The following is a 113,028-nucleotide window of genomic DNA, read 5'->3' as shown; positions in this document are numbered from 1 at the left end:
GGTCATCTCGAGAGTTTCGTGGATGTTCTTGCCCTTGTATTTGATCTCAAGGGTTTCGCGGTTGTAGCGTTTGCTCTTGCACACGTCGCACGGAACATAGATATCCGGCAGGAAGTGCATTTCAACCTTGATTAGGCCATCACCCTGGCACGCCTCGCAGCGACCGCCCTTGACGTTGAACGAGAAACGCCCCGGGCCGTAGCCTCGGGAACGCGACTCGGGCACGCCGGCGAACAGTTCCCGGATCGGGGTGAACAGCCCGGTATAAGTTGCCGGGTTGGACCGTGGTGTGCGCCCAATCGGGCTCTGATCAATGTCGACCACTTTGTCCAGATGTTCCAGGCCCTTGATGCTGTCGTGCGCGGCTGCTTCCAGAGTGGTCGCACCGTTGAGTGCGGTAGCGCTCAGCGGGAACAGGGTGTTGTTGATCAGGGTCGATTTGCCCGAGCCGGAAACACCCGTCACGCAAGTCAGCAGGCCGATCGGAATTTCCAGATCGACGTCGCGCAGGTTGTTGCCCCGTGCACCCTTGAGCGCCAGAACCTGTTTCTTGTTGCGCGGTGTACGCTTGGCCGGCACCTCGATCTTCACCCGGCCCGACAGGTATTTGCCGGTCAGGGAATCAGGGTGCGCCATGACTTCGGCTGGCGTACCTTCGGCAACGATCTGTCCGCCATGCACACCGGCACCGGGGCCGATATCCACGACATAGTCAGCCAGGCGAATCGCGTCTTCGTCGTGCTCGACCACAATCACTGTGTTGCCGATGTCGCGCAGGTGTTTGAGTGTGCCGAGCAGCCGGTCGTTATCACGCTGGTGCAAGCCGATGGAAGGCTCATCGAGGATATACAGAACGCCCACCAGGCCGGCACCGATCTGGCTGGCCAGCCGGATCCGCTGTGCTTCGCCGCCGGACAACGTGTCGGCACTGCGATCCAGCGACAGATAGTCCAGGCCCACGTTGACCAGAAACTGCAGGCGCTCGCGGATTTCCTTGAGAATCTTGTCCGCGATTTCGCCACGACGGCCAGTCATTTTCAGTTCGCCGAAGTATTCACATGCATCGCCAATCGGCAGATTGGTCACTGCCGGCAGCGTTTTTTCGCCGACCCAGACATGCCGAGCCTCACGACGCAGACGGGTGCCACGGCAGTCCGGGCAAGACTGAGTGCTGAGGAACTTGGCCAGCTCTTCACGCACGCTCGCCGATTCGGTTTCGCGGTAGCGACGCTCGAGGTTCGGCACGATGCCTTCGAACGGGTGCGAACGTTTGACGATATCGCCACGGTCGTTAAGGTATTTGAAGTCGACGTTCTGCGAGCCGCTGCCGTGCAGGATGAATTTCTGCTGATCGGCTGGCAGTTCGTTGAAGGGCACTTCGAGGCTGAACCCGTAATGCGAAGCCAATGAGCCCAGCATCTGGAAGTAGTAGACGTTGCGCCTGTCCCAGCCGCGAATGGCCCCTTCGGCCAGGGTCAGATCACCATTGACCAGTCGCTTGATGTCGAAGAATTGCTTCACGCCCAGGCCATCGCAAGTCGGGCAGGCGCCGGCCGGGTTGTTGAAGGAAAACAGTTTTGGTTCGAGCTCGCTGATCGCGTGGCCGCAGATCGGGCAGGCGAAACGCGCGGAGAAGATCATCTCTTCGCCCGGCTCATCGTCCATCGGCGCCACGAGGGCAATGCCGTCCGCCAGTTTGAGTGCGGTCTCGAACGATTCGGCCAAACGCTGCTGCAGATCGGCGCGAACCTTGAAACGGTCGACAATCACGTCGATCGAATGCTTCTTCTGTTTATCCAGTTTCGGCAGCTCGTCGAGCTCGCAGATCCGGCCATTGACCCGGGCACGGACGAAGCCCTGAGCGCGCAGCTCTTCAAACACCGACAAGTGTTCGCCTTTGCGCTCGCGGATCACCGGGGCCAGTAGCATCAATTTGCTGCCTTCCGGCTGGGCCAGTACCAGGTCGACCATCTGGCTGACGGTCTGTGCTTCCAGTGGAATGTCGTGGTCGGGGCAGCGGGGCGTACCGACGCGTGCATACAGCAGGCGCAGATAGTCGTAGATTTCGGTGATGGTGCCGACCGTGGAGCGGGGGTTGTGCGAGGTCGATTTCTGTTCGATGGAAATCGCAGGCGACAGGCCTTCGATGGTGTCGACGTCGGGTTTTTCCATCATCGACAGGAACTGCCGGGCGTAAGCCGACAGGGATTCGACATAGCGGCGCTGACCTTCGGCGTAGAGTGTGTCGAAGGCCAGGGACGACTTGCCGGATCCGGACAGGCCGGTGATGACGATCAGCTTGTCCCGTGGCAGGGTCAGGTCGATGTTCTTCAGGTTGTGGGTACGGGCCCCACGTATCAGGATCTTGTCCAAAGTGGCCTCGCTCGGCGGGCGTCGAAAACGTAGGAGTATACGGGCAAATACTGGATGGATGCACACTATCAAGCGCAGCGTTTTTTGCCTTGCATGAAGAGAGTTTCATGTAGGCGTGTCATAGCGTCGCGATATACCCCGTCTTCCGATGGGACTGGTAGAATCGCCGCCGGTTCACACGAGGTTTTTCCATGCACGATCCCCACAGCGAACGCATGAGTGGCAGCGAGACCCGCGCGGCGAGCGGTCTGGCCCTGGTGTTCGCCTTCCGTATGCTTGGCATGTTCATGGTGTTGCCAGTACTGGCGACCTACGGCATGGATCTGGCAGGCGCGACCCCGGCCCTGATCGGGCTGGCAATTGGTGCTTATGGCCTGACCCAGGCGATTTTTCAGATTCCGTTCGGGATCATTTCCGACCGCATTGGCCGCCGGCCGGTCATTTACCTGGGGCTGATCGTCTTCGCCCTCGGCAGTGTGCTGGCGTCCCAGGCCGATTCGATCTGGGGCGTGATCGCCGGGCGGATCCTGCAGGGCGCCGGCGCGATCTCCGCCGCGGTCATGGCCTTGCTCTCCGACCTGACCCGTGAACAGCACCGCACCAAAGCGATGGCGATGATCGGCATGACCATCGGTTTGTCCTTCGCTGTGGCGATGGTGGTCGGGCCGCTGCTGACCCGGGTTTTCGGTTTGTCCGGACTGTTCCTCGCTACAGGCGGCATGGCACTGATCGGGATCCTGATCATCATGTTCATGGTGCCGCGCTCAACCGGGCCGTTGCAGCATCGTGAGTCCGGCGTGGCGCGTCAGGCGCTGCTGCCGACGCTCAAGCATCCCGATCTGCTGCGCCTCGATCTTGGCATCTTTGTATTGCACGCGATGCTCATGTCGAGCTTCGTCGCGCTGCCCTTGGCCCTGGTGGAAAAAGCCGGGTTGCCCAAGGAGCAGCATTGGTGGGTTTACCTGACCGCGCTGCTGATTTCTTTCTTCGCCATGATCCCGTTCATCATCTATGGCGAGAAGAAACGCAAAATGAAACGAATCTTGCTCGGCGCCGTCATGACGCTGATGCTGACTGAGCTATTCTTCTGGAAGTTCGGTGACAGCCTGCGGGCTCTGGTGATCGGCACGGTGGTGTTCTTCACCGCGTTCAATCTGCTGGAGGCTTCTCTGCCGTCGCTGATCAGCAAGGTTTCACCGGCAGGTGGCAAGGGCACGGCCATGGGCGTGTATTCCACCAGTCAGTTCCTCGGTTCGGCACTCGGCGGGATACTCGGCGGCTGGCTGTTTCAGCATGGCGGTCTGTCGGTTGTGTTCCTCGGATGTGCGGGGCTGGCTGCCATCTGGCTGGCCTTTGCTGTTACCATGCGCGAACCTCCCTACGTGACGAGCCTGCGCTTGCCGTTGTCGCCCGAGGCGATCCGCGAAGCGGGTCTGGTCGAGCGCCTCAAGGCCCTCGTGGGGGTAACCGATGCAGTGATAGTTGCGGATGAAGCGGCTGTTTACATCAAACTGGACAAAGAATTAGTGGATCGCGACACCCTCGAACGCCTGGTGAACAACCCGGCCGGGGCTGCTTGCGAAGCCTAGGAGAACGTTATGGCCCGTGGGGTTAACAAAGTCATATTGGTCGGCACTTGCGGCCAGGATCCCGAAGTTCGCTACCTGCCTAACGGTAACGCCGTGACCAACCTGAGTCTGGCAACCAGCGAACAGTGGACCGACAAGCAAACCGGTCAGAAGGTCGAGAAGACCGAGTGGCACCGTGTTTCGATGTTCGGCAAGGTGGCCGAGATCGCCGGTGAGTACCTGCGCAAAGGTTCGCAGGTCTACATCGAAGGCAAGCTGCAGACCCGCGAGTGGGAAAAAGACGGTATCAAGCGTTACACCACCGAAATCGTGGTCGACATGCAAGGCACCATGCAACTGCTCGGCGGCCGTCCACAACAGGGCGACCAACAAGGCGGCGGCAACAACTATCAGCAGTCCGCTCCAACGCCACGTCAGCAGGCTCCACGCCCGCAGCAGTCGGCGCCACAGCAGCGTTCGGCCCCGGCTCCACAGCAGGCCGCACCGCAACCGGCTCCGGATTTCGACAGCTTCGATGACGATATTCCGTTCTAATTCTTGGCTGCATACGATCTAAATAAAAAGGCCCGTCGTTCAACGCGACAGGCCTTTTTTGTGGGCGGTGGTTTGTCAGTCAAGAATCAAATGCGGCAGAAACCGGCTTGAATCCTTGGTGATCAGACTGTTGTCCTCACGCACGCCAATACCCGCCGCCTGATCGCCAATCACCCAGGAGCCGATCAGCGTGTAGCTGTTACCGAACTTCGGCAGTGGTGCGAACTCCTGAAGGATAAATGGCGCATCGGTGTAGGGCCCATCTTCTTTGACGATCAGACCTTGCGCGGTTTGCAGTTCGATGTTTGCACCTTCCCGGGAGAAGTACGGTTTGCGCACCCAGCCTTTGGGCACGGCACTGGCCGGGTTCGGATCGAGGTGCGCTGCGAGCAGATTCGGATGGCCTTTGTGCAACTCCCACAACAGCGGCAGTGCGCCTTTGTTCGACAGGATCGCTTTCCACGCAGGCTCGAAAAACTGCGTATCGCACTCGGCAATCGCCGCGCCGAACGGTTCATGGAAGATGAATTCCCAGGCGTGCAGCTTGAACAGGTGCGGGATCCAGCGATCTTGCAGGTCGACAAAGCGGCCCTCGGCCGTCAGGCCAATGTCTTCGATGTCGATGTGCCGGGATTCGATGCCGACCTTTTCCGCGATCAGTCGCAGGTAATCGGTGGTGCCTTTATCCTCGACCGAGTCTTTCATTGAGGCAAAGTAGAAAGGTCGCTTGAGCTGCAACTCGGCAAAGGCTTGATGCAGCTTGGTGTCGATGCTGTTGAACTGGTCGGCATGGCTGGGCAGCGTGCCGCGCTCAATGCATTGCTCCAGCCAACCCCACTGGAACGCCGCCGCCTCGTAAAGGCTGGTTGGCGTGTCGTAGTTGAGTTCCAGCAGTTTCGCCGGGCCGTTGCCGCTGTAGGAAAAGTCCATGCGCCCGTACAGATGCGGATGTCCTTCCAGCCAGGACGTTCGGATCATGTCGTAGTACGCAGGCGGGATGCTCAGGCGATTCAGCAGTTCTTCGCTGTGTACCACGCGGTCGACCAGGTCCATGCACATCTCGTGCAGTTCGGTGGTCGGGTCCTCGAGATCGTTTTCGATTTGCGCGAGCGTGAACTGGTAGTACGCGCTTTCGTCCCAGTAGGGCTCGTCGTCGATGGTGTGGAACATAAAGCCGAGGCTCTCGGCCGTTTGTTTCCAGTCGGGGCGCTCGGCGCAGTGGACCTTTTTCATCGTCAGCTGCTCGAGCGGCCGGAACTGCTGCCCCAACCACCCCAACCGCTGCGGGCACTGGACTGGCTGCCAAAACCGCCACGGGAGGTGGAGGAGGCGACGTTCACCGGTTTGCTTTTGCTGCTCTCGTAGGTCGGTTGGCTACGGGGCGCCGACTCGATTCTTTTTGACTGCGTCGAGGTGTTGTAGGGCTGGCGCGTATCGCGGTCGCGATAGACCGTGCGATTCGAGTTGTTGCTCATCGCGTTGCCGATCAGCCATCCGCTCAGCCAGCCGCCGCCACTCGAGGTGTGGGAAGTGTTTTGCACATTCTGGGCAGCCGTCGTGTCACCGGCCGGCATCTGCGCATCGGCGATGGCGTCGAGATTTTGTGGGGTTTCACCGTTCTGCGGCACTTTGAAACCGCCGAGTTTCGGCACGAAGCGGCCGTCGGAGTTTTTCTGGCACCAGTCGGCAGCAAAGTCCGCGTCGCACTTGGCCTTGTCGTCGTACGCCGGAGCGATACGCCGGTGTTCGGTGAGCGCCGCGACGTAGGCGTTGGAGCAGACGTCGGCTGCCACTTCGGCATCGACGCACTGCTCAACGCTCTGGAAATTGCGCGCCTGATCCACCGCTGCCGCTTCGCCGGAAATGGCCATGGCCACCGACGCGGCGAGGGACAACTGAACGTACTTGCTTCGTTTCATCTAAGGCTTCCTGCCGATCAGTTGGACGGTGTCATGCACGCAGCGTTGAGCATGCCGACGCTGATCGCTACCGCTGCGACGTAGATGCCGGAAGCGATTTCACCGTTGGCGATGCGCTGGGAAGTGCCTTTGAGCACCAGGCCAGTGGCGAGAAACGCCAGTAGTTGCACTGCTGCGGCAATCACGGCCCAGAGCACGAAGTCGAGGACGTTGACCGAATAGGCGATCACGTTGCTGGCAGGAATGGCGAAACCGATGATTGCACCGGACAGCGCAATGGCGGCGGCCGTGTTGCCGGAGCGGATCAGCTCGAATTCCTTGTGCGGGGTGATGCGCGTGTAGACGAATTGAAACAGCATGAACAGCAACACGGCGCCGATCAGGTAAACGATGAAACCGGTCAGAGCGGTCTTGTTCAGCGAGACAGCCAGCACTTCCAGCATGAAAAGCGTCCTTATTTAAATGGTGCTCAGGTCAGTCGTGTATAGCGAAATGCCGAGCGAGGTGCTCAGGCTGACGGTGCCTTCTTCGTCTTGTTCGACGGAGAACAACAACAGCTCGCGACGATCGGTCAGGCCGGTCTCGCGGGCGTAAAGCATGGCGTGGTGTTCGATGGTGTAGCTCTCGTCCGGGTTGACCACCTGCTCGGTCAGCGGCACCAGTTCGGTCTGGCCTTGTTCGGTGCCCCACTCGCGGGTGAATTCGACACCTTCGTGGGTGTAGGTCGGCAAACCGATCAGGCTGTTGGGGCCGGCCAGTCGCTGCAGTTCGGCGTCACTGTTGACTGTCACGTAACTGAGGTAGTTGAACAGGATGACCGATTCGATCTGATCATCGCCGGTGACGTGGATCTGTACCCAGAAATCCTCGTCGTTCATGTAATAGCGGTGCAGTTTATTGGACTGGCCGAGGTCGACCCAGCCTGCGCTCCAGATCGCCTGATCGAAGGGGACTCGTACCGAAGTCGAACCGTCGAGCAGCAGGGCCAGCGTCGAATCGAATCTGACGCCCTTGCCTTGGGCCATCCCGAGTGGGCCACTGGCGACGGTGGGTGTTGGCGCAGCGGTCTGCCAGTTGCTGGTGCCCAGCAAATCTTTAAACCATCCCATGGGTACGTTCCTTGAAGCGGGTGGAGGTGTTCGTCGTAAAAAGCGCCGCTAGTGTACCGGGCCGAGCGACGAACGAGCAGCGTCATTTGCTCAGCACAAACCCTGTGGGAGCGGGGTTGTTCGCCCCCACAGGGTTTTTTATCGCGGTGTTACTGAGCGGATTTCTGCTTAAGGCGTTCAAGAATCGCATTGGCGCTGCCTTCATTCGGCGTGATGCCGGCGTCGCGCAGTTTACGATCCAGGTCGTTGCCGGTTGAAGCGTCTGCCAGTTCATCGGCCGCACTCAGTTCGGCAGCGCGTTGCTGCTGCTTGGCTTGCAGGCGGTTCAGGGTGCCGACCGCGGTTTCCAGTTTGCCGTTGGCGCCGCCGCTGGCGATCGATGCACTGACCTGGGCTTTCTGCACGCTGTCACGGGCCTTGGCCATGTCCACTTGTTGGCGCAGGCTCTTGATCCGGGCTTCGGCCTTGTTGATGTCCTTGCGCATGTTGTCGGCATAGTTGCCAAACTCGTCGCTTTGGGCTTTTTCGGCGGTCAGGTCGTTGGTCAGGGTCGAAATCGCTTCGGCCACTTCCATCGCCAGGTCTTCGCGACCGGCGTTCAGAGCCGAAACAGCCTTGGCTTCCAGATCCTTGATCTTGGCGTCGTACTCGCTCACGCGGTCGGCGGCCAGCTTGTGCTTGGCCATGATGGTGATCAATTCGCGACGGGCGTTCGACAGCGCGGTATCCGCATCGCGGATTTCCTGGTCGAGGATGCGCAGGGCCTGTTGGTCGACGATCGCTTCGCCGACTTCATTGGCGCCGCCGCGCAGTGCGGTGAACAACTTGCTCCAGATGGACTGAGTCATTGGATATTCCCTGTTGATTACTTGAAGAAGTGTTCGAAGGCTTCGCTGGCGCGCTGCACGTTATCGACCAGGGTTTTCACCTCGGTCACCACGTTGGTCAGGCTCGAGTCGGCGCTGAGGGCGCCAAACATGTTGTAGACGGTCTGCCCGTTCGGCATCGACTCGATACCGATCGACGACAGCGGGAACATTTCCCGGCTGCGCAGTACGGCGTCGTTGAAGGCGCGCACGTCGGTGATCGAATCGATGTCCACCAGCACGGTGTCGACGATGATCTGTGCGCCGGCCAGGGCGATGTGAATCGGCAGACCGCCGAATTCGTTCATTTCCAGCTTGATGCTGGGTTCGGAGCTCTGGATCAGAGACAGCGTGATCTCTTGCGAAGCGACCTCGTCCAGGGCCTTGAGGGCGTTGAAGAGGCTGTCGATATTCCAGTTGTTGCCTGCGCTCATGTAATTCTCCGACATGAAAGAGCCAGCCAGAATCGGTTGGCGTAGCTGTTGCTCCATTTGTTTGAGCAAGCTTCGGTTTTCCGGAAGCACCCAAGTTTCGTGTTTCACATAACCGGCAGCCGCCAGGCCCGCACGCATCTGCTTCATATAAAAGCTGGATGGTTTTTTCGCGGACGGTTTTGAGCGCACTCCCTTTGGGTCTGATGCGGTAGCGGGGGAGCGGCTTTTCATGGCATTGATTCCGTTATGAACATCTCACGCGTGGGCCACACTACACCAATTCAAAGTGCCATCAATGGCTCACGCGTGAGATTTTTCCGGCGCTCGCAAAAACGCCCGCAACGGGGCGGGCGCAGTTTATTTTGCAAAGTGTTTCCGGGAGCGTCAGCGCAGGAGGAACTCGTCGGTGGACACCACGCTGGCGTAAGCGAAGCCCAGGGCTGACATGAAGGCCGCGTGGACGTGGTCTGCCGGTACGGTCATGCCGTTGAATTCCAGATCGCGGCTGGCGCAGGCGTCGTGAATCACCGTGACGTCATAGCCCAGATCCGCCGCCGCACGGGTGATGCCGTCGATGCACACGTGGCTCATGCTGCCGACCACCACCAGTTCCTTGATGCCTTGTTCGTCGAGAATCGATTGCAACTCGGTTTCGCGGAACGCGTTGACGAAGTGTTTGAGTACCACGGGTTCGTCGGCACGATTGAGCACTTTGGGGTGCAGTTTGGCGCCGTCCGAGCCGGGGGTGAAAAACGCGGCGTCCGATGAGGTGAACTCATGTCGAATGAACACCACCGAATCGCCGGCTTCGCGGAAGGCTGCGATCAGTCGCGCGGCGTTGTCGGCAGCGGCGTCGGCACCGGTGAGCGGCCATTTGCCTTGGGGGAAGTAGTCATTCTGGATATCGACTACGATGAGCGCTTGCTTGGCCATGGGTGTGTCCTCGATGGATTGTCTGGAAGTGCCTTCAGTATTGGCGCTGCCGAGCGACTCGAGGATTGGCCGCACCGACAATAGACAGGGGAAAACTGACAATGGGCGCACAAAGGGCTGCCGTGGCCGGGTTGGGCGTGCTGATTTATCCCGGCGCGCAAATGGCGGCCGTGCACGGTTTGACTGATCTGTTCGCGGTGGCGAACGGGATTGCCGCCGAGCATGAGGCTGCGCAACTGCCGTTACTGCGGGTCAGTCATTGGCAGGTTGAAGGCGATCAGGCGCCGAAGCGGGTTTTCGACAGTTGTACGGGGGGCGAAAGCGAATTGCTGGCGGTACTGATTCCACCCTCGATCGGTGGTTTCTGCGAAGCTCAGGCATCAACCGGGTTGCTGCACTGGCTGCGTGAACAACACGCCCGTGGCGCAACGCTTGGCGGCGTCTGCGCAGGCTCTTTTCTGCTGGCGGAGAGCGGTCTGCTCGACGGCCGCAGCGCCACCAGTCACTGGACCTCGGCCAAGGTCTTCGCCGAACGCTATCCGAACATCAGACTCAACGCCGATGCACCGATTGTCGATGACGGCGACCTGATCACCACGGCCGGGCTGATGGCTTGGTCGGAGTTGGGGCTGCGTCTGGTCGACAGGCTGTTGGGCCCGAGCATCGCTACCGCTACTGCGCGGTTTCTGGTGATCGAACACAGCGACAGCGCCAGTGAGTGCGGCAGTCATTTTGCGCCGATCCTCAGTCATGGCGATGCGCCGATTCTCAAGGTTCAGCATTGGCTGCAAAGCACTGGCGCGACGGATGTTTCGCTGACGGCAATGGCCGAACGCGCGGGGTTGGAGGAGCGCACATTCCTGCGCCGCTTCCGCGCCGCGACCGGGTTGAAACCGACCGAATACTGTCAGCATTTACGCGTCGGCAAGGCACGCGAGATGCTTGAATTCACCAACGGTACGATTGATCACATTGCGTGGAAGGTGGGGTATCAAGACCCAGGAGCGTTTCGGGCGACCTTCAAGAAAGTTACCGGGCTGGCGCCCAGTGATTATCGCGCGCGGTTTGGTGTCACTGCGCCAGTGAAAACACCGAGTACCTGATTGGGGGCTGCTCGTGACGAAGCCGGCAGCCTCAAAACAACATCAGGAAGGCGTCTTTTCGATCTGCAGCGCTTTGGCCTTGGCCTCCACCACCAGATACATCACGAGCGTAATCAACAACGGCAACAGAAAATAAATCGCCCGATAGGCCAGTAACCCCGCCACCAGACTGCCCCGCGACGCTTCGTGTTGCAGCAGTGCAACGAACACTGCTTCCAGTACGCCCAACCCCGCCGGAATGTGAGTAATGACCCCGGCAATCGCACTGATCAACAGCACGCCGAGCACCAGCGGATAGTCGAGCTTGCTCGGCAGCAAGGTGAAGATCACCGCCGCCATCAACGACCAGTTCAGCGCGCCCAGCAGCAGTTGCAGCAAGGCCATGCGCAGCGACGGCAGGTTGATTTCCACGCCGCGAATCGACCACTCGCGGCGCTTGGAGAACTGGCACGCGGCCAGATACCCGGCACTGATCAATAGCAACACCACACCGATACCCTGCAGCGCTGTGGTGCTGACTTTCCAGCCCGGCGGCATGCTCACCAGTCCACTGCTGAACACCACGCCTGCGATGGTCATGTAGCCGAACCAGTTGGTCGCCAGGCTCAGCCCGAGGATTTTGGCAATGTTGCTGTTGCTCACGCCCAGACGCGAGTACAGCCGGTAACGCATGGCTATGCCGCCAACCCAGGCACTCAGATTCAGGTTGAACGCATAGCTGATGATCCCCACCGGCAGGATCTGTTTCCAGGTCAGGTCCTGGCGAATGTAGGTGCGGCCGATCAGGTCGAAACTGGCGTACGTCAGAAAGCTCAGCAGCGTCAGGCCGGCGGCAATGATCAGCGTGCGCAGCTTGAAATCGGCGAGAGTTTCCAACACGTCGGCCCACTCGATACGGCGGGCGAAAAGCGTCAGCAATACCATCAGCGCGAGGAAAAACAGCACGGTCAACGGACGTTTCCACTTGCTCCAGCGTGAGTGCGCGGCGGGCGCTGAATGGCCGCTCGATTGCGCTTGGGTATGACTCATGAGCGGTCACCTCGAAACGGCTTGAGCCTGGGTTTGTGTGCCGGTAGCCAACCGGCCATTGCCGGAAAATGCCGCAGAAAGTGGAACACCAGAAAGCCCACGGTCATGTGCCAGATTCGTCCGCGTGGAACCATGGCCGGATCTACCGTCTGGCAATGGTTGAGGCTCAGGTTTTCGAGGCGCTCGAACAGGTCACGGTTAAAGGCGCGATCGCGGATCACGACGTTGGCTTCCAGGTTCAGCGACAGACTGAGCGGGTCAAGATTGCTTGAGCCGACCGTGCTCCAGTCCTCATCCACCAGCGCGACTTTGCCGTGCAGCGGGCGCTGACAATACTCGTGGATTTTCACCCCGGCCTTGAGCAGATAGTCATAGGTCATGCGCGCCGCGATTTTGGCCACCAGCACATCCGGTTCACCTTGCAGAATCAGCCGAACATCGACGCCGCGCCGCGCTGCATTGCGAATTTCCTTCAGCAAGCGGTAGCCGGGAAAGAAGTAAGCGTTGGCGATCACCACTCGCCGCTGAGCACTGCGCACGGCCTGTAAATACACGTCTTCGATGTCGGTGTGGTGCTGGTTGTTGTCGCGAAACACCAGGCGCACCTGACCATCGTGATCGGTGAAGGCCATTTCTGTCCGGCGCTGCCGGCGGCGTTGCCACCAGAATCTGGCACGTCCGGGTCGCCCGCTTTGCAACAGTGCGAAATGGTGAATGTCCGCCACGGCCGGGCCCTGAATCTGCACCGAATAATCCTGCTTGGCCTCGGGGCCGAAGTCGGCCAGGTGATCGCCGGAAAAGTTGATCCCGCCAATAAATGCAACCGTGCCGTCGACCACCACAATCTTGCGATGCAGGCGCCGAAACCAGTTGGTGCGAATGCCCAGATGTTTGGGGGCCGGATCGAACATCTGCAGATAGACGCCGGCCTCACTCAGTGCGGTGAGATAGCCGGTGGTCAACTCGCCACAACCGAAGCCGTCGAGGCTGACGGTCGTGCGCACGCCACGGCGGGCGGCGTCGATCAGGATTTGCTGCAACTCCTTGCCGACCTTGTCCTCGAAAACGATGAAGGTCTCCAGCAGGATCTCACTCTTGGCTGCACGCATCGCGTCGAACACGCGCGGGAAATACGCCTCGCCGTTTTCCAGCAGTTCGATGCGGTTGTTGCTCTGCCAGCGGTATTCGACATCGACGTGCCCGGGTTCGCGTATCGGCGGGGTGATGTTCACCGATTCCGCGGCGGACTTCTCCAGTGGTGCGCTGTTCATAGTTCGATCTCCACCGATAACGGTGCATGGTCGGAAAGGTGGGACCAGGGCCGGTTCGCCAGCACTTTTGGCTGACGGGTCTTGAGGTTGCGCACGTAGATGCGGTCCAGTCGCAGGGTCGGCAGACGCGCGGGAAAGCTGCGCGCCGGTTTGCCGTGATGTTCGGCGAACACTTCCCGCAAGCCGCAAGGCTTGAGCAATGCGTCGGCACGCTGGCGCCAGTCATTGAAGTCACCGGCGACGATTACTGGAGCATCGTCTGGCAGTTCGGCAAGGCGCTGCATCAGCAAGCCAAGCTGAGCGTTGCGGTGGCTTTCGCGCAGGCCCAGATGCACGCAGATCGCATGTACCTCGGTGCCATCGCCGGGCAGGCGCAGCACGCAATGCAACAAGCCACGGCTTTCGTGGCCGCTGATCGAGACGTCGAGGTTGTCATGGCGGATGATCTGGAATTTCGACAACACAGCGTTGCCGTGATCGCCCTCCGGATACACCGCATTGCGCCCATAAGCGAACTGCGGCCAGAGGCTGTCGGCGAGGAATTCGTACTGCGGCATCGTCGGCCAGTTGTTATAGCGCTTGGGATGGAGTTCGTGGGTGCCGTGGACTTCCTGCAGGAACACCACGTCGGCGGCCACACTGCGCACCGCTTCGCGCAACTCCGGCAGGATGAATCGCCGATTGAGTGCGGTGAAACCCTTGTGCGTGTTAACCGTCAGCACAGTGAAGCTGCGTACCGATGGCACGACGACCGATCCTTCATCGGTGAAACCGACCGGTTCCGGAATGCTCATGGCAGCCCCCGCGAGGCGAATGCCAGCCCATGAGGGGCGAAATCCCCGCGCCACGGGGCGTAGCGCCAGTCGAAAATGCCGATATGAATCGATGCCATGCCGCCCTCCCGTCGAAAGTCCCCGTACAGCCTCAGTGTGTTGATGACTGCGGGCGGTTCGGGAAAGTTTCGATGGCTTTACGGACGGTGCATTTTCGAGAAGCCCCGTACACCCCGCTCCCACAAAAGGAGTGTGCGCCGCAGCATCGGTGGCGGCCAGCGATGGGGCAGTTGCTCGTACACAAATTCCGGCCATCGACACTTTACGGGTGACGGTTGCGCACTAAACCCGCAAAATGCAACGATTCCGGCAATTATCGACGACGGGGCCACAAGCAACGTCGCCAAAGCCATCGTTCCAATCAGACTGGGCCTGCTGACTCTATGCGAATGCGCCTTATGTTACTGGGCGGCGGAAATGCCCTTGGGCAGGCGCTGATTCGCCTCGGTGCGGAAGAAGACATCGGTTTCCTCGCCCCCCGCCCGCCCGAAGACGGCTGGGATGCCGCGAGCCTGACGCAACTGCTCGACGACACCCGTCCCGATGCGTTGATCAACCTCGCCTACTATTTCGACTGGTTCCAGGCCGAGACCGTCAGCGAAAGCCGCATGGCCGGGCAGGAGCGCGCTATCGAGCGTCTGGCCGAACTGTGCCGGCACCACAATATCGTCCTCGTGCAGCCGTCCAGTTATCGCGTGTTCGACGGCTCACGTGCCACGGCCTACAGCGAAAAAGACGAACCAGTGCCGCTGGGTTTGCGTGGTCAGGCCTTGTGGCGCATCGAGCAAAGTGTGCGTGCAGCGTGTCCGCAGCATGTGTTGTTGCGTTTTGGCTGGCTGCTCGATGACAGCCCTGATGGCACCCTCGGGCGTTTTCTTGCCCGTGCCGAGCAACCGGAAGAGTTGCTCCTGGCCGATGATCGTCGCGGCAATCCGACGCCAGTCGATGACGCCGCACGGGTGATCATTTCGGTGCTCAAGCAACTCGATTGCGCCGCGCCGCTGTGGGGCACTTATCACTACGCCGGCCACGAGGCGACCACACCGCTGGCGCTGGGCCAGGCGATTCTGACCGAGGCCCGCAGCCTGCACGCGCTGGCCATCGAAGCACCGACCGCTCAGGCTCACGCCGCGCGGCCGGACGCCGCCGAGGAACCGCAACACGCGGTCCTGGCCTGCAAGAAAATTCTGCACACATTCGGGATCAAGCCGCGCGCCTGGCGTGCCGCGCTCCCGGGCTTACTGGATAGGTTTTACCGACATGGCTGAAGGGACTGTTTTAATCACCGGCGGCGCGGGTTTCATTGGCTCGCACCTGACCGACGCATTGCTTGCTCAAGGCCATTCGGTGCGGATTCTCGATGATCTGTCGACCGGCAAACGCAGCAATCTGCCGCTGGACAACCCCAGGGTCGAGTTGATTGTCGGTGATGTGGCTGACGCAGTGCTGGTCACCCAAGCGATGCAGGGTTGCAGCGCCGTAGCGCACCTGGCGGCCGTGGCCTCGGTGCAAGCGTCGGTGGATGACCCGGTGAAGACTCACCAGAGCAATTTCATCGGCACGCTGAACGTTTGCGAAGCGATGCGCCTGGCCGGGGTCAAACGTGTGTTGTACGCCTCCAGCGCGGCGGTGTACGGCAACAATGGCGAGGGCGAATCAATTGATGAAGACACGCCAAAAGCGCCGCTGACGCCCTACGCGTCGGACAAACTGGCTGGCGAGCATTATTTTGATTTCTACCGCCGTCAGCACGCTTTGGAACCGGTGGTTTTCCGCTTCTTCAACATCTTCGGCCCACGCCAGGATCCGTCCTCACCGTATTCCGGGGTCATCAGCATCTTCAGCGAACGTGCGCAGAAAGGCTTGCCGATCACCGTGTTCGGCGATGGCGAGCAGACGCGGGACTTTCTGTATGTCGAGGATCTGGTTGACCTGTTGGTGCAGGCGATCCAGAGGCCTGAAGTGGAAGTCGGTGCGGTGAATGTCGGCTGGAATCAGGCGATGAGCCTCAAGCAGATGCTTGCGGAACTGGAAACCGTCGTCGGTGAATTGCCAGCGGTCAGCTTCGGCCCGGCCCGCTCCGGTGATATCCGCCATTCGCGGGCGAATAACACCCGGTTGCTTGAGCGTTTCAAGTTGCCCCGGCAGACGCCGATGAGCGTTGGTCTGGCGCGGTTGCTCGGCAAGTAAGTTTGTTTCAGACATGAAAAAGGCGCCCTGTGACAGGCGCCTTTTTCACGGCCGGAATTTGTCGCTATCCCTGTGGCGAGGGGATTTTCCCCCGGTCAACCGCAAAGCAGTTGCCGTCAGTTTCAAGCCTGCTCACCACCAAGCCTCATTCACCACCACGTGAACGTTCGGTCAATCGACTTAGAACTTATAGCCCAAACCCACCATGTAGATGAACGGATCAACATCCACATTCACCCGTGCGCGAGTACCGGGCGCCACGGCGTTGTTCTCGACGGTGGCGCGGGTATCGATGTCGATGTAGCGCACTTGGGCGTTGAGCATGATTTTGTCGGTCAGCATGTAGTCCGCGCCGACCTGCCAGGCCAGGCCCCAGGAGTTTTTCGCCTTGAAGTTGCTGAAGCCGTTGGCGCTGGCTTCGCTGCCGACGTGCTCGTCGTAGATCCAGGTGTAGTTGATGCCGCCGCCCACGTACGGTTGGAACGGCGATTTCGAATCCAGCGGGTAGTAGACGACGCTGAGGGTCGGTGGCAGGTGTTTCAGTGTGCCGAGCTTGCCGTTGGCTGCTGCCAGGCCGGTGCCTTTGAGCTTCACGTCATGTTCGAACGGCGTGGCCGCGAGCAACTCAATGCCGACGTGGTTGGTGAGCATGTAAGCGAAGTTCAGGCCCAGTTGAGTGTCGCTGCTCATGGTCGCCTTGCCGCCCAGATTGGTGCCGCTCAACGGCCCCTGATCGACCTTGACGCTGGAGCTGTCGGCCTTCGGGTTGACGGTGATCGCACCGGCACGAATCAGGATGTCACCGGCATCGTGGGCGTGGGCGAGCGGGGCTGCGAGCGCGAGGGCAAACAGCGAAGCGCTGAGCAAGGACTTGTTCATGGGGGCTCCGAAAGGACGTTAAAAATGTTTGATGTCCTATGGTACGAAGCCAACTGATACGGTCTTTTGACTCAGCTCAATGAAACAGTGAAGGGGCTGATTTGTGTGGAACCTTGCATCAACACAAATCCCCTGTGGGAGCGGGCTTGCTCGCGAAGGCGTCCGCTCAAACAACACGAAACTAGCGGGACTCACTCCGGCAGCTCATACACATAAATCTTGTCCGCCTCCATCTGGTACCCCGCATCCGCCAGCTCGCTGCTCGAGGCTTTGACCTGCAACGGCCCCTCGACCCAATACGGCTGATACAGCTCATCGAGCTTCACGCCCAACTCACTTTTCACATGCACGATCTGGTTCGACGGCGGTGGCGGAACATGGATGCAGGCACCGAAGTAGGGGACCAGCAAAAAGTCCGTGGTGCGTCCTTCTTCATTCACTTCCAGCGGCACGATATACCCCGGCAGACGAATGTTCTGCCCGTCAAGTGACTGCACCACCGGGGCGTCGGGCAAATCCTGCTTGGCCGCTGGCGCCGACTCGGCGGACAACGCATCGCTCATCTTCGACAGGTCATGCAGCGGCGTCATGTTGGGCACTTCCGGCGCGGCGTCCGGCGGGATCATCTCCGACCAGGTCAGGTCTTTGGGCACCGCCGCCCACACGGGCAGGGCGACCAGTAACAGCAGCGCGAGCATGGCGCGGGGCATGGTGAACATCCTCATAAACGGATCGACAGGCCATCGGCCAAGGATTGGCGATACGCGCGCCAGGCCGGCACGCTGCCCATCAGCAGCGCGGCCGCCAGAATGCCACCGAGCAGTGTCCATTCATACTCGCTCGGCCACGCCAGCGGCAGATACAAACCGTAATTGGCCTGCACGTAACCCTGCGCGGCGGCGATGCCGATGTACAGCAACCCCAGCCCAGCAATCACCCCGGCAAACGCCAGCGCAAACGCCTCCAGCACCAGCAGGCTTGCGATGTGCCATGGCCGCGCACCGACCGAACGCAGAATCGCCATCTCGCGACGGCGCTCGTTGAGGCTGGTGAGAATCGCTGTGAGCATGCCGATCAACCCGGTCAGCACCACGAACAGCGAGACCACGAACAGTGCTTTTTCAGCGGTGCTCATCAGGCTCCACAACTCCTGCAACGCCACGCCGGGCAGGATCGCCAACATCGGTTCACCACGGAATTCGTTGATCTCGCGTTGCAGCGCAAAGGTGGAGATCTTGCTGTTGAGGCCGAGCATGAACGCGGTGATCGCTTGCGGCGTCAGGTCCATGTTGCGCGCCTGATCGGCCGTGATCCGCCCATTGCCCCGCGCCGGCACGCCGTTGTGCCAGTCGATGTGGATGGCCTCCATGCCGCCAAGGCTGATGTGCAACGTACGATCCACCGGGGTGCCGGTGCGTTTGAGAATGCCGACCACGGTGAACGGTTTGTCGTCGTGTTTGACCAGACTGATTGCCGCCACGCCGTGGGCCAGCACCAGTTTGTCGCCGAGTTTGTAGTGCAGGGCATCGGCCACTTCTGCACCGAGTACCACCTCGAACGGATCGGTGGCGAAGGCGCGCCCCTTCGCGAGTTCCAGGTGTTGCCGGCGACCGTACTGGTAATGCTCGAAATACGCTTGGGTGGTGCCCATTACCCGATAACCGCGATGGGAGTCGCCGAGGGACATGGGGATCGCCCATTTCACTTTCGGGTTATTGGCGAAGTGTTCGAAGCTGTCCCAACGGATGTTGTTGGTGGCGTTGCCGATGCGGAACACCGAGTACAACAACAGATTCACCGAACCGGAGCGGGCGCCGACGATCAGGTCGGTGCCGCTGATGGTGCTGGCGAAACTGGCTTTGGCCTCGGTGCGCACGCGCTCGACGGCAAGCAGCAAGCAGACCGACAGGGCGATGGCGAACGCGGTCAGCAAAGCGGTAAAGCGGCGGTTGGCCAGGCTGGCCATGGCCAGACGAAACAGATACATCTCAGACCTCGGCAGACGTGGCGGCGCGATTGAGTTCGGCCAGGGACAGGTGACGGTCGAACAGCGGGGCCAGACTCTGGTCGTGACTGACAAACAGCAGACTCGAACCGGCCTCGCGGCATTCGGCGAACAGCAAGCGGATAAAGTTTTCCCGAGCGTCGTAATCCAGCGCCGAAGTCGGTTCGTCAGCGATCACCAATTCTGGCTGGCCGATCAAGGCGCGGGCGGCGGCGACTCGTTGTTGCTGGCCGATCGACAGCGAATCGGCACGACGGCTGAGGATGCTCTCGTCCTTCAGGCCCAGGTGGGCGAGCAGGGTGGCGGCGGCTTGATCGACGCTGCCATGGCGCTGTTTGGCCCGTTCGGCGCGCAGTCTGGAAAAGTGGCAGGGTAGCTCGACGTTCTCGCGCACCGAGAGAAATGGCAGCAAGTTGAACTGCTGGAAGATGTAGCCGGTGTGATCGACGCGGAACGTATCGCGGGCACCGGCGGAGAGTGCGGTCAGCTCCTGGCCGAGCAGGCGAATGCTGCCGCGATCGGGTTTCTGTACCCCGCCGAGCAAGCCAAGCAGGGTGGTCTTGCCGCTGCCGCTGGGGCCTTTGAGGAACAGGGTTTCGCCCGGTTCCAGACGAAACGCCGGGATGTCCAGCAGCGGCGGGTGGCCGGGCCAACTGAAGCCCAGGTCGGACAGTTCGATGAGTGCTTGGGTCATGGCGCCAGTTTCATGGAGTGAACACATACCCCCTTGTGGGAGTTTCGCAGTAATCAGAACTTAAGCGCGGCAGCCTTGGCCGTTACTTCAGTGCCTTGCTGGCCGCTGGCGCTGATCAGTTGTACCTGAATTTTCTGGGTCGCCGGGAAGGTGTTGAAGATGTTCGCCAGATCCAGCGTCTTCAACGCGCCCGGGGCTGTGCAGTTGAACTGATAGTGAGCATGGATTTCGCTGTGGTCGTGGTGATGTTCGTGGCCGCCCTTGTCGGCTTCATCGTCGTCATGATCGTCGGCCTGCGGCTTGTCGCCGAACAGCGGGCTTTCCAGTTCCTGGCTGACCACTTTGCAACCGGCAGCGGCAGGCAGGCTGAACAGCACCAGCGGTTTTTCGAGTTGCGCGCGGGCGGCGGCGACCTTGGTCTTGTCGGCCTCTGTGGAGGCGACGTGTTCGAAGCCGACCAGATTCATCGCCGGGCTTTCCAGTTCCAGCTCCAGTGTTTGCCCGTCGAGCGCAGCATTCAGGCGACCGACACCATGTTCATGCGCACCGAGGCTGCCGTGCTCATGGTCGTGATCGTGATCATGTTCATCAGCCGCATGGGCGATGGCCAACGGCAACAGGGCAAACGGCAAAGCGAGCAGCAGACGACGCATGACGGTCTCCGGGAAGTAAAGTGAAGAGTTTGTTATGTAATCTTATAACGAAAGTGCGCAGAGTTTGCCCGTGCGCTTGGCGTTACACAAGTCCCGTGGGAGCATGCGTGTCAGAAAAGTGCGGGAGCGAACTCAATGTTGCGGATACGCGGAACCGTCGGCGCGGTGCCGGTGGATTTGACGGTGGAACTCGATGACAGCGACTGGGCGCGGCTCGGTTCGGCCATGAGCGGGCAGTTACCGACTGAGCAACCGCAGAGCGCAGCAGCGCCAGCGGCCAAACCGATGAATCAAGACGATGCCTTGTGGCAGGTCGCGCAGGATTTGTTGCGCAAGGCCGGGCAACTCAGTGGTCCGGATCTGCTCGATCAGTTGCAAGGACTGACCGGCAGTGCCACGGCGGGCAAGCGCCTGCTGGTGCGCTTGCGGCACAGTTCACAGGTAAAAGTGGCGAGCGGCGGGGATACGCCGCTCTACAGCTGGGTCGAGTGAGCGCTTAGTACAGCGCCGCAAACATTTTGCGTCGGTAGGCGGTCACCAGCGGGTGATCGTTACCCAACAACTCGAACACCTGCAGCAAGGTCTTGTGCGGCAAGCCTTCGCCATAGTTGCGGTTGCGGATGAACAGCTTGAGCATCGCCTCCAGCGCCGCTTCGTATTGCTGGCGAGCGAGTTGCTGGATCGCCAGTTGATACACCGCCTCATCGTCCTGCGGATCTTTCGCCAGCCGTGCTTTCAGGTCGGCGGCATCGGGCAGGTCGCGGGCAAGTCCGAGGAACTTGATCTGTGCCTTGGCCCCGGCCAGCGCGGCTTTGTGCTCATCGCCCTTGACCGCGTCGAGCACCGTTTGCGCTTCGCTCAGTTCACCGCGTTCGGTCAGGCAGCGGGCGTACAGGATCAAGGCCTTGGCGTTGGTATTGTCGTCATTGAGCATGACCACCAGCGCCGCTTCGGCATCGGCAAAGCGGCCGTCATCGAACAGTGCCTGAGCCTGTTCGAACGGATCGGCTGCGGCAGGTGGCGGCATCTGCACATGGGGTTCGAGCAAGGCGCGTACGGCGGATTCCGGTTGGGCACCGGCAAAACCGTCGACCGGTTGACCGTCCTTGAACAGCACCACGGTCGGCAGGCTGCGAATACCGAAGCGGTCGACGATGTCCTGCTCGATATCGCAATTGACCTTGGCCAGCAGCAGCTCGCCCTGATAACTCTCGGCAATGCCTTGCAGCATCGGCATCAGCGCCTTGCACGGCGCACACCATTCGGCCCAGAAATCCACCAGCACGGGTTTATTGAAGGAAGCCTCGATCACCGACTGGTCGAAGTCGGCAGTCGTGGCGTCGAAGATGTACGGCGTTGGCTGACTCATGGGGGATCTCGTAAAAGCGTGGATGGGGCAACTATACGGCTTGGCGGGGTGTGGCCGGAAGCGGGGCGGCGTTCCGACGAAGCCTTTAGTCACGCCGCGCGTGGTACAGGCTGACATGTCTGAATTCTTCAGGCTCTGCCAGATCCGGCAAGGTCATGGCCTCAAGCATTTCAATGCGCTCGTACAACGGATGGCGAAAGTCCCGAACCCGCGAATCCGCCACCAGCGCTTCGCGGCCCCGGCTGAGAAACGCATCGAGCAACGGCAGATTCGCTCGGTCGTACAACACATCCGCCACCAGAATCAGATCAAAGCGATCCGCCTCGGCAAAGAAATCCGTCGAATAACCCATCTGCACGTCATTGAGTTCGGCATTCGCCCTGCACGCGGCAATCGCCAGCGGATCGAGATCGCAGGCCACCACCTCCAGCGCCCCGGCCTTCACCGCCGCAATCGCGGCAATACCGGAACCGGCGCCGAAATCCAGCACGCGTTTGCCGCGTACCCATTCGGGGAACTCGGCCAGATAACGCGCCACCGCCAGGCCGCTGGCCCAGCAAAAACTCCAGTACGGCGGCTCGTGCAGAATCCGTTGGGTTTCTTCCTGGCTGAATTCGCGCGCCATGTTGTCGCCGTCGATCAGCCACAACTGCAAATCGGTGTCCGGCAACGCACAGGCTTTCAGTCTGGCGTCGCCGAGCAGTTCACCCAGCGCCTGTTGCAGGTCGAACGGTGCATTCATGGTGTTTTGACAAATTGCAGTTGGCCCAGTGCCTGAGTGGTCGGCTGGGTAATGGTTTGTGACGGCAGATGCAAAATCAACTGACCGGACTGGCTGGCGCGGCCACGCAATTCAACCCGCGCCCCGGCCGGGAAAGCCTCGGGGTTGAAGCGCACATGGAACGGCAGAATCTGGTTGTTGCCGATCAGGCTGGAACTGGCGAGCAATTGCTGCGGGCGATCCTTCTCATCGATCACCAGCAGCGCCAGTTCGACTTCGGCACCGGCCGGTACGCCTTGCAGGGTGCCGCTCAGTTCCCGTTGATAAGCCGGCAACGGGCCTAGGTCGGCCGCTTCTTTGGCTTTTTTCTGCGCCTGTTGTGGCGCGGGGCCCGGCGTTGGGGGCTGAGGCTTGGGGGCGTCGCTGCCGCAGGCCACCAGCAGGCTGAAAAGACTGAGCAAAACGAGCGGACGTAACGGCATTGGCAGCTCCGGAAAAATGAAATCCATGGATCAAACGATCATGCCCGTCTGTATACCGCAAACCCTATGGCTTGTCTTGCCACGGGGATGCGCTACCATGGCCCTCCCTTTTTTTGTTGCCAGCCACCATGCACTGTCCCTTCTGCGGTGCCAACGACACCAAGGTCATCGACTCGCGTCTGGTCGCCGAGGGCGAACAGGTGCGCCGCCGGCGTGAATGCCTGGCCTGCGGCGAACGTTTCACGACGTTCGAGACGGCCGAACTGGTGTTGCCGCGCCTGATCAAAACCGATGGCAGCCGCCAACCGTTCGACGAAGAAAAACTCCGCGCCGGCATGCAGCGCGCCCTGGAGAAACGTCCGGTGAGCGTCGAGCGCCTCGAATCCTCTCTGGTCCACATCAAGCACAAACTGCGCGCCACCGGCGAGCGCGAGGTCAAATCCCTCGTGGTCGGCGAACTGGTGATGGCCGAATTGCAAAAGCTTGATGAAGTCGCCTACATCCGTTTCGCTTCGGTCTACAAACGCTTCCAGGACCTCAACGAGTTCCGCGAAGAGATCGACCGCCTCGCCCGCGAACCGGTGAAACAATGACCACCGTCGCCGAGCAGGCCATCCTCGACGCCCACTTCATGGCCCGTGCGCTGGAACTGGCGCGCAAAGGTCACTACACCACGCACCCCAACCCCCGGGTTGGCTGCGTGATCGTGCGGGACGGGCAGATTGTCGGCGAAGGCTGGCACGAACGCGCAGGCGAACCTCACGCTGAAGTCCACGCCTTGCGCGCTGCCGGTGAACTGGCCCGGGGCGCTACCGCCTACGTCACGCTGGAGCCGTGCAGTCACCACGGCCGTACACCGCCGTGCGCCGATGCGCTGGTGAATGCCGGCGTTGGCCGGGTGGTCGCGGCGATGCGTGATCCGAACCCGCAAGTGGCCGGTCGTGGTTTGCAGCGTCTGGCCGATGCCGGGATCGTCACCGCAAGCGGCGTACTGGAAGGCCAGGCACGCCAGCTCAATCAAGGTTTTCTGAAGCGCATGGAACACGGCTTGCCGTTCGTGCGGGTCAAACTGGCCATGAGTCTGGACGGTCGCACGGCGATGGAAAGCGGCGAGAGCCAGTGGATCACCGGCCCGGCGGCACGTTCGGCGGTGCAGCGGTTGCGCGCCCAGGCCAGCGTGGTGCTGACCGGTGCCGACACGGTGCTGGCCGACGGCGCGCGGTTGACCGTGCGTGCTGACGAGCTGGGACTGGATGCCGAGCAAACGGCGCAGGCCATGAGCCGTCCACCGCTGCGGGTGCTGATCGACGGGCGCCTGCGCGTGCCGCTGGATGCACCGTTCTTCAAGGCCGGCCCTGCTTTGGTCGCCACCTGCATGGCGGTCGAAGAGCAATACGCCAACGGCCCGGAATGCCTGATCGTGCCGGGTGATGACGGTCAGGTCGATCTGCATCAACTGCTGGTCGAACTGGCCAACCGTGGCGTCAACGACGTATTGGTCGAGGCCGGCCCGCGTCTGGCCGGTGCTTTTGCCCAGCTCGGTCTGGTCGATGAGTTCGTGATTTTCATCGCCGGCAAGTTCCTTGGTTCTACGGCGCGTCCGCTACTGGACTGGCCGCTGGCCTCTATGAAGGACGCCCCCGAGCTGAAAATCACTGAAATCCGCGCCGTTGGCGATGACTGGCGAGTCACTGCGATCCCTGTGCTTTCGGCGAGCGTATAATTCCCGGCCATCGCGTTAGCGCTGGCTTCGTTCTCAAGGAGAACCCCATGTTTACCGGCATCATCGAATCCATCGGCAGCATCCGTGCACTGACCCCAAAGGGCGGCGATGTACGGGTGCATGTTGAAACCGGCAAGCTCGACCTGAGCGACGTCAAGCTCGGCGACAGCATCGCCGTCAACGGCGTCTGCCTGACCGCCGTTGAGCTGCCGGGCGACGGCTTTGCTGCCGACGTCAGCCGCGAAACCCTCGACTGCACCGCCATGAACGACCTCAAAAGCGGCAGCCCGGTCAATCTGGAAAAAGCCCTGACCCCGACCACTCGCCTCGGCGGGCACCTGGTCAGCGGTCACGTTGACGGTGTCGGCGAAGTCGTTTCGCGCAGCGACAATGCCCGCGCCGTGGAATTTCGTATCCGCGCGCCGAAGGAACTGGCCAAGTACATCGCCCATAAAGGCTCGGTCACCGTCGACGGCACCAGCCTGACCGTGAACGCGGTCGATGGCGCTGAGTTCATGCTGACGATCATTCCGCACACCCTGAGCGAAACCATCATGGCGTCTTACAAGCCAGGTCGCCGGGTGAACCTGGAAGTCGACTTGCTGGCGCGTTATCTGGAACGTCTGCTGTTGGGTGACAAGGCCGCAGAGTCGACGGCCGGCAGCACGATTACCGAAAGCTTTCTGGCCCAAAACGGCTACCTCAAATCCTGACTGAAGGGGGTGCCTTGTGGCGCTCAATAGCATCGAAGAACTGGTTGAAGACATCCGCCAAGGCAAGATGGTCATCCTCATGGATGACGAAGACCGCGAGAATGAAGGCGACCTGATCATGGCCGCCGAATGCTGCAAGGCCGAACACATCAACTTCATGGCCAAGCACGCCCGTGGCCTGATCTGCATGCCGATGAGCCGTGAGCGCTGCGAACTGCTGAAGCTGCCGCTGATGGCGCCGCGCAATGGTTCCGGCTTCGGTACCAAGTTCACCGTGTCGATCGAAGCCGCCGAAGGCGTGACCACCGGCATCTCCGCCGCCGACCGTGCGCGCACCGTGCAAGCGGCTGCCGCCAAAGACGCCAAGGCTGAAGACATCGTCAGCCCGGGCCACATCTTCCCGCTGATGGCTCAGGCCGGTGGCACCCTGGCTCGCGCCGGTCACACTGAAGCCGCTTGCGACCTGGCGCGCATGGCCGGTTTCGAGCCGAGCGGCGTGATCTGTGAAGTGATGAACGACGACGGCACCATGTCCCGTCGCACCGAACTGGAAGCGTTCGCCGCCGAGCACAACATCAAGATCGGCACCATCGCCGACCTGATTCACTACCGGATGATCCACGAACGTACCGTTCAGCGGATTGCCGAGCAGCCACTGGACAGCGAACTGGGCCAATTCAATCTGGTGACCTATCGTGATTCGGTGGAAGGCGACGTGCACATGGCCCTGACGTTGGGCACGGTTTGCGCCGAAGAGCCAACGCTGGTTCGCGTACACAACATGGACCCGCTGCGCGACCTGCTGATGGTCAAGCAGCCGGGCCGCTGGAGCCTGCGCGCGGCCATGGCGGCGGTTGCCGAGGCCGGCAGCGGTGTGGTGCTGTTGCTCGGTCACCCGCTTGACGGTGACGTGCTGCTGGCGCACATCCGTGAGACCGCCGATCAGGCTGTGGTGAAAAAACCGACCACTTACAGCATCGTCGGTGCCGGTTCGCAGATCCTGCGTGACCTCGGTGTTCGCAAAATGCGCTTGATGAGCGCACCGATGAAATTTAATGCGATATCCGGTTTCGATCTGGAAGTTGTAGAATACGTGCCCTCCGAATAATGACCGGTTGTTTCCGGCCCTGTATTCGCGGCAAATAAATCACTGAGGGACGCGTAAAAGACGCGTCCCGGCTCTTTAAGAGATCTGACGAATGACCCTGAAGACCATCGAAGGTACCTTCATCGCCCCTAAAGGCCGCTACGCTTTGGTAGTGGGCCGTTTCAACAGCTTCGTGGTTGAAAGCCTGGTCAGCGGTGCAGTTGATGCCCTGGTTCGCCATGGCGTGAGCGAAAGCGACATCACCATCATCCGCGCACCTGGCGCCTTCGAAATTCCGCTGGTTGCGCAGAAAGTCGCTCAGAAAGGCGAGTTTGCAGCCATCATCGCCCTCGGTGCGGTCATTCGTGGCGGTACTCCGCACTTCGAATACGTGGCGGGCGAGTGCACCAAGGGCCTGGCCCAGGTGTCCATGGAGTTCGGCGTACCGGTTGCTTTCGGCGTCCTGACCGTTGATTCCATCGAGCAAGCCATCGAACGTTCCGGCACCAAGGCCGGTAACAAAGGTGCTGAAGCTGCCCTGTCCGCTCTGGAAATGGTCAGCCTGCTGGCGCAGTTGGAGGCCAAGTGATTAGCGACGAAAGCGATCGTTTCAACCCGCGCGAGCCACGTCCAACGGACGCCGGCAAGCCTTCGAAAAGCGAGAAGCGCCGGGCTGCCCGTCAGTTGGCAACTCAGGCGCTGTACCAGCGCCACATGGCCGGTACCTCGCTGAACGAAATCGAAGCGCAGTTTCGCGTCGATAACGATTTTACCTTTGCCGATGCCAGCTACTTCCACGACATCCTGCACGGTGTTCCGGCCAGCCTGACCGAAATCGACGCCGCGTTGGCGCCGTGCCTGGACCTGACCATCGAGGAACTCGACCCGGTTGAACTGTGCGTACTGCGCCTGTCCGCCTGGGAGCTGCTCAAACGTGTCGACGTGCCGTACCGCGTGGTCATCAACGAAGGGATCGAACTGGCGAAAGTCTACGGTTCGACCGACGGCCACAAATTCGTCAACGGCGTGCTCGACAAGCTGGCCCCACGCCTGCGTGAAGCTGAAGTGAAGGCGTTCAAGCGCTGATTGGCGTTTGAAACGGCTATGGGCGAGTTTGAGCTGATCCGCAATTTCTTCGCCGCCGCGCCCTGTGCGCAGGGCGGCGAAGGCGTTGCACTGGGAATCGGCGACGACTGCGCCTTGCTGGCGGTTGCTCCCGGAGAACAGCTGGCGATTTCCACCGATACGCTGGTGGCCGGCGTGCATTTTGCCGACCCTTGCGATCCGTTTCTGCTCGGTCAGCGCTCGCTGGCCGTCGCGGTCAGCGATCTGGCCGCCATGGGTGCTACGCCCATCGCTTTTACCCTTGCCCTGACTGTACCGACGGTGACCGCCGATTGGCTGCAAGCCTATGCCCGCGGTTTGAACCGCATGGCGCAGGATTGCGGCGTGGCGCTGGTCGGCGGTGATACCACGCGTGGGCCGTTGAGTCTGACGGTGACCGTGTTTGGGCGCGTGCCTGCGGGTCAAGCGTTGACCCGCAACGGCGCGCAACCGGGGGATTTGCTCTGTGTCGGCGGTGAACTGGGTAACGCCGCTGGCGCCTTGCCGTTGGTGCTCGGTCAGCGTGAGGCCCAGGCACATATCGCCCAGCCGCTGCTCGATCATTACTGGTCGCCACAACCGCAACTGGCCCTGGGTCAGGCGTTGCGCGGCAAAGCGACTTCAGCGCTGGATATCTCTGACGGTTTGCTGGCCGATTGCGGCCATATTGCCCTGGCGTCAAAGGTGCGGCTTGAGATTGAACGCGAGCGTGTACCGCTGTCGGATGCATTGGTCGCGTTTCTCGGTCAGCGTGGCGCCGAACGTGCGGCGTTGAGCGGTGGTGATGATTATGTGCTGGCCTTCACGCTACCGTCCGTCGAGTTGCCGACGCTGCTGGCCAATGGCTGGCCGATCCATGTGATCGGTCGCGTGGCGCAGGGCCAGGGTGTGGTGCTGCTCGATCGCGAAGGACAGGACATCACCCCGCAAATCCGGGGCTATCAACATTTTCAGGAGTCACCGTGACAGATCACCCGAAACAGGTACCGGCCGAATTCGTGCCGCCGTCGGTCTGGCGCAATCCTTGGCATTTCCTCGCATTCGGCTTCGGCTCGGGCACCTTGCCCAAGGCGCCGGGCACGTGGGGCTCGCTGGTTGCGCTACCCTTCATCCCGTTGTGGCAGATGTTGCCTGACTGGGGTTACTGGCTGATGCTCGGCATCACCATGCTGTTCGGCTTCTGGCTGTGCGGCAAAGTGGCTGATGATCTGCGGGTGCACGACCACGAAGGCATCGTCTGGGACGAAATGGTCGGGATGTGGATCACCCTGTGGCTGGTGCCGGAAGGTTGGTACTGGTTGCTGGCGGGTTTCCTGATGTTCCGCTTCTTCGACATTCTTAAACCGTGGCCGATTCGCTGGATCGACCGGCATGTCCATGGCGGCGTTGGCATCATGCTCGACGACGTGCTGGCTGGCGTGTTCGCCTGGCTGTCGATGCAAGGGCTGGTTTGGGTTTTCGCCTGATCTGAGGACTTGTCAGGGTTAAGTGAGGGACTAGGGATGGCTCGACGCTGGTGGGCGCTGTTGGTTTTTGCTCTGCTGGGCACTGTGGTCAATGCGCAGGAAGCAACGCATGCGCCAACGGTCATTCATTTGGCCAGTGAAGACTGGGCAGACTACACCGCCGCTGATGGCCATGGCTTGGCCTGGGATGTGCTGCGCAAAGTATTCGAGCCGGCCGGGGTGCAACTGGATATTCGCACTGAGCCCTATACACGCTCAGTGGGGCTGGCCCAGCGCGGCGAAATTGATGCCTGTGTGGGTGCTTATCATGATGAAGCCAGCGACCTGCTCTATCCTCGCTGGAGTTTCGACACCGATCACATCTATGCCCTGGGCCTTGCCAGCAACCCCGCGCCGACCCCCGAAACCCTGGGCAACTACCGCTTGGCCTGGGTTCGTGGCTACGACTATCAGAATTATCTTCCCAATGTGCGCAGCTTCAATGAAGTCATCCGGCGAACCGGAATTTTATCGATGCTGACCCACAATCGCGCCGACTATTACATCGATGCGCTGACGGAAGTCGATTTCGTCGTGAGTCGGGCCAACGATCCAGCGCAGTTTCGCAAAACCCATATTGCAGAGTTGCCCCTGTATCTGTGCTTCGCCAATACGTCACAGGCCCGTACGTTGATGGCGCTGTTCGACAAGCGCATGGAGCATTTGGTGAAGAGCGGTGAGCTGAAACCGATCTTCGAGAAGTGGAAGCAGCCGTATCCGTTCGAGCCGAACTGACCACAGATCTTGCGTCCAGCACTGTCCCCCTGTGGGAGCGGGCCCGCAGTTATCAAGCTTTTTGATCGTTATGCCCGATAATTCAGCCTAAGCGTCTGTAGGAACCTGCTGTTACAATGCCCGCCTGCGAATTTTCAGACTCTTTAGATCAGGAGCACACCGGTGCCTGTCGTCTTTGTCGCCGCTTCCAAGCTGCCAACGCCTTTTGCGCAATTCACCATGCACGGTTTTCTCGATGAAGCCACCGGCCGAGAGCACGTTGTGCTGAGCCTGGGTGATTTTGCCGACGGAGCCCCGGTACTCGGCCGTTTGCACTCCGAATGCCTGACGGGCGACGCCTTGTTCAGCCAGCGTTGCGACTGCGGCTCGCAACTGGAGGGCGCCCTCAAAGCCATCGCTCGCGAAGGCCGTGGCGTGTTGCTCTACCTGCGTCAGGAAGGCCGTGGCATCGGTCTGTTGAACAAGATCCGCGCCTATGAGTTGCAGGACGGCGGCGCTGATACCGTCGAAGCCAACGAACGCCTGGGCTTCGCCGCCGATCAGCGCGACTACGCCATGTGCCTGCCGATGCTCGAGCATCTGGGCGTGAAGTCCCTGCGTCTGATGACCAACAACCCGCGCAAGGTCAAAGCCTTGACCGAAATGGGTATCGTCGTCGCCGAACGCGTGCCGTTGCACACCGGCCACAATCCGCACAACAAACTTTACCTGGCAACCAAGGCCAGCAAGCTCGACCACATGATGGGCAACGAGCATCAGGGCGAGGTAGATCGGGCGTGACCCGAGGTCAGGTTCGTCGTCGTCTGAGCGTCGACTGGTGGAAATACCTGTCGCTGGCGCTGGTACCGCTGTTTTTGCTCAACGCGCTGTTTGGTCAGGGCGAGGGCGTTCTGCCGGTGCTGGCGATGCCGCTGTTCATTGCCGGCGTGGCGTCGATGTTTGTCAGCCTGAAGTTTTTCGGCCGCTATAAGCACGCATTGATCGCCACGCAAAAAGCCCTCGATAGCGCCGATGAACCAGCGGCCTGGATCGCTCTGGCAGCGGTTCGCCGTAACGCATTCCTTGCGGCAGCGTTGCCGGCGTGGATCGGCGCAGTGGCGGTATTCGTTGGCCTTGAGGCGGTACCACTGGTGCTGCTGGCGCTGTCCACTGCGGTGCTGTTCTACCTCTACCGTATCCCGCGTCAACTCGGCTGATGCGCCGTTTCTTGCTGGCGGTTCTGCTGCTGGCCGTCAGCGGCCCGGTGCTGGCGAGCCTGCGGGTCGTCAGCCTCGCACCTTCTCTTTCTGAAATCGTCGTTGAGCTGGACTCGGCTGATCTGCTGGTCGGTGTGCTGGATGCCGGCGAGCGTCCGCCTGCGATTGCCAACGTTCCCTCGGTCGGTCGTTACGGCCAACTCGACATGGAGCGTTTGCTCAGCCTCAAGCCTGATTTATTGCTGCTGTGGCCCGGCAGTGTCGGCCCGGCGCAACGCGACCAACTCAAACATCTGAATATCCCGACTTACGTGGCCGAACCGCACAATCTCGAACAGCTGTCTGCACAGATTGAAGCCATTGCCGCTCGACTGAAGCGACCCGAGCGCGGGGTGACACTGGCGGCGCAGTTGCGCAGCAAACTCGACAATCTGCGCCTGCGCTATCGCCGGGACGCGCCGCTGAAAGTGTTTTACCAAGTCTGGGACAAGCCGTTGTACACCGTCGGTGGCGGGCAGATCATCAGCGCGGCGCTTGAAGTGTGCGGTGCGCGCAACGTGTTCGCCGATCTGAGCCTGCCGGCCCCGCAGGTCAGTATCGAGGCGGTGTTGCAGCGCAATCCCGAGGTGATTGTGGCCGGCGCTCAGGCCCAGCTTGATGCCTGGAAAGCCTGGCCGCAGGTAGTGGCGGTAGCGCGTGGCCAACTGTTGCTGGTCACTGATAAAGGCTTGGAGCGCCCGAGCGGGCAGATGATCGAGGCAACCGCCAGGCTCTGCCACCTAATCGCGCCTGAGCGCTGAGACCGAGGTGAATTCTTCGACTTGCTCGCAAAGAGGCTAGCCAAAGCGGCGCAAATTCTGGATCAGCGGCCCGGCGTCCAGGTCACTCCAAACATCCACGCTCGGCCCTCTTCGCGATAGCCATACTGATTGCCGTCATAACTGTAGTTCGCCCGGCTGTAACCCTTGTCCAGCACGTTATCCACCTTCAACTCCAGCTTGATCTCGCGGTTCAGCGTCCAACTGCTGCGCAATCCGAACAGCGCGTATCCGCCCAATGGCTGCTGATTTTTCAGGTCGTCGTAACTGCTGCTGATCGCCTGCCAACTGGCGCCGAGGCTCAGTCGATCGAACTGCCGATCCAGATCCCAACTCAACGTGCGTCGCGCCCGACGTGCCAAGGTGTGCCCGGTTTCGCGATCACGCGGATCGATGATCGCCACGCCGAGATTGCTCTGCCAGCCGAACAGCTCCTGTTTCAGCGCCGCTTCGAAACCGTTGATTCGGGCTGAGGCCACGTTCTGCGGCCGCGAGTTGCTGCCGAAAATGATCGCGTCCTCAAGGTCGGTACGGTACAGCGAGGCTTCCAGGCGGGTGCTGTCGTTCAACTGGCTGCGCCATTGCAGTTCGTAGCTTTTCGAGGTTTCCGGTTTCAGGTTCGGGTTGCTGAACTCCGGGTAGTACAGGTCATTGAAGGTCGGTGCGCGGAACCCTTCGCTGTAGCTGAGCAGCAAATCGTTGTCCGGGTTCAGCGGCAGGGTGAACGTGCCGCTCCAGGTGTTCTGGCTGCCGAACTGCTGGTTGTCGTCGTGGCGCAGGCCCAGTTCGGTGGAGAAGCTGTCAGCCTGATAACGATGCTGGATGAACGCGGCGCGGTTCCAGCGGCTGTTCTCGTCGAACGCGGTGCTGCTGTTGACGCGGTCTTCGTACCAGTCGCCGCCCAGAATCAGGCTGTTGCGCGTATCCAGGGTCAGGTCGTTCTGCCAGTTCAGCGAGTCGCGGTAGGTGTTGAACACCGTGCGCTCGTCGCTGAGCTTGTCGAGCGTCTTCTCGCGGTTTTCGGTATGGCCGAACTCGACGCGGGTTTTCCAGGTTTCATTGATCCGTGCGTCGAGGTAAGTGCTGACGCTACTGACGTTGAAATCGCTGTACGGCTGTTGTTGCACAGACTCAAACGTGTTCATGTCGAAACGGCCGAACGGGTTGTCGAACTCGCTCTTGCCTCGGTTATCCAGCAGGTTCGCGCCGACTTCGACGTCCTCGGTCAGCGCATGGCTGAGGCTCAGACTGACGGACTTGTTGCGGTAAGCGTCGTGATCGCCGTCGCTGGGGTAGGACTCGTGTGTGCGGTCAATCCCGGCGGTTTCATCCAGGCTGGCACCCAGATTGAAGCGGGTTTTGTCATCGCCACCGGACAAGCCAAGGCTGCGCTCCCAGATCTGATGGCTGCCGAAACCGACGTGCAGGCGTGGCTGCAAGCCTTGCTCAGTGCCGCGTCGGGTGAAGATCTGAATCACCCCGCCAATCGCATCGCTGCCGTAAATCACCGAACGCGAACCGCGCAGCACTTCGACGCGTTCGATCTGCTCGATGTTCAAGTGCTGCAGGTTGCTGTCGCCGGAAGTGGAACTGCCGATGCGCTGGCCATCGACCAGTACCAGGCTCTGCGCCGACTGCGTGCCGCGGATGTAAATGCCCGGCAGGCTGCCGCGCCCACCGGTTTGCGCCACCTGCACGCCGGGCACGCGCCGCAAAAGATCGGGTACGTCGCTGGGTTGCAGGCGGTCGATGTCTTCACGGGTGAACACCGTGTTGGCGGCGCTGCTGTCGTTGCGCGCTTCGACCTGACGGTTGGCGCTGATCAGCGTGTCCGGCAGTTTCAGGGCCTGATCGCGTTCGAAGGTGTCAGCGAGGGCGCTGGTGGCAGGCAACAGAAGGAAGGGCAGGGCGAGGCGCGAGAGGTTCATCGGTGATCCGTAGGTCTTTCAGGTGTACACAAACCAAATGTGGGAGCGGGCTTGCTCGCGAAAACGCAGTGTCAGTCATCTCAATATTTGACTGATCCGGCGCTTTCGCGAGCAAGCCCGCTCCCACAGGGTATTGCGTTTATTTGTTGAGCAGTGCCAGACGCTCGCGAATCGACGCTTCGATCCCGGACTCATCCAGCCCGCATTCGGCCAGCATCTGCGCCGGTTTCGCGTGCTCGACGTAAATATCCGGCAAGCCCAGGTGCAGCATCGACTTGAGGATATTTTCGCGTGCGAGAAATTCGCTGACTGCACCACCGGCGCCGCCCATGATTGCGTTCTCTTCGATCGTCACCAGCAGCTCGTGGCTGCCGGCAATTTCGCGCACCAGTGCTTCATCCAGCGGTTTGACGAAGCGCATGTCGACCACGGTGGCATCGAGCGTCTCGGCGACTTTCAGCGCCTCGGCAAGTTGCACGCCGAACACCAGCAGAGCGACTTTGCTGCCCTGACGACGGACGATGCCTTTACCGATTTCGATCGGCTCGAGATCTTTCTCGATGGTCGCATTCGGGCCCGTGCCGCGAGGGTAACGTACAGCCGCAGGGCCGTTGTAGCGGTGGCCGGTGGTGAGCATTTTGCGCAGTTCGTTTTCATCGCTCGGGGTCATGATGACCATGCCCGGGATGCAGCGCAGGTACGACAGATCGAAGCTGCCAGCGTGTGTCGGGCCGTCTTCACCCACTAAACCTGCGCGGTCGATGGCGAACAGCACGTCGAGATTCTGCACCGCCACATCGTGAACGAGCTGGTCATAACCGCGCTGAAGGAACGTCGAGTAGATCGCCACCACCGGTTTGGCGCCTTCGCAAGCCATGCCGGCAGCGAACGTCACCGCGTGTTGCTCGGCAATGGCCACATCGAAGTAGCGCAGCGGGAAACGTTCGCTGAACGCCACCAGATCCGAACCTTCCTTCATTGCCGGGGTAATCCCGACCAGACGCGGATCCGCTGCTGCCATGTCGCACAGCCATTGGCCAAACACCGCCGAATACTTTGGCCCGCCAGCCTTTTTCGGCGCAGCGGCCGGGGCGTCGACAGGTTCAAGTTTGGTAATTGCGTGATAACCGATCGGGTCGACTTCCGCCGGGGCGAAGCCTTTGCCTTTTTTGGTGACGATGTGCAGGAACTGCGGGCCTTTCAGATCGCGCATGTTGCGCAGGGTGGCGATCAGGGTCGGCAGGTCGTGGCCGTCGATCGGGCCGATGTAGTTCCAGCCCAGCTCTTCGAACAGGGTGCCAGGCACCAGCATGCCTTTGGCGTACTCCTCGGTGCGGCGGGCGATTTCCCAGGCGCCGGGCAGGCGCGACAGCACTTTCTTGCTGCCTTCACGCATGCTCGCGTAAGTGCGGCTGGACAGGATCTTCGCCAGGTAATTCGACAGACCGCCGACGTTGCGCGAGATTGACATGTCGTTGTCGTTGAGGATCACCAGCATGTTGGCGTTCACCTCCGGCGCGTGGTTCAGCGCTTCGAAGGCCATGCCGGCGGTCAACGCGCCGTCGCCAATCACGGCAATCGCCTTGCGATCGCTGTTCTGCAGACGAGCGGCAATCGCCATACCCAGCGCCGCGCTGATCGAGGTGCTGGAGTGGCCGACGCCGAAGGTGTCGTATTCGCTCTCGGCGCGGCGCGGGAAGGCCGCTATGCCGTCCTTCTGGCGCAGGGTGCCCATGCGCTCGCGACGGCCGGTGAGGATTTTGTGCGGATACGCCTGATGACCCACGTCCCACACCAGCCGGTCATCCGGGGTGTCGAAGACGTAATGCAGCGCGATGGTCAGCTCGATGACGCCCAGGCCGGCACCGAAATGCCCACCGGTCTGACCGACCGTGTAGAGCAATTCCAGGCGCAACTCATCGGCCAGGGTTTCCAGCTCGGCTTCGCCTAACCGGCGCAGGCCGTCCGGCGTGTTCGCGCGGTCGAGCAGGGGCGTGGTCGGGCGCTTGCGGGGAATCTCATGAAACGTCGTGGGCATCAGGCGAATCGTTATAGGTATAGAAGAGGCGGCAGTTTACCTGATGCATCGCCCCCTGCCCACGCGTTGGTCTTCTTTGGCGGATTTGCCGTCAGTGGCGGCGCTCGACGATATACCGGGCCAGCTCGCGCAAAGGCTCGGCTGCCGCGTCAAACGGTCGCAGGGCGTGCAGAGCCTGATCGCGCAACTCCAGGGCATAGGCCTTGGCCGCGTCCAGACCCAGCAGGGCCGGGTAGGTCGGTTTGTCGCGGGCGATATCGGCGCCCTGGCGCTTGCCGAGGGTGGCGGTATCGCTTTCGACGTCGAGGATGTCGTCCTGCACCTGAAAGGCCAGTCCGATGGCCTGTGCATAAGTCTGCAGGGCGTTGAGTTCATCCTGCTCGGCACGGCCGCTGGCCAGGGCGCCGAGTTTGATGCTGACTTCGATCAGCGCGCCGGTCTTGTGTCGGTGCATCTGTTCGAGGGCTTGCTGATCGAGCTTCAGCCCGACCGAGCCGAGGTCGATGGCTTGACCGCCGACCATACCCGCCGGGCCTGCGGCGTGAGCCAGCGCAGTGACCATTTGCAGGCGAATGTCGGCACTCAGATCGCTCAGGTGGGGGGCGAGCAGGGCGCTGAATGCCAGGCTCTGCAAGCCGTCACCGGCGAGTATCGCGCAGGCTTCATCGAATTTTTTGTGCGTGGTCGGCTGACCGCGACGCAGATCGTCGTCGTCCATTGCCGGTAAATCATCGTGCACCAGCGAGTAAGCGTGGATCAGTTCAACGGCGCACGCTGCGCCGTTGGCCTGCTCAGCCTTGCCACCGAGCGCTTCGCACGCGGCGTAGGCCAACAGCGGACGCACGCGTTTGCCGCCGTTCATCACGCTGTATCGCATGGCCTCATAGAGGCGCGCCAGTTCTGGCAACGGGGCGTTGAACAGGCTTTGCAGTGCCGCGTTGACCCGGGCCTGGCTGGTCGCCGAATACGCTGCAATCATTCTGGCTGTTCCGCGTCGAAGGGTTCCTCGGCGAGTTCGCCATCACGCTCCAGCAGCACTTGCACCTTCTGCTCGGCCTGGGCCAGCGCTGCCTGGCAGTCACGGGTCAGCCCGATGCCCTGCTCGAAAGCGGTCAGCGAGTCTTCCAGCGACAATTCACCGTTCTCCAGACGCTCGACCAATGTTTGCAGGTCGGCGAGGGACTGTTCGAAATCCAGTGCAGCTTTTTTGCGGGCCATGGCGGCTATTTCCGGTTGACGTTAAACCGGCGCGACACTAGCAGATAGGGGGTTTATGGGCAAATGAGCGGGGACGCGTTAATGATCGGGTATGACGAAATATCTAGCTGATCAAACGAAGCAATATGTAGCGGAAAGGTGCCTCCTTCAAAAAATCATCCGCGACCAGAGGTTGTTCTTGCAGCAGGCTAACAAAGGCTTTTATCCATTTTTCCCGTTCAAGAACGAGCGCAGCGCTTTGAAGGCCAAGCATATCTCTCGTTTGACGAACCACATGCTTCTCCCTTCTGCTGAGAGTAGGCATAGGCTCCAGTGAGCCATCCGACGACAGTGAGAACTGTTCGTTACAGCCGGGTGCAGGCTCAATCGGAAGGAGCCGGTCACCCTTTCGTTGGCCGCACCCATCTGACCGAATACATCCGTGTGCATAGTTGGTATAGGTGAACGTCAAGTGAGGATGCCCATCATTGCCGCGCTTGGGCTTGATGTGGTCGATTTGTCCAGTATCGGCTTCCAATGGCGTTTCGCAGTAGGCACAAAGCCCACCCTGATCGTGATGGAGACTTGCCTTCACGATTTTTTTCACCAAGTGAAAAGCAGCGCCATCGAATTCATTTGGCCCTGCTTGTGGATAGGCAGCATTGAAGTCCAGAAGCGCTTGCGGCATTACGGGGTTGTGAGCCAACTCAATCATTGCGCGTCTTCCTGACTTGCGCCGCAAGGAATGTCCAGAGCGTCATATCGGCTTCGGAGATTTCATAACCCGCTTCGTCCAGTTCCTGTTTCAACTGTTGCGCTTGCGGAGTCATGCCCGCGCCATCTCGAAATAGCTGTTCATAGGCGTGCGCTGTTTCGACTATCGGCATCGGTGGACGGGTGCTCACATTCATGACCCCGGCCAGGGCATCTCCTGACTTCTGTGCCAAAGGACTCATTGCCGGTTGTTCCGAGATCCATCCTTGTTCGTCTCTATGAATCACACGGATCTGTTCACGGTTCACGGTGGTCAGTACTTGAGGACTATGCGTGCTCACGATGAACTGGATCTTGGGAAATGCCCTGCGTAAGGCTGCCAGAACTTGTTGTTGCCAGGCAGGATGCAGATGCAGGTCGACTTCATCAATGAGAACAATGCCTTCTGTCAGCAAAGGCGCCTGATCTTGAAACTGACCATTCAAGCGTGCACAACGAAAGGCCATGTCGGCGGTAAGCGAAATCATGGCTCGAACACCATCGCTGAGCAGGCTGATAGGTAACAGTCCATGATCTGGGTGGGACATTGCGAGATCTTCGAAACTGAGGCTGTAATGAAAGTTACTCCACCCTTCATTCTCCAGAACCAGATTCACGGCATTTTGAATCCCGGCGATTCTGGGTTGTAGATCTGACTCTTCATACCCCGGTAATTCCCGCTGCTGGAGAAGTGCCATTGTCGCCTTGCGCATCCATTGCTGCATTTGTACAAAGTTGGAAGCAGAGGACAGGCAGTCTTCATAGCCCATGGTTCGGCTGGCGCTAACCACGGCTTTACGCGAGCTATTGTTATGGGTTATCCACAATCGTCCGGCAGGGTAATAGCTAACCAGCGGCAAGGCTGTTGCTACTTTGGAACGCAGCGAGTCCTGGAGTTTTTTGCCCCAGTTCGCCAGAGCGGATGCTTCTTTTGTCGTAGTACGGCTTTTGGGGCCATGCAATGCTCTTTGCCACTCGATATCTGGCTCCTCAAGCGCTGCATCGATAATGACAGGAAAGTTTTGTTCATTTTCGAAACTGTTGCCCAGACGCACATAACGAGCGTCTGTCCGCTCGATATGTTTGGATTTTCCCATATCAAAAGCACCGACAAATGGTCCAAGAGCGGTTGCGATGGCCTCAAGAATTGTAGTTTTACCTTGCCCGTTACGTGCGGCAATGACCGTCAGTTCAGGATGGAAATCGATTTCGATCTCTTCGAATCGACGGAAATCCTTTAATTTCAGTTTGCGCAGCTTCACAGGTCCACCTCTGGTCTCCTACCGTCCTTGCCGACGGTTTTTCTGGCAGTAGTTGACCATGAGATGACCTTGAGCTCCAGTTGAAATAGTGCTTTGAGTTCGCGCCAGTCATGCCTCTGGCCAAGGCAAAACCGGAGGTCTTGCCAGCCAGGATTGGCCATTTCGCGTGGGGTGATTGGATCAGGCTGCTTATTCGGCTCATTTCGTGAGCCGAATAAGCCCGCTATTCGGCTCACACCCAATAAATGTGCGTGATTCCCACCGCAAAAGCAGATGTATCCGATTGTTAAAAAACTACTAAATCGCTACTCTTCGCGCCTTCTACGACCTGGCAGTCACGGGTCTTTCAGACGAAACGCAGTTTCCACCGCTGTGAAGTACCGAGGATCGGGTGCAAGGTTTCGTTCAGGCATGGCAGGAGGCGTTACATGCGTTCATTTCTTTGGCTGCTGATCGGGTTGGCCTGCGCGCCTGCGCTGCTGGCCGCGCCGACGGCTGAGATGTCCGAGCCGGTGGGTGGCTGGCGCTATCACGGGTTGCTTGATCGCAGTGAAAACCCGCAAGTCGCCTATCCGACGCCGCCAATCGATCGCGGCATCCAGCGCAATCGCACGATGATTCAAGGCCAGCTCAAGGCCATCGGCCACATGCGCCCGCCGCACAGTCTCGCTGTGAATGGCAATCCGCTGAATTTGTACACCGACGATCAGGGGCGTTTCGCCCGGCCGTACGCGTTCGGCGCCGGTTCCAACAGTGTCGAAGTGATCAGCGCCGAAGGCCAGTCGCTCAAGCGCGTGCAATTTTATGAAGCAAATAACCTGCGCACGCCGGCGCGAATTCGTCTTGTCTTGGGGTGGGACGATCCGAAAGCCGAACTCGATCTGCACATTGTCACGCCTGACGGTCAGCATGCGTTCTGGGCGCGGCCGGCGCTGAGCAATGGCGGCGGTCTGGACCCGGATGGCGTCGATGGCCCCGGCCCGGAAATGTTCACCATGACCGCTCCGCTGCACGGTACCTATCTGGTTTACGTCAACTATTGGGGCAACTTCGGCAACGGCGGCTATAACTTCGAGGAGACCAGCAACCAGAACGAGGTGATCACCTCGCAAATTACGCTGGTACTCAACGAAAACACTGTCGACGAAAAACGCGAGACGTTCATCGTGCCCCTGCGGGCGATCGGTGATCTGCTGCTGGTCAAGACTTTCAACTATTAAGCATCCCGCAACACGGATGAACTTCGGGTTTTGTGAATATGAGTGATAACGCTGCTTCTCCGGCCGTCCCGACACCGGCCGGCAAACCTTCCCGACGCTGGCCGGCGCTGCTGATCGGGCTATGCCTGGTGGCCGGCGTGGCGGGTGGTTTTGGCTGGCTGCTGCTCAAGCCCAAAACACCGCCGGCCGAGCTGGCCAGTGACAAGCTCGGCCTGAGCCGTCCCGATGCGCTGCTGGAAACCCGCTCCCTGAGCCAGTTGCCCAAAGACCTGCTGACGGTGCCGTTTCTCAAAGCCACGCTTACCGAAGATTTCGTTTTCTATTACGAAACCCACGGCGACCGACTCGGGCTGATCGGCAGCCTGCGCCGGATCATTTACGAGCACGACCTGAAACTGCAGGACAGCCTGATCGAGCAGCTTTTTGATCAACCGGCAGACGTAGCACTATGGCGCGGGGCTGATGGCCGGTTGAAGGATTTCCTGTTGGTGATGGATCGCGGCGGGCTGGCGAAACTGCTGGAGCCTTTGGCGAAAGTGGCGCTGGATGACACGCAGCTCAGCGTGTTCGGCAAACTTGAAGTCGGCAGCGACGAGGTGCCGCTTTATCAGCTCAGCTACAACGCCAGTAAATCCCTGTTGTTCGCCTCGCATGGCGACAAACTGGTGGTGCTGTCCAATCCTGCGAAATACTACGAGGCAGAAAACGGCGCATCCGCAGAGTGGGGGCACGTTTCGTCTCAAGCGCTGGCGGCACTGCTCAATGGCGACAAACTGTTCCCGCAAGCGTTCGGCCTGCCGGCCAAGGCGCCAGAGATCAAACAACGCCTGTCGGTGAATTCCAGCGTGCTCGCCATGGGGTATCAGCGCTTTATCCCGAACTTCGCCGGGCTGCGTTTCGACATGGACGACAAGGGCTGGCACAGCTACCTGGCCATGGACGAGCTGGACAACCAGCCGGACTTCGATTTCAAACCGGTGTGGCAAGCCATGCCGCTGGGCGCCAGTGCCTGTGTGACCTTGCCGGTGGCGGCCGAACCGCAGAAACCGCTGTTGGTGAAACTCGGCGCCGAAGAGGCGGTAGCGCAGACACTCACCGAACACGTGGCTGGCGCGGCGGGCCTATGCTGGTACGCCGATTCGCGGCTGTACACGCCACTGTTGGTCGCCAGTTTGAAGGATGAGGGCAACAGCCAATTCGACGGTGATCTCGGCAAACTGTTTGGCTCGATGGTCGGCGCCTTCGAGCCCAACGTCGAAGAAAGTGTCTTCCCGGTGATCGAGAAGCAAGAAGGCCAAAGCCATGTCTGGCGGCGTCAGGTCAGCTCGAATTTCGGCCCATACGCAGCAAAAACCGCCGAGAACCCGGACGCGATCAGTGGTCGGGCGTTCATGAACGTCAGCCTCGCCCGCCACGGTTCGACGCTGCTGTTTTCCCTCGACGACAAACTGGTCGACAAAGCGCTCGGCACCCTCGACAAACGCTTCCCGCCGATGGCCGATGTGCTGCCCAAAGACGTACTGATGCCGATCTATTTCGGCCCTGACTCGATGGCGCAACTGATGCAGCAGGAAACCCTCGACAGCCTGCCGCAGGACATGGAACCGGTGTTCTACAACGCCGCGCAAACCTACCTGATCCCGAAACTGCGCACCCTCGGCGGTTATGGCAAATATGCCCTGACGTTGCCCGAAGGCAGCGAACCCGACGGCCACTGGCAATGGCTGCCGCTGGAATGGAAAGCGCTGTGACGGCACTGATCCGCAGCCTAGGCCTGCTCGCGCTGTTGCTCAGCGCGGGTGCCCGCGCCATGGAGGCACCGGCGCTCGATCCGGCGCAATCACAGGTGTTCCGCGCCTGGTTTGTCCGCATCGCCCAAGAGCAATTGAGCCAGGGGCCGAGCCCGCGTTGGTACCAGCAGGACTGCGCCGGCCTGGTGCGTTTCGCTGCCAACGAAGCGCTGAAAGTCCATGACAACAAATGGCTGCGCAGCAATGGCCTGTCCAACCGCTATCTGCCGCCGGAGCTGTCGCTGAGCGATGACCAGCGCAAGCTCGCCCAGCAATGGCAACAGGGCGGGGGCAAAGTCGGGCCGTACGTCAACGCAATCAAACTGATTCAGTTCAACAGTCATCTGGTCAGCCGTGACGTGTCACAGGCGCGCCCCGGTGACCTGATGTTTTTCGATCAGGGCGACGACCAGCACCTGATGATCTGGATGGGCCGCTACATCGCCTATCACACCGGCACCACAACCCCCACTGACAACGGCATGCGTTCGGCAAGCCTGCAGCAACTCATGACATGGAAGGACACCCGATGGATACCCGACGCAGCCAACCCCAACTTCATCGGCGTCTATCGACTGAACTTTCTCTCCCAATGACCGGTGCCCGCATGTTGCGACTCTGCGCAAAAATTCCTCTGTTGCTGGCACTGCTGCTGCTGCCGCTGGCGACTGTCAATGCCGACGATTCGGTCGAACCGAGCGGTTACACGCCGGTGTCCGGTGAAAGCTTCTTCCTGCTGGCCGACAGCAGTTTTGCGGCGGACGAACAGGCGATGGTGCGCCTCGAAGCACCGGGCCGTGACTACCGTCGTTTCCGCATGGAACCCTACGGTGGCGCCGACATTCGCGTGTATCGCATCGACAAGCCACTGGATTTCCTCAAACGCCAGAAGAACCTGCACCGCGTGGTCAGCGATGGCCAGTTCAAGGGCGAAGGCCTGTCCAACACCCTCGCGTATCTGTGGGACAACTGGTACCGCAAATCGCGGCGGGTGATGCAGCGTGCGTTCTCCTACGAGTCGCGCAAACAGGTCACCGAAGAAGTCCCGGAACTGAAGATGGGCAACGCCATCGCCGCACCGACCCCGTATGACGCGCAACCGCAATTCGCACTGATTCCGGGTTTGCCGGTGGTCAGCCAGTTCCGTTATCCGCTGTGGCAGGCCAAACCGATCCAGCCGCCGGCCGGGGTCAATCTGGCCGGCTCCTCCAGCGATTTCGTCAGCGTCGCGCCGGGCAACGTCTACATTCCGCTGGGCAACCTGAAACCCGGTCTGTACCTGGTCGAAGCGCTGATCGGCAAATACCGCGCAACCACCATGGTGTTCGTCTCCAACACCGTGGCGGTGAGCAAAATCGCCGGTGATGAATTACTGGTCTGGGCGGCGCGCAAGCACGAAGGCAGTTCGGTGCCGAAGGTCAATGTGCTGTGGACTGACGGCCTCGGCGTGATGAGCAGCGGTGCTACTGATGCCGAGGGTTTGCTGCGCCTGAAACACGTCAGCCCTGAGCGTTCATTCGTGATCGGCGAGGACGAAGAGGGCGGGGTGTTCGTCTCTGAAAACTTCTATTACGACAGCGAAATCTACGACACCAAGCTCTATGCGTTCACCGACCGCCCGTTGTATCGCCCGGGCGACTGGGTGTCGCTGAAGATCGTCGGTCGTGAGTTCAAGAACGCACGGGATTCGGTGCTGCCGGGTGCGGCGGACGTCAACGTCAGCGTGCTCGACGCCACCGGCACCGAACTGCAACGAATGGATCTGAAGCTCGATTCGAAGGCCGGCACTCAGGGCCGTTTCCAGTTGCCGGACAACGCCGTGGCCGGTGGTTATGAACTCCGTTTCAACTACAAGGATCAGGCGTACAGCAGTGCGTTCCGTGTGGCGGAGTACATCAAGCCGCACTTCGAAATCTCGCTGAATCTGGCCAAACAGGATTACCGCACCGGCGAACCGGTCAAAGGCAGTCTGGTGTTGCTGTACCCGGATGGCAAACCGGTGGCCAACGCCAAACTGAGCCTGAGCCTGCGCGCCCAGCAACTGTCGATGGTCGACAACGAACTGCAATACCTGGGGCAATTCCCGGTGGAATTGACCAGCACCGAACTGACCACCGACAGCAAGGGCAACGCCAGCCTCGACCTGCCGGCCGCCGACAAACCGAGCCGCTACATGCTCACCGTGTTCGCCAGCGATGGTGCGGCGTATCGGGTCAAGACCACCAAGGAAATCCTTATCGACCGTGGCGCCGCGAGTTTTCGCTTGAGCGCGCCGCAACGCTTCAGTGCGGTCGGCGACAAAGTCGCGTTCAGCTACGCCAACGAAGGTGGCAGCGAGCAAAGCAAAGCCGTGACGCCGAGCTCTTATGGCTGGGTGCGTCTGGAGGATCAGAGCACGGGCGAAGGCAAACTGGCGGCCAGCGATAAAGGCTTCAGCCTCGCTTTTGAACGTCCGGGCACCTACAACCTGACCTTGAAAGATCAGCACGGTCGCGTCCTCGGCGTTAACGCGCATTCGGTCACCGGCGACGGCGTCAAAGCCGTGCCGGGCACCGTGGAAATCGTCCTCGATAAACCCGAGTACAAGGCTGGCGATGAAGCGCTGGCGCTGATCACCTTCCCGGAACCGGTCAGCGATGCCTTGCTGTCGCTGGAGCGTGACAAGGTCGAAGCCACCGCGCTGCTGGCCAAGGGCGGCGACTGGCTGACACTGGAAAAACTCAGCGACACCCAATACCGCGCACGCATCCCGGTGAAGGACAACTTTGCGCCGAACCTGACCTTCTCCGTGCTGTACACCAAGGGCGGTCAGTACAGCTTCCAGAATGCCGGGATCAAAGTGGTCGCGCCGCAAATCGACGTGGCGATCAGCACCGACAAAGCGGTGTATCTACCAGGCGACACCGTCACCGTCGACCTGACCACGCAGTTCGCCGGCAAAGCCGTACCGGCGCACCTGACCGTCAGCGTCGTCGATGAAATGGTCTACGCGCTGCAACCGGAAGTCGCGCCGAGCATCGACCAGTTCTTCTACCACCCACGCCGCAACAACGTGCGCACCAGCGCCAGCCTGTCGTTCATCAGTTACGACGTAGCGTTGCCGGGCAGTCCTGGCGCGCCGGGCAAGGCCAACCGCAGCGAGCGTGGCGTGAAAGTGCTGGAGCGTCCGCGTCGCGAAGACGTCGACACCGCCGCATGGCAACCTGAGTTGCTGACCGGCGCCGACGGCAAAACCCGTTTCACTTTCAAAATGCCGGACTCGCTGACCCGCTGGCGCATCACGGCTCGGGCGATTGCCGATGACGGTCAGGTCGGGCAGAAGAAACAGTTCGTTCGTTCGGAAAAACCGCTGTACCTGAAGTGGAGCGGGCCGAGCAAACTCCGTAAGGGCGATCAGCCGCAACTCGGTGTATTCGCCTTCAGTCAGGCCGAGAAACCGGTCAAGGCTGAACTGGTGACCCATTACGCCGGCGCCGAACAACGCCTGCCGGTGACCCTGAATAACGGCATCAACTATGTGCCGCTGCCGGCATTTGCGTTGGCTTCGGGCGAGTGGACAGCGGAACTGGTGCAGGACGGCAAAATCGCTGATGCCTTGGCCGTGCGCTTGAGCGCGACCGGCGATGGCTGGCAAGTGACGCAGACGCAAAGCCTTGATGTAGCCAGCGGCGACACGCCGTTGAGCCTGCCGGCGGACGCCACCGATATTCGCCTGCGTCTGGATGACAGCCCGCAAGCGCTGTTCCGTTCTGCCCTCGACGATCTGCTGAGCTACCCGTACGGCGGCGTCGAGCAAACCGCCAGCCGTTTGCTGCCACTGAGCATCGCCTATCCATCGCTGGCCTCGAGCCCGCAGATCCGTGATCGCTTGCGCCTGATCATGCAAAACAGCCGCCTACGTCTGGTGCAAATGGCCGGGCCATCGGCGAGCTTCACTTGGTGGGGCTATGCCGGTGAACCCGATGCATTCCTCACCGCTTATGCGTACTACGCCGACTGGAACGCCAGCCAGGTGCTGGAACTGACCTTGCCGCCAGAGCACTGGCAGCGAGTGTTGGAGGTTTACGCCAAACAGGCGCCGAACACGCCGTTGCTGCAACGGGCGCTGATATTGTCGTTCGCCAGGCAAATGCGCTTGCCGGTCAACACGTTGCTCAGCGGTTTGATGGAGGATCTGGCGAGGGCCGGTGAAGGTAATGCCGAGACGCTGATGGACGACGGCCAGGACAGCCTGGTGATGAGCGATCCGGATTCGGCATTGGGTCTGGCAGCGGCGCGGGTCTTGACCGCCTCGCTGGCCACGCAATCGAAAGTGCCGTTACCTGAAGCCTTCAGTCGTCAGGTGAGTGCGGCACAACAGCGTCTGGCCGTCAGCTCGCAGCCGTTTGCCGAAGCGCTGAACCTGTCGCTGCAAGCGTTTGATCAGCCCCGTGCGACGGCGTTGTTGCAGCGTCTGCTGCCACAGCAATCGACCCTCGAACGTGCGCTGGCGCTGAGCTGGCTGCAACGCAGCATCGCCCAGGCGTCGCCGACCATCGCCCTGACACCGGGTGAAGGCTGGAAGAAAAATTACGGCGCAACCGGTGAGATGTACTGGACGTGGCAGGGCAATGCAGCGGTGCCAAGCGTGTTGACGGTGTCTGGCACTCAAGAGCGTCCGCTGCGTGCGGCGCTGAGTTTCCAGACCCAGCAACCGGCCGTCGATCCGATGGCGGTGACCATCACCCGTCGCCTGTCGCGACTGGTGCCGGGCGACGAAGCGTTCACTTTCAAACTGGAGCCGGTCGGCACCAAACCGCTGTCCAGCGACAGCCTGTATCTGGACGAAGTGATCCTCACCAGCAAAGCGCCCAAACCGCTGCGCTACGGCATGCTCGAAGTGCCGCTGCCACCGGGCGCCGATGTCGAGCGCACAACGTGGGGTATCAAGTTGCAGGGCAAGGACGGTACCGAACCGACCTCGCTGGAGAAGGCGCGTTTCGAGCCGGGACAACTGGCCTACGCGGTGCCGGTGGATGCCCTGAGCGGCGAGTTGCGTCTGCGCCATTTGGTGCGCTTCTCGCAGAAGGGCCGGTTCAACCTGCCGCCGGTGCGTTTCACTCAGGTGTACGCGCCACAGCATCAAGCCCAGGAAGCGAAAGCAGTCCTCGGTCAGGTCACGGTCAACTGACATGACCCGGTCGCTGCTGTGGCTGCTGTTGTGGATGATTCCTGCGCTGGCGACGGCGCAGGATGAGCCACTGCGCGTGGCGTACAAAGGTGATCTGTTGTCACTGAGTACGACGCAACTGATTGCTCGTGAACCGTTGCCTTCGACCCTGGATGCGCCGCTGGGCAGTCTTTGGAAGCTGTTTGTCTACGCGTGGCTGGTGGATACCGGCGCTCGGGAGCCGGCATATGAATGTCGCGGGCAGTCGAAAGAGGAAGTCTATTGCTGCTCGGCGGGCGGCAAGATCGAGCGGGATCAGGCGTTGGTGAAGTCGTGTGGGCTGTATTTCGAGCCGGCGCGGTTGGGGATTTCTTCCGGCGATTGGCGAACCTACTGGCAGGCGCGTAAGGCGCCATTGTGGTTGCAGGATTTGCCGTCGGTGCAACCGGCCACGCGGGTTTCGGTGAGTGAGTTGCTGAGCGTTCTGGCGTTGCTGCCAGCTCAAGAACAGATGCGCCGCGTGTTGCTCGACGTGGTGCTCAATGCTGCCGACGGCAATGTCGTCGGAGAACTCGGCGCGCGCTTGCGGGTGAAAACCTGGAGCTGGCTCGGCGATCACGACCGGCAGTCGCGGCAGGGCGGATTTGCCGGATGGACAGCGGACGGCTCGCCGGTTTGGGCCGGAGGGCGCGGCACCAGTCAAATGGTTTTACGGCATTACGGTGCTGCGTTGGCGACGGTGTTGCCGGTTGCGTGGCCGGCAGAGGCGAGGCGTTGTGTCGAAGTCGGACTGTTCTCGCGCTATCCCGTTGTACGGGTTCTGGCGGGCGAACGGGTCGTGACGTCTGGCCCGTTGCAGGGCGACTACCGTGTTGATTTCGCCAACGGCAACGCGCTGGATATCCACAGCGACGGCGAACTGTTTCTGCTCAATGACAAACTCGTCGCAAGGCTGGATCGCGAAGAATACGTCGCCCGTGTCCTTGATCGCGAAGCCAAACCCGAACCTGGCGAAGCCGCCAAAGCACTGGCCGTGGCGATCCGTACCTATTTGCTGCAAAACGCCACGCGCCACGGCGATTGCCTGAGCATCGACGACAGCAGCAATCGCCAGCGGGTTGCTCCACGCCCGGCATCGGCGCAATCGCGCAACATCGCCGCCTGGACGGCCGATCTGGTGTTGGCTGGCAGCACCGTCACCTATCACTCCGACCAACCCGGCCCGGACAAACTCGCCTGGCAGCAAGCCGTCGAACAAGCCAACGCTGGCCAGCGCTACGACGCAATCCTGCTCCATGCCTATCCCCGCGCCAGCCTCAGCCGCTGGGACAACCCGGTCGCTTCCTGCGAAGCACTGCCCGCCGCGCAAGACTGGCTGCAAAAACAGCGACGCGGCTGGCGTCAGAAGCTTGAAAGCGAAACCGGCTACAACGAAGTCAGCACGTTCGCCGTGTGCAAACTCGCGTTCGGCCGCCCCTTTGTCGACCGCGAACGCCAGCGCATCTATGTGCGCGGCGTACTGACCTTGCAAGACCGCCTCGACCTGACCCACGAATATCTGCACCTGGCCTTTGAAGCGCATCCCAACGGCCAGGATGAAACCTACATCGAAGGGCTCGCCCGTCACCTTTTGCTGGAATAGACCATGACACTCCGTTATCCACAGGTCTTGTTGCTGCTCTGCACGCTGACCGCGTTATCGCCGACTAGGGCCGCCGACAGCATCAAACTCGACACCCCGGTCGGGGGCTGGCGCACCGGCGCTCCGCAAGGCGAGGGCGAAAGCTTTCGTCAGACCGTCAACTACCCGGCCTCCTCGGTGAACACCCCGGTCGGCCAGGCCAACACAGCGCGCATCAGCGGCCAGATCAACGCCAGTCCGAAGAATAATGAGCCCGGTCGACTGATCGTCAACGGCGTCAGCATGCCGCTGAAAATCGACGCCGCCGGCCGCTTCGACCGTCCGTTCTCCTTCCCCAACGGCAGCAACAGCGTCGAAGTGCGCAGCCCCGACGGCCAACAACGCCGCCGCACTCAATTCCTCAACACCAGCGGCGGTGCTACCCCGCCAAAACTGCGCGTGCTGCTGGCCTGGGACAGCGACGGCACCGACCTCGACCTGCACCTCGTCACCCCCGACGGCGCCCACATCTGGTACGGCAACCGCGTCGCCCCCAACGGGGGCGCCCTCGACGTCGACGTCACCACCGGCTACGGCCCGGAAATCTTCGCCATGCCGGCGCCGATCAAGGGGCAGTATCTGGTGTATGTGAATTACTACGGTGGCGGGTATCGCAGCGATGAAGATGGCGGGGATGAAGCCGCGCAACCGCTGACGACGGCGCAGGTAACGGTGATTACCGAGGAAGGCACACCAAGCGAGAAGATGGAGACGTTTTTGATCCCGATGCGGGCGGTGGGGGAGTTGACGTTGGTGAAGGCGTTTAGTTATCCGTGATGGGGAATTGAGCAGCAGGTTGCTGCCCAACTCCTTTCAATCACTCAGGCCGCCAGTTCAGGTCGGAAACTGCTGGAGGTCAGACGCTTGAGCGCAATATCAAGTGCCTGATCATCGAACAGTTTGCTCTTGCGAGCAGCAGCACCAGCGCCACCGTCCCACTGCTTCAACGCCTCACGCACTGCAGGTACGGTCGCAGATACCCCTTCCTGGCTCAACAGCCAATCCACCGTCGCCAACAACTCCATGCCGAATGGCGATTCAAAACCGTCAATCAACTCGGCAGTCCGTTCCAGGGCTTGAGAGTATTCCTTGGCCTCCGTCTTCAGATAAGTCTGCAAAAAGGCTTTGCGCTCTTGATCAAACCAGATCACATCGCTAATGCCTGCGTCACTGATGCGTTTGTCACAGTGCAGATAACTGCCATCGAGGTTATCGAGCAGGTGCTCCAGCCGGTTGGCGTACGGCCCATATTTGTGCGCGACAAACTTCAGATTCAGAGGGTTCTCGGTATTCGGCAACTTCTCGATAGCGCGCTCAAGAAACCAGGCCAGCTTCTGGATCTCTAGCAGACTGCACTCCATGCCTAACACCCAGTAGCGACGAACCAGTTCGGCGATAAGCGCGCGGGCTGGCGTGAGCGTTTCTACGCCCGAACGTTTGGCGACGTTCAGATACTGGTTCGAGGGCTCGAATACCAAGACATCAGCGTCCAGATCCCCCAGCACTTCGACAATCTGCTCACGGACTTCAGGCCACTTCAAGCCGCCGTTACCAGCACCTAGAGGCGGGACGGCGACAGATTTCACGTCGTTCTCAAGCAGAAACCGACGCAGATCATGCAAGCCCTCAGTGATCCATGCCATTTGCGACGGAGAACGCCAATGGCGTTTGGTTGGGAAGTTCACGATCCAGCGAGGGCCATCGAGTTCATTGGTGGCCGTCACATGCATCTTGCCGGTTTCTACTTCCTTCGCCTTACACGCTGCTGCATAGAGACGGTAATTTTGCGCAAAGCGTTCTTTGAACATCAATGCGATGCCCTTGCCCATCACGCCCACGGTATTCACCGTGTTTACGAGGGCTTCGGTTTTGGCTTCCAGCAGGTTGCCTTGGGTGAATTTGATCATTGGAAATACCATTTGGGACGCGCATGGACAGGCAGCGTCAGGCCTCTAGCGGCGACGTCTGCTTCTATGCGTGCTTTCATTGCATCGGTGTGGCACATGATGCCCAGTAGTCCCGTAATCGGTAAGTGATGGTGGATCAGCGCCTCAGCCTGATAACGCTCCATTTTGCGAGGATCATCAGGATCGCGCTTGAAGTCGCGCCGTTGAAGGATAGACCAATCGATCTGGTCGAGATTCGCCAGATCGCTGTAATAGTTTGTCCAACTCGGATAGGCGTGCGCGTTTGTGAAGACAAACGGTAGGCCGAGCTCTTCAACGCGATACAGGCTTGAGACCAGAATCACGATCTCGTCATTGCTGCGTTGCTGAACACTCCAGCCAGAGTGAATGTTCTGCATCATCACTGAGAAGGGCGTGAAATAGAAGGGCACGTAGTCGGCCAGAACGCCTTCGGGAGCGATGGGCACCTGACGGGAACGGCGCTTGTCGATCAAGTCGACGTTACCGATATTCACGTACTGAGGTGCCTGTGCTTCCGGGTTTGCGCAATGCAGACCGTTGTCCAGAATCCAGGGCAGGTTATCGCGATGGACGATACGCCAAATCAGAGCTTTCTCTGGATTCAGGCTGGTGTAGTTCATTGATAAAACATTCTCTGGTTCACGCTGGTTTGCACATTAACATCGGCCGCCTGCAATTTAGCTACGCAAAGTGCATCGACTTCTTCGCTGGGGGTGAAGATTTTGAAGAAGGCATCAGGTTTAACAACCCCCGGTGCGAGACACTCTGCCATGCAGATGCTTTTGCAATGAGGGTCCAGGTAATCGCGACTGCTCATGACATCCCACTCGATGGCTTCGAAACCCTGTTCGTAATCAAGTAGCTGTATTGAGTCGCCTGCTAACGGGTGGCGTGGAATGACTTTCCAGCCGTATTGCTTGGCTGTTGATCTGTAGACCGAGATCAACACAAATCGGGCCTCTGGCCTGTTGCGCTGCACGCTTCCGTCAAATGGATTCTTCGCAAACCAGTGGAAGGGCACGTAGTTGTCGAGCTGCAGAGTCTGCCGCTTTTTCAGGATTTCAGCATCTGCGACGTCTTTGAAACCCGAGAGGCCAGCGCGAGGTTTCAAGCCATCTCTGAAAATTCCATCCAGGTTTTCAACAGAAGTAAGGTGGTAGAGAAGCTTCTGATCCTTGATGCTTTTAACGTCCGACATAGTGGTCTCCTTGACCTGCACATCAACCTAAACTGAATTCAGTCCCGGCCTTGCCCCGCGCTGATGTAACCCTCGATCCGTGGGGGTTGGTAGAACATTCGCCGTGATTCTAGTGTGCCATCACTTTTACCCACAAGCCCACTAAGGAAATTGGTTAGCAGGGTCAAGCAGCAAAACGCCTGAGCTCACTCTTCGTCAAAATAATCGCGATCCAGCGTCGGCAACCGCAACAAACGGGATGTCACGCCCACCTCATGATCCATCATCAGATGCACCAGCCGCGTGCCGTCTACCAACACAATGCCGTCCACCGATTTGGCGAAGTCGACAGCGTGCGCTGTAAAGCCAGAGGTGGTAATGAACACGCCACGCTTAGCTTTCTGCCCAGCAAGCGCCCCATAGAACGCCTGCAGTTCAGGCCGGCCAACCGTGTTCTGCCAGCGCTTGGCCTGAACGTAAACCTTCTCCAGCCCCAATTTATCGAGCGAGATAATGCCGTCGATGCCGGCATCACCGGAACCGCCGACACGTTGCAGATCATTGCGACTGGCGCCGTAACCCAAGCGATGAAGCACATCCAGCACGATCACTTCGAAACGGTTGGGGCTGACTTGCAGCAAGTTGTCCAAAAGGTCGGCCGCCGTGGCATCGCGCAGTTCCTTTAGCGCTCGCTCCAGTCGGTCGTCGGGGCTTTCGGTGGCGGAGGCCAGATCTGGCTCCACATTTGGTTGGTCATCCAGTGGCTCGGCATCTGGCGCGACTTTCAGCTTCACATTCATGTAACCGATTGCCAAATGCTCCACATCCTTGGCTGACAGTGGAAATGCATGCTCCTGGGCGTACTGCACTCCTGCGTCAGTCAACTTCCAATAACCGCGTTTGGCACTGCTGGAAAGACCGGCGCGCTTGAGACGATCGTGCGCCCAGCCAGATCGGTTCTTGTAGGTGGCCTGACCACTCGCGATCAGCTCCTCACGCTGCGCTTCTGTTAACTGCAGCATTTTGGCTGCCGCTTCGTGGGCGTCCCGAGCAATTGCACCGTCGGGTTTTGTGGCGAGAAACCGCAGGATCGGTTCGATGAACTGATCGTAGGTTGGAACGGACATGGGCGCATCCCTGTGCTGGTGGGTGTTTTTGAACTGACCGGCAGGCGAGTATAAATTAACGTTCGCTGAGGGGGGCTCTGAGCGTTAGCGCTGGGGCTGTGAAAGCGTGAGCCGCTGTTGCTAGGAAGGCATTAGGCATTAAAAAGCCGGCTTGTGGCCGGCTTCTCGGGGACTGGCTTGGTTTATTTTTGGTAAACCGCGCCAGCCTTCAAAACGTACATCCGGATCTGCGTCCGGCTGTGGGACTTGGTCAGACGTTGGTCTGCCGCGTCGGGCGTCATCTGAGCCGCGGGAGCGGGGCGATGCGCGAATGTGGGGCGCAGGATACTGAGTTTTGTTGGGAATTCCCAGCCTGAAGTGCGGTTTAGAGCGACTGACGCAGTACAGAATCGGTATTTGAACTGTTTTTCAGCGCCTCTTCGCGGGCAAGCCCGCTCCCACAGGGTTTTGTGTGTGCTGGCCGATCATAGAAACGGCACCACCGGCCGGCGTTTGCTCAGCGTCGACCACCAGAACACCCAGCCCAGTATATGAATCCGTTGCTCTTCTATCTGCGCGGGGCGGAACACTTCGTCCGGGTATTCGGCGCTGTTGTGGCTGCGCATTCGCAGGCCGTTGCCGGGCATGCGGTGCAGGTATTTGATGCGCAGCATGCCGTCGTGTTCGATGGCGTAGATCTCGCCATCCACCACTTGAGTCAGGCCGCGGTCGATGGCGACGATGGAGCCGTCTTCGATGCGGTCGGCCATGCTGTTGCCGATCATGTGCGCGCAGATGGCGTCGGAGTGACGGATTTCCAGTTGATCGAGGTGCGCGCGCAGCAGGCGGATGGATTGGTCCGTGTCGTGGATGACGTGGGTTTTGCCGGAGCCGTCGGTGAGGGGCGTTTCCTTGAAGAACACCAGGTCGACGTCGTTGGGGTCGATGACGGCGTAGACGCCGCGGATGGCGTGGGCGTCGAAGGTGTCGCCATTGCTGGCGGGCGGCGTCAGGCTCGGCAACTCCTTTATGCCTTCGCCGGTCTTCAGCCATTCGCTGTTAACGGACAGCAGGCGTGAGACTTCTTCCATGCGATACGCCGGGACGCCCCGGGTGTACCAGTTGTGGACATTTTGGGCTTCCGTGCCCCAGAACTTTGCGAATCCCGTGGTGGTGATGTTCGCTGCTTCCAGGAGTGCCTTGAATCTTGGACCGCTAGTGTTCTTTCTCATAAACACGGAGTCTACGGCCGTGCTAGAGCGGTTTGAATAAACTTGGCGTTCAAAAAAAGGCTGAATTTTGCGACGGGATGTAAGCCCGTCTTGTGGGAAATTAAACGGGTTAAAACTTTGTTGCGTGTGTTTTAAACGTTGCGTTTAAGCAGGATGTTCTCGCGCATAAAAAACCCCGTATCAAACGGGGTCTTCTTCAAGCATCACGCAGGTTGCAGGCGCTTAGCCTTTGTAGGCAGCAACCGACTTGGTGATCGCTTCGCGGGCGGCGTCTGCACCGGCCCAGCCTTCGATCTTGACCCATTTGCCTTTTTCGAGATCTTTGTAGTTCGCGAAGAAGTGCTCGATCTGCTGGATCAGCAGTGGCGGCAGGTCGGTGTATTCCTTCACATCGACGTACAGCTGGGACAGCTTGTCGTGTGGGACTGCGATGACTTTGGCATCGCCGCCGCCGTCGTCGGTCATGTTCAGGATGCCCACTGGACGTGCGCGGATCACCGAGCCTGGCGCAACCGGGTAAGGGGTCACAACCAGCACGTCGAGGGGGTCACCGTCGTCAGCCAGGGTGTTCGGGATGTAACCGTAGTTGGCCGGGTAGAACATTGGGGTGGCCATGAAACGGTCAACGAACAGGCAATCGCTGTCTTTGTCGATTTCGTATTTGATCGGCGCGTGGTTGGCCGGGATCTCGATCGCGACGTAGATGTCGTTCGGCAGGTCTTTGCCAGCCGGAATCTTGCTGTAGCTCATTGGGCGTTGCCCCCGTAGTTGACCAAAAACACTTGGCCGGATTGACCAAAAAGTGGCGGCGATTATAGGCATATTCCGCCGCCGATGCCACGCACCGAAAGTCGTGCAGACCTTAGTCGTGAGCCTGATAGACCGGGTCCTGGGCCTGAAGTTGCCGCAGCCTGCCCAGTGGATCCTGCCGGTAGAAAAGCTTCAGTTGCAAGTAGACCTGTGGATAAGCCTTGTGCAGCAGATCGGGTGCGCTGAAGAAGTATTCGCTGGTGACGGCGAAGAACTCGGCAGGATTTTCGGCCGCGTAGGGATCGATGGCGGTTTCGGCGTCCGGATTGCGGTCCAGTTGGCGGTTGAGGTCGTCGTAGGCCTTTTGCATGACCTCGGCCCAGTCGCTGACGCGCATGTCGGCGTGCAGCGGCGGCAGGCCGTTGGCATCGCCGTTGAGCATGTCGAGTTTGTGCGCCAGTTCGTGGATGACCAGGTTGTAACCTTCCCAGCCACCACTGGCCATTACACCCGGCCAAGCCAGGATGATCGGCCCCTGTTGCCAGGCCTCGCCGCTGTGTTCGCCATCCCATTCATGTTCGACGCCGCTGGCATCGCGATGGCGCTGCGGGCTGAGGAAGTCGTCGGGATAGAGGACGATCTCGTGAAAACCCTGGTACCAGTTCAGATCGCCCAGATTGAGCAGTGGCAATTGCGCCTGAGCCGCAAGCAGCAGGCGTTGTTCCTGATGCAATTCGACACCGGGCAGGGCGGTCAGGTGTTTGTCTTCGAGAAACAGCACGCAGGCTTCACGCAGCCATTGGTCTTGGGCTGCACTGATGCCGTCGAGAAAGCTCAGGTGATGGCGCACCCGTTGCCACAGGTCGTCGGCAATCGGGTGCCTGGCCAGGATGCGCCGGCGACGCCAGGCGCTCAGCGACCACATCGGCTTAGTGCGATTGGGCTTTGGCGCTGCCGAGTCGGCTGCGTACCACACCAATGATCATCGGTACCAGCGACAGCAGGATGATGCCGAGCACCAGCAACGACAGGTTTTTCTTGATGAATGGCACGTTGCCGAAGAAGTAACCCAAGGTCACCAGACCACCGACCCACAGCACCGTGCCGAACACACTGAAGCCGAAGAAGCGCGGGTAAGGCATCTTCGCCACACCGGCGACGAATGGCGCGAAGGTGCGAATGATGGGCAGGAAGCGCGCCAGGGTCACGGTTTTTCCACCGTGCTTGTCGTAGAAGTCGTGGGTCTGTTGCAGGTAGTCGCGACGGAAGATTTTCGAGTTGGGGTTACTGAACAGTTTTTCGCCGACTGTACGTCCGATCACGTAATTGGTGCTGTCGCCCATGATCGCTGCCAGCATCAGCAGACCGCCCAACAGGACTGGGTCCATGCCACCGCCTGCCGCTACCGCACCGGCGATGAACAACAGCGAATCGCCTGGCAGAAAGGGCATCACCACCAGACCGGTTTCACAGAAAATCACCAGAAACAGAATGGCGTAGATCCAGGGCCCATAGTTGTTCACCAGCAAGTCGAGGTAAACGTCGAGATGCAGGATAAGGTCGAGCGGGTTGAAATCCATGGGGGCACCTGTGTGGCGGCCCGACTCTGCAGGCCTGTGCGGATGACTTCGTGTAAGCCTACATCGAGGTGTAGTTTTTCTTACAAGCCGGAAAGCTCGGGATTATACGGTCTGAGAGGTGAAAAGCGCGTTGCTTTTGTAGCGAGGGATGTCCGGGTGTGAACAATTGTCAGGGACGACGGGAGAGGAGAAGGCCTGCAGGATCACAGCCTTCGGTAGCGACTACATTGGAATGCGTTTTTTTGTAGAACTGCCGAAGGCTGCGATTTCTTGGGTCAGAGTTCGTCGCTGATTGGCAACACGTAGTTCTTGAACTCGGTGTCTTCCTTGAACCCGATGGACTCGTAGGTTTTCTGTGCCACTTCGTTATCGGCACTGGTGGAAACGCGCATGCGCACGGCCTGGGTTTCCTTGGCCATTTTCTTCGCGGTGCGGATCAGGTTGTCGGCGACCAGTTGGCGGCGGGCGTCTTCGGCGACATAGATGTCGTTGAGGATCCATACGCGCTTGAGCGACAACGAAGAGAAACTTGGATAGAGCTGACAGAAGCCCATCAGCTTCTTGTCGTCATCGTCGGCGAGGGCCAGATAAATCACCGATTCCTTGCGGCGCAGGCGTTTTTCGAGAAACGCGCGGGAGGAATCCGGGTAAGGCAGTGAACCGTAGAACTCACGATAGGTGACGAACATCGGAGTCAGTAAATCCAGGTGTTCGAGGGTCGCTTGAATAATCCGCATGATAGGTCTCGTCTTCAAGTGGCTGTCTTCAACTGCTCTGACGGCGATGGGAAACCCTGGCGGCCGTTCGTCGATCCTGCCTGATACCGGCGCAGAAACGCAATGCGGAATCGGTTCAGGTTGTCGACGGGCCGAGTAGGAAGTTTCCTTTCATGTCCGCACCGGTGTCCGACTCCAGCGTCTGAACCTGTGCTTCGTCCTTCAGATTGACCCCCGACAGTTGCCGTCGGCAGGCTTCGCGCATCAGGTACAGCAAACGATGTGCCGCCATGCCGTAGCTCAAGCCCTCAAGCCGCACATTGGAAATGCAGTTGCGGTAGGCATCGGTCAGCCCGATCTTTGGATTGTAGGTGAAATACACCCCCAGGCTGTCGGGTGAGCTGAGGCCCGGGCGTTCGCCAATCAGCATCACCAGCATTTTTGCGCCCAGCCGTTCACCTATTTCATCGCCGACCGCGACGCGGCCCTGTTCCACGAGGATGACCGGCGCGGCGGACCAGCCATCGGCGGCCATTTGCTCTTCAAGTCGGGTCAGCAGTGGCAGCGTGTGGCGATGCACGGCCAGCGCGGATAAGCCATCGGCGACGACAATCGCCAGATCCACGCCGCCGGGATTGGTCGCCGCGTAGTCGCGCAGAGCCTGGGCTGAGTCATCACTCAACTTGCGCCCCAGATCGGGGCGTTGCAGGTAGCTGTTGCGATCCACCGCCGCGCTGTGCAGCAGCAACGTCTGGCGCCCGCGCTCATTGAGTTGGGCGCTGAGCCCGGCATGATCGAACGGCAAGTGCACCGCATCCCGCGCCTGAGCATGGGCGAACTGGAAATCCAGTTGTGCGCGGGTCGGCAGACTGGTGCCGGTGCGGCCGAGGGCGATCCGCGCGGGGGTCAGGCGACGCAGTTCCAGCCATGGGTTTTGCGGGTCGACGGGCGGGTTTTCCATAAGACTCATCCCAGTTGCGCCAAGGCCTGGCGGAAGGCCAGCGGCAGGTTGTTGCCGAAGCGAACCTTGCCGTCCGCCTGAGTGAAAATGCCCATGTTCGCCAGCCATTGCTCGAATTCCGGCGCCGGTTTCAGGCCCAGGGTTTGGCGGGCGTAGAGCGCGTCGTGGAACGAGGTGGTCTGGTAGTTGAGCATGATGTCGTCGGAGCCGGGGATGCCCATGATGAAGTTGATCCCGGCGACACCCAAGAGGGTCAGCAGGGTGTCCATGTCGTCCTGATCGGCCTCGGCGTGGTTGGTGTAGCAGATGTCGCAACCCATCGGCACGCCGAGCAACTTGCCACAGAAGTGGTCTTCGAGGCCGGCGCGAATGATCTGTTTGCCGTTGTAGAGGTATTCCGGGCCGATAAATCCTACGACGGTGTTCACCAGAAACGGCTTGAAATGGCGGGCCACAGCGTAGGCTCGGGTCTCGCAGGTCTGTTGATCGACGCCATGGTGGGCGTTGGCCGACAGGGCGCTGCCCTGACCGGTTTCGAAATACATCAGGTTTTGCCCAAGGGTGCCGCGGTTCAGGCTTAAACCGGCGTCGTAGCCTTCCTGCAACACATTCAGGTTGATACCGAAACTGGCGTTGGCCGCTTCGGTGCCGGCGATCGACTGGAACACCAGGTCCAACGGCACGCCACGGTTGATCGCTTCGATGGAGGTGGTGACGTGGGTCAGCACGCAGGCCTGGGTGGGGATGTCGTAGCGCTGGATGATCGCGTCGAGCATTTCCAGCATCGCGCAGATCGAGGCGATGCTGTCGGTGGCCGGGTTGATGCCGATCATCGCGTCGCCGTTGCCGTACAGCAGACCGTCGAGAATGCTCGCGGCAATGCCGGACGGCTCGTCGGTCGGGTGGTTGGGTTGCAGGCGAGTTGACAGGCGCCCGCGCAGGCCGAGGGTGCCGCGAAACTTGGTCACTACGCGGATTTTCTGCGCCACCAGCACCAGATCCTGCACGCGCATGATCTTCGACACGGCGGCGACCATTTCCGGGGTCAGGCCGGGCGCGAGATTACGCAGGCTGGTTTCATCGGCGGCCTCGCTGAGCAGCCAGTCGCGAAAACCGCCGACGGTGAGGTGGCTGACCACGGCGAAGGCCTGTTTTTCATGGGTGTCGATGATCAGGCGGGTGACTTCATCGGACTCATAGGGAATCAGCACTTCTTGCAGAAAGTGCGTGAGCGGGATATCGGCCAGCGCCATTTGCGCGGCCACGCGCTCACCGTCGTTGAGCGCGGCGACACCGGCGAGAAAGTCCCCGGAACGTGCCGGGCTGGCTTTGGCCATGACGTCCTTGAGGCTGTCGAAGCGATAGGTCTGGGCGCCGACGCAATGGGCAAATGCGGCCATGGGGCGGTGTCCTCCTGATTCTGTGGATAACTCGGTTCCCCTGTGGGAGCGGGATCTCCATGCACTTCAATAAGGCGGGCACCGGGCGCAAGGCCCGGTACCGGTGCAACTAGATACCTTCGAGCATAGCGTCTGTCGGTGCGTCGGCGCGTTGCTTGGCGGTCAACTGGAAATACAGATACCCAATGACCATGAAACCAAGGAACACACAGCCGATCAGCGTGTTGAACCACGCCATCGCCACCAGGCACACCACGGCCAGAAACAGCGCGATGGCCGGCACCACCGGATAGCCCGGGGCGCGGAAGGTGCGTTCCAGGTTCGGCTCGGTTTGGCGCAGTTTGAACAGGCTGAGCATGCTGATGATGTACATCACGATCGCGCCGAATACCGACATGGTGATCATCGCCGCGGTCAGCGTCATGCCTTGCAGATTGACCAGGCCGTCGCTGTAGATCGCCGCGATGCCGATCACGCCACCGGCCAGAATCGCGCGATGGGGCGTCTGGAACCGCGAGAGTTTGGCCAGACTTTTCGGCAGGTAACCGGCGCGGGCGAGGGCGAAGAACTGGCGCGAGTAGCCAAGAATGATGCCGTGGAAACTCGCCACCAGACCGAACAGGCCGATCCACACCAGCATGTGCATCCATGACGAATTGTTGCCGACCACCGCTTTCATGGCCTGCGGCAGCGGATCGTTGATGTTCGACAGTTGGCGCCAGTCGCCAACGCCACCGGCCATCACCATCACGCCGATGGCGAGGAACACCAGGGTCAGGATGCCGCTGACATAAGCCTTGGGAATCGTGCGTTTCGGGTCTTTGGCTTCCTCCGCCGCCATGGCCGCGCCTTCGATGGCGAGGAAGAACCAGATCGCAAACGGTATCGCGGCAAAGATCCCGGGGATCGAACCCAGGGTGAACTCGTTGGCGCCCGACCACCCGTTGAGCACGAAATTGCTGAAACTGAAGCCCGGCGCGACCACGCCCATGAACACCAGCAGTTCGGCGACGGCCAGCACCGTGACCACCAACTCAAAGGTCGCGGCGATGCTCACGCCGAGAATGTTCAGGGTCATGAACACGAAATAGGCGCCGACCGCAGCGATCTTCGGATCAAGCTCGGGGTATTGCACATTCAGATAGGCGCCGATGGCCATGGCAATGGCCGGTGGTGCGAAGACGAACTCGATCAGCGTAGCGATGCCGGCGATCAATCCGCCTTTTTCGCCGAACGCCCGACGGCTGTAGGCAAACGGCCCGCCGGCGTGGGGAATCGCGGTGGTCAATTCGGTGAAACTGAAGATGAAGCAGGTGTACATGGTCGCGACCATCAGCGCCGTGACCAGAAAACCCAAGGTGCCTGCGGTGCCCCAGCCGTAACTCCAGCCGAAGTATTCGCCGGAAATCACCAGGCCGACGGCAATGCCCCACAGGTGCAGGGTGCCGAGTGTGGGTTTGAGTTGTGTGGTGGTAGTCATAAGTCCTCGCTGTCTTTTTTATTGTTTGATCTGTTGGACTTTCGGGTGTCGCGGTTGGGGTGGATGGAGGCTGTTCACGCAGCGGCAGTTTTTCTGCAAATCCTGAATGACGGGTACGCAAGGGCCGTGCCAGAGCGGCCAGGCCTTGTGTGTTGTGTCATTAAGGACGCCTTCGCGAGCAATCCCGCTCCCACATCGGATCTGTGCCGAATCCAGCCATGTGGGCCGAAGCAAGTCCCCTGTGGGAGCGGGCTTACTCGCGAAGGCGATTGAACGGGCAATACAAACCTTTGTGTTGCCCCCGGTTTTAGAAGAAGCCCAACGGATTGATGTCGTAGCTCACCAGCAGGTTTTTGGTCTGCTGATAGTGGTCGAGCATCATCTTGTGGGTTTCGCGGCCAACGCCGGACTTCTTGTACCCGCCGAACGCGGCATGCGCCGGGTACAGGTGGTAGCAGTTGGTCCACACGCGACCGGCCTTGATCGCCCGGCCCATGCGGTAGGCGCGGTTGATGTCGCGGGTCCACAGGCCCGCACCGAGGCCGAACTCGGTGTCGTTGGCGATGGCCAGGGCTTCGGCTTCGTCCTTGAACGTGGTGATGCTCACCACTGGGCCGAAGATTTCTTCCTGGAACACGCGCATTTTGTTGGTGCCCTTGAGCAGGGTCGGCTGGATGTAATAACCGGTCGACAGATTGCCCTCGAGTTTTTCCACCTTGCCGCCCGTCAGCAGTTCGGCGCCTTCGCCCTTGGCGATTTCCAGGTACGACAGGATCTTGTCGAATTGTTGCTCGGACGCCTGGGCGCCGACCATGGTGTCGGTGTCCAGCGGGTCGCCACGTTTGATCGACAGGACCTTCTTCATCACCACTTTCATGAATTCTTCGTAGATCGATTCCTGCACCAGCGCACGGGACGGGCAGGTGCAGACTTCGCCCTGATTGAAGAACGCCAGCACCAGACCTTCAGCGGCCTTCTCAATGAAGGTCGGCTCGGCCTGCATGATGTCTTCGAAGAAGATGTTCGGCGACTTGCCACCCAGTTCGACGGTGGACGGAATGATGTTCTCGGCGGCGCACTTCATGATGTGCGAGCCGACCGGGGTCGAACCGGTGAAGGCGATCTTGGCGATGCGTTTGCTGGTGGCGAGGGCTTCGCCGGCTTCTTTGCCGAAGCCTTGCACCACGTTGAGTACGCCCGGTGGCAGCAGGTCGCCGATCACTTCCATCAGTACACAGATGCCCAGTGGCGTTTGCTCGGCCGGTTTGAGCACCACGCAGTTGCCGGCGGCCAGCGCCGGGGCGAGTTTCCACGCGGCCATCAGCAGCGGGAAGTTCCACGGGATGATCTGACCGACCACGCCCAGCGGTTCATGAATGTGATACGCCACGGTGTTGCCGTCGATTTCGGCAGCGCTGCCTTCCTGGGCACGCAGGCAGCCAGCGAAGTAACGGAAATGGTCGGCGGCCAGCGGAATGTCGGCGTTGAGGGTTTCGCGGATGGCTTTGCCGTTGTCCCAGGTTTCGGTGATCGCCAGCAGTTCGAGGTTCTGTTCGATGCGGTCGGCGATTTTCAGCAGGATCAGCGAGCGCGCCTGCACGGAGGTCGCGCCCCACGCATCGGCGGCGGCGTGGGCAGCGTCCAGTGCCTTGTCGATATCTTCGGCAGTGGAGCGCGGGAATTCGGCAATCGGTTGGCCATTGACTGGCGAGGTGTTGGTGAAGTACTGACCTTTGACAGGCGCGACGAACTCGCCGCCGATGTAGTTACCGTACTTGCTCTTGAACGAGACTTTGGCGCCTTCAGTACCGGGGTGAGCGTAACGCATGATGATGTTCTCCTTGGCTTTGTACTTATTAGAGAAACGCGCAAGTGCGCTTGCTATAAGCGTAGAGCAAAGGTTGGGCCACTGCCGTGCAGGTCAGGTAAATCAAGGCCTTGGGTGGTTTTTGTCGGACGGGCGGAGCGCGCCTGTGACGGTTTCGGTACAGCGGGGGTGACAGTTTGTACCGTTCTTGGCACAGCCTGTGACCGGACAGTCTCGCCAGCATTGCAATGCGCCGGTGGCTGGAGGATGCTGGGCGTCACCTCAAGCATTGGGCCGTCGAGCCTCGGGGAGAACAATAAGAAATGCACGACAACCATTTGAGTCGCCATGCCCAGCAGGTTCTCACGGCCACCCAGGGCAAACCGCACCTGCACGGGCCCGGTGCCGATCCGTCGATTGCCCGCTCTTGGCTGCGTTGTCTTGAGGACTATCACCTCGACCCGGCCCTGGCCATGGCGCCCACCGTGCTCGAACACGGGCGCGTGCTTGAAAGCCGCGAGCGTCTGCAACAGGTTCTGCAGATCGCCGGCAATGAAATGAGCAGCCTGCATCAACAACTGTCCGGCGCCGGCCACGCGGTGCTGCTGACCGATGCGCGCGGGGTGATCCTCAACTGCGTCACCGCGCCCGCCGAGCGCAGGATTTTCGAGCGCGCCGGCCTCTGGCTCGGGGCTGACTGGAGCGAAGCCTGTGAAGGCACCAATGGCATCGGCACTTGCCTGGTCGAGCGTCAGGCGCTGACCATCCATCAGGATGAACACTTTCGCGGTCGTCACACCGGCCTGACCTGCTCGGCGAGCCCGGTGTTCGACCCGCACGGCGAACTGTTGGCGGTGCTCGATGTGTCTTCGGCGCGCCACGATGTCTCGCGCCAGAGCCAGTTCCACACCATGGCGCTGGTCAATCTGTCGGCGAAGATGATCGAGAGTTGCTACTTCCTGCGCTGTTTCGATAACCAATGGTTGTTGCGTTTTCATTTGCAGGCCGAGTCCGTCGGCCTGTTCAGCGAAGGCTTGCTGGCGTTTGACGGGGAAGGGCGGATCAGTGCGGTCAACCAGAGTGCGCTGAACCTGCTGGGGCATATTCGCGGTGGGTTGCTCGGCCAACCGGTCGAGGCGTTTTTCGATTGTTCGCTGGATGAGTTGCTGGGCCGCGCGAGTGCCAATGCCAGCGCCAGTTGGCCGCTGCGCACCCGCGACGGGCGACATCTGTTTGCCGTGTTGCGTGGCGAGTCGCGCAAGCCGCTGCCGATCATCCCGGCCCCCATCAAACCCGAGCCTGCGCGTCTGTCGGGGATCTGCCTCGGTGATGCGGCGCTGCAAGCGGACTTTCGTAAAGCCCTGCGCGTGTTCGAACGCGATGTACCGCTGCTGATCAACGGTGAAACCGGCTCCGGCAAAGAGGCTTTCGCAAAGGCTGTGCATCAGGCCAGCCAACGATCGAGCAAAGCCTTTGTTGCCCTCAACTGTGCGGCCATCCCCGAGAGCCTGATCGAGAGCGAACTGTTCGGCTATCGCGGCGGCAGCTTCACCGGTGCCCGCAAGGACGGTATGCGCGGCAAGTTGCAGCAGGCCGATGGCGGTACGTTGTTCCTTGATGAAATCGGCGACATGCCGCTGGCCTTGCAGACTCGCTTGTTGCGGGTGCTGGAAGATCGGCAGGTGGTGCCGATTGGCGGTGAGCCCGAAGCGGTCAACGTGAGGATCATCAGCGCGACCCACCGCAATCTGCTGGGCCGGGTCGAGGACGGCAGTTTTCGTGAGGATCTGTATTACCGGCTCAATGGGTTGGAAGTGGCGCTGCCTGCATTGCGTGATCGCAGTGACAAGTCGCAATTGCTGGATTTTCTGCTGGCCGAAGAGGCAAGCGGCGAACCAATCCTGATTGAAGCGCCGGCGCGTGAGGCGTTGCTGGCGTTCAACTGGCCGGGCAATGTGCGGCAGTTGCGCAATGTGCTGCGCACGTTGGCGGCGTTGTGTGATGACGGGCGGGTTGGGCTGGAGGATTTGCCGGCGATGTTTCGACAAGTGCGACCGAGGGTGGCTGTGGAGGTTTGTGCGGCCGGGCATCCCCTTGAAGATGCCGAACGCTTGGCCTTGCTCGCCGCGCTGGAACAGACGCGGTGGCACATGACACAAACGGCGCAACAGCTTGGGGTCAGTCGCAATACGCTTTACAGAAAGCTGCGCAAACACGCTATCGCCCGCTAAACCGGGTCGCGCCATTGGCGAGCAAGCCCGCGCCCGCAAGGACTGCGCTGACATTGTGGGCGCGGGCTTGCTCGCTAAGGCGCGAAACACAAGGTGCGATTTCCCCCTCCCTACGCTAACCTGCGGCCATGTTTTACGAGGTCGACTATGCACATTCATATTCTGGGTATCTGCGGGACTTTCATGGGCTCGATGGCGGTTCTGGCCAAAGAGCTGGGCCATCATGTGACCGGCTCCGACGCCAACGTCTATCCGCCGATGAGCACGCAGCTTGAGGCCCAAGGCATTGTGCTGACTCAGGGCTACGACCCGGCCCAGCTCGATCCGGCACCGGATCTGGTGGTGATCGGCAACGCCATGTCCCGCGGCAATCCGGCGGTGGAATATGTGCTGAACAAAGGCTTGCCGTATGTGTCCGGCCCGCAATGGCTGGCCGATCATGTGCTGCAAGGTCGCTGGGTGCTGGCCGTCGCCGGTACCCATGGCAAAACCACCACCAGCAGCATGCTTGCCTGGGTGCTGGAACACGCCGGCATGAGCCCGGGTTTCCTCATCGGCGGCGTGCCGCAGAACTTCTCGGTGTCCGCACGTTTGGGCGGTACGCCGTTCTTCGTGATCGAGGCCGACGAGTACGACAGCGCCTTCTTCGACAAACGCTCGAAGTTCGTTCACTACCGCCCGCGTACCGCGATCCTCAATAATCTTGAGTTCGATCACGCGGACATCTTCCCGGATCTGCCAGCGATCGAGCGGCAATTCCACCATCTGGTGCGCACGATCCCGAGTGAAGGCCTGGTCATTCATCCAACCACCGAGCCTGCCTTGCAGCGTGTGATCGAGATGGGTTGCTGGACCCCGGTGCAAACCACCGGTGCCGGCGGGCAGTGGCAGGTCAAGTTGCTGAAGGACGACGGTTCGGCGTTCGAAGTCATGTTCGAAGGTGTGTCCCAAGGCACCGTCGAATGGGAGCTGACCGGTCAGCACAACGTCGCCAATGCCCTGGCCGCGCTGGCAGCGGCGCGTCATGTTGGCGTGGTGCCGTCGATGGGCATTGCCGGGCTGAGCACCTTCAAGAACGTCAAACGCCGGATGGAAAAAGTCGCTGAGGTGCGCGGCATCACCATCTATGACGACTTCGCTCACCATCCAACCGCGATTGCCACCACCCTCGACGGCTTGCGCAAGCGCATCGGCGATGCACCCTTGATCGCGATCATCGAGCCGCGTTCCAACTCCATGAAGCTGGGCGCGCACCGCGACGGTTTGCCGGACAGCGTGGTCGATGCCGATCAGGTGATCTGGTACGCCCCGGCCAACCTCGGCTGGGATCTGGCCGCCACCGCTGCGTTATGCACGGTGCCGTCGATTGTCAGCGATTCACTGGAAGGCATCATCGAACGTGTGAAGAGCCAGGCTCAGCCCGGCACTCACGTCGTGATCATGAGCAACGGCGGCTTCGGCGGCCTGCACGGCAAACTCGCCGAGGCGCTGCAATGAACACTCGTTTGGAGAGCAATGGCCCCGAACGCATCACGCTGGCAATGACCGGCGCTTCAGGCGCGCAGTACGGTTTGCGCCTGCTCGATTGTCTGGTGCGTGAAGATCGTGAAGTGCACTTCCTGATCTCCAAGGCTGCGCAACTGGTGATGGCCACCGAGACCGATGTGTCGCTGCCGCCCAAACCGCAGACGATGCAGGCATTCCTCACCGAATACACCGGAGCGGCCGCCGGGCAGATCCGCGTGTATGGCAAGGAAGACTGGATGTCGCCAGTGGCCTCAGGCTCCGGTGCACCTGCGGCGATGGTCGTCGTGCCATGCTCCACCGGCACGCTGTCGGCGATTGCCACCGGTGCCTGCAACAACCTGATCGAGCGCGCCGCCGACGTGACGCTGAAGGAGCGCCGCCAGTTGATTCTGGTCCCGCGTGAGGCGCCGTATTCGAGCATTCATCTGGAGCACATGCTCAAGTTGTCGAACATGGGCGTGACCATCCTGCCGGCGTCGCCGGGTTTCTATCACCAGCCGCAGACCATCGATGACCTGATCGATTTCGTCGTGGCGCGGATTCTCAATCTGCTGGGCATTCCCCAAGACATGCTGCCGCGTTGGGGTGAGCATCATCTGAGCAGCGATGAATAAGCTGCTGATCGTTGTGCTGGCGCTGCAACTGGCCGGTTGCGCTACGGCACGCACGCTCGATGCCGCCAAACCGGGGGCGCCGGTGGTGTATGCCGGTACGCGGCTGGATTTGTATGCGATCAATGGCGGGTGTTGCGCGATGGATCGGTTCGGGGCTGAGGCGCCGAGCTATCCGGGCGTGGATCTGCCAGCGAGTGCGTTGCTCGATACGCTGTTACTGCCGTTGTCGTTGCTCACGGTGATTGGCGTGGGATTTCAGGCAACTGGTGGATTGTAGGGGAGTGCTCGCACTCCATTGGCGGGCACGGGCAAGCCACGCTCCCACAGGGATTGAGTCTTACGCCAGGTGTGTGTTCGCTGAAGATTACTGTGGTGTCTGGGCTTGCTCGCGAAGAGGCCAGCCCAGACACCACAAAACTACTTGCCGAGCTTGCGCAACTCATCCGATTCAATCACCCGCACCCCATCCTGTTCTTCCAGCGCCAGGCGCCACATGGCGCGGGCCAGTTGGCAGGCCTCGATGCCACGGTATTTACCGGGGATCAATTTTGAAAACGGCGCAGCAAGCTGCTCGCCCAGACGCGGTTCGGTGCGTTCACCGAGCAGCAGCGATGGCCGGCAAATGGTCAGTTGCGGCCAGTTCTGTGCGCGCAATGCCTGTTCCATTTCACCTTTGACCCGATTGTAGAAAATCGATGAATTCGGATCGGCGCCCAGCGCGCTGATCACGATCAGGTGCCGTGCGCCCATCTCCCGTGCGCGTTTGGCGAACGCCACCACCATGTCCAGGTCGACCGCACGAAAGGCGGCTTCGGAGCCGGCCTGTTTGATGGTGGTGCCGAGGCAGCAATAGGCGATGTCGACACGGCCGCTGAGCTGCGGCAGAAAAACCTGCGGGTCGCCGACCGGGTTTTCCAGATGCGGGTGTTCCGCCAATGGCCGACGGGAAGGGGCTAGCACGCGAGAAATCGTTGGTTCGTTGAGCAAACGGTCGAGCAGGTGTTCACCGGTCAAACCGGTGGCTCCGGCAAGCAATACGTGCTGAGGCGTCAAGTACATAGTGTCTCTCCCTTGATACTGTTCAGCTTAGTTGCTCTTTATCGCTGCGTCGTTCAATGCAGCACTTTGCAACGCTTTCCTGGCTTGCTGTTTGCGCAGCAGTTGCCAATGTGACAGCACGGTTTTCGGCGCCCAGATTTGCGGCTCCGAGGCTTCGAAATTGTCCGCCAGTTCACGCTCGGCGACGGTGGCTTTGGCCAGTTTGAAGGCGTGTTCGAGATCGTCGGTCTGGTTCAGCGCCTGGGCGAACAGTGCATCGCCGAAGTAGGTGAAGTTGGCTTCTTCGGAGCAGCCAAAGGACACGCGATCGGCGCGCGAAGCCGTCATGATCAGCGTGCGTTCGTCTTTGAGGGCCGGGATGAAGCCGCCGGAGTAGCACGCGGAGATCACGATGATCTTGTCGCGGTTTTTCAGCGGTGCCAGCACGGCGGCGAGTTCGTCGGCGGGCAGCTCGGCCAGTTCCATGCGCGGCTGGTCGAGTACCAGTTCGTGTTCGGCGGTGCCGTGGCTGGTCAGGTAGATAAACAGCAGGTCTTCCGGGCCGCTGCGTTCGGCGAGGGTTTGCGCGGCGCGGCGCAGATTCTCGCGAGTGGCCATCGGTCGGTCGGCGAGGTGGTCGCGGTGGTTGACCAGGCGGATCTGGCCATAAGCCCCAAACCGCGTTTTGAGCATGTTGGCGACGTAGTCGGATTCGCGCAGGAACACGCTCTGCTTGCCATCGCCGCCCAAGGTCAAGGTGTACAGCTCAACCGCTGGGGTTGAGGCCGGGATGGCCGCCAGGGCGTCATCAAGCAAGCGGCCCTGGGCCAGCAAGCCGAGTTCGAGGATGTCGGGCAGCAACTTGCCGTCGGCATCGCGCACTCGCTGGCCATTGACCCAGGTGCCGCTCATCACGCTGCCATCGGTCAGCACCAGGATGCCGCGTCCAGAGTAACTGTCGCTGTCGAAACCACCGATGTAGAAGCTGCCGTCAGACAGATTCAAGCGTCCCTGACCGCTGAAGCGCCAGTCGTTGAATTCGCCCACGTAGTGGCTGCCGTCGGCGCCGATCAGTTCACCCTTGCCGGTCAGCGCTCCTTCCTTGAACTGTCCGAGCCAAACGTCGCCGTCGGCGTTTTCGTAGCGGCCCTTACCGTGCAACTGGTTGTTCTTGAAACCACCGACGTAGACGTCACCGTCAGCGCTGTTGAAGGTGCCGTTGCCTTCCAGTTGACCATTGACGAAATGGCCGGTGAACGAGTTGCCGCTGGAGTCGCCACGCTGGCCTTCGCCGTTGGGTTTGCCATGGGCGAACTGGCCTTGATAGGAACTGCCATCGTCCATTTCGAGACGGCCGAGCCCGGAATATTGATCAGCCTTGAACTCGCCACGGTAGGTCATGGCGTTTTCTTTCAGGGTGCCTTCGCCGTCCCGTCGGCCCTGCTTGAAACCGCCGGTGTAACTGCTGGCGTTGGTGGTCAGGCTGCCCTGGCCGTCGAACAGACCTTGCTGGAACTGGCCGCGATAGACCTCGCCATTGCTGCCATGCCATTCGCCCTGCCCGTGCCACTGCCCCTTGTCGAACTGCCCGGCGTACCAACTGCCGTTGGGGTAGTCGACGCGCCCCTGGCCTTGCAACAAACCGTCGACCAGTTCGCCGCGATAGCGTCCGCCATCCGGCAGGCGTGCATCAGGAGGCAACAGCGATTCGCCGTCGCCGCATGCGGCAAGCAACAGGGTCAAGGCTAGGGGGGCAAGAGTGGCGAGTGAGCGCATAGCGGGATCCGGGCAATTAGGCGACCGAGTATGCCGCAGCTATGTGACCTTATACAGCCGCCGCTAAGACAGTGGATGCGAAACAGCGTGCGCTGCTTCGCATCCCGGCGCTTAAACGAAGCAGAGCGACAGGGGCTCGGCGATGTAGGCCGGTTTGTCCGAGCCTTCTATCTCCAGTGTCGCTGTGGCTTTGAGCAGCCATTGGCCAGGTTTTTTCTCGGTCACTTCGCCCAGGTCGACCTTCAGGCGAACTTTGGAATTGACCTTCACTGGCTGGATGAAACGCACGCTGTCGAGGCCATAGTTGACCACCATCTTCACGCCTTGCGGCAGCACGAGGATGTCTTCCATCAATTTCGGGATCAGCGACAACGACAGGAAACCGTGGGCAATGGTGCTGCCAAATGGCGTTTGCGCGGCTTTGACCGGGTCGACGTGAATGAACTGATAATCCCCGGTGGCTTCGGCGAACAGGTTGATGCGCTCCTGATCGATGGTGAGCCATTCGGAACGTCCGAGTTCCTTGCCGACATAATCTTTGAGCTCTGCAACTGGAACATAGGGCATTGAGACTCTCCTTGGGTTCATCGGTTTTATAGTTTTTCAGGTGGGGGATTTGACCGCCCTGCGAACCACTGTAGATCATCATGGCGATTTGCTCAGGTCAACTGACCATGCTTTTGGCGAATGCCGATCCATAGCGCAGGCGTGCTTATAATGCCGAGCCCCTGCTGGGCGGAAAGTAAGACGGAGATGTCGGATGTTGCTACGTGGCCTGACCCTGCTGGTGCTGTTTCAATTGCTCGGCACGGCGCTCAATCACTTGCTGTTGCCGGTGCTGCCGGGGCCGATCATCGGCCTGCTGCTGTTGCTGGTGTTCCTGATCATGCGTGGTGAGGTCGACGAACCGCTGAATCTCGCGGCCGCGAGCCTGCTGCGTTATTTGCCGTTGCTGCTGGTGCCACCGGCAGTGGGCGTGATGGTTTACGCCGCGGCGATTGCCGCCGACTTCTGGGCGATTGTCGGCGCACTGGTGGTGTCGTTGATTCTGTCGATGGCCTTCGCCGGAATGCTGATGCAGCGCATGGTCAGGCGTCACACGCACCGCTCGGAGGAGTCCTGATGCTTTTCGACTGGCAAGGTGCCTGGGACTCCGTGATCCACCATCCGCTGTTCGGCATCGGCATCACCCTGGGTGCCTATCAACTCGTGCTGGCAGCGTTCGAGAAAACCCGCTGGATCTTTTTGCAACCGGTGCTGGTCTCCATGCTGTTGGTGATCGGTGTGCTGGTGGGCTGTGGCCTGACGTACGCCGAATACCGCAAGAGCACCGAGATCCTCAGCATTCTGCTGGGGCCGGCGACGGTGGCGTTGGCGGTGCCGTTGTATCTGAACCTCAAACGCATCCGCCAATTGTTCTGGCCGATTTTTACTACGCTGGTGATAGGCGGGGTGGTTGCCACGGGGATGGGCGTCTTGCTGGGCTGGTGGTTCGGCGCCGATCACATGATTCTGATGACCATGGCGCCCAAGTCGGTGACTTCGCCGATCGCCATGCTGGTGGCCGAGCAGATCGGCGGTGTCGCAGCATTGGCGGCGGTGTTTGTGTTGATCACCGGCGTGATCGGGGCGATCTTCGGCCCGGCGTTGTTGACCCGGCTAGGCGTGCATAGCCCCGAGGCGCGCGGTATGGCGCTGGGCATGACCGCGCATGCGGTCGGCACTTCGGTGGCGTTGCAGGAAAGTGATGAGTGCGGCGCCTTCGCGGCGCTGGCGATGAGTCTGATGGGCGTGGCCACGGCGGTGTTCCTGCCGTTGGCGGTGTCGATGGTGGTGTAAGGAAATGTCTATGAGTCTGCCGCTTTTCCCGCTGAACACAGTGCTGTTTCCCGGCTGCAACCTCGACTTGCAGATCTTCGAGGCGCGCTACCTGGACATGATCGGTCGCTGCATGAAACAGGGCGGTGGCTTTGGTGTGGTGTGCATCCTCGACGGCCATGAAGTCGGCGTTGCGCCGCAAGGTTTTGCCTTGGTCGGGTGCGAGGCGCGGATCACCGATTTCCAGCAGCAGGACAATGGGCTGTTGGGCATTCGTGTACAGGGTGGACGGCGTTTCAATGTGCTGCGCACCGACGTGCAGCGCGATCAGTTGATCCTCGCCGACGTTGAGTGGCTGGACGACGATCCCGAGCAACCGTTGCAGGACGAGGACGCCGACCTGGTTGCCTTGCTCAAGGCTTTGGCCGAGCACCCGATGGTCGAGGCGTTGAACATGGGCACTGACGCGCCGGGTCAGCAGTCGCTCGCCAATCAGTTGGCGTATCTGCTGCCGTTCGCCGAAGAAGACAAGATCGATCTGCTGCAACTTGATGATCCACAACAACGACTGGATGCCATCCAGGCGTTGCTCGATGAATTACAGGGAGAGTTGTTCACCTAGTTGTACTTTGAATCAACTCACAATGCCTGCCAGTATTGTTTTGCTTCTGTCTTTATCTTAAGTTCAAGTTCCCCGCAGGAAGCGGGTGATATGAACAATAATAAGGAAGACGTCATGACGGTATATGAAGATGAGTGGGCGTTTTGGGATGACATCGCTGGCAAGTATATTTTGAAACATGCCGGGGCTGATCATAACGTTGCCAATGTGATTGAAGCGGCCTGCGTCTATGCCGATTTGATGGTGGTTGCGCGGCGTAAGCGTAAATCTGAAAAAATTCCTGTCAGCGAAGTTCCGCGTATGTCTGCAACCGCGAAAACCATAGTGGCAGCGGCGACCGCCTGACTGTTTTTTCAGATGGCCTGGCACCCTGACGATTACGGCGCCAGGCCTCCATGGATGGAAATTTTATGACTGTATCGATAAACACCGACATCACATTTACTGCAAACCTGTACCTTGACGGTCTGCCAGTAGTGCTCAATCAACAGCGCCTCCAACAGCGTCTGCGCAGTCCGCGTCTTACCAAACGCGAGCAACTGGATGCCGAAGTTAATCTGGCAGATTCTCGTGTTGCCAGTTTACTCACCCTTGCTGATCACGAACACGACGAACCTTTACTGTTGAAGTTCGTTGCGCAGGGCGACCGGTACGCGATCCACGTCGTGCAGCGCGGCATGTTTGATAACGCCAGATTAGCCTTCGAAAACAAAACACATAATCTATTGGCCAGCACGGCTGATAAAACGGATTATTTTTCGATCAATAAGCTTGGGGTGTCGAGCACTACTTTTAGCGATATCGAATTCGGGGCGGCCTATATTGGTTTGGTCAGTGAGTCGAATAACAGGCCTTTGTATTGCAATGTGGTCAAGGGCATGAGCACGTTCCTGAATGTCAATCCCAACCTGTCGAAACACGATGCCTTTAATTACAGTTCTGCTGTGTTTGTAATTAAAGTTGTTGAAAAGCTTTCAGCCGTTACCTGATAAAAAGCGCCATGCCTCGATTAGAAGTATGGCGCGATTCATTCGGTCAAACCGCTGGCTTCAGTTCAAGGTCTTTCATGCTCGGGTGTCGGCCAGGTGATGTCACCTGCAAATGTGTCGCGTCCTTTCGGCAAGAACAGTACCTTCGCGCCATCGGCGCCTACTCGGTCTATCAGTGCGTCATAAATCGTGGTGCCTTGCTCGCTGTAAGTGAGCGTTCCGTTCCAGGTTGCTTTCTCGATAGCGCTGACACTGCCGCCGGCACATTTGAATACATCCTCGACGCACGCTGCACGGGTCAGTTGCGAGTTCACCAGCCAGAGCCGCTGGGCACTGATGCCCCGTGTCGGCATCGACAGGCGCCCCTCTGTCGGATCGGCTTCAAAATCCAGATCGTTCAGGTAGAGGTTTTCCGCGCCGGGCACGACTTCGATGCCGCGGGTATCGATGACATAAAGGAAGCCTTGGGTCTGCTGGCGCCGAACCAGTGGGTAGTCTTTGGAGTAATCCAGTTCAAACGAGGTGTCAGATTCTGCGTCTGAACCATCGCGACTACCGGGTGAGATATCGCCATCGGAAATCTTGCCCGGATACCGATTGGCCTGGGAGTTGTAATGCAGGGGGTGGGAGTATCCGCCCAACTCGCTTTTGTACCACAGGGCCTTGCCCAGACTGAATGTCGCACTCAAGGCCCACTTGGTGGTAATGCCAGAGGGATTGCCCTTGAGCCTGACCATGCGTTTATCCCGTGCCAACTCGAAAGGCGTGCGGTGGTCGCCCCGGAACATGGCAGGGATGTCGGTTCGATACAAAGCGAGATGCACATTGCGCTGATACCCCGCATGGTCCGTGTAGTTTTTCAGAAACTCGGCTTCATATCGTTGCTGTGCGGGAGGTAGCTCCTTCACATACTCAAAGCCATGATTTCTCAACTTGAGAAGGTAAGGCTCCAATTCTTGTGCGATCAGATTAAACCGCTGGTTGTCATCCTTGTTTTGAGTCAATCGTTTGTGTTGTTCCGCCCATTCGGGAAACGGTCCGCTTTCCAGCTCCTGACGCAAGCGGATCTGCTGTGCCACGGTCAAGTTGTAGCTGCGCAGCCATTGCGCACGTTCACTGGCAGACATTTGTGGATAAAGCCATCCCAGTGAATCAATCAGATAGTCGTGCGCTTTCACGCCCTTGAAGCGGCGGGCCCAATCAGGCGCCGTGCCGCTGACTTGCGCCTCATTACGAAACACCCACGCCTCTGCACCCTGCAAGCGATACATGCGCCAGATATCGCCGTCGGTCCATTGCTCAAGTTTCACGGTTACAGAACGGTCGCCCCGAGCTTCACGCGGGTCGACCTTGACCCACCTTTGTTTTTCATCCCTGAAGGCGTAACCGGTTCCCGGATAAAAAAGATTGGGATCAGCCTCACTGTGCCGGCGAACCGAATAGTAGCCATCGTGATCTGGAAGCTGGGAAATGGTGTGCTGACGGATATCAAAGTACTCGCTCGGTTTTTTCAGGCTCCAGGCATTGCTGTCGGCTATTCGGTAAAGCGGTGGCCCCCAAAGATCACGCTTGCTCAGCGACTTTGCCCGATAGGCTTTCATGGGGGCGTGGTACATCACCATCACCGTCTGGATGGCCGTGTCTGGATCATCGCTGGTGACGTCCGCAAATTGTCTGCCATTGTAGGCTCTCAGTCCGTCTGCAGCCGGCGCGGGTAGATGGTTCCCGACGTTCAGTACGTAGGGTTCCAGGGGAGAGGTCGTGACAGCAGGCCGGGGCGCAACGAGATCGGGCATCGGCGTGACGGTGACGGTGGCCCCTTGGTGCGTGGTTCCTGCGATCGGGCTGTCGGCGCTCACTCCAGCCGAAATCGTGTTCGAGCTGCCCGGGCTGAGTCGACCGGGCGGGTGGAAAACCGAATCGTTTGGTCTGTTGTCAGGTGTGATTGGGCGGGGGGCGGAGGGGCCGGGTGTATCCATCTTTGAATTTGGTCGTGAGCCCGGTTTGGGTCGCATGCAATAAAACTCCTTTTTGGATAAAACAGCCTGTCCGTAGGCTGTCGGGTTTGTATCGTTCTTTTGCGTGAAAGCAGCGCCAGTCACAACAGAGATCGCTGGCGCTTGGGTGTTTGGGGCCGCTAGACGGTCAAGGCCTGAAATGCTCGGGAACGGGCCAGACAACGTCGCCGGAGAGCGTGACTTCGCCTTTCGGCAAATGCAGGATCACGCCGCCGGAATCGGCAACTCGATTGATCAAGCGGTCATAAGGTGTTTCGCCCGAAAACCACACTGAGTTGCCGTCGGTTCCGTCCCACGTGGCTTTCTCGATAGCCTTGGCGTCATCACCGGCCTGTCGCAAGACATCTTCAACCCTTGCGGCCTTGTTCCGATTCGAGTGCACCAGCCAGATCCTCTCTGCGCTGATACCCCTCGTAGGCATTGATATCCGGCCTTCCATGTTATCCGCTTCAAAATCCTTGTTGTTCAGGTAAACGTTTTCCGCTCCGGGCACCACCTCGATGCCGCGGGTGTCGATGACATAAAGGAAGCCAAGTGTCTGTTTGCGCCGCAGCAATCGATAGTCACGCGAGTAGTCCATTTCAAACGACGTGTCGGATTCCCCCGCCGATTCAAATCGATAGTCGCTCGGTGAATCGCTGTCAGAACTGATATGTCCTGGATACCGGTTGGCCTGGCTGTTGTAATTCCGGGGGTTGGAGTAGTAACCAAAGCCCATGTAGGTCAACCCATTGGCCAGGCCGAATGTCGCGCTAAAAGCCCATCGGGTCGTGGAGTCGGAGGGGTTGCCCTTCAATCTCACCAGGCGTTTGTCCCGCGCCAGTTCAAAAGGGGTGCGCAGATCGGCCCGGAACATGGCAGGGATGTCGGTTCGGTACAGGAAGCCGTGCCGGTTTTGTTTATAGCCTGCACGCTTTAAGTACCCGTTCAGGAATTGGGCTTCATAGCGCTGCCCGACGTCGGGTAAATCGCTGGAAGAAAGTCCGCCTTCGGTTCTCAATCTGACAATGAAGGGGTCAAGTTCCTGCGCGATCTGCTCGAATCGCTGATCATCATCGCTGTTGGTCAGTCGCTTGTGCTGTTCTGCCCATTCGGGAATAGGGCCGATGTCCAGATCCTTCCTCAGACGAGCCTGTTGAGTGACGCTCAGGTTGTAGCTTCTGAGCAGTCGCTCGCATTCTACGGCGGACTTTTGCGGATAGAGCAATCGCAATGAACCTGTCACGTATTTGAAAGTGTCTGGCTCCTGAACGCGTCGGACCCAGTCAGGCACTCTGCCGATGGCTTGCGCTTCGTCCCGAAAGACCAGTGTTTCTGTACCTCGCAGGCGATACATGTTCCAGATGTCGCCATCGGTCAAGTGTTCAAATTTCAAGGGTATGGACGCCTCTCCCCGAGCTTCGAGCGGATCGACCTTGAACCAATTGTCATGCTCATCGCGAAGGGCGAAGCCGTAACCCTTATGCATTTTGTTCGGGTCAAAAAAATCGCGAAAGGAAACGGCGTAGTAGCCTTGGGCATCCGGTAGATGGGAGAACGCGAGCCGTTCGGTATTGTAGTAATCAACCGGTTTTTGCAAGGTCCAGGTGTTGCTCTCGCCGATGCGATAAAGCGGTGGTCCGCAGGGGGTTCGCTTACTGGGCAACTGGGCCCGGTAGGCTTTCATTTTGTCATCGAACCCTACCATCACGGTCTTGATGTCGCTTTGCGCGTTATCGCCGACAACGTCGGCAAACGGCTTGCCCTTGAAGAGTCTCAAACCAGCGGCATCGTGATCGACGGCGAGATTGGCCGGCGGGTGCTGGACATAGTCCTGCAGCGCAGATTGGCTGATAGTGGGTGGCGTCGGGGCGAGGTCATCCCTTTGCGTAACCGACAGGTGGACCTGTGTGGGCGAGGTTCCAGGCGTGGGATTGCCGGTTTTCACCTCTGACGACACGTTCAAATCAACCGATCCGTGGGGCCTGACGCGGGGAGGTAGCCCGAAATCCAGATTGTCCCCCGCGACTTCGGGCGAGTTCGGGCGGGTGAGCGACGGTTGGGCCGTATCGACCACTGGGGAGCGTTGAGGGGCTTTGGGTTTATTTCGCATAAGATTTGACTCCATGTCAGTGAATCAGCCATCCGTTGGCTGAATCGGGTTGGCCGGCATGGCAATCAGATCCATACCGGCGCGTCCTTGAGTGTGAGAAGAGAGCGGTCAGGCCTGGCCGATCGGCGCGATTGTCAGCTCTTCGGGTTTGATTGGCTGATGCGGATCAGTATCGACGCCCCAGCCGTTCCTCAACGAGCTGTAGTACACAGTGCCGATGGTTCCCGTTTTGAAGCCGATGTTGGTTATATGAACTTTTACGGCCAGTTCGTTGCGCTGTTGATGCGCACGGATATCGGCTTGCAGTGCTTCAATACTGGAATAGTGTCGGGCGTCGATGACGTAGAGCTGGATGACTTCAAACAGAAGTGACACTTCATAAATATTGCCGGATGAAGTCGCTACGCTGATCGACTCCACCGCAATGTCGCCTTCGATGCCTGGCAGTTCGATGACGCAACTGCCGACGCGCAAGCGATTGGAGTCCAGTCGTATATCGTCGCGTGTGACCGTTTCCGTCAATGTTTCGCTGTAGAGGGTCCAGGTCGAGGCGTCGGCCGTTCCAGCCGCTGCTTGCGGGGTGGACAGGCGAATGATCGAGTTGCTGGCCAGGTAGACATCGTAACTTGAGCTCTGGCCTTGCAGCAGATAGATGCCGGTGTGGGGCCGGGGTTCGATGACAATCTTTCTGGGGGCCGGGGGCAGCGCAATGGCCTTTGCGAGTCGTGGCTGGATACACAGATAGTTGCCATTGCGGCGCTTCAGGCAACTGCGGGTGGTGTAAATCCTGTTGCCGGGATTTCTGGAATCATCTTCGTAGTTCAGTGAGGGAACTTGAAGTCGATACGACACCTGGTCTTGCAGGATCACGGCAATGTCTTGCACCAGGCGCGGCGTCGTGACTTTCAGACTGTTTCTGCCGCTGTAGCCGGTGGCGGCGGTAATGGGCTGAATAATCCCTTTGAACACCACCACTTTTGATGGCAGCAAAATCGAGAGGTTGATGTCCTTGTAGATCAAGTGAGTGTTGCCCGAGACGCCTTTACGCGTTTCGACGTCATAACTGACGACCACTTCGACAATTTCCGAATCCTTGAAGTCGAGATAAACCTCTCGGGAGGTGTGCGGTGTGTGACGCGCGGCTAGAAACTCGACCCTGCCGTCTGCGCGTGACACAAAATGCCGCTTTGAACCCTGCTCCGTGATCACGACAGTACCGTGATTGACAATATCGGCATCGGGAGCCGGTCGGCCCTTGACGGTCTGCGCGACTTCAATCGCTTGGCTCAACGATTCACCTAATTGCTGGGGCAGGAGCGGCAACAGTTCATACCCGTCCTGGGTTTTGAACAGCCACCGTCCATTTTTCAACTGGCGCTGTCCGTCGATCGATTCGTAGAGGTCTTTAATGGTCAATACGTGCAGGGGATCTCTTCCATCCCTGTCGCGCAACGAACTGACGATCAGCGAGGTTCCGACGATCTCCCAGCGCTGAATGATTTCTCTTGGCCAGCCCAATTCGATGACGCTCGATTGTTCGCCATCCTCGACAATTGTCGTTCGGGCGTTGGTGTCGGCGATGTAATAGTGATCGGCGCCGCTGCCGCCATCGACATGACAATCGGGGCCAAAGATGTCAATTCTGTCGTTTCCGCCGCCAGTGCTGATGCGGTCGTAACCGTTGGCCGCCACTCGATTGGCGTCGTCGTTTCCGGTGACGTGGCTTGTGCCTTTGCGCAAGGTCGAGACGTTCTCGATCGAGGTGAGATGCGCGACTTCGACGGCATCGACTGCCGCGTCGAGTCTGCGCAATTTCATCTGGCCGCTTTGCAGGTCGATGTCGTGGCCGACGTGGCGGGTATCACTGAGCGGACGGCTGCCCTCGAAGACCAGGGTGTCAGAGCCTGCGCCGCCATCCAGCACGCTGATATGAGGCGGTTTGGTCAGACGATCAAGTTCCTGTTCGGTGACCGCCTGGTAAAACGCGTCATTCTTGTCGCCCCCGGTCAGCGCCTTGTGACCCTCGCGATAGGCAAACAGGTTGGGTTTGGCCTTGACGCCGATGACCCGGTCATTGCCGTCACCGAGGCGCCAGAAAACCCCTTTGTCATCGCCAGCAGTGCCGCTGACTTTGCCTTTCAGATCCTCAGGCAGACCGTTGCTGGCATCAATCACGTCGTCTGCGCCAACGATGACGGCCTGACTGTCGAGTTTGAACGGTTTTTCGCCGGCGCTTTCGTCCCACTGATAGCGCCAGAGTTCCACTGTCTTCAATTCAGTTTTGAAAGCGCCGTCGACGATGTGTTCGATGGCGTTTTTGTAGGCGCCGTCGAGCAGCTCTTTGGCTGACATCTCCAGTTGTGCCTGGTGGTCACGATAACCTTTGGAGAGCTTGAAGCGATCCATGACTTCCTTGTCCAGATCCTTGCCGGTAAAGGCGAGCCAGCCGGAGCGCAAGCGTTCGAGGGTGCTCAGCTCGATGTAGTCATCGATGTCGTCCACGACTCGGGCCGCCGAGTAAATCATCGAGCCGAATATAAGCACCGCTGCGGCAACGAGGCCGACAGGCCCGGCGGTACTGCCGAACCCCGCGATCGCCGCCACGCCCAGCACCAGGCTGATACCTGCGCCCGCTACACTCACACTCGCGTTGACGTAATGATCCTGCGCTTCCTTGCCTTCGGCTTGTGCCGCCGCATTGAAGGATTTGACGGCATCGATGATGTCGAAGGGCAAGGTGATCGCACTGGCAAACAGTCCGGCACCTCGACTCAGGAATTTGCCTGCCGAGGTGCCAGGAAAAAGCTTGAAGGTGGTCGAGCCGTGTCTGAGCATCGCTTCGCCACCCTTGTTAAACCCCTGTTCGATGATCAGTGAGCCGAACTCTGCGGCGATCGACGCGCCCTGGAATATCGCTTCCCCTGCGTCACCTTTCTTGATCCCGTCCAGTACCCCCATGAATCCGCTGTAGACGCCGAATGCTTGCAGGCCGACGCCGAATCCATTCATCAGGTAGCTTGCCCTCCCGTTGACCCAGCCAGGAGCGTTGTCAAACGAATCGGCCCGGTGGATATCCAGTTTCTGCGCGGCCTGACCCAATCGATTGAGTTGCTCCATTGCACTGCCGGAGGCCAGCGGCGTATCGCTGACGAACAACGGCATGGCATCGGGCGAGCGCTTGCAGGCAATTTCATAGAAAAGCATCGCCACCACGCCGCTGTCTGGAATATCGACTGACTTCAATCGGCTCTCGACGGACGCCGAGTGGAAGTTGAGTCCGTCCAGAAAGGTTTGATCAGGTATCGGCATACCGGCGTTCGCGGGACTGATGGGCTGGCCATTGACCGTCGCCCCCAAGGCCTGGAGCTCGACGCGACTGGTCAGCACTTCACCGATGCGCAGTGGGCCGAAGTGTTTGTCGAGGGACTTGAGGGTGCGTCGATAGGGTGCGTCGGCGTCGGCGTCGGCGTCGGATATCGGTGCAGTGCCTGCCAGTGTTGCTGCGCTGTCCACCCGGCCGGCCGGTGGCGCATGGAGATTGGCCGAGGCATCGATGGGCGTCACCTCAATGGGTTGGACGTTTGAAATGTGCAGGGGTGGAGCGATGATTTTTGACACGTATTAATCCTTTAATGATGAAGCGATGACGTCCGGTTTCCGTACCGGTGTGCCGCTGAACTTGCATGACTGATGATTTGTCAGGTGCCCGTGACTCCGGGCCAGGTGATGTCATGACCGAACTCGTTTTTGTTGCCCGACAGTCTAAGTATCGGCAGGCCAGCCGCCTCGACCTTGTCGATCAGTTGGTCATATTCCGGGTAATTGCGGTGACCCGCATGGGTGGCCGCTTCGATGCGCTCGGCATGTGTACCTGCTTGTAGCGTGATGTCCTCGACCTTGGCGCCCTTGGTCAGTGTCGAGTTCAACAGCCAGATACGGTCTGCCTCAAGCCCGCTTCTGGTGACCGAAATCAAACCCTCGAAATCGTCGGAAGGAAACCAGGTCGGAGGCGTCAGGCGGGCCGCGGAGTTGAACAGGTAATTTTCTTCATGCGGGACAACTTCCAGATTGCGGGTGTCCAGGGCATACAGAAACATTTCCTTTTGCCGCGTTCGGATGGGCTCGTAATCGCGCTCGTAATCCCAGGCAATCGGGCTATCGGCCTCGGACCAGTCTGACGAGTCGGCGTTTTCTATGTCGCTGGCGTCACTGGCATGACTGTCCGAGTCGCTGGCGTCGGCGTCCCGTCCCGGGTACTTGTTGGTCTGGCTGTTGAACTGCAAGTACTCGGGATCGGGCGCGCTGGCGTACATCTGGCCTTCTTTCAGGCTGAAGGTCGCGCTCATCGGCTTGTGAGTCGTAGCGCCGGGTTCGTGGTGGTAACGAGGCAGCATGGTGTCGTCATTGGCCAGTTCGAACGGCGTACGCTCGTCGCCCCGAAAGAGCGCTGGAATGTCGGTCCGGTACAGGCAGTTGTACTTGTTGCGCAGATAACCCATTTTGCTCAAGAGTGCTTCGCGCAGTTCGAATGTCATGCTGGTCTCGGGGTTGTACCAGTCGTGACGTGCGTTGCGTTTGAGATTCAACTCCTCGACGGCATCGCGGCTCAGTTGATCGAGTCGTTGGGGATTGTTGATGTCTTCGGTCAGGCGTTTGTGCGCCAGCGCCCATTGGGGCATTGTCAGCTCGGTCTGCAGGTGTCGCTGCAAACGGATCAATTGGCTCGGCAGCAGGTTGAACGATTGCAGGAACGTCTCGCGTTGCGTGAGGTTCGAGTCCGGCAGCATCCAGCGCAGGCCGTTGCGCAGTAAGTCTGTCACCGGGTTTTTGGCAGGGCGAGGCTCGGCCCATTGCGCAGGTCTTCCGCTGGACTGGGCTTGAGCCCTGAAACGCACGATGTCCTGACCTTCAATCCCGTAGACCTCCCATAGCTGGTGATCGGTCCATTGCTTCAAGTGCGTGGGGTGTGAGCCGAAACCGTTGGCGGGCGGGTCGACCTGAACCCAATTGGCGAACTGATCCCTGAATGCAAAAAGCATGTTGGAGTCCTTCGAACCGAAGACGGGCCTTAGTTCGTAATATCCCTGCGAATCCGGAGAGCGTCCTGTTGGCGAGTATCGGCTTTGATCAATGTATGTGGGTGTGTCGAGTGGGCGAGGTCTTTTGGCGGTGGACATCAGATCAGGCCGCTCGCTGAATGGCGGAGCGGGCCTTTTGGGTAAGGCGATGTTTTGCGTCTGACGCTCAGGGCTGACCACGGGACGTTCGCTGACCTGTTGTGTCAGCCGCCAGGTGGGGAGGCCGTCGTTTTTATAGAGGAGGGGACCCGACGGTGTTCGCTCTGTCAGAAACTTGCCGCGATAGTTACCGAACTCGTCAAGGGCGACATGCATGGTTTGCAAAGTGCCCTCGTATTCCACGTCGACAAACCTGCGCCCGACGACCCAGCGAAAACCTTCTGCATCCGCGGGTTTCATGCCGCGCAGAAAATTTTCTGAAAGCCAGTAGTCACTCACGGAGCCGTCGTTTTTGCGGGGGGCAAAGCCTTGCCGCGGCGCGGGAGTGACTTCAACAGCAGGCTGCCGGGAAAGATCGGTGCCTGTGACAGGTTTTATAGATGAATTCGTAGGATTCGGTGAATCAGTGAGCCCGGCTCTATAGGGTACAAAAGGATCGAAAATTACGTCGGGGCGTTGTGATGCAGGCGTCATTGGATCTGGCGCTTTTACGTTTGATGTTGGGGGTTTTCGAGGTAACTTCGGACTCATGAACTACTCAGTACTGGATATATGAAAATATCGTGTCGTTTTTATTGATAAAAAATGCGGGTGGTTGTTGGTGAATAAGTTGCTGAGTCGAATTTAACTGAATTCCACAGATATGAAAGGCGCCACGGCCTTGCTCTCAAGCAAAATATGTAACTTTGATTGTTGGATTCGAAGTGTGACGCTGTTCTTGCGCTGTGAATCAAGAATATTTACTTGGCGTCGGTAAGTTGGAGTAGGGGGATAACACTGCTCTCGTCGGAAGTTTCCTTAAAGAGCAGTGCGGAGGGCGTGATAGTTGTAAATCGATTTATTAGTAGGCGTAGCGCAACAGTGTATGTGGCAAATGACGCAGTACGAAAAAACCGAACAGTGTCACCATGGCCGGCAGAATCAGCCACCAGACTTTTACCGGCATTGCATTGAGCGGTAATTTGCGTTGGCTCAGCCACAGGCTCGCCGCACACACGCCAGCGGCCAGCATGGCGCCGGCGAGAATATCCGTCGGCCAGTGCGCTCCCAGATAGACGCGCGACAGAGCAATTGCCAAGGCCGGAATGCAGGCGATCATCAGCCACGTCAGGCGCATGCGTGACGGCTGCCCGCGTCCGGCGAGGACGGCCAGAGCCAGGAACAAGGCGAACGATCCCGAGGCGTGGCCGCTGGGCATGCTGTAACTGGTAAGCGGGTCGGTCAGCACGTCCGGGCGTACCCGGGCGAAAAACTGTTTGGTCGCGGTGTTGGCCAGGGCGGTGCAGAGAAGGGTGCTGCCGACGAAAATCGCCTGACGCCACTGCCGACAAAGCAACAGCAGGACGGTCAGCAGGATGCTGAACATCAGCATGTTGCGGAACTCGCCGATCAGGGTGAGCGTGACCGCGACTTCATCCAGCACGGGTTGACGATGCTCCTGCACCAGCGTCATCACGCCTTGGTCGAGGGCTGTCAGGTGCGGATAGCCGATGAACAGGCCGATCAGAATCAACAGGTTCATGCTGCTGATCCAGATCGTTGCGCGGCGATGCCGGCGCAGGCTGCTGTTCACACTGAGGCCGACCACGGCTGCGATACAGCCGGCGACAATCCCGGCCTCAAGCCAGAACCCTTCGGGCAATGGCAGGCGGATCGCTGCTCCGGTGGCCCAGCCTGGCAGCAGGTAGGCCAGACTCCAGCCGGCGGCGGCCAGAAGGCTGACGGCGGCGAAGCGCGGGAAGGGCATGTCGCACATCCCGGCGACCATCGGCAGCATGGGCCGCAACGGGCCGATGAAGCGTCCGACCAGCAGGCTGGCGATGCCGTAGCGCTGAAAATAGGTTTCGGCGCCGGCCATCCATTCCGGGTGATGGCGCAGTCCGGGCAGTCGCCGGATGTTCTGATGAAAGTGTCGGCCGAGGAAGTACGAAACCAGATCACCGAATATCCCGCCGAGGAAACCCAGCAACAGGGTTTCGCTCAACGACAGCGCGCCGCTGCCGGCCAGCACGGTCACGGCAAACAGCAACACCGTGCCGGGCACGATCAGCCCGACAATCGCCAGGCATTCGGCAAAGGCAACAATGAACACCGCTGCGGCCAGCCACTGTGGATTGGCCGCCAGCCAACCGGTCACGCTATCGAGCCATGGGCCCATACAGACAAACTCCATCAAATCTTCAAATAGCCCATGGGGCGCTTAACCTTCAACGGCACACCGCTCAATGCGGGAGCGTGTTCAGGGCAATACAAAATAATCCCGGCCTTCGACCTGACCCCGTCGCAGCGGGTTGCGCGTGCACCATTGCGCATAGGTCGCGTCGACGAAACGGTACATCAGGTGTTCGTCACGGCCATGGGGAATGCCCAGTCTCGTGGTTTGAATAACGTGCGAGGGCGCAGGCCCCGTGTCCTCAACGAGCAGCAACTGATGATCGAAACGCTTGGCGTCCCACACTGGCACCTTCAATCCCAGCGCTTTGCACAGCAACGTCTGTCCGGCGCAGAGCTTTTGCGACGGTCGCGCCTGACCCTGAGCATCAGGGTTGTTCAGCAGCATCTGCGCCAGACTCGCCGGGCCACTGATCTCATCGACCCACGGATAGGCCGACTTGATCAACACCGCATTGCCCGGCCCTTGCGCGCTGAAGTTCAGCGAATCGCCGCCGCGTGCGTAATACATATAAATGTGCCCGCCATCCAGAAACAAAGCCTTACGCTTTTCTGTGTAGCCGAGCGATGCATGACTGCCTTTTTCCGCGCAGTAATACGCTTCGGTTTCGATGATGCGCGCGCTGAGCCACAAATCAGCAACGCGATGGCGGATGACTTTGCCGAGCAGATCCTTGGCCAGTGTTTGGGCATCGCGGTCGAAAAAAGCGTCCGGGAGTCCCTGCAGCAGGTGTCCGGCGCGGGTGCGAACGGTCTGGTTGGGCATGGCAGGCGATATTTATCCAGGCGGAGGAGGTCGTGATGATAACAATCCAAGGCTTAATTACGCCTGAACATCGGCCAATCACTGTTCATTTCGACCATCCGCCCGTCACCGCTGTTAGTCCCGGGATGCGACAGCTATAATCTGCCGCTTTCCTCTTCGCCAAGACCCCAGCAGACCATGACTGAGTCCGTTCTTGACTACATGACCCGATTGGGTCGCGCCGCCCGCGAGGCTTCCCGGGTCATCGGCCGTGCCAGCACCGCGCAGAAAAACCGCGCCCTGCAGGCTGCTGCCAATGCTTTGGACGCCGCACGCGCCGAGCTGGCGGCAGCCAACGAACAGGATCTGGCTGCCGGTCGCGCCAATGGTCTGGAGCCCGCATTGCTGGAGCGCCTGGAACTCACCCCGGCGCGCATTGACGGCATGATCGTCGGCCTGCGTCAGGTTGCCGCGCTGCCAGACCCGGTCGGCGCCATCCGTGACATGAGCTTTCGCCCGTCGGGCATTCAGGTCGGCAAGATGCGCGTGCCGCTGGGCGTGATCGGGATCATCTACGAATCGCGCCCCAACGTGACCATCGATGCCGCCAGTCTGTGCCTGAAATCGGGTAATGCGACCATTTTGCGCGGTGGCTCCGAAGCGATTCATTCCAACCGTGCGATTGCCGCATGCATCCAGCGTGGTCTGGCCGAGGCGCAATTGCCGGCAGCGGTGGTGCAAGTGGTCGAAACCACTGACCGTGCCGCCGTTGGCGCGATGATCACCATGCCCGAGTACGTCGACGTGATCGTGCCGCGCGGCGGCCGTGGTCTGATCGAACGCATCAGTCGCGATGCTCGCGTGCCGGTGATCAAGCATCTGGACGGCATCTGCCACGTCTATGTCAGCGAACACGCCGACCTGGACAAAGCCCAGCGCATCGCCTTCAACGCCAAGACCTATCGGTATGGCATTTGCGGCGCGATGGAGACCTTGCTGGTCGATCAAACCGTTGCCAAGGATTTCCTGCCATCGATGGCTGCCCAGTTCCGCGAAAAAGGCGTCGAACTGCGTGGTTGCGAGTGCACCCGGGCGATCATCGACGCCGTGCCGGCCAGTGAAGACGACTGGAACACCGAGTATCTGGCGCCAATCCTGTCGATCCGTGTGGTCGACGGTCTCGATCAGGCCATTGAACACATCAACCATTACGGCTCCCATCACACCGACTCGATCGTCAGCGAAAACCTCGCAGACACGCGGCGGTTTGTGGCTGAAGTCGATTCGGCGTCGGTGATGATCAACACGCCGACCTGCTTCGCCGATGGATTTGAATACGGATTGGGTGCCGAGATCGGCATTTCTACTGATAAGCTGCACGCCCGCGGCCCGGTGGGTCTTGAGGGGCTGACCTGCGAGAAGTACATCGTGGTCGGTGATGGCCAGTTACGCGGCCAGGCGACGGTCTGACTTGGCCGACCTCGACCTGACAGCGACGCCATCGGGCAGCGAGCCCCGCCCACTGCGCATTGGCATATTGGGCGGCACCTTCGATCCGGTGCACATTGGCCATTTGCGCGGCGCGCTGGAAGTGGCCGAAACGCTGGCACTGGATGAGTTGCGTCTGACGCCGAGCGCGCGACCGCCGCATCGCGATACACCGCAGGTGTCGGCGCAGGATCGCTTGGCGATGGTCGAGTGCGCGGTGGCCGGAGTGCCGCCGCTGGTGGTGGACGCCCGCGAATTGCAGCGGGACAAACCGTCCTGGACCATTGATACCCTGGAGTTGATGCGTGCCGAAATGGCCGCCGAGACCCAGGTTTTTCTGCTTTTGGGCTGGGACGCATTTTGCGGCCTGCCCACTTGGCATCGCTGGGAAGAGTTGCTCCAGCATTGCCACATCCTGGTGCTACAGCGCCCGGACGCCGACAGCGAACCGCCGGATGCCTTGCGCAACCTGCTGGCAGCGCGTTCGGTGAGCGACCCGCTGGCCCTGAAAGGGCCGAGCGGACAGATTGCATTCGTCTGGCAGACACCGCTCGCGGTTTCCGCCACCCAGATCCGTCAACTGCTGGCCAGCGGTAAGTCGGTACGTTTCCTGGTGCCCGACGCGGTCCTGGCCTACATCGATGCGCACGGTCTTTACCGTGCGTCGAACTGAACAAGGCGTGCTTCACTGATACGGATCACCGTGTCGCCAAGCCGCCGAATACATGAGCAAAACGAGTTTTATATGACTGACAAAGACCAAACCAAAGTAAAGCGCAAAGGCACATTCAAGAGCGCCCCGCTGCCAGAGCCGGTCAACACCAACGAGCCGCTGAAAGGTGACGACCTGGTCAAGCTGGCCGTGGCTGCACTGGAAGACGTCAAGGCGCAAGATATCCAGATCATCGATGTTCGCGACAAGCAGAGCATCACTGACTACATGATCATCGCCACCGGTACTTCCAATCGCCAGATCAACGCGATGCTGGATAAGGTTCGCGAAGAAGTCAAAAAGCAGGGCGCCAAGCCGCTGGGCGAAGAAGGCAAGGGCGACAGCGACTGGGTGCTGCTCGACCTGGACCTGGTGATCGTGCACATGATGACCGCCTCGGCGCGTCAGTTCTACGACCTGGAACGCCTGTGGGCCGGTGCCGAGCAAAGCCGCGCGGCCGACGCCAAACACCACAGCCCGGAAAACACCCACGAGCATTTCACCAAGCTCAACAAAGACCAGCTCTAAGGGATCGCTGTGCGACTGCGACTGATCGCCGTCGGTTCACGCATGCCCAAGTGGGTGGAAGAAGGCTGGCATGAATATGCCAAGCGTCTTCCGTCCGAGCTGGCGCTGGAACTGGTGGAAATACCGCTCAATACCCGTGGCAAGAATGCTGACGTGGCTCGTTTCATCCGCCAGGAAGGCGAAGCCATGCTGGCCAAGGTCGGGCAGAACGAGCGGATCGTCACGCTGGAAGTCCACGGCAAACCCTGGAGTACCGAGCAACTGGCGGTCGAACTCGACCGTTGGCGGCTGGATTCGCGCACGGTCAATTTCATGGTTGGTGGCCCGGAAGGGCTGGCGCCGCAAGTCTGTGCTCGTGCCGATCAACGCTGGTCGTTGTCACCGCTGACGCTGCCGCATCCGCTGGTGCGGATTCTGATCGGCGAACAGTTGTACCGTGCCTGGACCGTGCTGTCCGGTCACCCTTACCACAAGTAAGCCTGCCCTCATGTCTCAGCCGATCCGCATCAAGGACCACGAAAAAGACGCACGCCTGGTGCGTAGCCGCGTCATATTCGGGGCCGTTGTGGTGGTGGCGCTGATCTGTGTGCTAATCGCACGGCTTTATTTCTTGCAGGTGATCCAGTACGAGTACCACTCGACCCTCTCGGAGAACAACCGCGTCCATGTGCAGCCGATCCCGCCGACGCGGGGGCTGATTTTCGACCGCAATGGCGTCGTGGTGGCCGACAACCGGCCAAGCTTCAGTCTGAGCATGACCCGCGAGCGCTCCGGCGACTGGCAGCAAGTGCTCGACGTGATCGTCGAAGTGCTAGGGCTGACGCCCGAAGACCGGGTGATCTTCGAGAAGCGCATGCGTCAGGGGCGTCGGCCGTTCGAGCCGGTACCGATCCTGTTCGAATTGACGGAGGAGCAGATCGCCCGCATCGCCGTGAACCAGTTCCGTCTGCCGGGCGTGGAAGTGATTGCGCAACTGGTCCGTCACTACCCGCAGGGCGCGCATTTTGCGCACTCGGTGGGTTACATGGGGCGGATCAACGAGAAAGAACTCAAAAGCCTCGACCCGGTCAACTACAGCGGCACCCATCACATCGGCAAGACCGGCATCGAGCGTTTCTACGAGCCGGAGTTACACGGTCAGGTGGGTTACGAGGAAGTCGAGACCAACGCCCGTGGCCGCGTCTTGCGTGTGCTCAAGCGGACCGATCCGATTCCCGGCAAGGACATCGTTCTGAGCCTGGACATCAAGTTGCAGGAAGCGGCCGAGGCGGCATTGGGCGGACGTCGCGGTGCGGTGGTCGCGCTCGATCCGAGAACTGGCGAAGTGCTGGCGATGGTCAGTCAGCCGAGTTTTGACCCGAACCTGTTCGTGACCGGGATCAGCTTCAAGGCATACGCCGAGTTGCGTGATTCCATTGACCGGCCTCTGTTCAACCGCGTGCTGCGCGGTCTGTACCCGCCGGGCTCGACGATCAAACCGGCGGTGGCGATTGCCGGCCTCGATTCAGGGGTTGTGACGGCGTCGAGCCGGGTGTTCGACCCGGGTTACTACATGCTGCCCAACTACGATCACAAATACCGCAACTGGAACCGCACCGGTGACGGCTTCGTCGACCTCGACACAGCGATCATGCGGTCCAACGACACCTACTTCTATGACTTGGCCCATAAGCTGGGCATTGATCGGCTGTCGGCTTACATGAACAAGTTCGGCATCGGCAAGAAGGTCTCGCTGGACATGTTCGAAGAATCCCCAGGCCTGATGCCTTCGCGTGAGTGGAAGCGGGCGACACGCAAGCAGGCGTGGTTCCCGGGCGAGACGCTGATCCTGGGGATCGGCCAGGGCTATATGCAAGCGACGCCGCTTCAGTTGGCCCAAGCCACGGCGCTGGTAGCGAACAAAGGCGTGTGGAACCGGCCGCACCTGGCCAAAACCCTCGAAGGGGTGAAACCGGTGGACGAAAACCCGATGCCGGACATTATCCTGCGTGACCCGTCGGACTGGAACAAGGTCAACCACGGCATGCAGCAGGTGATGCACGGTGCCCGGGGCACCGCGCGCAAAGCGGCAATCGGTGCGCAATACCGGATCGCCGGCAAATCGGGTACCGCTCAGGTGGTCGCGATCAAGCAGGGCGAGAAGTACGACCGCTCCAAGGTTCAGGAGCGCCATCGCGACCACGCGTTGTTCGTCGGTTTCGCCCCGGCCGACGATCCACGAATCGTCGTGTCGGTGATGGTTGAGAACGGTGAGTCCGGCTCCGGTGTTGCCGCGCCCGTCGTGCGTCAGGTCATGGACGCCTGGTTGCTGGATCAGGACGGACATTTGAAGGCCGAATACGCCAGTCCAATCAGTGCGGAGGCTACGGCCCGTGATGAATAACTTTGATCGCATGCTCTCCAGCGAGGATGTGATGCGTCGCCGCGCGACGTTGCTGCAAAAACTGCATATCGATGGCCCTTTGTTGATCCTGTTGCTGATTCTCGCCGCCGGCAGCCTGTTCGTGCTGTATTCGGCCAGCGGCAAGAACTGGGATCTGCTGGCCAAACAGGCCACTTCGTTCGGCATCGGTCTGGTGTCGATGATCGTCATCGCCCAGTTCGAACCGCGCTTCATGGCCCGTTGGGTGCCGCTCGGCTATGTGATCGGGGTGGTGCTGCTGATGGTGGTGGACATCATGGGCCACAACGCCATGGGCGCGACACGCTGGATCAACATTCCCGGGGTGATCCGCTTCCAGCCCTCCGAGTTCATGAAAATCCTCATGCCGGCGACCATCGCCTGGTATCTGTCGAAACGGACATTGCCGCCACAACTCAAGCATGTCGGCATCAGTTTGATGCTGATCGGTGTGCCGTTCATTCTGATCGTGCGTCAGCCGGACCTCGGTACTTCGCTGCTGATTCTGGCGGGCGGAGCGTTCGTGCTGTTCATGGGTGGGTTGCGCTGGCGCTGGATTCTCAGCGTATTGGCCGCCGCCGTACCCGTGGCGGTCGCCATGTGGTTTTTCATCATGCACGACTACCAGAAGCAACGAATCCTGACGTTCCTTGACCCGGAAAGCGATCCGCTCGGTACGGGCTGGAACATCATTCAGTCGAAAGCGGCGATCGGTTCCGGCGGCGTGTTCGGCAAGGGATGGCTGCTCGGCACCCAATCGCATCTGGACTTCCTGCCTGAAAGTCACACCGACTTCATCATTGCAGTACTTGGCGAAGAGTTCGGCCTGGTGGGCATTTGCGTGCTGCTGCTGATCTATCTTTTGTTGATTGGTCGGGGGCTGGTGATCACGGCACAGGCACAAACATTGTTCGGCAAATTGCTCGCCGGTGCATTGACCATGACGTTTTTTGTTTACGTTTTCGTCAACATCGGTATGGTCAGTGGCCTGTTACCGGTTGTAGGGGTGCCGTTGCCGTTCATTAGCTACGGAGGAACTTCGCTGGTGACATTGCTGTCAGCGTTTGGGGTTTTGATGTCGATCCATACCCATCGCAAGTGGATCGCGCAGGTTTGAATAAGGTGAAGATTTCAATGCAAGTAATGCGTGGCTGGGCGACTCGATGCGCGCCGTGGGTTGGCCTGGTAGGCATCCTCGGTAGCGTGCAGGACGCGCTGGCCGGCGAATACGAAGGCTCGCCGCAGGTGGCCGAATTCGTCGGTGAAATGACCCGCGACTACGGCTTTGCCGGTGAGCAACTGATGGGTGTGTTTCGCGAGGCGCAGCGCAAGCAGTCGATTCTCGACGCCATCTCCCGACCCGCCGAGCGGGTCAAACAATGGAAAGAATACCGTCCGATGTTCATCACGGACGCACGTATCGCCCGTGGTGTCGACTTCTGGCGTCAGCATGAGGCGACGCTGGCCCGTGCCGAACAGGAGTACGGCGTGCCGGCACAAGTCATCGTGTCGATCATTGGCGTTGAAACCTTTTTCGGACGTAATACCGGTAATTTCCGGGTGATCGACGCCTTGTCCACGCTCGGATTCGACTATCCTCCCCGTGCCGAATTTTTCCGCAAGGAACTGCGTGAGTTCCTGCTGCTGGCGCGTGAAGAGCAGGTCGATCCATTGACCCTGAAAGGCTCTTACGCAGGCGCCATGGGCCTGCCGCAGTTCATGCCGAGCAGCTTTCGCGCCTATGCGGTGGATTTCGACGGTGACGGTCACATCAATATCTGGACCAATCCGGATGATGCGATCGGCAGCGTCGCGAGTTATTTCAAGCGTCACGGTTGGGTCGCTGGCGAGCCAGTGGTCAGCCGTGCAGACGTACGTGGCGAGCAGGTCGATGAAGGCCTGACCACCGGTATCGAGCCGACGAAAACCGTTGGGGAGTTGCGAGCGCTGGGCTGGTCGAGTCATGATGCGCTGCGCGATGACATGCCAGTCACTGCATTTCGTCTCGAAGGCGAAAACGGCCCTGAATACTGGATGGGCCTGAAGAATTTTTACGCGATCACGCGTTATAACCGCAGCGTGATGTACGCCATGGCCGTACATCAACTGTCTGAACAGCTGGTAAAAGCACGGGGCGTCAAGTAATGCGGGCATTGCCTATCAACAAACCCCTGAAACTGGTGGCATTCACTGCGTTGGCGGTGCTGGTCGCCAGTTGTTCGACCAGCCGTTCACCGACTCAAAAGACATCGTCTACCGCTGTGCGCGCGCAGCCGGGTCTGGATATCAACCGGGCGCACAAAGACGGCGCGCCTTGGTGGGACGTCGATGTCTCGCGCATCCCGGATGCCACGCCGACCCTGCACACCGGCCCGTACAAGGCCAACCCTTACACGGTGCTGGGAAAAACCTATTTCCCGTTGCAAGAATCGAAGTCGTATGTCGCTTCTGGCACAGCGTCCTGGTATGGCACCAAGTTCCATGGCCAGAACACCGCCAACGGCGAGGTCTATGACCTGTACGGCATGAGTGCCGCCCACAAGACCTTGCCACTGCCAAGTTACGTTCGGGTGACCAATCTGGACAACAACAAGAGCGTGATTCTGCGGGTCAACGACCGCGGCCCGTTCTACTCCGACCGCATCATCGATTTGTCCTACGCTGCCGCCAAGAAGCTGGGGTACGCCGAAATCGGCACCGCGCGGGTCAAGGTCGAAGGCATTGATCCGCAACAATGGTGGGCTGCCAAGGGGCGTCCGGCACCTTTGATGCTCAACGAGCCGCAAGTCGCGCAAAATAGCGCTCCGGTGATCACGGCCTCGGCCGGCACCGTTGAGCAATGGACGCCGCCGGTGCAGCAACACGCCGCGGCCGTCGTGCCGGTTCAGCTCGATGCAAAAAAAAACGCTTCTGCACCAGCATCTGGCCAGTATCTGCAGGTGGGCGCGTTCGCCAACCCGGACGCTGCAGAGCTCCTGAGGGCGAAGCTCAGCGGGATGGTGAGCGCTCCGGTCTTCATCAGTTCGATCGTGCGCAATCAGCAGACCCTGCACCGGGTACGTCTGGGGCCGATCGGTTCGCCGGGTGAGATTGCCCAGGTACAGAACAGCGTCCGCCTGGCCAACCTTGGTTCGCCAAGTGTGGTTTCGGAGTAAGCAATACGCAGGACTTGATTGACGATTCACCAGCGATTGGGGGTGAATCAGGTTGTTGGCTCGTCGAAGAATAAAAGCCCGGCAAGGGTGACTGGAGTGAGCAACTGAACACGCGATGGCCCGTTAGAAGGCTGTCTGAATAGTTTTGCCCTAGGGCAAGTTTCCATTAGCGATTTCGAGAGACGGATGAACATCACCACCTTTGCCAAACGCCTGTGTCTGCTAGTCCCGCTGCTCCTCTCGCCCGCCGCCTTTGCGGCCGAGATGATGCCGTCGCCCCCTCAACTGGCCGCCAAAGCCTACGTCCTGATGGACGCCAGCAGCGGCAATGTGCTGGTAGAGAACAACGGTGATCAGCGTCTGCCACCGGCCAGCCTGACCAAACTGATGACGGCATACATCGCTACGCTGGAAATCCGTCGCGGCCAGATCGGTGAAAACGATCCGGTGACCGTCAGCGAAAACGCCTGGCGCACCGGCGGCTCGCGGATGTTCATCAAGGTGGGTTCGCAGGTCACTGTCAGCGACCTGCTGCACGGCATCATCATTCAGTCCGGCAACGACGCGAGCGTGGCGCTGTCCGAGCACATCGCCGGCAGCGAAGACGCCTTCGCCGACCTGATGAACAAAACCGCTTCAGAACTGGGCATGACCAATTCCCACTTCATGAACCCGACCGGTCTGCCGAATCCTGAGCACTATTCATCGGCTCACGACATGGCGATCCTGGCTCGCGCGATCATCCACGAAGACCCGGCTCACTATGCGATCTATTCGCAGAAAGAGTTCTTCTGGAATGGCATCAAGCAGCCTAACCGCAACCTGCTGCTGTGGCGTGACAAGACCGTTGACGGTCTGAAAACCGGTCACACCGAAGAAGCCGGCTACTGCATGGTGTCCTCGGCTGTACGCGACGGCCAGCGCCTGATCGCCGTGGTGTTCGGCACCAACAGCGAAGTGGCTCGCGCCGCTGAAACCCAGAAGCTGCTGACCTACGGTTTCCGCTTCTTTGAAACCCAGACCTTCTATCAGAAAGGCACCGAACTGGCTCAGGCCCCGGTGTGGAAAGGCACCACCAATCAAGTCAAGGCCGGCCTGGCTGAAGACCTGACCATGACCCTGCCCAAAGGCCAGTTGAAGAAGCTTGCGGCCAGCATGACCATGAACCCACAACTGACCGCGCCCATCGCCAAGGGCGACGTGATCGGTAAAGTCGAAGTGAAACTGGAAGACAAGGTTGTGCACAGCGCCGACCTGATCGCTCTGGACGCTGTCGAGGAAGGTGGTATCTTCCGCCGCATGTGGGATAGCATCCGTCTATTCTTCTACGGCTTGTTCAACTGATTTAGTGTTGACCTGCATGGCCCTGCTCCGATCCGGTGCGGGGCCATGCGCGTTACCACGGCTTAAGAGGCCGTTACGCCATGACCGATACCGAAGTAAAGGCGCCAAAGATCGAATTTCCCCAGACTGATTACCCGATCAAGGTGATCAGCGACACTGGCGTTGGCAACAAAGACAAGATCATCGCAATCGTCACAAAGCACGCGACCATCAATGATGAGCGTATCGACGAACGTCAAAGCACCAACGGCAAATACACGACTATCCAGTTGCACATCATCGCCACCGGTCAAGAACAGCTGTACGACATTAACAGCGAGTTGCGTGCGACCGGTTTTGTGCACATGGTGCTGTGATGTCTGGCACGCTGGGCTTTCGTGAGCTCGGCCAGATGGCTTACGAGCCGGTCTGGCATGCCATGCAACGCTTTACCAACGAACGCGGCAGCGATGCCGCTGACGAAATCTGGCTGGTCGAGCACCCTCCGGTGTTCACTCAGGGCCAGGCCGGCAAGGCCGAACACTTGTTGCTGCCGGGGGACATCCCGGTGGTGCAGGTCGATCGCGGCGGGCAAGTGACCTATCATGGCCCTGGCCAATTGGTGGCTTACTTGCTGCTGGATGTACGCAAGCTGGGTTTCGGCGTGCGTGATCTGGTGAGTCGCATGGAGCTTTGCCTGATCGAACTGCTGGCCAGCTACGGGGTGACCGCCGCGGCCAAGCCAGACGCTCCCGGCGTGTACGTCGATGGCGCGAAAATCGCTTCTCTGGGTTTGCGGATCCGCCACGGTTGTTCCTTTCATGGCCTGGCTCTGAACGTGGATATGAACCTGGAACCGTTTCGACGGATTAATCCCTGCGGCTATGCCGGGCTGGCGATGACCCAGCTGAGCGATCACGCAGGATCGATTGAATTTGCCGAGGTAAGTGCCCGGCTGCGCGCGCAGCTCGTCAAACACCTCGACTATGCTGAGCAGACGACCCTGACGGGCGGAATCGACTGATATGACTACTGATGCAGTGCAAACCATGATCCCGACGCTCGACGTGACCGAGCGCCCGGCCCCGCGTCCCAAGGTTGAAGCCGGCGTCAAGCTGCGCGGCGCCGAAAAGGTTGCACGCATTCCGGTAAAGATCATTCCAACCACCGAACTGCCGAAGAAGCCTGACTGGATTCGTGTACGCATCCCGGTTTCCCCGGAAGTCGACCGCATCAAGAGCCTGCTGCGCAAACACAAGCTGCACAGTGTCTGCGAAGAAGCATCCTGCCCGAACCTGGGCGAGTGCTTCTCCGGTGGCACCGCGACGTTCATGATCATGGGTGACATCTGCACCCGTCGCTGCCCGTTCTGCGACGTTGGCCACGGTCGTCCGAAACCACTGGACGTCAACGAGCCGCAAAGCCTGGCCATCGCCATCGCCGACCTGAAGCTCAAGTACGTGGTGATCACTTCGGTTGACCGCGACGACCTGCGCGACGGCGGTGCCCAGCACTTTGCCGACTGCATCCGCGAGATCCGCAAGCTGTCGCCGAACGTGCAACTGGAAACCCTGGTCCCTGATTACCGTGGCCGCATGGACGTCGCCCTTGAGATCACTGCAGCCGAGCCGCCGGATGTGTTCAACCACAACCTCGAAACCGTGCCGCGCCTGTACAAGGCCGCACGCCCGGGTTCGGACTACCAGTGGTCGCTGACCCTGCTGCAACGCTTCAAGCAGATGATGCCGCACATCCCGACCAAATCCGGCCTGATGCTGGGCCTGGGCGAAACCGACGAAGAAGTCATCGAAGTCATGAAGCGCATGCGCGAACACGACATCGACATGCTGACCCTGGGCCAGTACCTGCAACCGTCGCGCAGCCACCTGCCGGTGCAGCGTTTCGTGCACCCGGACACCTTCGCCTGGTTCGCCGAAGAAGGTTACAAGATGGGCTTCAAGAACGTTGCGTCGGGTCCGTTGGTGCGGTCTTCGTACCACGCTGACGAGCAGGCGAAGCTGGTCAAGGCTGAGCTGCTGGGTTCCTGACCCGGCGCTGATAGCGTCTAAAAAATACCCGCCTCGGCGGGTATTTTTGTTTGGGCCTGCCGCGCACTCTTTTGTTTGTCTTTGTACCTGACTACTGTGTGTATGAGTTCACAGGGAGACCATGGATGACCGTTCGACCGACCCACACCCTTTTTCCGCATAAACCCGTACCGGCGCTGCCATCCGAAGGGCTGATTGGCGTGATTGCCCCTGCCGGCCCCGGCGCACTGGACACTGACAAGGCTGTGCAGTGGATGCGTGCCCGCGGCTATGCGCTGAAAGTATTTCCCGGTGTCTACGAGAAGGACGGCTATCTGGCCGGCAGCGATGACGTGCGCCTCAACGACCTGCACGCCGCTTTCGCCGATCCTGAAGTCGACGCGATCATCTGCTTGCGCGGCGGCTACGGTACACCGCGCCTGCTGGACCGGATTGATTTCGACCTGTTGGGCCGTCATGCCAAGCCGTTTGTCGGCTACAGCGACATCACCGCACTGCATCTGGCGATCAGCCGCTACGCCGGGTTCGTGACCTTTCACGGGCCGTTGCTCAATGCCGACCTGCTGGGCGACAAGGAGCCGCCGACCGTCACCTCATTCTTCGCCATGCTGCGCGGTCAGTTGAAGGTGGGCAGCGTACTGGGCCACCCGGTGGCCTATCCATTGACCACCGTCGAACCCGGCATCGCTCACGGGCGTTTACTCGGCGGCAATCTGGCGATGATTGCCTCGACGCTGGGCACACCTTACGAAATCGATGTAGAAGGGGTGATTCTGCTGATCGAGGACGTCAACGAACCGCTGTATCGCATCGACCGCTTGCTCACGCAGATGCGCCTGGCCGGCAAGCTGGCCAAATTGCGCGGTGTGCTGGTCGGTGATGTCGCGGGGGTGGATACCGACGCGTTGAACCGCTTGCTCAAGCAGACGTTCGAACCATTGCGGATACCGGTGTTGTCGGGATGGCGCAGCGGGCATTGTGATCCGAACCTGACGCTACCGATGGGGGCTTTGGTGCGGCTGGATGCGGGGAAAAAAGAACTGATGCTGGAGCAGGATGTGGTTGTCCGTCGGTAGATAAGCACCGCCAGTCAATCAGCCTTCGCGAGAAAGCCCGCTCCCACATTCGACCGAATTCGCGCTATGAGAATGCAGTCAAGTGTGGGAGCGGGCTTGCTCGCGAAAGCGATATGCGCCTTGCGAAAATCTGACTACTGGGTACGAAGGCTCTCAAGCAGCTTGTGCGTCGGATACCCGTCCGCCGGCCAGCCAAATGCCTGCTGCGCACTGCGGATCGCCTTGCGGGTATTGGCGCCGATGATCCCGTCCGCCGTACCGGCATCGTAATTGCGCGCACTCAGCAAGCTTTGCAGCTCAACCCGCTCGGTACGGCTCAATGGCAGATCATCTTTTGGCCAGGTGCCGTTGATCAAACCGCCACCACTGAAGCGCTCCGACAACAGGCTGACCGCCAGTGCATAGGACGACGAGTTGTTGTACTTGAGGATCGCCCGGAAGTTATCGAGGATCAGGAATGCCGGGCCACGATAGCCGGCCGGCAGCAGCAGGGCGGCAGACAGTTGTTCGGTACCTGCGGGCACTTGACCACCATTGGGCATGATCACGCCCAGTTGACGCCACTCAGCCACGCTTTTGCGAATGGCACCGTCAGCGAGCGTGTAATTGAAGCTGCCTGGGAGTTGTACTTCAAAGCCCCACGGCTGACCATGCTGCCAGCCGGAGCTTTGCAGGTAATGTGCAGTCGAGGCCAGCGCGTCGGCCGGACTACCCCAGATGTCGCGGCGACCGTCACCGTCGAAATCCACGGCGTGGGTGTTGTAGGTGGTCGGGATGAACTGGGTCTGTCCCATCGCGCCAGCCCATGAACCGAGCATTTTCTCTGGCGTGATATCACCCTGTTGCAGAATCTGCAGGGCGGCGATCAATTGCGCATGGGCAAAGCCCGGCCGACGGCCTTCATAAGCGAGGGTGGCCAACGAATTGATGACCGACTTGCTGCCCTGGAACTGACCGAAGTTGCTTTCCATCCCCCACACCGACACCAGCGCCTGACGATCCACGCCATAACGCTGTTCGATGCTTTGCAGAATGTCGGCGTACTGGTTGATCAGCGCTTGGCCTTTGCGCACTCGCAGCGGCGACAGCGCGCCGTCCAGGTATTCCCATACGGGGCGTGAGAACTCCGGCTGACTGCGGTCGGCGCGAATAACGCTGGCGTCGAAGCTGACATTGGCAAACGCGCGATCAAACAGATCGGCGCGGATCCCGGCGGCCAGCGCATCCTTGCGGAAACCGGCCTGCCATTCGGCAAAGGTCTGGGTCGGCTGAAGATCGAGAGGGTCGGCGGACGGCACTACCGGCGGGATGATCGCTGGGGCCGTGGCGACAGGGGCGGCTTGAAGAGGTTGGGCGTCGGCGGCGGTGGGTTTTTCCGCGCAGGCGACAAGCAGGATGAAGCTTGTGGCGGCGATCAATTGGCGAACGGGCCAACGACGGGAAAGACTGAAGGGCATGCACAGTTCCAGGGGATACGAATCAGGTGCAGACCTTAACATGCCTGCGGAATGAAGCGGTTATCGGTCAGGTATTTGGACGAGGTCTATTTAGCCGGCTAATCACCATATGCCCTGAATTAGCGGGGCGCAACTGTCATTTCTATCAGCTATTCAGCAGTGTTTTTCCTCAATTCAATAGCCCATGCCGGCAGGATTGTGGTGGTTTGAATTTCTCGATCACTGCCTCTTGACGCACGTTGACGAGGAATTTCATATGAAAGGTAAAGCGCTTTTACTGCTGTTTCTTTTGCTGGCAGGGTGCTCTGTAAAAGGCCCTTCGCAGGAGCCTGTTCAAACTCAGCTGGGCGTACAGACTGCTACAGCGTTAGCCACCAGCGGCCCGGAAGTAGCCTCCGAATTGACGAGGCGTTATAGCGATACCACCACTCTTCGATGTGATGGTGTGGACTCCAGACCTGCCTTTCTTTGCAGTGGTATTTTGCTGCGTGGAACGGCCACTGCAGCCGGCTTTGATGTCTGGGATCCTAGCCCCACCGCTGAAAGGGTGGGAGGTACCTCATTTTCGTTTGTCCGCTCAGACTACAAAATGAAAAGACTGGCCATGAATTACAAGAAAGGACTGATTTTCTATCCTGTTTTGAAAACACCGTCAGGCAAACTCAAGATTGAAGTTCTGTGCTTCTTTCCCGTGGACGGGGATTCTGATCATCGTAGTGATCGGGGTTGTGGCGGGATTTCCGGCTATCCCTCAACCGTTGCCTGCGCTGCCCAAGGCATCAATACCCCTGAAAAATGGGCAGAGAATTACAACAAGCATGCTGTTCCTAGTCACAACAGGGCAGGTGTATGCAGTTTTGATGTCAGAGATTCGGCTAATACGCTGGCGGGCCCCAATTTTGTAAAGGGGATGCAGGCAGGACGTCTGGTGACGCCAAGAGCTTTTGACATACCCAATGACGTGAAAATGACGACATGGGCAAAGGGGCAGGCGAAAGTCTTGCCAATTGAGGCGTTCTTTTACGTGATTGTCGGAAACACATCGGGCTTGGCGGAAGTCCAGAGGGATCAGCGCCGATTCAAAGAGCTCACTGGTGAAACGCTGCCTATTATCAAAGTAACAATGCCGGCAACGCTGGCCGATAGAGTGACGTTTGCGTTTCAGGCGCAAGATCAGGCGGTGAATTGATTATCCGTTTCAAGCAGCCAGAAAGTAAGAAGCCTCCCAGCTGTCAGACTGGAAGGCTTCGCGGCGGTAGCTGCCTTTCCCCTTGGTTGGTCGTTCCTGGCGGGTGCGGAACAGGGGTTGGGCGATAATGGATTTGGCCTTGTTCGGGCCATGTTTCGATGGCTTTTTGCTCATGACGGATCTCTCGGTGGGTGGGTGTTGCGGGGCGAATAATCTGCCGATGTTGGACGTCTGTCCAGTCTCTGTTGTGTAGGAATGTTCTGATGCTTTCGCGAGCAAGCCCGCTCCCACATTCGACCGAATTCGCGCTATGAGAATGCAGTCAAGTGTGGGAGCGGTCTTGCTCGCGAAGGGCCGTTGTGCGGTTGAACGACTTACTCGGCAGGCAACGAAAGGCGCTGACCGGCCATCAACAACGCCAATCGGCTCAGGCTCATCCACGGCGACCCGGCAGCCTGGCCCTTGATCTGCGCATCGATGCGCTGGGCTTCGAGCAACAACTGCGCCCAGCGTTGCGCCGAGTAGCGTTGCAGGGCTTTGCTCATCAAGGGTTTGCGCTTGTCCCAGACCGGCGGTTTCGCCTGGCTGAAGCACTTGTCCAGCGGCGTGCCCTGGCTGTACTGCAGCGAGATATTGGCCAGCAGGCGCAGCTCTCGCGCCAATGCCCAGAGAATCACGGGCGGTTCGACACCTTCACCGCGCAGCCCTTCGAGCATGCGCAAGGCGTGAGCCGGTTCGCCGTTGAGCACGGCGTCGGTCAAGCCAAACACGTCGAAGCGGGCACTGTCCGCGACAGCGGCTTGCACCGTTTCGACGGTGATTTGCCCACCTTCGGCCATCAGTTTGAGCTTTTCGATTTCCTGCGCGGCGGCGAGCAAGTTGCCCTCCACGCGTGCGGCAATCAGTTCGACGGCGTCCTGGCTGGCCGACAATCCGGCCTGAGACAGGCGCTGACGAATCCAGCTCGGCAGTTGATTGGCATCCACTGGCCAGATCTGAATGAACTGGGTCTGCTGGCCTTCGACCAGCGCCTTGCCCCACTTGGTCTTCTGCGCGCTGCCATCGAGCTTGGGCAGGCTGATCAGCAGCACGGTGTCTTCAGCGGGACGCGAGCAGTATTCGATGAACGCAGCCGCGCCCTTGTCACCGGGTTTGCCCGATGGCAGGCGCAGTTCCAGCAGGCGCTTTTCAGCGAACAACGACATGCTGGCACCGGCCTGCAACAACGTGCCCCAATCGAAATTGGCGTCGGCGGCAAATACCTGACGTTCGTCAAAACCTTGTTGGCGGGCAGCACGGCGGATGGCGTCGGCGGCTTCCTGACACAGCAGCGGGTCATCTCCGCTGATGATGTAGACCGGCGCAAGGGAGCCCTGCAGGTGTTTGCTGAGTTGAGCGGGAGCGAGCTTCATAAGATCGGTCGAACGGGGCGCCTGAGCGCCCCGAACGTCTTACTGCTGCGGTACTTCGAGCGGCGACTGACGCGGGGTCTGCGCTTCAGCCTTTTGCGCCGCTTCGAGCGCGTCGGCTTCTGCCTTGGCCCGGTCATTGGCGGCTTGCTGCAGTTGCTGCAGTTGGTCCGGAGTCAGCTGTTGCAGGCGCAGCATCATGCGCTGAACCAGTTCGCGACGGGTCTCGCGACGGGCGTCGTTGGCTTCCTGATCGGAGCCGACGAGGTTGTTGCCGTCGTGAATGAACACCTTCTGCACTTCAAGCTTGTCGCTCAGCAGCGAAAGGTTTTTGTCACCACGGATGTCGTAGCTCAGGACAGTGCTGACCTGATACTCGCCCGTACGACCGGCACCGGCGTAGCTGAGGATGCGCTGGCTTTCCTGCTCGTCAGCCAGATAGAGCTTGTACGGCGCGCCGCTGTAAACCTTGACGCCGCTGGACTCCAGTACCTGACGCAGTTGCGTGACGGTATCGCCGTAGGCGTTGCGGGCACTCAGGTCGAGTTCCTTGATCGCCAGTTCGTTGGTGCCGGTACCGCGCAGCTGGAAACCACAGGCGCTCAACAGGACGGCGAGGCCCATCACCAGCAGATTGCGTTTGATCATTGTGTTGCTCCCCTTGAAACCAGGTGGGCCGACCGTGCGGCCCGAAAGGTTTTACTCGGCGCCAGGCGAACCTGACGCCCGATCCAATTAGCTGGCGACAATATTGACCAGTTTCCCGGGCACTACGATCACTTTACGAATAGTCAGGCCGTCGACAAAACGCAGCACGTTTTCGTTGGCGCGCGCTGCCGCTTCGACTTCTTCACGGGTTGCGCTGGCCGGCATGTCGATCTGGCCACGCAGCTTGCCGTTCACTTGAATGACCAGTTGCAGGCTGTCCTGTACCAGCGCGCTGTCATCCACCGCCGGCCAGCCAGCGTCGATCACGGCGTCAGCGTGACCCAGCTGATTCCACAACTCATGGCTGATGTGCGGCGTGATCGGAGCCAGCAGCAGTGTGACGGCTTCCAGGCCTTCGTGAATCAGTGCGCGATCCTGTTCGGTGCCTTGCGCGGCTTTTTCCAGCACGTTCATCAGCGTCATCACTTGAGCGATGGCGGTGTTGAATTTGTGGTTCTGGCCGACGTCGTGGCTGGCCTGTTTGATGGCCAGGTGGATCGCACGGCGAACGGCTTTCTGCTCGTCGTTCAGGTTGGCGATGTCCAGTTTGCCCGGCAGGCCCTGAGTAACGTGGGCTTGAGCCAGACGCCAGACGCGCTTGAGGAAGCGGTGCGAACCCTCTACGCCGGAGTCGGACCATTCAGCGCTCATGTCAGGCGGCGAGGCGAACATCATGAACAGGCGGCAGGTATCTGCGCCGAACTGATCGATCATCGACTGTGGGTCGACGCCGTTGTTCTTGGACTTGGCCATCTTCTCGGTGCCGCCGATTTCCACCGGCAGGCCGTCGGATTTGAGCTTGGCGCTGATGACCTTGGCTTTGCTGTCACGTTCGAGTTCGACGTCCGCCGGATTGAACCAGGTGTAAGCGCCATTGGCTTCGCGGCGGTAGTAAGTCTCGGCGATCACCATGCCCTGGGTCAGCAGGTTCTTGAACGGCTCGTTGGAGCTCACCAGACCTTCGTCACGCATCAGCTTGTGGAAGAAGCGCGCGTAGAGCAGGTGCAGGATGGCGTGTTCGATGCCGCCGATGTACTGATCCACCGGCAGCCAGTGGTCGGCTGCGGATTTTTCGACCAGGCCACCTTCAAAGTGCGGCGAAGCGTAACGGGCGTAGTACCACGACGACTCGACGAAGGTGTCCATGGTGTCGGTTTCACGCTTGGCAGGCTGGCCGCATTTCGGGCAGGTGCACTCGTAAAACTCGGGCATGCGCGCCAGTGGCGAACCAGCGCCGTCCGGCACCACGTCTTCCGGCAGGACGACAGGCAGTTGATCTTCCGGTACCGGTACGTCACCGCACGCATCGCAGTGGATGATCGGGATCGGGCAGCCCCAGTAGCGCTGACGGCTGATGCCCCAGTCGCGCAGGCGGAACTGGGTGCGCGAGGCGCCGAGCTCTTTCTTGATCAGGGCCACTTCCATGGCGTCGAACGCGCCAGCGAAGTCCAGGCCATCGAATTCGCCGGAATTGATCAGGGTGCCGTGCTCGCCGTAGGCGTCTTGCCACGGGGCCGGGTTGGTCTCGCCGGAGCTGGTACGCACGACCGATTTGATCGGCAGGTTGTACTTGTGGGCGAACTCGAAATCACGCTCGTCGTGAGCCGGCACCGCCATGACCGCACCGTCGCCGTAGTGCATCAGCACATAGTTGGCGACCCATACCGGCAGTTTTTCGCCAGTCAGCGGGTGCTCGACGAACAGGCCGGTCGGCAGGCCTTTTTTCTCTTGAGTGGCGACGTCGGCTTCAGCGACGCTGCCGCCCTTGCATTCGGCGATGAACGCTTGCAGCGCTGGGTTGTTCTGCGCAGCCAGAGTGGCCAGATGATGCTCGGCAGCCACGGCGACGTAGGTCGCGCCCATCAGGGTGTCCGGACGGGTGGTGAAGACTTTGAGCGTGCCGGCTTCGCCGATGGAGTCGACGTTGTACGGGAACTGCACTTCCATGCCGCGGGATTTGCCGATCCAGTTGCGCTGCATGGTCTTGACCTGTTCCGGCCAGCCAGTCAGTTCGTCGAGGCTCTCCAGCAGCTCATCCGCGTACGCGGTGATCTTGAAGTAGTACATCGGGATTTCGCGCTTTTCGATCAGCGCGCCGGAACGCCAGCCGCGACCGTCGATGACCTGTTCGTTGGCCAGAACGGTCTGGTCGACCGGGTCCCAGTTCACGGTGCCGTTTTTACGGTAGATCACGCCTTTTTCGAACAGGCGAGTGAACAGCCATTGTTCCCAGCGGTAGTAATCCGGCTTGCAGGTAGTGACCTCGCGGGACCAGTCCACCGCCAGGCCCAGGCTGCGCAGCTGGGACTTCATGTAGGCGATGTTTTCGTAGGTCCACTTGGCCGGGGCCACGTTGTTCTTCATCGCGGCGTTTTCCGCCGGCATGCCGAAGGCGTCCCAACCCATCGGTTGCAGAACGTTCTTGCCTTGCATGCGCTGGTAGCGGGAGATCACGTCGCCGATGGTGTAGTTGCGCACGTGCCCCATGTGTAGCTTGCCGCTGGGGTAAGGGAACATCGACAGGCAGTAGTAAGTCTCCTTGCCTGGCTGTTCACTGACTTCAAAGGACTTTTGCTCATCCCAGAACGACTGGGCGGCGGCTTCGATCTCACGGGGCTGATATTGTTCGTGCATGGCTACTTTTGTACTGGATAGGGGTGGCCTAATCCTCTTCAACGCGGCATTCGGGATGGCCCGGACGAGCTGGAAGTGGAATGACAGGAAGCGCCGTAGCATACATGACCGCGCTTGGCCTAGGGAAACCCTGATTACAGCTGTTTGGCCCGGTCAATCCATGGCGAGGGCCGTTGGTCGCGGCGTACAGCCGGTTTGTGCAGCGAAGCTAAGCTCTAACTGGGGAGTGAGTCTTATTGTCAATGAGGTGAGGGATGGTGGAGTCACAGCAAAAAAACGTTACGAAACCCGAGTTGTACGAACGGTTGATGGATCGTCTGGGCATGGCTCTGGACGCTGCAAAAACCGCTGGCCGGCTGCGCGATGAGCGCCCCCTGGAACTGGAATTGCGTGACTTGAGCCCCGCCGAGTTCAAACTGGTCAAGGCTTATCTGGATCGCAGCGAACGTGAAACGCACGGATGCTTGTCGCAGGCAGTGAAGCAGCTCGATGCAACGCATTCCGCCAAGGTCATCTGGCTTAAGGACCGGGCGCCCGGCAGAGAATCCGTCAAGGTTCGCTCTTTGCAGGCCAAGTAAGCGCATGGCAGGTCAAAAAACGGATCTTTTTCAACAGGATCCCACCTATCGGTTGTCACGCATTATTAACACTCTTACGCTTCGGGCATCTTTGGAGATGCCCGATGCCTTTTCGTTATTTCATCAAACAACTTCTATTGCCGCCCGGCATTTTATTATTGCTGTTGCTGGCGGCGTGGTGGTTGCGCCGCTCCCGTCCGCGTCTGGCCGGATTGTGTTTCGCCATCGGTTTTGGCGGGTTCTGGTTGATGAGCCTGCCGGTGGTCGTGCAGTGGGGCGCCAAGGCGCTTGAGCGTGAGCCACCGCTGGCCCGGGACGAGTGGGCGACGCTGGCACAGCGGGCCGATGCGATTGTGGTATTGGGTTCGGGCCGTGAGCGCGGCGATCTGGCCTGGGGCGCGGATCAGCCGACCGGCGTGGGGCTTGAACGTCAGCGCTACGCGGCGCGACTGGCCAAGGCATCGGGTTTGCCGATCCTGACCAGTGGCGGTCTGCATTACGGTACGCCGCCGACGGAGGCGAAATTGATGGCGGACTCGTTGCGTGATGACTTCGGCGTGACTGTGCGTTGGCAAGAGGGGGCGAGCCGTACGACCTGGGAAAACGCTAAGTTCACCGCCGATATGCTGCTGCCGCAGGGGATCAAGCGCGTGGTCGTGGTGACACAGGCCTGGCACATGCCGCGCTCGGTCTGGAGTTTCGAGAAGGCGGGATTTGAAGTAGTGCCGGCACCGGTCGGGTTCCTGGGCACGGATAACGCGAGGCCGCTGGGCGGCTGGATGCCGGAGTTCAAGTCGATCTGGCAGAGCGGCCAGTTGTTGAATGAGGCGGTGGGGCAGGTGGGGTATTCACTGTTTTACCGGAGTGAAGCAGTCGCCGATTGATTGAGTGTTGCTAATGGCCTCTTCGCGAGCAAGCCCGCTCCCACATTTGGAATGCATTTCAAATGTGGGAGCGGGCTTGCTCGCCAAGCTTTTAAAGGGTTTTTGACATCCGGCTCGCCATCAGTGCCCAGCCAAACAGCAGCAAGCAGACAATGATCAACGGCCACGAACGCCATCGCAGATACGGCGTCAGGTTGTGCATCGGTACCACCTCACCGTACAAAACGCCCTGCTCGAACTGCGGAATCTGTTCGGTGATCTGCCCGAACGGGTTGATCAAACCGGTCACGCCGTTGTTGGTCGCACGGATCATCCAGCGTCCGGCCTCCAGTGCGCGCATCTGTGCCATCTGCAAGTGTTGCAGCGGACCAATCGACGTTCCGAACCAGGTGTCGTTGCTGATCGTCAGCAGCAGATCGCTGCGGGCCGACAGGCTGGCGGCAAACTCCGGATACACCACTTCATAGCAGATGAACGGTGCGATCTGATAACCCTTGGCCTGCAACAGTGGCTGATCGGCCGGGCCGCGAGCAAAATCGGACATCGGCAGATCGAAGAAAGCGATCAGCCCGCGCAGAATGTCCTGCAACGGCACGTATTCGCCGAACGGCACCAGTTTCTGTTTCAGGTAAGTGCCATCGCCTTCGCCGACCACGGTGATGCCATTGAAGAAGCGCTTTTCGTGACGAACCGTTTTGCGAATCGGCACGCCGGTGATCAGCGCCGATTTACGCTCGGCGGCAAAAGTGCCCATCATGTTCAGGTAGCCCTCGGCGGACTCCTTGAGCACCGGCACGGCGGTTTCCGGCCAGATCAGCAGGTCCACCGGTTTGGAACGCAAGCTCAAGTCGCGGTACAGCGCCAATTGTGCGTTGAGCTGTGCCGGGTCCCATTTCATGCTTTGTTCGACGTTGCCCTGAATCGCCGCGACGCTCAACGGCGCGCCGGACGGGCTGGTCCAGGCATGGCCCTTGAGCGCAATACCTGCCACCCACGGCCCAACCAGCAACAGCAGGCCGGCCGCGACAAAACCCTTGCGGCCGGATTTGATCAGGCGTGGGGCGTTGTAGATCAGTGCAGCGGTGAGTGCCAGAACGAACGACACCAGCCACATGCCACCCACCGGTGCGAGTCCGGCCAACGGGCCGTCGAGTTGGCTGTAACCGGAATACAGCCATGGAAAACCGGTGAGGAACCAGCCGCGAAACGCTTCCTGGCCGACCCATAACGCGGCGAACGCCAAGGCGTCGGCCAATGGCGCCTCATTACGGCGAAGCCAGCGCGCCCAAAGCCAGGCGGGCAAAGCAAAGAACCAGGCAATGGCGGCGGTGAACAGCAGCATCAGGAAACCAGCCAGCAACACCGAAGCGCCGCCGAAGTGGTGGATGCTGTAGTAGATCCAACTGGTGCCGGCGCCGAACAGGCCGAAACCGAAGCACCAGCCACGTCCCAGTGCCTGGCGGGGGCTCAGCTCGCGCAGCCCGGCATAGAACAGGCCGACCGCCAGCAATGCCAGCGGCCAGATGTTGAACGGTGCCAGCGCTAACGTGGTGATTGCACCGGCCGCCACGGCCAGCAGGTTACCGGGCCAGCCGGGGCGGGTTGTCCAGCGCATTTCAGTCCTTAGAATTAACGTGCGATTGGCGTGAGTCGCAGCAAGTGAATCCGACGGCTGTCGGCGTTCAGGATGCGGAAACGATAGGCGCCGATTTCAGTGATTTCGTTGCGTTTTGGCAAGTGTCCGAACGCGCTCATCACCAGACCGCCGACGGTGTCGAACTCATCGTCGGAGAATTCGCTGTCGAAGAACTCGTTGAAGTTCTCGATCGGTGTCAGGGCTTTGATCAGGAAGTCGCCACTTGGCAGCGGCTTGATGTAGCTGTCTTCTTCGACGTCGTGCTCGTCTTCGATGTCGCCGACGATTTGTTCGAGCACGTCTTCGATGGTCACCAGACCCGCCACACCGCCGTACTCGTCGATGACGATGGCCATGTGGTTGTGGTTGGCGCGGAATTCACGCAGCAGCACGTTCAGTCGTTTGGACTCCGGCACGAAGGTGGCCGGGCGCAGCAGATCCTTGATGTTGAAGCTGTCGCCATTTTCCTTGAGGATCAGCGGCAGCAAGTCCTTGGCCAGCAGCACGCCCATCACGTCGTCATGGCTTTCGCCGATGACCGGATAGCGCGAGTGGGCCGAGTCGACCACGGCCGGGAGGAACTCGCGGGGTGTCTGGGTCGCCTTGATGCTGATCATCTGCGAACGCGGCACCATGATGTCGCGTACTTGCAGGTCAGCCACCTGAATGGCGCCTTCGACGATGGCCAGCGCTTCGCTGTCCAGCAGTTTGTTCTGATGTGCATCGCGCAGCAGCTCTAAAAGCTCCTGGCGGTTCTTCGGCTCGTGGGCAAAAGCCTGGGTCAGTTTACCCAGCCATGACTTCTGCCCGTTGCTCGATCGATCTTCGCTCATAGCGATTACTCTGAATCCTTTGTTGTAACGATAGGGGATGTTTCGGGTTCGTCGTCCGCGTACGGATCGGGGTAGCCCAGTTCAGCAAGCAACTCGCGTTCCAGTGCTTCCATTTCTTCGGCTTCCTCGTCATCTATATGGTCGTAACCGAGCAGATGCAAGCAGCCGTGAATGACCAGATGTGCCCAGTGGGCCTTAAGTTCCTTGCCCTGTTCAGCAGCTTCGCGCTCAACCACGGCCACGCAGATCACCAGATCGCCGAGCAGCGGGATGTCGAGAAACTCGTCGGGCACTTCCGCGGGGAACGACAGGACGTTGGTCGCGTAGTCCTTGTGGCGCCAGGTGTGATTGAGCTCGCGGCCTTCTTCCTCGTCGACCAGGCGAATGGTCATTTCCGAGTCGGCGGTGCGCTGGCGCAGGGCCAGTTCGCACCATTGGCGGAACGCAGCTTCACTCGGGGCGTTCGCGTCGGTCGCGATTTGCAGGTCTAGCTCAAGCATCGCGCGAAGTTTCCTTGGGTGCATCGGCGCGGCTTTCGAAGCGCTCGTAGGCTTCGACGATCCGCTGCACCAATGGGTGGCGCACGACGTCCTTGGGCTGGAAGTGCGTGAAACTGATGCCCGGCACGTCCTTGAGAACTTCGATCACATGGTGCAGCCCGGATTTGGTGCCGCGCGGCAAGTCGACCTGGGTGATGTCACCGGTGATCACTGCTGTGGAGCCAAAGCCGATACGGGTCAGGAACATCTTCATCTGCTCGACGGTGGTGTTCTGGCTTTCGTCAAGAATGATGAAGCTGTTGTTCAGCGTACGGCCGCGCATGTAGGCCAGCGGCGCGACTTCGATCACCTGACGCTCGATCAGCTTGGCCACGTATTCGAAACCGAGCATTTCGTAGAGCGCGTCGTAGAGCGGGCGCAGGTATGGGTCGATTTTCTGGGCCAGATCGCCGGGCAGGAAACCGAGTTTTTCACCCGCTTCGACCGCTGGACGCACCAGCAGGATGCGACGGATCTGCTCGCGTTCCAGAGCATCGACAGCGCAGGCCACGGCCAGATAGGTCTTGCCGGTACCGGCCGGGCCGATGCCGAAGTTGATGTCGTTGCCGAGGATTTCCTTCACATAGCGCAGTTGATTCAAGCCGCGTGGGCGAATCATGCCTTTTTTGGTGCGCAGGGCGACGGAGGCTTCGGCGGGGGCGTGGTTGTCCAGTTCTACAACGGCCGATTCCTGGAGGAACAGGTGCACCATGTCTGGCGACAACTCGGTACCTTTGGTCTCCCGGTACAGGCGGCGCAGCAGGTTTTCCGCAGAAGTGGTGTGCTTGGGGTCGCCGATCAGCTCGAACTGGTTTCCGCGGTTGCGGATCTCGATGGTCAGGCGCTGTTCGATCAAGCGCAGATGCTCGTCGAATTGCCCGCACAGATTGGCGAAGCGGCGAGCCTCAAAGGGCTCGAGGATAAAACGATGTGGTTCGATGGGTGCGTTCAAGGTCGTATTTAGCCGCCCTGGGGCAATTAGGATGAAATCAAGGATAACGCCAGTGGCGTGGGTGCGAAAGCTCTTAAATATCGCAAGGTCAATCACAGGCCTTGTGGAAGCGGGCTTGCTCGCGAAAGCGGTGTGTCAGCAACGTTGATAGTGGCTGAAGCGACGTCTTCGCGAGCAAACCCGCTCCCACAAGGGACATGTGTTGCTACTGGATCAGCGAGCCGCGCAGCGAGTGCGGTTGCGCCGCGTCGATGTGCACGTCGGCGAACTGACCGATCAGCGTTGGATTGTCGCAGCGGAAGTTGACGATACGATTATTCTCGGTGCGCCCTTGCAACTCGCCCGGGTCTTTTTTCGAATAGTCGGTTACCAGAATCCGCTGGATCGAACCGACCATTTGTCGGCTGATTTCGAAACCTTGCTGATTCAAACGATGTTGCAGCGCGTCCAGGCGTTCTTTCTTCAGCTCTTGCGGGGTGTCATCCGCCAGATCGGCAGCCGGGGTGCCCGGGCGTTGGCTGTAGACGAACGAGTAGGAAAAGTCGAAGCCAACGTCGGCAATCAGCTTCATGGTCTGTTCGAAATCTTTCTCGGTCTCGCCGGGGAAGCCGACGATGAAGTCCGAGCTGATGCAGATCCCTGGCACGGCAGCGCGCAGTTTGCGCAGCTTCGATTTGTACTCCAGCGCCGTATGGTTACGCTTCATTGCCGCCAGAATCCGGTCCGAGCCCGACTGCACGGGCAAGTGCAGGTGCTTCACCAGTTCCGGCACATCGGCGTGGGCCTGGATCAGGCTGTCGGAAAACTCCAGTGGATGCGAGGTGGTGTAGCGAATGCGGTCGATGCCGTCGACGGCCGCGACTACGCGGATCAGTTCGGCGAGATCGGCCAGGCGCCCGTCGTGGGTGGTGCCGCGATAGCCGTTGACGTTCTGGCCCAGCAGGGTCACTTCACGCACGCCGTTTTCGGCCAGGTGGATGATCTCGGCGATCACGTCATCGAACGGGCGGCTGACTTCTTCGCCGCGGGTATAAGGCACCACGCAGAACGTGCAGTACTTGCTGCAGCCTTCCATCACCGACACATAAGCGCTCGGGCCATCGATGCGCGGCTCGGGCAAGTGGTCGAATTTTTCGATTTCCGGGAACGAGACGTCCACTTGCGGCAGCTTGCTGCTGCGCGCCGCGTCGATCATTTCCGGCAGGCGGTGCAGGGTCTGCGGGCCGAACACCACGTCGACGTACGGCGCGCGATCGCGGATCGCCGCGCCTTCCTGGCTGGCCACGCAACCGCCGACGGCGATTACCATGTCCGGGTTGGCCAGTTTCAATTCGCGCCAGCGGCCGAGTTGCGAATACACCCGATCCTGGGCGCGCTCGCGGATCGAGCAGGTGTTGAGCAGAATCACGTCGGCGTCTTCCGCGCGAGCGGTGACTTCCAGGGCCTGATGTTCACCCAGCAGATCGACCATGCGCGAGCTGTCGTACTCGTTCATCTGGCAACCGTGGGTTTCGATGTAAAGCTTCTTGGCCATGGATTTTGATCGTCACGTGATTCAAAGAACCGCGCATTATAGG

106 protein-coding genes and 1 pseudogene (1 of these 107 only partly in view) are annotated in these 113,028 nt (G+C 59.8%); 49 read left to right on the top strand and 58 right to left on the bottom strand.

The window, feature by feature from the left end; all coding sequences use genetic code 11:
• Positions 1–2,373 carry the 5' portion of an excinuclease ABC subunit UvrA gene (gene uvrA / locus AACY18_RS09575; protein ID WP_339431280.1) on the bottom strand. Its footprint begins 462 nt before the window's first position, so only the first 2,373 of its 2,835 coding nucleotides appear in the window; it begins with the start codon at positions 2,371–2,373; its stop codon lies off the left edge, out of view.
• Positions 2,374–2,564: 191 nt separating this feature from the next.
• Between uvrA and AACY18_RS09570 the strand changes: the two genes are divergently transcribed.
• Together AACY18_RS09570 and AACY18_RS09565 are read left to right on the top strand one after the other, a co-directional pair.
• Positions 2,565–3,962 carry an MFS transporter gene (locus AACY18_RS09570; protein WP_339431281.1) on the top strand — a complete coding sequence of 466 codons (1,398 nt, stop codon included), beginning with the start codon at positions 2,565–2,567 and terminating at the stop codon, positions 3,960–3,962.
• A 9-nt stretch (positions 3,963–3,971) separates the two neighbouring features.
• A complete protein-coding gene (locus AACY18_RS09565; RefSeq protein ID WP_007917224.1) occupies positions 3,972–4,496 on the top strand; it encodes a single-stranded DNA-binding protein in 525 nt (174 codons plus the stop codon).
• Between the two features lie 75 nt (positions 4,497–4,571).
• Here the strand turns inward: AACY18_RS09565 and AACY18_RS09560 are convergent, their stop codons facing one another.
• The 7 genes from AACY18_RS09560 to AACY18_RS09530 all read right to left on the bottom strand — a co-directional run bounded on the left by AACY18_RS09560 (position 4,572) and on the right by AACY18_RS09530 (position 9,757).
• Positions 4,572–5,729, bottom strand: coding sequence for a glutathionylspermidine synthase family protein (locus tag AACY18_RS09560; protein ID WP_339431282.1), 1,158 nt, complete (start codon positions 5,727–5,729; stop codon positions 4,572–4,574).
• 2 nt (positions 5,730–5,731) lie between these two features.
• The gene (locus AACY18_RS09555) at positions 5,732–6,415 is read right to left on the bottom strand and encodes a DUF1190 domain-containing protein (protein ID WP_339431283.1); all 684 of its coding nucleotides are present in this window, start codon (positions 6,413–6,415) and stop codon (positions 5,732–5,734) included.
• A gap of 17 nt (positions 6,416–6,432) precedes the next feature.
• The gene (locus AACY18_RS09550; RefSeq protein ID WP_339464766.1) at positions 6,433–6,858 is read right to left on the bottom strand and encodes a DUF350 domain-containing protein; all 426 of its coding nucleotides are present in this window, start codon (positions 6,856–6,858) and stop codon (positions 6,433–6,435) included.
• Between the two features lie 15 nt (positions 6,859–6,873).
• Positions 6,874–7,524, bottom strand: coding sequence for a DUF2491 family protein (locus tag AACY18_RS09545; RefSeq protein ID WP_339431285.1), 651 nt, complete (start codon positions 7,522–7,524; stop codon positions 6,874–6,876).
• A gap of 149 nt (positions 7,525–7,673) precedes the next feature.
• Positions 7,674–8,372 carry a PspA/IM30 family protein gene (locus AACY18_RS09540; protein ID WP_339431286.1) on the bottom strand — a complete coding sequence of 233 codons (699 nt, stop codon included), beginning with the start codon at positions 8,370–8,372 and terminating at the stop codon, positions 7,674–7,676.
• 17 nt (positions 8,373–8,389) lie between these two features.
• Entirely contained in the window at positions 8,390–9,055 is a 666-nt protein-coding gene (locus tag AACY18_RS09535; protein ID WP_339431287.1) for a YjfI family protein, read from the bottom strand.
• A gap of 153 nt (positions 9,056–9,208) precedes the next feature.
• The gene (locus tag AACY18_RS09530) at positions 9,209–9,757 is read right to left on the bottom strand and encodes a cysteine hydrolase family protein (protein ID WP_339431288.1); all 549 of its coding nucleotides are present in this window, start codon (positions 9,755–9,757) and stop codon (positions 9,209–9,211) included.
• Positions 9,758–9,858: 101 nt separating this feature from the next.
• Here AACY18_RS09530 and AACY18_RS09525 point away from each other — a divergent pair, with 101 nt between their 5' ends.
• The gene (locus AACY18_RS09525; protein WP_339464764.1) at positions 9,859–10,860 is read left to right on the top strand and encodes a GlxA family transcriptional regulator; all 1,002 of its coding nucleotides are present in this window, start codon (positions 9,859–9,861) and stop codon (positions 10,858–10,860) included.
• 42 nt (positions 10,861–10,902) lie between these two features.
• Here the strand turns inward: AACY18_RS09525 and AACY18_RS09520 are convergent, their stop codons facing one another.
• The 4 genes and pseudogenes from AACY18_RS09520 to AACY18_RS28015 all read right to left on the bottom strand — a co-directional run.
• Entirely contained in the window at positions 10,903–11,889 is a 987-nt protein-coding gene (locus AACY18_RS09520; RefSeq protein ID WP_339464762.1) for a lysylphosphatidylglycerol synthase domain-containing protein, read from the bottom strand.
• Positions 11,886–13,160, bottom strand: coding sequence for a cardiolipin synthase ClsB (gene clsB, locus AACY18_RS09515; RefSeq protein ID WP_339431291.1), 1,275 nt, complete (start codon positions 13,158–13,160; stop codon positions 11,886–11,888). The genes AACY18_RS09520 and clsB overlap by 4 nt, the downstream gene beginning before the upstream one ends.
• Positions 13,157–13,954 carry an endonuclease/exonuclease/phosphatase family protein gene (locus AACY18_RS09510; RefSeq protein ID WP_339431292.1) on the bottom strand — a complete coding sequence of 266 codons (798 nt, stop codon included), beginning with the start codon at positions 13,952–13,954 and terminating at the stop codon, positions 13,157–13,159. Before AACY18_RS09510 ends, clsB begins: the two co-directional genes overlap by 4 nt.
• Positions 13,955–13,956: 2 nt before the next feature.
• A pseudogene (locus tag AACY18_RS28015) lies at positions 13,957–14,052 on the bottom strand (DUF72 domain-containing protein); the annotation flags it as partial.
• A gap of 324 nt (positions 14,053–14,376) precedes the next feature.
• Here AACY18_RS28015 and AACY18_RS09505 point away from each other — a divergent pair.
• Together AACY18_RS09505 and AACY18_RS09500 are read left to right on the top strand one after the other, a co-directional pair.
• Complete coding sequence (locus tag AACY18_RS09505; protein WP_339431293.1) at positions 14,377–15,261, top strand: sugar nucleotide-binding protein; 885 nt, start codon at positions 14,377–14,379, stop codon at positions 15,259–15,261.
• Positions 15,254–16,183 carry an NAD-dependent epimerase/dehydratase family protein gene (locus AACY18_RS09500; RefSeq protein WP_339431294.1) on the top strand — a complete coding sequence of 310 codons (930 nt, stop codon included), beginning with the start codon at positions 15,254–15,256 and terminating at the stop codon, positions 16,181–16,183. The genes AACY18_RS09505 and AACY18_RS09500 overlap by 8 nt, the downstream gene beginning before the upstream one ends.
• Positions 16,184–16,363: 180 nt before the next feature.
• Here the strand turns inward: AACY18_RS09500 and AACY18_RS09495 are convergent, their stop codons facing one another.
• The 5 genes from AACY18_RS09495 to AACY18_RS09475 all read right to left on the bottom strand — a co-directional run bounded on the left by AACY18_RS09495 (position 16,364) and on the right by AACY18_RS09475 (position 20,414).
• Positions 16,364–17,062 carry an OmpW/AlkL family protein gene (locus tag AACY18_RS09495; protein ID WP_221730257.1) on the bottom strand — a complete coding sequence of 233 codons (699 nt, stop codon included), beginning with the start codon at positions 17,060–17,062 and terminating at the stop codon, positions 16,364–16,366.
• 191 nt (positions 17,063–17,253) lie between these two features.
• The gene (locus AACY18_RS09490) at positions 17,254–17,772 is read right to left on the bottom strand and encodes a DUF3299 domain-containing protein (RefSeq protein ID WP_339464761.1); all 519 of its coding nucleotides are present in this window, start codon (positions 17,770–17,772) and stop codon (positions 17,254–17,256) included.
• Between the two features lie 11 nt (positions 17,773–17,783).
• Positions 17,784–19,049, bottom strand: coding sequence for an ABC transporter permease (locus AACY18_RS09485; RefSeq protein WP_339431296.1), 1,266 nt, complete (start codon positions 19,047–19,049; stop codon positions 17,784–17,786).
• A 1-nt stretch (position 19,050) separates the two neighbouring features.
• Positions 19,051–19,761 (bottom strand): ABC transporter ATP-binding protein, encoded by a 711-nt coding sequence (locus AACY18_RS09480; protein ID WP_187678771.1) that lies wholly within the window; start codon positions 19,759–19,761, stop codon positions 19,051–19,053.
• Between the two features lie 53 nt (positions 19,762–19,814).
• A complete protein-coding gene (locus tag AACY18_RS09475; RefSeq protein WP_339431297.1) occupies positions 19,815–20,414 on the bottom strand; it encodes a DUF2796 domain-containing protein in 600 nt (199 codons plus the stop codon).
• 135 nt (positions 20,415–20,549) lie between these two features.
• Between AACY18_RS09475 and AACY18_RS09470 the strand changes: the two genes are divergently transcribed.
• Positions 20,550–20,906, top strand: coding sequence for a hypothetical protein (locus tag AACY18_RS09470; protein WP_339464760.1), 357 nt, complete (start codon positions 20,550–20,552; stop codon positions 20,904–20,906).
• A 4-nt stretch (positions 20,907–20,910) separates the two neighbouring features.
• On the opposite strand, the gene trxA is transcribed toward AACY18_RS09470, so the two are convergent.
• The 3 genes from trxA to AACY18_RS09455 form a co-directional block, all read right to left on the bottom strand.
• A complete protein-coding gene (trxA, locus tag AACY18_RS09465) occupies positions 20,911–21,783 on the bottom strand; it encodes a thioredoxin (protein ID WP_339464758.1) in 873 nt (290 codons plus the stop codon).
• Positions 21,784–21,868: 85 nt separating this feature from the next.
• The gene (locus AACY18_RS09460) at positions 21,869–22,525 is read right to left on the bottom strand and encodes a class I SAM-dependent methyltransferase (protein ID WP_339464757.1); all 657 of its coding nucleotides are present in this window, start codon (positions 22,523–22,525) and stop codon (positions 21,869–21,871) included.
• Complete coding sequence (locus AACY18_RS09455) at positions 22,522–22,986, bottom strand: YbaY family lipoprotein (RefSeq protein WP_339464756.1); 465 nt, start codon at positions 22,984–22,986, stop codon at positions 22,522–22,524. Before AACY18_RS09455 ends, AACY18_RS09460 begins: the two co-directional genes overlap by 4 nt.
• Positions 22,987–23,114: 128 nt before the next feature.
• Here AACY18_RS09455 and nrdR point away from each other — a divergent pair, with 128 nt between their 5' ends.
• The 12 genes from nrdR to AACY18_RS09395 all read left to right on the top strand — a co-directional run bounded on the left by nrdR (position 23,115) and on the right by AACY18_RS09395 (position 31,849).
• Positions 23,115–23,579 (top strand): transcriptional regulator NrdR, encoded by a 465-nt coding sequence (gene nrdR / locus AACY18_RS09450; RefSeq protein WP_176470114.1) that lies wholly within the window; start codon positions 23,115–23,117, stop codon positions 23,577–23,579.
• Positions 23,576–24,709: a bifunctional diaminohydroxyphosphoribosylaminopyrimidine deaminase/5-amino-6-(5-phosphoribosylamino)uracil reductase RibD gene (gene ribD / locus AACY18_RS09445; protein WP_339464755.1), complete on the top strand. Its 1,134-nt coding sequence runs from the start codon at positions 23,576–23,578 to the stop codon at positions 24,707–24,709. Before nrdR ends, ribD begins: the two co-directional genes overlap by 4 nt.
• Positions 24,710–24,756: 47 nt before the next feature.
• Complete coding sequence (locus AACY18_RS09440; RefSeq protein ID WP_339431303.1) at positions 24,757–25,422, top strand: riboflavin synthase; 666 nt, start codon at positions 24,757–24,759, stop codon at positions 25,420–25,422.
• Between the two features lie 16 nt (positions 25,423–25,438).
• A complete protein-coding gene (ribBA, locus tag AACY18_RS09435) occupies positions 25,439–26,530 on the top strand; it encodes a bifunctional 3,4-dihydroxy-2-butanone-4-phosphate synthase/GTP cyclohydrolase II (RefSeq protein ID WP_095188502.1) in 1,092 nt (363 codons plus the stop codon).
• 91 nt (positions 26,531–26,621) lie between these two features.
• Positions 26,622–27,098, top strand: a complete 477-nt coding sequence (gene ribH / locus AACY18_RS09430) for a 6,7-dimethyl-8-ribityllumazine synthase (RefSeq protein ID WP_003228649.1) — start codon at positions 26,622–26,624, stop codon at positions 27,096–27,098.
• Complete coding sequence (gene nusB / locus AACY18_RS09425) at positions 27,095–27,595, top strand: transcription antitermination factor NusB (RefSeq protein ID WP_339431304.1); 501 nt, start codon at positions 27,095–27,097, stop codon at positions 27,593–27,595. The genes ribH and nusB overlap by 4 nt, the downstream gene beginning before the upstream one ends.
• An 18-nt stretch (positions 27,596–27,613) precedes the next feature.
• Positions 27,614–28,579, top strand: a complete 966-nt coding sequence (gene thiL, locus AACY18_RS09420) for a thiamine-phosphate kinase (protein WP_339464754.1) — start codon at positions 27,614–27,616, stop codon at positions 28,577–28,579.
• A complete protein-coding gene (locus tag AACY18_RS09415; RefSeq protein WP_221730243.1) occupies positions 28,576–29,079 on the top strand; it encodes a phosphatidylglycerophosphatase A family protein in 504 nt (167 codons plus the stop codon). The genes thiL and AACY18_RS09415 overlap by 4 nt, the downstream gene beginning before the upstream one ends.
• 36 nt (positions 29,080–29,115) lie before the next feature.
• Complete coding sequence (locus AACY18_RS09410; RefSeq protein ID WP_339431306.1) at positions 29,116–29,853, top strand: substrate-binding periplasmic protein; 738 nt, start codon at positions 29,116–29,118, stop codon at positions 29,851–29,853.
• 162 nt (positions 29,854–30,015) lie between these two features.
• The gene (ribA, locus tag AACY18_RS09405) at positions 30,016–30,633 is read left to right on the top strand and encodes a GTP cyclohydrolase II (RefSeq protein ID WP_339431307.1); all 618 of its coding nucleotides are present in this window, start codon (positions 30,016–30,018) and stop codon (positions 30,631–30,633) included.
• The gene (locus tag AACY18_RS09400) at positions 30,630–31,049 is read left to right on the top strand and encodes an MFS transporter (RefSeq protein ID WP_339431308.1); all 420 of its coding nucleotides are present in this window, start codon (positions 30,630–30,632) and stop codon (positions 31,047–31,049) included. Before ribA ends, AACY18_RS09400 begins: the two co-directional genes overlap by 4 nt.
• Positions 31,049–31,849, top strand: a complete 801-nt coding sequence (locus AACY18_RS09395) for a cobalamin-binding protein (RefSeq protein WP_339464753.1) — start codon at positions 31,049–31,051, stop codon at positions 31,847–31,849. Before AACY18_RS09400 ends, AACY18_RS09395 begins: the two co-directional genes overlap by 1 nt.
• Before the next feature lie 62 nt (positions 31,850–31,911).
• On the opposite strand, the gene AACY18_RS09390 is transcribed toward AACY18_RS09395, so the two are convergent.
• The 6 genes from AACY18_RS09390 to AACY18_RS09365 all read right to left on the bottom strand — a co-directional run bounded on the left by AACY18_RS09390 (position 31,912) and on the right by AACY18_RS09365 (position 39,045).
• Positions 31,912–33,795, bottom strand: coding sequence for a TonB-dependent receptor domain-containing protein (locus AACY18_RS09390; protein WP_339464752.1), 1,884 nt, complete (start codon positions 33,793–33,795; stop codon positions 31,912–31,914).
• A gap of 139 nt (positions 33,796–33,934) precedes the next feature.
• On the bottom strand, positions 33,935–35,833 hold the full coding sequence (gene dxs / locus AACY18_RS09385; RefSeq protein WP_339464751.1) for a 1-deoxy-D-xylulose-5-phosphate synthase: 1,899 nt from the start codon (positions 35,831–35,833) through the stop codon (positions 33,935–33,937).
• A gap of 91 nt (positions 35,834–35,924) precedes the next feature.
• On the bottom strand, positions 35,925–36,812 hold the full coding sequence (gene ispA / locus AACY18_RS09380; protein ID WP_339431312.1) for a (2E,6E)-farnesyl diphosphate synthase: 888 nt from the start codon (positions 36,810–36,812) through the stop codon (positions 35,925–35,927).
• On the bottom strand, positions 36,809–37,051 hold the full coding sequence (locus AACY18_RS09375) for an exodeoxyribonuclease VII small subunit (RefSeq protein ID WP_003228627.1): 243 nt from the start codon (positions 37,049–37,051) through the stop codon (positions 36,809–36,811). Before AACY18_RS09375 ends, ispA begins: the two co-directional genes overlap by 4 nt.
• A gap of 103 nt (positions 37,052–37,154) precedes the next feature.
• Positions 37,155–37,745 carry a retron system putative HNH endonuclease gene (locus AACY18_RS09370; RefSeq protein WP_339464749.1) on the bottom strand — a complete coding sequence of 197 codons (591 nt, stop codon included), beginning with the start codon at positions 37,743–37,745 and terminating at the stop codon, positions 37,155–37,157.
• A complete protein-coding gene (locus AACY18_RS09365; protein ID WP_339464748.1) occupies positions 37,738–39,045 on the bottom strand; it encodes an AAA family ATPase in 1,308 nt (435 codons plus the stop codon). Before AACY18_RS09365 ends, AACY18_RS09370 begins: the two co-directional genes overlap by 8 nt.
• Before the next feature lie 428 nt (positions 39,046–39,473).
• On the opposite strand from AACY18_RS09365, the gene AACY18_RS09360 reads away from it, so the two are divergent.
• Genes AACY18_RS09360 through AACY18_RS09335 form a run of 6 tightly spaced genes read left to right on the top strand, consistent with a single transcriptional unit; the run spans position 39,474 to position 49,662 of the window.
• Positions 39,474–40,265 carry a YfaP family protein gene (locus tag AACY18_RS09360; protein WP_339464747.1) on the top strand — a complete coding sequence of 264 codons (792 nt, stop codon included), beginning with the start codon at positions 39,474–39,476 and terminating at the stop codon, positions 40,263–40,265.
• A 38-nt stretch (positions 40,266–40,303) separates the two neighbouring features.
• Complete coding sequence (locus tag AACY18_RS09355) at positions 40,304–42,016, top strand: DUF2138 domain-containing protein (protein WP_339464746.1); 1,713 nt, start codon at positions 40,304–40,306, stop codon at positions 42,014–42,016.
• Entirely contained in the window at positions 42,001–42,651 is a 651-nt protein-coding gene (locus AACY18_RS09350) for a DUF1175 domain-containing protein (RefSeq protein ID WP_339431419.1), read from the top strand. The genes AACY18_RS09355 and AACY18_RS09350 overlap by 16 nt, the downstream gene beginning before the upstream one ends.
• A complete protein-coding gene (locus tag AACY18_RS09345; protein WP_339464745.1) occupies positions 42,648–47,225 on the top strand; it encodes an alpha-2-macroglobulin family protein in 4,578 nt (1,525 codons plus the stop codon). The genes AACY18_RS09350 and AACY18_RS09345 overlap by 4 nt, the downstream gene beginning before the upstream one ends.
• Position 47,226: 1 nt before the next feature.
• Positions 47,227–48,846, top strand: coding sequence for a DUF2300 domain-containing protein (locus AACY18_RS09340; protein ID WP_339464744.1), 1,620 nt, complete (start codon positions 47,227–47,229; stop codon positions 48,844–48,846).
• A gap of 3 nt (positions 48,847–48,849) precedes the next feature.
• The gene (locus AACY18_RS09335) at positions 48,850–49,662 is read left to right on the top strand and encodes a YfaP family protein (protein WP_339431318.1); all 813 of its coding nucleotides are present in this window, start codon (positions 48,850–48,852) and stop codon (positions 49,660–49,662) included.
• A gap of 44 nt (positions 49,663–49,706) precedes the next feature.
• Here the strand turns inward: AACY18_RS09335 and darG are convergent, their stop codons facing one another.
• The 13 genes from darG to exaC form a co-directional block, all read right to left on the bottom strand.
• A complete protein-coding gene (gene darG / locus AACY18_RS09330) occupies positions 49,707–50,792 on the bottom strand; it encodes a type II toxin-antitoxin system antitoxin DNA ADP-ribosyl glycohydrolase DarG (RefSeq protein ID WP_339464743.1) in 1,086 nt (361 codons plus the stop codon).
• Positions 50,789–51,433, bottom strand: coding sequence for a type II toxin-antitoxin system toxin DNA ADP-ribosyl transferase DarT (darT, locus tag AACY18_RS09325; RefSeq protein WP_339464742.1), 645 nt, complete (start codon positions 51,431–51,433; stop codon positions 50,789–50,791). The genes darG and darT overlap by 4 nt, the downstream gene beginning before the upstream one ends.
• Entirely contained in the window at positions 51,430–52,011 is a 582-nt protein-coding gene (locus AACY18_RS09320) for a DarT ssDNA thymidine ADP-ribosyltransferase family protein (RefSeq protein WP_339431321.1), read from the bottom strand. Before AACY18_RS09320 ends, darT begins: the two co-directional genes overlap by 4 nt.
• Before the next feature lie 185 nt (positions 52,012–52,196).
• Entirely contained in the window at positions 52,197–53,117 is a 921-nt protein-coding gene (locus AACY18_RS09315) for a restriction endonuclease (protein WP_339464741.1), read from the bottom strand.
• Positions 53,118–53,581: 464 nt separating this feature from the next.
• Positions 53,582–54,328, bottom strand: coding sequence for a S24 family peptidase (locus AACY18_RS09310; RefSeq protein WP_339431323.1), 747 nt, complete (start codon positions 54,326–54,328; stop codon positions 53,582–53,584).
• Between the two features lie 222 nt (positions 54,329–54,550).
• Positions 54,551–55,078: an inorganic diphosphatase gene (gene ppa, locus AACY18_RS09305; RefSeq protein WP_003205933.1), complete on the bottom strand. Its 528-nt coding sequence runs from the start codon at positions 55,076–55,078 to the stop codon at positions 54,551–54,553.
• 112 nt (positions 55,079–55,190) lie between these two features.
• The gene (locus AACY18_RS09300; RefSeq protein WP_339464740.1) at positions 55,191–56,003 is read right to left on the bottom strand and encodes a M90 family metallopeptidase; all 813 of its coding nucleotides are present in this window, start codon (positions 56,001–56,003) and stop codon (positions 55,191–55,193) included.
• A gap of 4 nt (positions 56,004–56,007) precedes the next feature.
• Positions 56,008–56,658 carry a DedA family protein gene (locus AACY18_RS09295; RefSeq protein ID WP_339431325.1) on the bottom strand — a complete coding sequence of 217 codons (651 nt, stop codon included), beginning with the start codon at positions 56,656–56,658 and terminating at the stop codon, positions 56,008–56,010.
• Positions 56,659–56,933: 275 nt separating this feature from the next.
• Positions 56,934–57,395 (bottom strand): GNAT family N-acetyltransferase, encoded by a 462-nt coding sequence (locus AACY18_RS09290; protein ID WP_221730212.1) that lies wholly within the window; start codon positions 57,393–57,395, stop codon positions 56,934–56,936.
• 115 nt (positions 57,396–57,510) lie between these two features.
• Positions 57,511–58,335, bottom strand: coding sequence for an ethanolamine ammonia-lyase subunit EutC (gene eutC / locus AACY18_RS09285; RefSeq protein WP_339464739.1), 825 nt, complete (start codon positions 58,333–58,335; stop codon positions 57,511–57,513).
• A gap of 5 nt (positions 58,336–58,340) precedes the next feature.
• Positions 58,341–59,735: an ethanolamine ammonia-lyase subunit EutB gene (locus AACY18_RS09280; RefSeq protein WP_339464738.1), complete on the bottom strand. Its 1,395-nt coding sequence runs from the start codon at positions 59,733–59,735 to the stop codon at positions 58,341–58,343.
• Between the two features lie 109 nt (positions 59,736–59,844).
• Complete coding sequence (gene eat, locus AACY18_RS09275; protein ID WP_339464737.1) at positions 59,845–61,215, bottom strand: ethanolamine permease; 1,371 nt, start codon at positions 61,213–61,215, stop codon at positions 59,845–59,847.
• A gap of 307 nt (positions 61,216–61,522) precedes the next feature.
• The gene (gene exaC / locus AACY18_RS09270) at positions 61,523–63,043 is read right to left on the bottom strand and encodes an acetaldehyde dehydrogenase ExaC (protein WP_339464735.1); all 1,521 of its coding nucleotides are present in this window, start codon (positions 63,041–63,043) and stop codon (positions 61,523–61,525) included.
• 302 nt (positions 63,044–63,345) lie between these two features.
• Between exaC and AACY18_RS09265 the strand changes: the two genes are divergently transcribed.
• From AACY18_RS09265 to AACY18_RS09250, 4 genes are all read left to right on the top strand, one after another.
• Positions 63,346–65,253: a sigma-54-dependent Fis family transcriptional regulator gene (locus tag AACY18_RS09265; protein ID WP_339464734.1), complete on the top strand. Its 1,908-nt coding sequence runs from the start codon at positions 63,346–63,348 to the stop codon at positions 65,251–65,253.
• 147 nt (positions 65,254–65,400) lie between these two features.
• Positions 65,401–66,750: a UDP-N-acetylmuramate:L-alanyl-gamma-D-glutamyl-meso-diaminopimelate ligase gene (gene mpl / locus AACY18_RS09260; RefSeq protein ID WP_339464732.1), complete on the top strand. Its 1,350-nt coding sequence runs from the start codon at positions 65,401–65,403 to the stop codon at positions 66,748–66,750.
• Positions 66,747–67,394 carry a flavin prenyltransferase UbiX gene (gene ubiX, locus AACY18_RS09255; protein ID WP_221730205.1) on the top strand — a complete coding sequence of 216 codons (648 nt, stop codon included), beginning with the start codon at positions 66,747–66,749 and terminating at the stop codon, positions 67,392–67,394. The genes mpl and ubiX overlap by 4 nt, the downstream gene beginning before the upstream one ends.
• Positions 67,387–67,671, top strand: a complete 285-nt coding sequence (locus AACY18_RS09250) for a YceK/YidQ family lipoprotein (RefSeq protein ID WP_339431332.1) — start codon at positions 67,387–67,389, stop codon at positions 67,669–67,671. Before ubiX ends, AACY18_RS09250 begins: the two co-directional genes overlap by 8 nt.
• 140 nt (positions 67,672–67,811) lie before the next feature.
• Here AACY18_RS09250 and AACY18_RS09245 read toward each other — a convergent pair whose 3' ends face one another.
• From AACY18_RS09245 to AACY18_RS09235, 3 genes are all read right to left on the bottom strand, one after another.
• On the bottom strand, positions 67,812–68,453 hold the full coding sequence (locus tag AACY18_RS09245; protein ID WP_339431333.1) for an oxidoreductase: 642 nt from the start codon (positions 68,451–68,453) through the stop codon (positions 67,812–67,814).
• A gap of 27 nt (positions 68,454–68,480) precedes the next feature.
• A complete protein-coding gene (locus tag AACY18_RS09240) occupies positions 68,481–70,208 on the bottom strand; it encodes a C13 family peptidase (protein ID WP_339431334.1) in 1,728 nt (575 codons plus the stop codon).
• A gap of 111 nt (positions 70,209–70,319) precedes the next feature.
• A complete protein-coding gene (locus tag AACY18_RS09235; protein WP_034153755.1) occupies positions 70,320–70,775 on the bottom strand; it encodes a MaoC family dehydratase in 456 nt (151 codons plus the stop codon).
• A 193-nt stretch (positions 70,776–70,968) separates the two neighbouring features.
• On the opposite strand from AACY18_RS09235, the gene AACY18_RS09230 reads away from it, so the two are divergent.
• From AACY18_RS09230 to AACY18_RS09210, 5 genes are all read left to right on the top strand, one after another.
• Positions 70,969–71,331: a CidA/LrgA family protein gene (locus AACY18_RS09230; protein ID WP_339431335.1), complete on the top strand. Its 363-nt coding sequence runs from the start codon at positions 70,969–70,971 to the stop codon at positions 71,329–71,331.
• Positions 71,331–72,047, top strand: a complete 717-nt coding sequence (locus AACY18_RS09225) for an LrgB family protein (RefSeq protein ID WP_221730200.1) — start codon at positions 71,331–71,333, stop codon at positions 72,045–72,047. The genes AACY18_RS09230 and AACY18_RS09225 overlap by 1 nt, the downstream gene beginning before the upstream one ends.
• A 10-nt stretch (positions 72,048–72,057) precedes the next feature.
• Positions 72,058–72,648, top strand: a complete 591-nt coding sequence (locus tag AACY18_RS09220; protein ID WP_339431336.1) for an LON peptidase substrate-binding domain-containing protein — start codon at positions 72,058–72,060, stop codon at positions 72,646–72,648.
• A 90-nt stretch (positions 72,649–72,738) separates the two neighbouring features.
• Entirely contained in the window at positions 72,739–72,993 is a 255-nt protein-coding gene (locus AACY18_RS09215; protein WP_339431337.1) for a hypothetical protein, read from the top strand.
• 65 nt (positions 72,994–73,058) lie between these two features.
• Positions 73,059–73,637: a hypothetical protein gene (locus AACY18_RS09210; RefSeq protein ID WP_339431338.1), complete on the top strand. Its 579-nt coding sequence runs from the start codon at positions 73,059–73,061 to the stop codon at positions 73,635–73,637.
• A 65-nt stretch (positions 73,638–73,702) separates the two neighbouring features.
• On the opposite strand, the gene AACY18_RS09205 is transcribed toward AACY18_RS09210, so the two are convergent.
• The 6 genes from AACY18_RS09205 to AACY18_RS09180 form a co-directional block, all read right to left on the bottom strand.
• Positions 73,703–75,496 carry a hypothetical protein gene (locus AACY18_RS09205; protein ID WP_339464731.1) on the bottom strand — a complete coding sequence of 598 codons (1,794 nt, stop codon included), beginning with the start codon at positions 75,494–75,496 and terminating at the stop codon, positions 73,703–73,705.
• A 286-nt stretch (positions 75,497–75,782) separates the two neighbouring features.
• The gene (locus tag AACY18_RS09200) at positions 75,783–77,747 is read right to left on the bottom strand and encodes a hypothetical protein (RefSeq protein WP_339464729.1); all 1,965 of its coding nucleotides are present in this window, start codon (positions 77,745–77,747) and stop codon (positions 75,783–75,785) included.
• A 108-nt stretch (positions 77,748–77,855) separates the two neighbouring features.
• Positions 77,856–81,365 (bottom strand): calcium-binding protein, encoded by a 3,510-nt coding sequence (locus AACY18_RS09195; protein ID WP_339464728.1) that lies wholly within the window; start codon positions 81,363–81,365, stop codon positions 77,856–77,858.
• An 80-nt stretch (positions 81,366–81,445) separates the two neighbouring features.
• Entirely contained in the window at positions 81,446–82,786 is a 1,341-nt protein-coding gene (locus tag AACY18_RS09190; RefSeq protein ID WP_339431342.1) for a hypothetical protein, read from the bottom strand.
• 1,039 nt (positions 82,787–83,825) lie between these two features.
• Positions 83,826–85,142 (bottom strand): bifunctional DedA family/phosphatase PAP2 family protein, encoded by a 1,317-nt coding sequence (locus AACY18_RS09185; protein ID WP_339464727.1) that lies wholly within the window; start codon positions 85,140–85,142, stop codon positions 83,826–83,828.
• An 81-nt stretch (positions 85,143–85,223) separates the two neighbouring features.
• Positions 85,224–85,922 (bottom strand): DNA-3-methyladenine glycosylase, encoded by a 699-nt coding sequence (locus AACY18_RS09180; protein WP_339464726.1) that lies wholly within the window; start codon positions 85,920–85,922, stop codon positions 85,224–85,226.
• Between the two features lie 177 nt (positions 85,923–86,099).
• Between AACY18_RS09180 and AACY18_RS09175 the strand changes: the two genes are divergently transcribed.
• The 13 genes from AACY18_RS09175 (at position 86,100) to AACY18_RS09115 (ending at position 98,632) form a co-directional block, all read left to right on the top strand.
• The gene (locus tag AACY18_RS09175) at positions 86,100–87,371 is read left to right on the top strand and encodes a glutamate-5-semialdehyde dehydrogenase (RefSeq protein ID WP_339431345.1); all 1,272 of its coding nucleotides are present in this window, start codon (positions 86,100–86,102) and stop codon (positions 87,369–87,371) included.
• On the top strand, positions 87,340–88,062 hold the full coding sequence (nadD, locus tag AACY18_RS09170) for a nicotinate-nucleotide adenylyltransferase (RefSeq protein ID WP_339431346.1): 723 nt from the start codon (positions 87,340–87,342) through the stop codon (positions 88,060–88,062). The genes AACY18_RS09175 and nadD overlap by 32 nt, the downstream gene beginning before the upstream one ends.
• A 72-nt stretch (positions 88,063–88,134) precedes the next feature.
• Positions 88,135–88,629 (top strand): ribosome silencing factor, encoded by a 495-nt coding sequence (gene rsfS, locus AACY18_RS09165; protein WP_187678819.1) that lies wholly within the window; start codon positions 88,135–88,137, stop codon positions 88,627–88,629.
• A gap of 9 nt (positions 88,630–88,638) precedes the next feature.
• A complete protein-coding gene (rlmH, locus tag AACY18_RS09160) occupies positions 88,639–89,106 on the top strand; it encodes a 23S rRNA (pseudouridine(1915)-N(3))-methyltransferase RlmH (RefSeq protein ID WP_339431347.1) in 468 nt (155 codons plus the stop codon).
• 10 nt (positions 89,107–89,116) lie between these two features.
• Positions 89,117–91,012, top strand: coding sequence for a penicillin-binding protein 2 (gene mrdA / locus AACY18_RS09155; protein ID WP_339431348.1), 1,896 nt, complete (start codon positions 89,117–89,119; stop codon positions 91,010–91,012).
• Positions 91,013–91,043: 31 nt separating this feature from the next.
• On the top strand, positions 91,044–92,147 hold the full coding sequence (gene rodA, locus AACY18_RS09150; RefSeq protein WP_221730279.1) for a rod shape-determining protein RodA: 1,104 nt from the start codon (positions 91,044–91,046) through the stop codon (positions 92,145–92,147).
• 17 nt (positions 92,148–92,164) lie between these two features.
• The gene (gene mltB, locus AACY18_RS09145; protein WP_339464725.1) at positions 92,165–93,175 is read left to right on the top strand and encodes a lytic murein transglycosylase B; all 1,011 of its coding nucleotides are present in this window, start codon (positions 92,165–92,167) and stop codon (positions 93,173–93,175) included.
• The gene (locus tag AACY18_RS09140; RefSeq protein ID WP_339431350.1) at positions 93,175–94,185 is read left to right on the top strand and encodes a septal ring lytic transglycosylase RlpA family protein; all 1,011 of its coding nucleotides are present in this window, start codon (positions 93,175–93,177) and stop codon (positions 94,183–94,185) included. Before mltB ends, AACY18_RS09140 begins: the two co-directional genes overlap by 1 nt.
• Positions 94,186–94,371: 186 nt before the next feature.
• Positions 94,372–95,529 carry a D-alanyl-D-alanine carboxypeptidase family protein gene (locus tag AACY18_RS09135; RefSeq protein WP_221730187.1) on the top strand — a complete coding sequence of 386 codons (1,158 nt, stop codon included), beginning with the start codon at positions 94,372–94,374 and terminating at the stop codon, positions 95,527–95,529.
• Positions 95,530–95,609: 80 nt separating this feature from the next.
• The gene (locus tag AACY18_RS09130) at positions 95,610–95,885 is read left to right on the top strand and encodes a DUF493 domain-containing protein (RefSeq protein WP_221730186.1); all 276 of its coding nucleotides are present in this window, start codon (positions 95,610–95,612) and stop codon (positions 95,883–95,885) included.
• Positions 95,885–96,532: a lipoyl(octanoyl) transferase LipB gene (gene lipB, locus AACY18_RS09125; protein ID WP_038361904.1), complete on the top strand. Its 648-nt coding sequence runs from the start codon at positions 95,885–95,887 to the stop codon at positions 96,530–96,532. The genes AACY18_RS09130 and lipB overlap by 1 nt, the downstream gene beginning before the upstream one ends.
• A gap of 25 nt (positions 96,533–96,557) precedes the next feature.
• Positions 96,558–97,556, top strand: a complete 999-nt coding sequence (lipA, locus tag AACY18_RS09120; protein WP_167394918.1) for a lipoyl synthase — start codon at positions 96,558–96,560, stop codon at positions 97,554–97,556.
• Between the two features lie 125 nt (positions 97,557–97,681).
• Positions 97,682–98,632, top strand: a complete 951-nt coding sequence (locus AACY18_RS09115) for a S66 peptidase family protein (RefSeq protein WP_339431351.1) — start codon at positions 97,682–97,684, stop codon at positions 98,630–98,632.
• A gap of 134 nt (positions 98,633–98,766) precedes the next feature.
• On the opposite strand, the gene AACY18_RS09110 is transcribed toward AACY18_RS09115, so the two are convergent.
• Complete coding sequence (locus AACY18_RS09110) at positions 98,767–100,089, bottom strand: lytic murein transglycosylase (RefSeq protein ID WP_339464724.1); 1,323 nt, start codon at positions 100,087–100,089, stop codon at positions 98,767–98,769.
• Between the two features lie 256 nt (positions 100,090–100,345).
• Between AACY18_RS09110 and AACY18_RS09105 the strand changes: the two genes are divergently transcribed.
• Positions 100,346–101,278, top strand: coding sequence for a hypothetical protein (locus AACY18_RS09105; protein ID WP_339431353.1), 933 nt, complete (start codon positions 100,346–100,348; stop codon positions 101,276–101,278).
• A gap of 9 nt (positions 101,279–101,287) precedes the next feature.
• Here the strand turns inward: AACY18_RS09105 and arfA are convergent, their stop codons facing one another.
• The 4 genes from arfA to leuS form a co-directional block, all read right to left on the bottom strand.
• Positions 101,288–101,452: an alternative ribosome rescue factor ArfA gene (gene arfA / locus AACY18_RS09100; protein WP_339464723.1), complete on the bottom strand. Its 165-nt coding sequence runs from the start codon at positions 101,450–101,452 to the stop codon at positions 101,288–101,290.
• Between the two features lie 200 nt (positions 101,453–101,652).
• Entirely contained in the window at positions 101,653–102,690 is a 1,038-nt protein-coding gene (gene holA, locus AACY18_RS09095; protein ID WP_339464722.1) for a DNA polymerase III subunit delta, read from the bottom strand.
• Positions 102,691–102,729: 39 nt separating this feature from the next.
• Positions 102,730–103,335 (bottom strand): LPS-assembly lipoprotein LptE, encoded by a 606-nt coding sequence (locus AACY18_RS09090; protein WP_221730181.1) that lies wholly within the window; start codon positions 103,333–103,335, stop codon positions 102,730–102,732.
• 87 nt (positions 103,336–103,422) lie between these two features.
• Complete coding sequence (gene leuS / locus AACY18_RS09085) at positions 103,423–106,029, bottom strand: leucine--tRNA ligase (protein ID WP_339431355.1); 2,607 nt, start codon at positions 106,027–106,029, stop codon at positions 103,423–103,425.
• A 254-nt stretch (positions 106,030–106,283) separates the two neighbouring features.
• Between leuS and AACY18_RS09080 the strand changes: the two genes are divergently transcribed.
• Complete coding sequence (locus AACY18_RS09080; protein ID WP_339431356.1) at positions 106,284–106,607, top strand: hypothetical protein; 324 nt, start codon at positions 106,284–106,286, stop codon at positions 106,605–106,607.
• A 104-nt stretch (positions 106,608–106,711) separates the two neighbouring features.
• The gene (locus tag AACY18_RS09075) at positions 106,712–107,491 is read left to right on the top strand and encodes a YdcF family protein (RefSeq protein ID WP_339431357.1); all 780 of its coding nucleotides are present in this window, start codon (positions 106,712–106,714) and stop codon (positions 107,489–107,491) included.
• Between the two features lie 91 nt (positions 107,492–107,582).
• Here AACY18_RS09075 and lnt read toward each other — a convergent pair whose 3' ends face one another.
• The 5 genes from lnt to miaB all read right to left on the bottom strand — a co-directional run bounded on the left by lnt (position 107,583) and on the right by miaB (position 112,985).
• Positions 107,583–109,106, bottom strand: a complete 1,524-nt coding sequence (lnt, locus tag AACY18_RS09070; protein WP_339431358.1) for an apolipoprotein N-acyltransferase — start codon at positions 109,104–109,106, stop codon at positions 107,583–107,585.
• Between the two features lie 14 nt (positions 109,107–109,120).
• Entirely contained in the window at positions 109,121–109,960 is an 840-nt protein-coding gene (locus tag AACY18_RS09065) for an HlyC/CorC family transporter (protein ID WP_007909641.1), read from the bottom strand.
• A gap of 5 nt (positions 109,961–109,965) precedes the next feature.
• On the bottom strand, positions 109,966–110,460 hold the full coding sequence (gene ybeY / locus AACY18_RS09060; RefSeq protein WP_339431359.1) for an rRNA maturation RNase YbeY: 495 nt from the start codon (positions 110,458–110,460) through the stop codon (positions 109,966–109,968).
• Positions 110,453–111,451, bottom strand: a complete 999-nt coding sequence (locus tag AACY18_RS09055) for a PhoH family protein (RefSeq protein ID WP_339431360.1) — start codon at positions 111,449–111,451, stop codon at positions 110,453–110,455. The genes ybeY and AACY18_RS09055 overlap by 8 nt, the downstream gene beginning before the upstream one ends.
• A 205-nt stretch (positions 111,452–111,656) precedes the next feature.
• The gene (gene miaB, locus AACY18_RS09050; RefSeq protein ID WP_339431361.1) at positions 111,657–112,985 is read right to left on the bottom strand and encodes a tRNA (N6-isopentenyl adenosine(37)-C2)-methylthiotransferase MiaB; all 1,329 of its coding nucleotides are present in this window, start codon (positions 112,983–112,985) and stop codon (positions 111,657–111,659) included.
• Between the last annotated feature and the right edge of the window lie 43 nt (positions 112,986–113,028).

This window comes from Pseudomonas sp. EA_65y_Pfl2_P74, from assembly GCF_963970575.1.
Taxonomy (GTDB): domain Bacteria; phylum Pseudomonadota; class Gammaproteobacteria; order Pseudomonadales; family Pseudomonadaceae; genus Aquipseudomonas; species Aquipseudomonas baetica_A.
This window is presented reverse-complemented; position numbering and strand designations above follow the sequence as displayed.

What these genes read in the sequence shown, in the direction of transcription:
- holA (WP_339464722.1), bottom strand. Translation starts at nt 102,690, where the DNA reads ATGAAGCTCGCTCCCGCTCAACTCAGCAAACACCTGCAGGGCTCCCTT.
- AACY18_RS09290 (WP_221730212.1), bottom strand. Translation starts at nt 57,395, where the DNA reads ATGCGGATTATTCAAGCGACCCTCGAACACCTGGATTTACTGACTCCG.
- leuS (WP_339431355.1), bottom strand. Translation starts at nt 106,029, where the DNA reads ATGCACGAACAATATCAGCCCCGTGAGATCGAAGCCGCCGCCCAGTCG.
- AACY18_RS09265 (WP_339464734.1), top strand. Translation starts at nt 63,346, where the DNA reads ATGCACGACAACCATTTGAGTCGCCATGCCCAGCAGGTTCTCACGGCC.
- rsfS (WP_187678819.1), top strand. Translation starts at nt 88,135, where the DNA reads ATGACTGACAAAGACCAAACCAAAGTAAAGCGCAAAGGCACATTCAAG.
- ispA (WP_339431312.1), bottom strand. Translation starts at nt 36,812, where the DNA reads ATGATTGCAGCGTATTCGGCGACCAGCCAGGCCCGGGTCAACGCGGCA.
- AACY18_RS09175 (WP_339431345.1), top strand. Translation starts at nt 86,100, where the DNA reads ATGACTGAGTCCGTTCTTGACTACATGACCCGATTGGGTCGCGCCGCC.
- miaB (WP_339431361.1), bottom strand. Translation starts at nt 112,985, where the DNA reads ATGGCCAAGAAGCTTTACATCGAAACCCACGGTTGCCAGATGAACGAG.
- AACY18_RS09235 (WP_034153755.1), bottom strand. Translation starts at nt 70,775, where the DNA reads ATGCCCTATGTTCCAGTTGCAGAGCTCAAAGATTATGTCGGCAAGGAA.
- AACY18_RS09335 (WP_339431318.1), top strand. Translation starts at nt 48,850, where the DNA reads ATGACACTCCGTTATCCACAGGTCTTGTTGCTGCTCTGCACGCTGACC.
- AACY18_RS09480 (WP_187678771.1), bottom strand. Translation starts at nt 19,761, where the DNA reads ATGACCCAAGCACTCATCGAACTGTCCGACCTGGGCTTCAGTTGGCCC.
- darT (WP_339464742.1), bottom strand. Translation starts at nt 51,433, where the DNA reads ATGAACTACACCAGCCTGAATCCAGAGAAAGCTCTGATTTGGCGTATC.
- AACY18_RS09535 (WP_339431287.1), bottom strand. Translation starts at nt 9,055, where the DNA reads ATGAAAAGCCGCTCCCCCGCTACCGCATCAGACCCAAAGGGAGTGCGC.
- AACY18_RS09360 (WP_339464747.1), top strand. Translation starts at nt 39,474, where the DNA reads ATGCGTTCATTTCTTTGGCTGCTGATCGGGTTGGCCTGCGCGCCTGCG.
- AACY18_RS09220 (WP_339431336.1), top strand. Translation starts at nt 72,058, where the DNA reads ATGAGTCTGCCGCTTTTCCCGCTGAACACAGTGCTGTTTCCCGGCTGC.
- AACY18_RS09475 (WP_339431297.1), bottom strand. Translation starts at nt 20,414, where the DNA reads ATGCGTCGTCTGCTGCTCGCTTTGCCGTTTGCCCTGTTGCCGTTGGCC.
- AACY18_RS09310 (WP_339431323.1), bottom strand. Translation starts at nt 54,328, where the DNA reads ATGAGAAAGAACACTAGCGGTCCAAGATTCAAGGCACTCCTGGAAGCA.
- nrdR (WP_176470114.1), top strand. Translation starts at nt 23,115, where the DNA reads ATGCACTGTCCCTTCTGCGGTGCCAACGACACCAAGGTCATCGACTCG.
- AACY18_RS09075 (WP_339431357.1), top strand. Translation starts at nt 106,712, where the DNA reads ATGCCTTTTCGTTATTTCATCAAACAACTTCTATTGCCGCCCGGCATT.
- AACY18_RS09485 (WP_339431296.1), bottom strand. Translation starts at nt 19,049, where the DNA reads ATGTATCTGTTTCGTCTGGCCATGGCCAGCCTGGCCAACCGCCGCTTT.
- AACY18_RS09135 (WP_221730187.1), top strand. Translation starts at nt 94,372, where the DNA reads ATGAACATCACCACCTTTGCCAAACGCCTGTGTCTGCTAGTCCCGCTG.
- AACY18_RS09110 (WP_339464724.1), bottom strand. Translation starts at nt 100,089, where the DNA reads ATGCCCTTCAGTCTTTCCCGTCGTTGGCCCGTTCGCCAATTGATCGCC.
- AACY18_RS09140 (WP_339431350.1), top strand. Translation starts at nt 93,175, where the DNA reads ATGCGGGCATTGCCTATCAACAAACCCCTGAAACTGGTGGCATTCACT.
- AACY18_RS09345 (WP_339464745.1), top strand. Translation starts at nt 42,648, where the DNA reads ATGACCGGTGCCCGCATGTTGCGACTCTGCGCAAAAATTCCTCTGTTG.
- AACY18_RS09370 (WP_339464749.1), bottom strand. Translation starts at nt 37,745, where the DNA reads ATGATTGAGTTGGCTCACAACCCCGTAATGCCGCAAGCGCTTCTGGAC.
- AACY18_RS09295 (WP_339431325.1), bottom strand. Translation starts at nt 56,658, where the DNA reads ATGGATTTCAACCCGCTCGACCTTATCCTGCATCTCGACGTTTACCTC.
- AACY18_RS09230 (WP_339431335.1), top strand. Translation starts at nt 70,969, where the DNA reads ATGTTGCTACGTGGCCTGACCCTGCTGGTGCTGTTTCAATTGCTCGGC.
- AACY18_RS09375 (WP_003228627.1), bottom strand. Translation starts at nt 37,051, where the DNA reads ATGGCCCGCAAAAAAGCTGCACTGGATTTCGAACAGTCCCTCGCCGAC.
- AACY18_RS09130 (WP_221730186.1), top strand. Translation starts at nt 95,610, where the DNA reads ATGACCGATACCGAAGTAAAGGCGCCAAAGATCGAATTTCCCCAGACT.
- rodA (WP_221730279.1), top strand. Translation starts at nt 91,044, where the DNA reads ATGCGTCGCCGCGCGACGTTGCTGCAAAAACTGCATATCGATGGCCCT.
- AACY18_RS09210 (WP_339431338.1), top strand. Translation starts at nt 73,059, where the DNA reads ATGACTGTATCGATAAACACCGACATCACATTTACTGCAAACCTGTAC.
- ribH (WP_003228649.1), top strand. Translation starts at nt 26,622, where the DNA reads ATGACCCTGAAGACCATCGAAGGTACCTTCATCGCCCCTAAAGGCCGC.
- AACY18_RS09525 (WP_339464764.1), top strand. Translation starts at nt 9,859, where the DNA reads ATGGGCGCACAAAGGGCTGCCGTGGCCGGGTTGGGCGTGCTGATTTAT.
- AACY18_RS09510 (WP_339431292.1), bottom strand. Translation starts at nt 13,954, where the DNA reads ATGAGCATTCCGGAACCGGTCGGTTTCACCGATGAAGGATCGGTCGTC.
- AACY18_RS09180 (WP_339464726.1), bottom strand. Translation starts at nt 85,922, where the DNA reads ATGCCCAACCAGACCGTTCGCACCCGCGCCGGACACCTGCTGCAGGGA.
- AACY18_RS09555 (WP_339431283.1), bottom strand. Translation starts at nt 6,415, where the DNA reads ATGAAACGAAGCAAGTACGTTCAGTTGTCCCTCGCCGCGTCGGTGGCC.
- dxs (WP_339464751.1), bottom strand. Translation starts at nt 35,833, where the DNA reads ATGCCCACGACGTTTCATGAGATTCCCCGCAAGCGCCCGACCACGCCC.
- AACY18_RS09300 (WP_339464740.1), bottom strand. Translation starts at nt 56,003, where the DNA reads ATGTGGTCGCTGAGCGCCTGGCGTCGCCGGCGCATCCTGGCCAGGCAC.
- darG (WP_339464743.1), bottom strand. Translation starts at nt 50,792, where the DNA reads ATGATCAAATTCACCCAAGGCAACCTGCTGGAAGCCAAAACCGAAGCC.
- eat (WP_339464737.1), bottom strand. Translation starts at nt 61,215, where the DNA reads ATGACTACCACCACACAACTCAAACCCACACTCGGCACCCTGCACCTG.
- AACY18_RS09245 (WP_339431333.1), bottom strand. Translation starts at nt 68,453, where the DNA reads ATGTACTTGACGCCTCAGCACGTATTGCTTGCCGGAGCCACCGGTTTG.
- AACY18_RS09350 (WP_339431419.1), top strand. Translation starts at nt 42,001, where the DNA reads ATGGAAAGCGCTGTGACGGCACTGATCCGCAGCCTAGGCCTGCTCGCG.
- AACY18_RS09410 (WP_339431306.1), top strand. Translation starts at nt 29,116, where the DNA reads ATGGCTCGACGCTGGTGGGCGCTGTTGGTTTTTGCTCTGCTGGGCACT.
- AACY18_RS09215 (WP_339431337.1), top strand. Translation starts at nt 72,739, where the DNA reads ATGAACAATAATAAGGAAGACGTCATGACGGTATATGAAGATGAGTGG.
- thiL (WP_339464754.1), top strand. Translation starts at nt 27,614, where the DNA reads ATGGGCGAGTTTGAGCTGATCCGCAATTTCTTCGCCGCCGCGCCCTGT.
- AACY18_RS09440 (WP_339431303.1), top strand. Translation starts at nt 24,757, where the DNA reads ATGTTTACCGGCATCATCGAATCCATCGGCAGCATCCGTGCACTGACC.
- AACY18_RS09540 (WP_339431286.1), bottom strand. Translation starts at nt 8,372, where the DNA reads ATGACTCAGTCCATCTGGAGCAAGTTGTTCACCGCACTGCGCGGCGGC.
- ribD (WP_339464755.1), top strand. Translation starts at nt 23,576, where the DNA reads ATGACCACCGTCGCCGAGCAGGCCATCCTCGACGCCCACTTCATGGCC.
- AACY18_RS09105 (WP_339431353.1), top strand. Translation starts at nt 100,346, where the DNA reads ATGAAAGGTAAAGCGCTTTTACTGCTGTTTCTTTTGCTGGCAGGGTGC.
- exaC (WP_339464735.1), bottom strand. Translation starts at nt 63,043, where the DNA reads ATGCGTTACGCTCACCCCGGTACTGAAGGCGCCAAAGTCTCGTTCAAG.
- ppa (WP_003205933.1), bottom strand. Translation starts at nt 55,078, where the DNA reads ATGAGCTACAGCAAGATTCCGGCTGGCAAAGACCTGCCGAACGACATC.
- nadD (WP_339431346.1), top strand. Translation starts at nt 87,340, where the DNA reads ATGGCCAGTTACGCGGCCAGGCGACGGTCTGACTTGGCCGACCTCGAC.
- AACY18_RS09200 (WP_339464729.1), bottom strand. Translation starts at nt 77,747, where the DNA reads ATGCGAAATAAACCCAAAGCCCCTCAACGCTCCCCAGTGGTCGATACG.
- AACY18_RS09315 (WP_339464741.1), bottom strand. Translation starts at nt 53,117, where the DNA reads ATGTCCGTTCCAACCTACGATCAGTTCATCGAACCGATCCTGCGGTTT.
- arfA (WP_339464723.1), bottom strand. Translation starts at nt 101,452, where the DNA reads ATGAGCAAAAAGCCATCGAAACATGGCCCGAACAAGGCCAAATCCATT.
- AACY18_RS09065 (WP_007909641.1), bottom strand. Translation starts at nt 109,960, where the DNA reads ATGAGCGAAGATCGATCGAGCAACGGGCAGAAGTCATGGCTGGGTAAA.
- AACY18_RS09080 (WP_339431356.1), top strand. Translation starts at nt 106,284, where the DNA reads ATGGTGGAGTCACAGCAAAAAAACGTTACGAAACCCGAGTTGTACGAA.
- AACY18_RS09395 (WP_339464753.1), top strand. Translation starts at nt 31,049, where the DNA reads ATGCGCCGTTTCTTGCTGGCGGTTCTGCTGCTGGCCGTCAGCGGCCCG.
- AACY18_RS09240 (WP_339431334.1), bottom strand. Translation starts at nt 70,208, where the DNA reads ATGCGCTCACTCGCCACTCTTGCCCCCCTAGCCTTGACCCTGTTGCTT.
- mrdA (WP_339431348.1), top strand. Translation starts at nt 89,117, where the DNA reads ATGTCTCAGCCGATCCGCATCAAGGACCACGAAAAAGACGCACGCCTG.
- AACY18_RS09530 (WP_339431288.1), bottom strand. Translation starts at nt 9,757, where the DNA reads ATGGCCAAGCAAGCGCTCATCGTAGTCGATATCCAGAATGACTACTTC.
- AACY18_RS09565 (WP_007917224.1), top strand. Translation starts at nt 3,972, where the DNA reads ATGGCCCGTGGGGTTAACAAAGTCATATTGGTCGGCACTTGCGGCCAG.
- AACY18_RS09115 (WP_339431351.1), top strand. Translation starts at nt 97,682, where the DNA reads ATGACCGTTCGACCGACCCACACCCTTTTTCCGCATAAACCCGTACCG.
- mltB (WP_339464725.1), top strand. Translation starts at nt 92,165, where the DNA reads ATGCAAGTAATGCGTGGCTGGGCGACTCGATGCGCGCCGTGGGTTGGC.
- AACY18_RS09340 (WP_339464744.1), top strand. Translation starts at nt 47,227, where the DNA reads ATGACCCGGTCGCTGCTGTGGCTGCTGTTGTGGATGATTCCTGCGCTG.
- AACY18_RS09355 (WP_339464746.1), top strand. Translation starts at nt 40,304, where the DNA reads ATGAGTGATAACGCTGCTTCTCCGGCCGTCCCGACACCGGCCGGCAAA.
- trxA (WP_339464758.1), bottom strand. Translation starts at nt 21,783, where the DNA reads ATGAGTCAGCCAACGCCGTACATCTTCGACGCCACGACTGCCGACTTC.
- AACY18_RS09550 (WP_339464766.1), bottom strand. Translation starts at nt 6,858, where the DNA reads ATGCTGGAAGTGCTGGCTGTCTCGCTGAACAAGACCGCTCTGACCGGT.
- clsB (WP_339431291.1), bottom strand. Translation starts at nt 13,160, where the DNA reads ATGAACAGCGCACCACTGGAGAAGTCCGCCGCGGAATCGGTGAACATC.
- AACY18_RS09470 (WP_339464760.1), top strand. Translation starts at nt 20,550, where the DNA reads ATGTTGCGGATACGCGGAACCGTCGGCGCGGTGCCGGTGGATTTGACG.
- AACY18_RS09460 (WP_339464757.1), bottom strand. Translation starts at nt 22,525, where the DNA reads ATGAATGCACCGTTCGACCTGCAACAGGCGCTGGGTGAACTGCTCGGC.
- lipB (WP_038361904.1), top strand. Translation starts at nt 95,885, where the DNA reads ATGTCTGGCACGCTGGGCTTTCGTGAGCTCGGCCAGATGGCTTACGAG.
- ubiX (WP_221730205.1), top strand. Translation starts at nt 66,747, where the DNA reads ATGAACACTCGTTTGGAGAGCAATGGCCCCGAACGCATCACGCTGGCA.
- AACY18_RS09250 (WP_339431332.1), top strand. Translation starts at nt 67,387, where the DNA reads ATGAATAAGCTGCTGATCGTTGTGCTGGCGCTGCAACTGGCCGGTTGC.
- AACY18_RS09320 (WP_339431321.1), bottom strand. Translation starts at nt 52,011, where the DNA reads ATGTCGGACGTTAAAAGCATCAAGGATCAGAAGCTTCTCTACCACCTT.
- AACY18_RS09390 (WP_339464752.1), bottom strand. Translation starts at nt 33,795, where the DNA reads ATGAACCTCTCGCGCCTCGCCCTGCCCTTCCTTCTGTTGCCTGCCACC.
- AACY18_RS09545 (WP_339431285.1), bottom strand. Translation starts at nt 7,524, where the DNA reads ATGGGATGGTTTAAAGATTTGCTGGGCACCAGCAACTGGCAGACCGCT.
- AACY18_RS09560 (WP_339431282.1), bottom strand. Translation starts at nt 5,729, where the DNA reads ATGAAAAAGGTCCACTGCGCCGAGCGCCCCGACTGGAAACAAACGGCC.
- mpl (WP_339464732.1), top strand. Translation starts at nt 65,401, where the DNA reads ATGCACATTCATATTCTGGGTATCTGCGGGACTTTCATGGGCTCGATG.
- AACY18_RS09570 (WP_339431281.1), top strand. Translation starts at nt 2,565, where the DNA reads ATGCACGATCCCCACAGCGAACGCATGAGTGGCAGCGAGACCCGCGCG.
- AACY18_RS09505 (WP_339431293.1), top strand. Translation starts at nt 14,377, where the DNA reads ATGCGAATGCGCCTTATGTTACTGGGCGGCGGAAATGCCCTTGGGCAG.
- AACY18_RS09490 (WP_339464761.1), bottom strand. Translation starts at nt 17,772, where the DNA reads ATGCCCCGCGCCATGCTCGCGCTGCTGTTACTGGTCGCCCTGCCCGTG.
- lnt (WP_339431358.1), bottom strand. Translation starts at nt 109,106, where the DNA reads ATGCGCTGGACAACCCGCCCCGGCTGGCCCGGTAACCTGCTGGCCGTG.
- AACY18_RS09190 (WP_339431342.1), bottom strand. Translation starts at nt 82,786, where the DNA reads ATGCTTTTTGCATTCAGGGATCAGTTCGCCAATTGGGTTCAGGTCGAC.
- AACY18_RS09280 (WP_339464738.1), bottom strand. Translation starts at nt 59,735, where the DNA reads ATGGCCGCATTTGCCCATTGCGTCGGCGCCCAGACCTATCGCTTCGAC.
- lipA (WP_167394918.1), top strand. Translation starts at nt 96,558, where the DNA reads ATGATCCCGACGCTCGACGTGACCGAGCGCCCGGCCCCGCGTCCCAAG.
- AACY18_RS09185 (WP_339464727.1), bottom strand. Translation starts at nt 85,142, where the DNA reads ATGGGCCCATGGCTCGATAGCGTGACCGGTTGGCTGGCGGCCAATCCA.
- AACY18_RS09500 (WP_339431294.1), top strand. Translation starts at nt 15,254, where the DNA reads ATGGCTGAAGGGACTGTTTTAATCACCGGCGGCGCGGGTTTCATTGGC.
- AACY18_RS09225 (WP_221730200.1), top strand. Translation starts at nt 71,331, where the DNA reads ATGCTTTTCGACTGGCAAGGTGCCTGGGACTCCGTGATCCACCATCCG.
- AACY18_RS09520 (WP_339464762.1), bottom strand. Translation starts at nt 11,889, where the DNA reads ATGAGTCATACCCAAGCGCAATCGAGCGGCCATTCAGCGCCCGCCGCG.
- AACY18_RS09455 (WP_339464756.1), bottom strand. Translation starts at nt 22,986, where the DNA reads ATGCCGTTACGTCCGCTCGTTTTGCTCAGTCTTTTCAGCCTGCTGGTG.
- AACY18_RS09495 (WP_221730257.1), bottom strand. Translation starts at nt 17,062, where the DNA reads ATGAACAAGTCCTTGCTCAGCGCTTCGCTGTTTGCCCTCGCGCTCGCA.
- ybeY (WP_339431359.1), bottom strand. Translation starts at nt 110,460, where the DNA reads ATGCTTGAGCTAGACCTGCAAATCGCGACCGACGCGAACGCCCCGAGT.
- AACY18_RS09090 (WP_221730181.1), bottom strand. Translation starts at nt 103,335, where the DNA reads ATGATCAAACGCAATCTGCTGGTGATGGGCCTCGCCGTCCTGTTGAGC.
- eutC (WP_339464739.1), bottom strand. Translation starts at nt 58,335, where the DNA reads ATGGAAAACCCGCCCGTCGACCCGCAAAACCCATGGCTGGAACTGCGT.